At 66.4% G+C, this 115,343-nt stretch carries 68 protein-coding genes and 2 pseudogenes (2 of these 70 running past the window's edge); 25 read left to right on the top strand and 45 right to left on the bottom strand.

The window, feature by feature from the left end; translation table 11 throughout:
- The 8 genes from ACEN8G_RS15125 to ACEN8G_RS15090 form a co-directional block, all read right to left on the bottom strand.
- Positions 1-226, bottom strand: the beginning of a protein-coding gene (locus tag ACEN8G_RS15125; RefSeq protein WP_413414253.1) for an NAD(P)/FAD-dependent oxidoreductase. 953 nt of this gene lie to the left of the window's left edge; 226 of the gene's 1,179 nt are visible here — the first part of the coding sequence; it begins with the start codon at positions 224-226; the stop codon falls past the left edge of the window.
- Positions 223-1,518 carry a dipeptidase gene (locus tag ACEN8G_RS15120; RefSeq protein WP_413414252.1) on the bottom strand — a complete coding sequence of 432 codons (1,296 nt, stop codon included), beginning with the start codon at positions 1,516-1,518 and terminating at the stop codon, positions 223-225. Before ACEN8G_RS15120 ends, ACEN8G_RS15125 begins: the two co-directional genes overlap by 4 nt.
- A gap of 24 nt (positions 1,519-1,542) precedes the next feature.
- A complete protein-coding gene (locus tag ACEN8G_RS15115) occupies positions 1,543-2,040 on the bottom strand; it encodes a nuclear transport factor 2 family protein (protein ID WP_413414251.1) in 498 nt (165 codons plus the stop codon).
- Positions 2,041-2,053: 13 nt separating this feature from the next.
- The gene (locus ACEN8G_RS15110) at positions 2,054-4,429 is read right to left on the bottom strand and encodes a TonB-dependent receptor plug domain-containing protein (protein WP_413414250.1); all 2,376 of its coding nucleotides are present in this window, start codon (positions 4,427-4,429) and stop codon (positions 2,054-2,056) included.
- Positions 4,430-5,154: 725 nt separating this feature from the next.
- Positions 5,155-6,330: an ATP-binding protein gene (locus tag ACEN8G_RS15105; RefSeq protein WP_413414249.1), complete on the bottom strand. Its 1,176-nt coding sequence runs from the start codon at positions 6,328-6,330 to the stop codon at positions 5,155-5,157.
- Positions 6,327-6,902, bottom strand: a complete 576-nt coding sequence (locus ACEN8G_RS15100) for a chemotaxis protein CheB (protein ID WP_413414248.1) — start codon at positions 6,900-6,902, stop codon at positions 6,327-6,329. Before ACEN8G_RS15100 ends, ACEN8G_RS15105 begins: the two co-directional genes overlap by 4 nt.
- Positions 6,899-7,723, bottom strand: a complete 825-nt coding sequence (locus ACEN8G_RS15095) for a CheR family methyltransferase (protein WP_413414247.1) — start codon at positions 7,721-7,723, stop codon at positions 6,899-6,901. Before ACEN8G_RS15095 ends, ACEN8G_RS15100 begins: the two co-directional genes overlap by 4 nt.
- Positions 7,724-7,734: 11 nt before the next feature.
- Positions 7,735-11,166 (bottom strand): response regulator, encoded by a 3,432-nt coding sequence (locus tag ACEN8G_RS15090; RefSeq protein ID WP_413414246.1) that lies wholly within the window; start codon positions 11,164-11,166, stop codon positions 7,735-7,737.
- A gap of 356 nt (positions 11,167-11,522) precedes the next feature.
- Here ACEN8G_RS15090 and ACEN8G_RS15085 point away from each other — a divergent pair, with 356 nt between their 5' ends.
- From ACEN8G_RS15085 to ACEN8G_RS15075, 3 genes are all read left to right on the top strand, one after another.
- Positions 11,523-11,822 (top strand): hypothetical protein, encoded by a 300-nt coding sequence (locus ACEN8G_RS15085; protein WP_413414245.1) that lies wholly within the window; start codon positions 11,523-11,525, stop codon positions 11,820-11,822.
- A gap of 934 nt (positions 11,823-12,756) precedes the next feature.
- Positions 12,757-13,617, top strand: a complete 861-nt coding sequence (locus ACEN8G_RS15080) for a helix-turn-helix transcriptional regulator (protein WP_413414244.1) — start codon at positions 12,757-12,759, stop codon at positions 13,615-13,617.
- A 157-nt stretch (positions 13,618-13,774) separates the two neighbouring features.
- Positions 13,775-26,428, top strand: coding sequence for an autotransporter-associated beta strand repeat-containing protein (locus tag ACEN8G_RS15075; RefSeq protein WP_413414243.1), 12,654 nt, complete (start codon positions 13,775-13,777; stop codon positions 26,426-26,428).
- Between the two features lie 349 nt (positions 26,429-26,777).
- On the opposite strand, the gene ACEN8G_RS15070 is transcribed toward ACEN8G_RS15075, so the two are convergent.
- Positions 26,778-27,386 (bottom strand): TetR/AcrR family transcriptional regulator, encoded by a 609-nt coding sequence (locus ACEN8G_RS15070; protein WP_413414242.1) that lies wholly within the window; start codon positions 27,384-27,386, stop codon positions 26,778-26,780.
- 79 nt (positions 27,387-27,465) lie between these two features.
- Between ACEN8G_RS15070 and ACEN8G_RS15065 the strand changes: the two genes are divergently transcribed.
- Together ACEN8G_RS15065 and ACEN8G_RS15060 are read left to right on the top strand one after the other, a co-directional pair.
- Positions 27,466-28,380, top strand: coding sequence for an SDR family oxidoreductase (locus tag ACEN8G_RS15065; RefSeq protein ID WP_413414241.1), 915 nt, complete (start codon positions 27,466-27,468; stop codon positions 28,378-28,380).
- Positions 28,381-28,528: 148 nt separating this feature from the next.
- A complete protein-coding gene (locus ACEN8G_RS15060) occupies positions 28,529-29,191 on the top strand; it encodes a sigma-70 family RNA polymerase sigma factor (RefSeq protein WP_413414257.1) in 663 nt (220 codons plus the stop codon).
- 194 nt (positions 29,192-29,385) lie between these two features.
- Here the strand turns inward: ACEN8G_RS15060 and ACEN8G_RS15055 are convergent, their stop codons facing one another.
- The gene (locus tag ACEN8G_RS15055) at positions 29,386-32,553 is read right to left on the bottom strand and encodes a PAS domain S-box protein (RefSeq protein ID WP_413414240.1); all 3,168 of its coding nucleotides are present in this window, start codon (positions 32,551-32,553) and stop codon (positions 29,386-29,388) included.
- 284 nt (positions 32,554-32,837) lie between these two features.
- Positions 32,838-33,083, bottom strand: a pseudogene (locus tag ACEN8G_RS15050) (LysR substrate-binding domain-containing protein); the annotation flags it as partial.
- Between the two features lie 201 nt (positions 33,084-33,284).
- Here ACEN8G_RS15050 and ACEN8G_RS15045 point away from each other — a divergent pair.
- The gene (locus ACEN8G_RS15045; protein WP_413414239.1) at positions 33,285-33,521 is read left to right on the top strand and encodes a helix-turn-helix transcriptional regulator; all 237 of its coding nucleotides are present in this window, start codon (positions 33,285-33,287) and stop codon (positions 33,519-33,521) included.
- Positions 33,522-34,363: 842 nt separating this feature from the next.
- On the opposite strand, the gene ACEN8G_RS15040 is transcribed toward ACEN8G_RS15045, so the two are convergent.
- From ACEN8G_RS15040 to ACEN8G_RS15030, 3 genes are all read right to left on the bottom strand, one after another.
- Entirely contained in the window at positions 34,364-34,819 is a 456-nt protein-coding gene (locus ACEN8G_RS15040) for an aminotransferase class I/II-fold pyridoxal phosphate-dependent enzyme (protein WP_413414238.1), read from the bottom strand.
- 357 nt (positions 34,820-35,176) lie between these two features.
- Positions 35,177-35,827, bottom strand: coding sequence for a hypothetical protein (locus ACEN8G_RS15035; protein ID WP_413414237.1), 651 nt, complete (start codon positions 35,825-35,827; stop codon positions 35,177-35,179).
- Positions 35,817-36,128: a hypothetical protein gene (locus tag ACEN8G_RS15030; protein ID WP_413414236.1), complete on the bottom strand. Its 312-nt coding sequence runs from the start codon at positions 36,126-36,128 to the stop codon at positions 35,817-35,819. Before ACEN8G_RS15030 ends, ACEN8G_RS15035 begins: the two co-directional genes overlap by 11 nt.
- A gap of 77 nt (positions 36,129-36,205) precedes the next feature.
- Here ACEN8G_RS15030 and ACEN8G_RS15025 point away from each other — a divergent pair, with 77 nt between their 5' ends.
- Together ACEN8G_RS15025 and ACEN8G_RS15020 are read left to right on the top strand one after the other, a co-directional pair.
- Positions 36,206-36,355: a hypothetical protein gene (locus tag ACEN8G_RS15025; RefSeq protein WP_413414235.1), complete on the top strand. Its 150-nt coding sequence runs from the start codon at positions 36,206-36,208 to the stop codon at positions 36,353-36,355.
- 119 nt (positions 36,356-36,474) lie between these two features.
- A complete protein-coding gene (locus ACEN8G_RS15020) occupies positions 36,475-40,713 on the top strand; it encodes an RHS repeat domain-containing protein (RefSeq protein WP_413414233.1) in 4,239 nt (1,412 codons plus the stop codon).
- Between the two features lie 406 nt (positions 40,714-41,119).
- Here the strand turns inward: ACEN8G_RS15020 and ACEN8G_RS15015 are convergent, their stop codons facing one another.
- The gene (locus ACEN8G_RS15015; RefSeq protein WP_413414232.1) at positions 41,120-41,722 is read right to left on the bottom strand and encodes a TetR/AcrR family transcriptional regulator; all 603 of its coding nucleotides are present in this window, start codon (positions 41,720-41,722) and stop codon (positions 41,120-41,122) included.
- 106 nt (positions 41,723-41,828) lie between these two features.
- On the opposite strand from ACEN8G_RS15015, the gene ACEN8G_RS15010 reads away from it, so the two are divergent.
- Both ACEN8G_RS15010 and ACEN8G_RS15005 read left to right on the top strand, forming a co-directional pair.
- A complete protein-coding gene (locus ACEN8G_RS15010; RefSeq protein ID WP_413414231.1) occupies positions 41,829-44,174 on the top strand; it encodes a TonB-dependent receptor in 2,346 nt (781 codons plus the stop codon).
- A 23-nt stretch (positions 44,175-44,197) separates the two neighbouring features.
- The gene (locus tag ACEN8G_RS15005) at positions 44,198-45,463 is read left to right on the top strand and encodes a metallophosphoesterase (protein ID WP_413414230.1); all 1,266 of its coding nucleotides are present in this window, start codon (positions 44,198-44,200) and stop codon (positions 45,461-45,463) included.
- Positions 45,464-45,531: 68 nt separating this feature from the next.
- Here ACEN8G_RS15005 and nagA read toward each other — a convergent pair whose 3' ends face one another.
- Complete coding sequence (gene nagA, locus ACEN8G_RS15000; protein ID WP_413414229.1) at positions 45,532-46,656, bottom strand: N-acetylglucosamine-6-phosphate deacetylase; 1,125 nt, start codon at positions 46,654-46,656, stop codon at positions 45,532-45,534.
- 90 nt (positions 46,657-46,746) lie between these two features.
- Positions 46,747-47,490, bottom strand: a complete 744-nt coding sequence (locus ACEN8G_RS14995) for a GntR family transcriptional regulator (RefSeq protein WP_413414228.1) — start codon at positions 47,488-47,490, stop codon at positions 46,747-46,749.
- Positions 47,491-47,722: 232 nt separating this feature from the next.
- On the opposite strand from ACEN8G_RS14995, the gene ACEN8G_RS14990 reads away from it, so the two are divergent.
- Positions 47,723-50,380 (top strand): TonB-dependent receptor, encoded by a 2,658-nt coding sequence (locus ACEN8G_RS14990; protein WP_413414227.1) that lies wholly within the window; start codon positions 47,723-47,725, stop codon positions 50,378-50,380.
- A 244-nt stretch (positions 50,381-50,624) separates the two neighbouring features.
- A complete protein-coding gene (locus tag ACEN8G_RS14985) occupies positions 50,625-53,846 on the top strand; it encodes a PAS domain S-box protein (protein ID WP_413414226.1) in 3,222 nt (1,073 codons plus the stop codon).
- Between the two features lie 10 nt (positions 53,847-53,856).
- On the opposite strand, the gene ACEN8G_RS14980 is transcribed toward ACEN8G_RS14985, so the two are convergent.
- Positions 53,857-54,966, bottom strand: a complete 1,110-nt coding sequence (locus tag ACEN8G_RS14980; RefSeq protein WP_413414225.1) for a hypothetical protein — start codon at positions 54,964-54,966, stop codon at positions 53,857-53,859.
- A 105-nt stretch (positions 54,967-55,071) separates the two neighbouring features.
- Entirely contained in the window at positions 55,072-55,872 is an 801-nt protein-coding gene (locus ACEN8G_RS14975) for an SDR family NAD(P)-dependent oxidoreductase (RefSeq protein WP_413414224.1), read from the bottom strand.
- Between the two features lie 127 nt (positions 55,873-55,999).
- Between ACEN8G_RS14975 and ACEN8G_RS14970 the strand changes: the two genes are divergently transcribed.
- Positions 56,000-56,950, top strand: a complete 951-nt coding sequence (locus ACEN8G_RS14970; protein WP_413740614.1) for a LysR family transcriptional regulator — start codon at positions 56,000-56,002, stop codon at positions 56,948-56,950.
- Between the two features lie 165 nt (positions 56,951-57,115).
- Here ACEN8G_RS14970 and ACEN8G_RS14965 read toward each other — a convergent pair.
- From ACEN8G_RS14965 to ACEN8G_RS14950, 4 genes and pseudogenes are all read right to left on the bottom strand, one after another.
- Positions 57,116-57,976 (bottom strand): annotated as a pseudogene (locus ACEN8G_RS14965) (FAD-dependent monooxygenase); the annotation flags it as partial.
- Positions 57,977-58,048: 72 nt separating this feature from the next.
- On the bottom strand, positions 58,049-58,840 hold the full coding sequence (locus tag ACEN8G_RS14960) for an SDR family NAD(P)-dependent oxidoreductase (RefSeq protein ID WP_413414222.1): 792 nt from the start codon (positions 58,838-58,840) through the stop codon (positions 58,049-58,051).
- Positions 58,841-58,891: 51 nt separating this feature from the next.
- Complete coding sequence (locus tag ACEN8G_RS14955) at positions 58,892-59,770, bottom strand: alpha/beta fold hydrolase (protein ID WP_413414221.1); 879 nt, start codon at positions 59,768-59,770, stop codon at positions 58,892-58,894.
- A gap of 10 nt (positions 59,771-59,780) precedes the next feature.
- Positions 59,781-60,629 carry a methyltransferase domain-containing protein gene (locus ACEN8G_RS14950; RefSeq protein WP_413414220.1) on the bottom strand — a complete coding sequence of 283 codons (849 nt, stop codon included), beginning with the start codon at positions 60,627-60,629 and terminating at the stop codon, positions 59,781-59,783.
- Positions 60,630-60,934: 305 nt separating this feature from the next.
- Between ACEN8G_RS14950 and ACEN8G_RS14945 the strand changes: the two genes are divergently transcribed.
- Both ACEN8G_RS14945 and ACEN8G_RS14940 read left to right on the top strand, forming a co-directional pair.
- Positions 60,935-61,426 carry a nuclear transport factor 2 family protein gene (locus ACEN8G_RS14945; RefSeq protein WP_413414219.1) on the top strand — a complete coding sequence of 164 codons (492 nt, stop codon included), beginning with the start codon at positions 60,935-60,937 and terminating at the stop codon, positions 61,424-61,426.
- Positions 61,413-62,834, top strand: a complete 1,422-nt coding sequence (locus ACEN8G_RS14940) for an aldehyde dehydrogenase family protein (protein WP_413414218.1) — start codon at positions 61,413-61,415, stop codon at positions 62,832-62,834. The genes ACEN8G_RS14945 and ACEN8G_RS14940 overlap by 14 nt, the downstream gene beginning before the upstream one ends.
- A gap of 52 nt (positions 62,835-62,886) precedes the next feature.
- On the opposite strand, the gene ACEN8G_RS14935 is transcribed toward ACEN8G_RS14940, so the two are convergent.
- Positions 62,887-65,835, bottom strand: a complete 2,949-nt coding sequence (locus ACEN8G_RS14935) for a M16 family metallopeptidase (RefSeq protein WP_413414217.1) — start codon at positions 65,833-65,835, stop codon at positions 62,887-62,889.
- 255 nt (positions 65,836-66,090) lie between these two features.
- On the opposite strand from ACEN8G_RS14935, the gene ACEN8G_RS14930 reads away from it, so the two are divergent.
- From ACEN8G_RS14930 to ACEN8G_RS14920, 3 genes are all read left to right on the top strand, one after another.
- Positions 66,091-66,603 carry an RNA polymerase sigma factor gene (locus tag ACEN8G_RS14930; RefSeq protein ID WP_413740613.1) on the top strand — a complete coding sequence of 171 codons (513 nt, stop codon included), beginning with the start codon at positions 66,091-66,093 and terminating at the stop codon, positions 66,601-66,603.
- Positions 66,603-67,700 (top strand): FecR family protein, encoded by a 1,098-nt coding sequence (locus tag ACEN8G_RS14925; protein ID WP_413414215.1) that lies wholly within the window; start codon positions 66,603-66,605, stop codon positions 67,698-67,700. Before ACEN8G_RS14930 ends, ACEN8G_RS14925 begins: the two co-directional genes overlap by 1 nt.
- 121 nt (positions 67,701-67,821) lie before the next feature.
- Positions 67,822-71,085: a TonB-dependent receptor domain-containing protein gene (locus ACEN8G_RS14920; RefSeq protein WP_413414214.1), complete on the top strand. Its 3,264-nt coding sequence runs from the start codon at positions 67,822-67,824 to the stop codon at positions 71,083-71,085.
- 184 nt (positions 71,086-71,269) lie between these two features.
- Here the strand turns inward: ACEN8G_RS14920 and ACEN8G_RS14915 are convergent, their stop codons facing one another.
- Complete coding sequence (locus tag ACEN8G_RS14915; protein WP_413414213.1) at positions 71,270-73,576, bottom strand: TonB-dependent siderophore receptor; 2,307 nt, start codon at positions 73,574-73,576, stop codon at positions 71,270-71,272.
- A 122-nt stretch (positions 73,577-73,698) separates the two neighbouring features.
- On the opposite strand from ACEN8G_RS14915, the gene ACEN8G_RS14910 reads away from it, so the two are divergent.
- Genes ACEN8G_RS14910 through ACEN8G_RS14900 form a run of 3 tightly spaced genes read left to right on the top strand, consistent with a single transcriptional unit; the run spans position 73,699 to position 75,816 of the window.
- A complete protein-coding gene (locus tag ACEN8G_RS14910; RefSeq protein ID WP_413414212.1) occupies positions 73,699-73,953 on the top strand; it encodes an iron transporter in 255 nt (84 codons plus the stop codon).
- On the top strand, positions 73,950-75,521 hold the full coding sequence (locus tag ACEN8G_RS14905; protein WP_413414211.1) for a PepSY-associated TM helix domain-containing protein: 1,572 nt from the start codon (positions 73,950-73,952) through the stop codon (positions 75,519-75,521). The genes ACEN8G_RS14910 and ACEN8G_RS14905 overlap by 4 nt, the downstream gene beginning before the upstream one ends.
- Positions 75,511-75,816, top strand: a complete 306-nt coding sequence (locus ACEN8G_RS14900; RefSeq protein WP_413414210.1) for a DUF3325 family protein — start codon at positions 75,511-75,513, stop codon at positions 75,814-75,816. Before ACEN8G_RS14905 ends, ACEN8G_RS14900 begins: the two co-directional genes overlap by 11 nt.
- Before the next feature lie 19 nt (positions 75,817-75,835).
- On the opposite strand, the gene ACEN8G_RS14895 is transcribed toward ACEN8G_RS14900, so the two are convergent.
- The 10 genes from ACEN8G_RS14895 to ACEN8G_RS14850 form a co-directional block, all read right to left on the bottom strand.
- Positions 75,836-78,343, bottom strand: a complete 2,508-nt coding sequence (locus tag ACEN8G_RS14895) for an EAL domain-containing protein (RefSeq protein ID WP_413414209.1) — start codon at positions 78,341-78,343, stop codon at positions 75,836-75,838.
- Positions 78,344-78,526: 183 nt separating this feature from the next.
- Entirely contained in the window at positions 78,527-79,243 is a 717-nt protein-coding gene (locus ACEN8G_RS14890; RefSeq protein WP_413414208.1) for a TorF family putative porin, read from the bottom strand.
- On the bottom strand, positions 79,243-81,393 hold the full coding sequence (locus tag ACEN8G_RS14885) for a putative bifunctional diguanylate cyclase/phosphodiesterase (protein WP_413740612.1): 2,151 nt from the start codon (positions 81,391-81,393) through the stop codon (positions 79,243-79,245). Before ACEN8G_RS14885 ends, ACEN8G_RS14890 begins: the two co-directional genes overlap by 1 nt.
- Positions 81,394-81,589: 196 nt before the next feature.
- The gene (locus tag ACEN8G_RS14880; protein ID WP_413414205.1) at positions 81,590-84,139 is read right to left on the bottom strand and encodes a hypothetical protein; all 2,550 of its coding nucleotides are present in this window, start codon (positions 84,137-84,139) and stop codon (positions 81,590-81,592) included.
- Positions 84,140-84,347: 208 nt separating this feature from the next.
- A complete protein-coding gene (locus tag ACEN8G_RS14875) occupies positions 84,348-84,806 on the bottom strand; it encodes a hypothetical protein (protein WP_413414204.1) in 459 nt (152 codons plus the stop codon).
- A 172-nt stretch (positions 84,807-84,978) separates the two neighbouring features.
- Entirely contained in the window at positions 84,979-88,272 is a 3,294-nt protein-coding gene (locus ACEN8G_RS14870) for a TonB-dependent receptor domain-containing protein (protein WP_413740611.1), read from the bottom strand.
- 101 nt (positions 88,273-88,373) lie between these two features.
- Positions 88,374-89,330 (bottom strand): FecR family protein, encoded by a 957-nt coding sequence (locus ACEN8G_RS14865; protein ID WP_413740610.1) that lies wholly within the window; start codon positions 89,328-89,330, stop codon positions 88,374-88,376.
- Entirely contained in the window at positions 89,327-89,881 is a 555-nt protein-coding gene (locus ACEN8G_RS14860) for an RNA polymerase sigma factor (protein ID WP_413414202.1), read from the bottom strand. The genes ACEN8G_RS14865 and ACEN8G_RS14860 overlap by 4 nt, the downstream gene beginning before the upstream one ends.
- Before the next feature lie 371 nt (positions 89,882-90,252).
- Positions 90,253-100,551: an autotransporter-associated beta strand repeat-containing protein gene (locus ACEN8G_RS14855; RefSeq protein ID WP_413740609.1), complete on the bottom strand. Its 10,299-nt coding sequence runs from the start codon at positions 100,549-100,551 to the stop codon at positions 90,253-90,255.
- Positions 100,552-100,867: 316 nt separating this feature from the next.
- Complete coding sequence (locus ACEN8G_RS14850; protein ID WP_413418847.1) at positions 100,868-102,499, bottom strand: Na+/H+ antiporter; 1,632 nt, start codon at positions 102,497-102,499, stop codon at positions 100,868-100,870.
- A 558-nt stretch (positions 102,500-103,057) separates the two neighbouring features.
- Here ACEN8G_RS14850 and ACEN8G_RS14845 point away from each other — a divergent pair.
- The 4 genes from ACEN8G_RS14845 (at position 103,058) to ACEN8G_RS14830 (ending at position 106,865) form a co-directional block, all read left to right on the top strand.
- Positions 103,058-103,474 carry a response regulator gene (locus ACEN8G_RS14845; RefSeq protein WP_413418845.1) on the top strand — a complete coding sequence of 139 codons (417 nt, stop codon included), beginning with the start codon at positions 103,058-103,060 and terminating at the stop codon, positions 103,472-103,474.
- A 158-nt stretch (positions 103,475-103,632) separates the two neighbouring features.
- Positions 103,633-105,507 carry a PAS domain S-box protein gene (locus ACEN8G_RS14840; protein WP_413418843.1) on the top strand — a complete coding sequence of 625 codons (1,875 nt, stop codon included), beginning with the start codon at positions 103,633-103,635 and terminating at the stop codon, positions 105,505-105,507.
- Positions 105,504-106,151, top strand: coding sequence for a response regulator transcription factor (locus ACEN8G_RS14835; protein WP_413418841.1), 648 nt, complete (start codon positions 105,504-105,506; stop codon positions 106,149-106,151). Before ACEN8G_RS14840 ends, ACEN8G_RS14835 begins: the two co-directional genes overlap by 4 nt.
- A gap of 270 nt (positions 106,152-106,421) precedes the next feature.
- Positions 106,422-106,865, top strand: a complete 444-nt coding sequence (locus ACEN8G_RS14830; RefSeq protein ID WP_413415811.1) for a hypothetical protein — start codon at positions 106,422-106,424, stop codon at positions 106,863-106,865.
- A gap of 16 nt (positions 106,866-106,881) precedes the next feature.
- On the opposite strand, the gene ACEN8G_RS14825 is transcribed toward ACEN8G_RS14830, so the two are convergent.
- The 10 genes from ACEN8G_RS14825 to ACEN8G_RS14780 all read right to left on the bottom strand — a co-directional run.
- Positions 106,882-107,889 carry a hypothetical protein gene (locus ACEN8G_RS14825; RefSeq protein ID WP_307120005.1) on the bottom strand — a complete coding sequence of 336 codons (1,008 nt, stop codon included), beginning with the start codon at positions 107,887-107,889 and terminating at the stop codon, positions 106,882-106,884.
- Positions 107,886-110,444, bottom strand: coding sequence for a fimbrial biogenesis outer membrane usher protein (locus ACEN8G_RS14820; RefSeq protein WP_413415812.1), 2,559 nt, complete (start codon positions 110,442-110,444; stop codon positions 107,886-107,888). Before ACEN8G_RS14820 ends, ACEN8G_RS14825 begins: the two co-directional genes overlap by 4 nt.
- Entirely contained in the window at positions 110,419-111,177 is a 759-nt protein-coding gene (locus ACEN8G_RS14815; protein WP_413415813.1) for a molecular chaperone, read from the bottom strand. Before ACEN8G_RS14815 ends, ACEN8G_RS14820 begins: the two co-directional genes overlap by 26 nt.
- A 31-nt stretch (positions 111,178-111,208) precedes the next feature.
- A complete protein-coding gene (locus ACEN8G_RS14810; RefSeq protein WP_413415814.1) occupies positions 111,209-111,775 on the bottom strand; it encodes a hypothetical protein in 567 nt (188 codons plus the stop codon).
- A complete protein-coding gene (locus ACEN8G_RS14805; RefSeq protein ID WP_413415815.1) occupies positions 111,772-112,356 on the bottom strand; it encodes a hypothetical protein in 585 nt (194 codons plus the stop codon). Before ACEN8G_RS14805 ends, ACEN8G_RS14810 begins: the two co-directional genes overlap by 4 nt.
- Before the next feature lie 13 nt (positions 112,357-112,369).
- Positions 112,370-112,933, bottom strand: coding sequence for a hypothetical protein (locus tag ACEN8G_RS14800; RefSeq protein ID WP_413415816.1), 564 nt, complete (start codon positions 112,931-112,933; stop codon positions 112,370-112,372).
- Positions 112,934-112,973: 40 nt separating this feature from the next.
- Positions 112,974-113,525, bottom strand: coding sequence for a hypothetical protein (locus ACEN8G_RS14795; protein WP_307120011.1), 552 nt, complete (start codon positions 113,523-113,525; stop codon positions 112,974-112,976).
- A 68-nt stretch (positions 113,526-113,593) separates the two neighbouring features.
- A complete protein-coding gene (locus ACEN8G_RS14790) occupies positions 113,594-114,154 on the bottom strand; it encodes a hypothetical protein (protein ID WP_307120012.1) in 561 nt (186 codons plus the stop codon).
- Positions 114,155-114,271: 117 nt separating this feature from the next.
- Positions 114,272-114,871 carry a hypothetical protein gene (locus ACEN8G_RS14785; protein ID WP_413415817.1) on the bottom strand — a complete coding sequence of 200 codons (600 nt, stop codon included), beginning with the start codon at positions 114,869-114,871 and terminating at the stop codon, positions 114,272-114,274.
- 405 nt (positions 114,872-115,276) lie between these two features.
- Positions 115,277-115,343 carry the end of an IlvD/Edd family dehydratase gene (locus tag ACEN8G_RS14780; protein ID WP_413415818.1) on the bottom strand. The gene runs 1,730 nt beyond the window's last position, so the window shows 67 of its 1,797 coding nt (coding positions 1,731-1,797); its start codon lies beyond the right edge, outside the window — the gene reads right to left on this strand; it ends in the stop codon at positions 115,277-115,279.

Here is a 115,343-nt window from a genome sequence, read left to right as displayed (position 1 = left end):
AGGCGAAGGAATCGCCCGTCGCGCCCGCCGCGGGCTTGAACTTCTCAAGGATTGTGACCGCCACGCCGCGCTTGGCAAGTTCATAGGCGATTGCGGCACCCACGATCCCTGCACCGATCACGATCGCGGTGCGGCTGCCGGGTGCAACTGGACGGGCGCGAACAGCCCCGGGAAGCAACGGGGCGGCGGCAAGCAACCCCAGCGTGGCGCGGCGGTCGATCCTCACTGGCTGGCCTTCGGCTTGGCCAGAGCCTGCACCTGGCCCCAGACGCGCAGGAAGTTTCCGCCCCACAGCTTGGCGATATCACCCTCGCTATAGCCGCGGCGCTGCAGTTCGGCAGTGATGTTGACGGACTCGCCGACATCGTTCCAGCCGATCACGCCGCCGCCATGGTTGAAGTCGGACGAGATGCCGACATGGTCGATGCCGATCTTCTTCACGACATAATCGATCTGGTCGACATAGTCCTTGAGCGACGCGCGATAGTCCGGACCGCCCGTGATTTCGTGGAATTCCTCGCTGTACTTCGCGAAGACCTCGGGCGGGAGCACCTTCACGCCCTTGTCCGACAGCGGCTGGATGCCCGCCGGCGTCTTGTCCTCGGGAATGCCGTAGCGGCGGCGAATCTCGTTGAGTTTGGCCAGCGCTTCCGGCGGGAAGGCCTTCACCCAGGAACTATAGGCGTTGATCGCGACGACACCGCCCTTGGCTGCGATCGCCCGCAGGGTCTCGTCGTCGAGGTTGCGCGGATGGTCGATCACCGCGCGCGCATTCGAATGCGAGGCGATCACCGGGGCACGGCTCAGCTCCAGCACCTGGCGGACGCCCTGGGCAGTGATCTGCGACACGTCGATCACCACGCCGAGATCGTTGAGCCGCGCCACTGCCTGGCGACCCAGCGGCGACAACCCACCATGTTCATTGAGCTTGTCACCGCGCAGCAGGTTGGGCCGGGCGGAATCCGCCAGGTCGTTGTTGCCGGCATGAGTGAAACCGAAGATCGACACGCCCTTGGCGTGCCAGGCGTCGAGCTGGCTCAGGTCCTTGCCGATCAGATTGCCGTTGAGAATCGACAGGATGATCGCGACGCGCCCCGAGCCTTCGATCGCAAGCAGTTCCTCGGGCGAACGCGCGATCTCGGTTTGCTGCGGATAGCGGCGGACCACGGCTTGGATCGCATCCAGCTTCTGCTGCCCCTTGGCCGCGGCTTCCGCATAGCCGGCCGGGGTGCGCGCATTCTGCGGCACGAAGATTGCCAGCACCGCGCCCTTCAGCCGGCCGCGCTTCGCCTTGACGAAGTCGAACTGGTCGGGCCCGTCCTGGCCGGGGTCATGCGCGCCGGTGCCGAAGTCGAATGGGATGTCGAGATGGTTGTCGAGATTGGGGATGCGCTCCTGGAGCGCGGTTGCCGCCTGAAGCTGCTCCGGCGTGAAGCTCTGGGCATGCGCGCCGGAAAAGGGCACCGCAGCCCCTGCCAGCAGCAGGAGCAGTTTCGAACGAAAGGAAAATCGGGCCATGGAATGTCTCGCTGGGAAAGGGGATTACTGCGCGGGGCGGGTCAGCTGGCGGGCGATGAGCTGCCAGCCGCGCGGTCCCTTGGTCCATACGTCGAGGCCTGAAAGCCGTGCGGTGCTGGTGGTGCCATCGTCCTTGCTAAGGTGGAACGTCCAGCTGGCGGTGACATAGGCGACATTGCCGTAGCTGCGGACGCTGGCATCGGCGATGTCGACCGCGGTGAAGCGCTTGCCCGGCGCCAGCGTCCGGTCGATCTGCTCGGCCTTGCCCAGCACTGCGCCATCGGTGTGGCCATAGGAAAGGTCCGGGTGGAAGGCGGCGTCGAGCCCAGCCCTGTCGCCTTTCACCACCGCCGTACGATAGGCGTCGATCGCCGCGATCACGGCAGTGCGGGTCGCGGCGGGGCCACGCTCCTCGACCGCCGCCGCACGCTCCTGCGCCAAGACGGGAATGGAGGACAGGCTGACAGCACCGGACAGGCCGGCAGCAGCGATCAGCAGCGCGCTGAGATATCGGGATTTCATGGGAACTGGCTCCTTAGAAGGACAGGTCGAGGCGAGCGAAATAGGTGCGGCCGGCGCCACCCTCAGGCGACAAGCCAGAGTAGAGCGCGACCACGGGATTGCGGGCTGCCGGCAGAACCTGGTCGGGATGGCTGTCGAGCAGGTTGTTGATGCCGGCCGAGACACGGGCGTTGGCAAACAGGCGGTAACCGGCAGACAAGTTCACCACTGCCTGGGGCCCAAAGCGCTGGTCATAGGCCACCACTGCGTTGCGCGCCCAATAGATGCCATAGCGCGTGCCGGAGAGATGGGCGTCGAACCCGCCATTGCTGTAGTCGGCGGCCAGGCGCACGAAGGTGTCGGGGTTCCACTCCTCGATCAGCCCGCGCGCTTCGTGCCCGATCAGCGTCAGGCCGCTGCCGGCCAGCACCGCCGGGGTCGCCTTGATGTGCGTGATCCTGGTGTCGCTCAGGTTGAAGCCTGCGCTCAGGTCGAGCTTCTGCTCCTGGCTGAGGCGCCAGCGATAGCGCGCGGTCGCATCGATGCCGCGGGTCCGCGTGTCGACGGCGTTGGTGAAATATTGCGCGCCCGAATAGGTCGGGAAGCCGGCGCTGGTCAGCACCTGGCGGACGAGCGCGCCGGTCAGCGTCTCGGACAGCGCGATGCGGTCGTCAATCGTCGTCTGGTAGAGATCGACCGTCACCGACAGGTCGCTGCTCGGCGTCCAGACCAGGCCGGTCGAAAGGTTGGTCGCCTTTTCCGGCTTGAGCGGCGTGGCGCCAAGCGCGCGGGCGACCGCGCTGTCCACCCGGGCGAGCTTGTTGGTCGCCAGCACGCCGTTGGTGATGTTCGGGATGGTGCGCGAATAGACCGACTGGCCGAGCGACGGCGCGCGGTAGCCGGTGCCGGCGCTGCCCCGCCAGGCCAGCTTCGGGGTGATCTCATAGCGCAGCGCCAGGCGAGCATTCGCGGTTGTGCCGAAGTCCGAATAGTGGTCGATGCGGCCGGACGCGGTGACCCGCAGACCCTTGGCGAGCTCGGTCTCGAGCTCGAGATAGCCGCCGACGACGTCACGGGTGGTGCGCCCGGCATCGTCCGGCGAGAAGCCGCCGAAACCCTGCGAGGCTGGCGTCGCCACCTTGCCGGCATTGGGGCCGTCGAGGATCGGCACGCCGCCATTGGCCCAGGAGCCATAATCGCCTTCGAACACCTGATAGGCCTCGTGGCGATAGGCCAGACCGGCCGCGACGGTGAGGGGCGCACGCAGGAAATCGGTCTCGAACGGCCGCTTCCAGTCGAAGGTGACATTTGCCTGTTCGTTGAGCAGGTCGCCGGTGTTGAACGAGGTCGGGCTGGCGGTGCCCAGGCTGGCATTGTTGGTGTTGTAGACCAGGCTCTCCACCCGGTTGCGCCCATAGTTCGCACCCAGGTCGAAATCGCCGGCCTTGCCCGACCAGCGCGCTCCGCCCCCGATCGAGGCGTCCCGCGAATGGACGCGCAGGAAAGGCTGGAAGCCATCAGGGAACAGCGCGCGGACGGTCTGGTCGGCATTGGGCTGGCGAAGATTGCCAAAGCCCTCGTCCTTGCGCCAGCCATAGCTGCCGGTCAGATACAGCGTCACCCCGCCGACGGTGCTTTCGGCGTTGAGCAGCAGGTTCTCGCGCTTGGTGGCGCCACTGCCGTAGAACCAGTTCCGGTTGGGGAAGCTCGCCTCACGCGGGTCTCCGGCAAAGTACATCGTGCGATTGTCGCGCCCCGAAAGCCGGGTGCGGCCGATGTCCCACACGTCGAAGGCCAGCGTGACCAAGCCGTCGCCCGGCAGCTTGGCGCCAATCGAGCCTTCGATGCTCCTGCTCTCGCCGTCGCCCTTGTCGTTGACGCCATACTGGACCGCGAGATTGCCGTGCCCGGCCTGCTTCTTCAGCACGATGTTGACCACGCCGGCGATCGCGTCCGAGCCATATTGCGCGGAGGCGCCGTCCAGCAGCACCTCGACGCGCTCGATCGCGCTCAGCGGAATGCTGTTGAGGTCGACGGTCTGCGCGCCCTTGGCGACGCCGCTGCCGGCGTTGAGCTGAGCGGTCGCATGGCGGCGCTTGCCGTTGATCAGCACCAGCGTCTCGTCAGCGGCGAGGCCGCGCAGCGACACGCCCTTGACGAAGCTGGCCGCGTTCGACGACGGAACCGATGTAGGGAAATTGAAGGAGGGGACCAGCCGCTGCAGCGCTTCGGACAAGGTGCGCGCACCGGTCGCCTGAAGGTCCTCGCCGCTGACAAGCTGGACAGGCGCCGAGCTTTCCAGCGCCTTGTTGCCGCTGCGCGAGCCGACCACGACGATGGCTTCCTGTTCGTCTCCGGTCGCGCCGGATTGCGCTTGGGCGGGGGCGATCAGCACAAGATGCGCCGTCATCGCAGTGACGGCGACCCCATCAAATAATCGAAGACGGGTTCTGCCAGCGCCAGCACGCGCCGCTAGAGCATTATAGTTCTGATAACGCATGACTATGCTATCCCCCTGATAGATACCAGGCGGGTTGATCCAAATTATTTCGGCACAACTTCTCATCCGCGAAGCCAGCTAATGGGCTTCACGGTGCGGAATTATCATCCCTTCAGAGAATCATTGCAGAAACGCGCAACCCACCTTTTTGCTTACGCCAAAAACCTACCGAAATGGTGGGAATTATCTAGATAGTTAGGCTTGTAACCGGACTAGGTCAGCTATTGGGCTGGGTTCGCACCTGCCCGCCTCTCACCGCTTTGCCCTCGTCACACTCACGCAGGGCGAATCTCGTGGTCGCACGGAGTATAAGAACCGCAGCCGTCTTCAATTGATTCAGCTGCTCGCGGCCACCTTCCGCCTATCGAGCGCTGTTCAACTGTGTCCGCTCTGGTCCCTTGCGATCCCTAGAGCAGCCAGTCCGCAACCGGCCCAAAAGCCGCCTGACGGAAAGGCGCCGCGAGATCGAACGATCGGGCTGTGCCTCTGGTGTCGGTCTACGGAAGTGTGTCTTGGGCGGTGAGCCATTCTTCGAAACGGGAACGGTATCGGCATCGCTTTGTTCTGACGCCATAATTTCGGGGTACTGTCCCGCCGGCCTGCGGGCGCCACCTGCGAGTGCCAGGATCGGCAGTTCAGTCGATAAGCAGGGGAGCTGGCTGTTCGAAGGATGCCTCCTGTTCCGAAAGCGGAATCCGCACGGTGAAGCAACTTCCTCGTCCAGCGCCTTCGCTTGTGACCCCGATCGAGCCGTGGTGCAGATCGACCAGCTGCCGGACCAGTGCCAGTCCGATGCCCAGGCCACCATTGGCACGATCCTGTTGTCTGTCGCCCTGGGCGAAGATCTGGAAAATGCGCGTTTGCATCTCCGGTGCTATCCCGACGCCGTCGTCTCGAACTTCGATGAGCAACTGGTCGTCCCGCGCACGCGCGGCCAGATGGATATTTCCGCCGGGGGGCGTGTAGCGCGCTGCGTTGTTGAGGAGATTGGCAACGATCTGGGCCATCCGGGTATGATCCGCCATGAGCCAGACCGGCATATCGGGGAGATCCGTCGTAAAGCGGTGTCCCGCGGAATCGATATTGGCCTGGCTGGCTTCGATCGCCGAACGCAGGATCGTACCCACGTCGATCCACTCCTTTTTCAACGTGATCTTGCCTTCGGCGATCCGCGAGGTGTCCAGCAAATCGTCCACCAGCCTTCCGAGATGCGCAAGCTGTCGTTCCATACGCTCGCGGATAAAGGCGGCCTGATCGGTGTCGTCGCGCTTCTGCAGCAGATGCATACCGGCCTGGAGTGCCGCGACCGGGTTGCGCAGCTCATGCGCCAGGACCGCGATGAACACGTCCTTTCGGCGATCAGCCTCCTTGAGCGCCAGTGTTGCGGCTTCCAGAGAATCGCGCTGGGCAGCGACGATCTGGCGCTGGAGGTGCAGATCGAAGAACACGTCCGCCTTGCTGCGCAGGATGTCGGCCTCGATCGGCTTCTGGATGAAGTCGACCGCGCCCGCTTCATAGCCACGGAAGCGGCGCTGGGAATCAGCGGTCCCGGCCGTCACGAAGATGATCGGGATGTGCCGGGCGCGCTCGTTGCCCCGCATGAACTCGGCGAGCTCGAACCCGTCCATTCCAGGCATCTGTACGTCGAGCAGCGCCAGGGCGACTTCGTGCTGAAGCAGCAGCTCGAGTGCCTCCTCTCCCGATCGGGCCTTGAGAATGTCGAGTCCGTCGCGGCGCAGCAGTGCCTCCAGCGAAAGGAGGTTCTCATTGCGATCATCAACGAGCAGAAACTTAACCGGCTGGCTGGTCATGCTGCGAGGTCTTTCGTCAGATATTCGGCGATAGCATCAAGGGTCAGGATGCGTGCAGTGGGGCAGGCCGCAATCGCGGCGCGCGGCATCGTATCCGCATAGGATGTCTCTGGTTCTTCGATGAGTGCGCGCCCGCCCGCCTGGCAGATCGATCGCAAGCCCTGGGCGCCATCGGCACTGGCGCCGGTGAGGATGACGCCGAGCAGGGCATCGCCAAAGGCGTCCGCCGCGCTCTCGAACAACACGTCAATCGACGGGCGCGAATAGAGCACGGGCTCGTCACTTGAAAGCGCCAGGCTGCCGTCGGTCTCGACGAGCAGGTGATAGTCGGGCGGGGCGAAATAGATGGTGCCCGCTAGCGCCGGCTCCTTGTCCTCCGCTTCACGCACCGCCATCGCGCACCGCGCGGCGAAGAGGGGAGCCAGGATATTGTCCCGGTCCGCCGGTACATGGACGACCACAAGGACTGGCAGCGGGAAGTCGGCCGGTAGTTCGGGCAGGATCAGCGACAGCGCCTGGATCGCTCCCGCAGAGGCGCCAATAACCACCGCCCGCGGCGGCTTCGCGCTCATGCGTCACGCTTCCGATAGATTTTCTCGGTTCGGACGAAATCGGCGAAACCGTCCGCATGGTCAGAGAAGCGCAGATTTTCCTTCGAACCGACCCCCAGGAAACCACTCCGTACCAGGGAGTCCCGGAACAGGCCGATGGCCCGGTCCTGAAGCTCGCGATTGAAGTAGATCAACACGTTGCGGCACGAGATCAGCTGCATCTCGGCGAAAACGGCGTCGGTCACCAGGCTGTGGTCGGAGAACACGACGCGTTCGCGCAGGCTCTTGTCGAACACGGCGCCTCCATAGCCCGTGGTGTAATAGTCCGAGAGCGACGACTTGCCGCCCGACAGCCGGTGATTTTCGGTGAAGCCCTTGACCCGGTCGAGCGCATAGATGCCGCGCGAGGCCGTCTCCAGCGCATCCTGGCTGATGTCGGTCGCATAGAAGATCGTGCGATCCTCCAGCCCTTCCTCGCGGAATAGGATGACGAAGGAATATAGCTCCTCGCCGCCGCTGCAGCCCGCGATCCATAGCTTGAGCGAAGGATAGGTGCGCAGGACTGGAACCACCTTCTCGCGGATCGCGCGGAAGTAGGAAGGATCGCGGAACATGTCGCTGACCTGCACGGTCATGTAGGAAAGCAGGCGCGGCAGCATCTTGTCGTCGTGCAGCAATGCTTCCTGCAGCGCCGAATAGGTCGGCAGCCCAAGCTGTTGCCGCGCCTGCTTGAGCCGCCGCCGGATCGAAGCCTGGGCGTAATTTCGAAAGTCGTAATGATAGCGCTGGTGTAGTGCCTCGAGCAGCAACCGGATTTCGATATCTTCGATGGCGTCTGACAAGCCGGTGATCCTCAGCGCGGCATCCAGACACGGACAAGCGAAAGCAATTTGTCGACGTCGAGCGGCTTCGCCATATAGTCGCTGGCGCCCGCCTCGATGCAGCGTTCCTGGTCATCGGGCATCGCCTTCGCGGTGAGCGTGATGATCGGCAGCTTCTTCCAGCGCGCGTCCTTGCGGATCTCCCGGGTCGCCGTCAGTCCATCCATCACCGGCATCATCACGTCCATCAGCACAAGGTCGATGGCGGAACTGCCGACACCGGCAGATTTCTCCAGCATCTCGATCGCTTCCTTGCCGTTGCGCGCGATTTCGATCGAAACGCCGTGCGGCTCGAGGATATTGGTCAACGAATAGACGTTGCGAACATCGTCTTCGACGATGAGGATCCGACGCCCTTCCAGGATCGCATCCCGGTTGCGGGCCGCCTGGATCATCTGCTGGTGCTCGGCCGGCAGGTCGGTGACCACCTGATGCAGGAAGAGCGAGACTTCGTCGAGCAGGCGTTCCGGCGACCGTGCGCCCTTGATGATGATCGAGTCCGAATAGCGCCGCAGTCGCTGCTCGTCGTCCGTCGAAAGATCATGGCCGGTATAGACGATCACCGGCGGGAAGCTGTGCGCCTCGTCCTGCTGCAATGTCTCCAGGAGCGCGAAGCCGGATGCGTCGGGAAGGCTGAGGTCGAGAACCATGCAGTCGAAGGTCTCGATCTTCAGCAACTCCAGGCTTTCGGCCACCGTACCGACACCGACGGTCTCGACATCCCCCGAAGCGAGCAACCTGGCAACCGCATCGCGCTGGACAGCATCGTCCTCTACGATCAGCACGCGCCGGGCGCTGATGGACAGCTTGGCGGCGAGCGTCTCCAGCACTCCGGCCAGGTCCTCGCGCTTGACCGGCTTCACCAGATAGCCGATCGCGCCGAGCGACAGGGCGGTCTGGCTGTGATCGGCTGCTGAGACGATGTGGACCGGGATGTGCCGCGTCTCCACGTCCCGCTTCAGCCGGTCCAGAACGGCCAGGCCGGACTGGTCGGGCAGGCCGACATCGAGGACCACCGCGCTGGGCTTGTACTGCCGCGCCAGCTCCAGCGCCTCCTCGGCGGTTCCCGCGACCAGGCACTGGAAACCCATTTCATGCGCGAGATCGCGTACGATCGCGGCGAAGCTGCCATCATCCTCGACGACCAGCAGGATACGTTCGGCCGTCCCGAGCGTGTCGCGGTCGTCTTCGACACGACGTGCCGCTGGGCGGGGCCTTTGAGCGGAGCCAGGGACGGGCAGGGGCTCGATGCGGGCAGGGGACCCTGGCTGGTCTTCGCGCTCGGCGACCAGGCTGGGATCGTAGCGCAGCGGGATGGTCAGACTGAACTGGCTGCCCTTGCCCGGTGTGCTCGTCAGCTGGATGGCGCCTCCAAGGAGGCGAGCGAGTTCGCGCGATATCGACAGGCCGAGGCCGGTTCCGCCATATCTGCGGCTGATGGTCCCATCGGCCTGGCGGAACGCTTCGAATATCTCGCGCTGCTGGTCTTCCGTGATACCGATCCCTGTGTCGGCCACGGCAAGCGTGATTTCCCCTGCGGCCGTGGATGCAATCTCCAGGGTGACGCTGCCCTGCTCGGTGAACTTGAAGGCATTGGAAAGCAGGTTCTTGAGGATCTGCTCGAGCCGCTGGCGATCGGTGTCGATCGTGGCTGGCCCATTTTCGGCCAGCCGGATCTCGAAGGCGAGCCCGCGCTCGTCGGCGATGGGCTCGAAGACCTGACGCATGTCCTTTGTCAGGCGCTCCAGCGCAATCGTCTCTGGCCGGATCTGCACATGGCCCGCCTCGATCTTGGACAGGTCGAGAATGTCGTTGATCAGTTGCAGCAGGTCGTTGCCCGAGGACTGGATCGTCGTCGCATATTTGACCTGCTCCTCGCTGAGATTGCCCTTGGGATTGTCGCCCAGCAGCTTGGAGAGGATCAGCAACGAGTTGAGCGGCGTGCGCAGCTCGTGCGACATGTTGGCGAGGAAATCCGACTTGTATCGGCTCGCCTGTTCGAGTTCGCGTGCCTTGAGTTCGACTGCCGCGTTGGAGCGGCTGAGATCGTCGCGCTGGGTCTCGAGTTGCTGTGCCTGTTCCTCGAGCTGGGCATTGGTCTGCTCCAGCTCGATCTGCTGCTGCTCGAGCCGCGCCTGCTGTTCCTTCAGCGCGTTGCCTTGTTCCTCCAGTTCCTCGTTCGAGACCCGCAGCTCTTCGGTCTGCACCTGCAGTTCGTCGGACTGGCGTTGGGTGCGCCCGAGCAGGTCACGAAGCTCCGAGCGCATCTGCGCCGATCTCAGCGCCACGCCGATCGCATCGGCGGCCTGTTCCAGGAACGTCATCACGTCGGGGCCGACCGGCTCGAGGAAGCCCAGTTCCACAACACCCAGTGCGGCGTCGTCGGCAAGCGCCGGCGCGATTACGAGATGCCGGGGCTTGTCCCGGCCGAGCGCCGAGCCGATCGTCAGATAGCCGTCCGGAATATCCGAGATCAGCATTGCTGCGCGTTCGTTGGCCACCTGGCCCAGCAACCCCTGCTTGGGAGCAAAATGCGCAGGGACGCTGTCCTCGTCGGTTACGCCGAGCATGGCGATCCTGCGATAATGGGTCCCATCCCCCGCGAAGATCGCGCCGCCGCGCGCGCCCAGGAACTTGGCAAGGAAGCCGAGGATATTCTCGCCTAGTTCCTCGGCCTGCTGGTCGCCGAGCATCGCCGCGGAGAGTCTACCCTGGCCCGCCTCGAGCCATTGCTGGTGGCTGCGCGCCCTGTTCGACCGCCGCTGCAGCTCGCCGATGACGAGCGCGAGCAGGATGCCGACAGCCGCTGCCAGAATACCGGTGAGGCGTGCCGTCTGATAGGCATCCGCCATCTCGATCAGCCGGGCTTGGCGCAGCCTTGCTTCCTCCTCCTGCATCAGGTCGAGTTGCGCACGCACCGCGTCCATTTCGATCTTGCCCCGATCATTGTTGACCAGGGCGAGCGCTCCAGCCGTATTTCCGCCTTGGCGCAGTTCGATCGTCTGTCGCAGCTCGGCCAGCTTGGCGGCGATGTGTCGCCTGAGCGGCTCGATCCGGGCCTGCTGGCTCGCATTGTCCTGGGTGAGCGCCGCGACGGCATCGACTTTGGAGCCGAGGCGAGCCACCGCCTCGCTGTAAGGCGCCAGATATTGGTCGCGCCCGGTCAGCAGGAAGCCACGCTGGCCGGTCTCGGCGTCCTGGATCGTTGAAAGAATTTCATCGAGGCCGATGATGACCTGGTGCGAGTGCCGGATGCGTGCATCGCTGTCGCGCAAGATCGTGACATTTCGATAGGCGATGGCGCCGCTGGCGAGGAAGAACAGGACCACGAGCAGAAGGCCGATGCCGACACCCAGGTTTAGGCCCGACCTGGGCGCCGGCACGTCACGCTCGAAGGACTGCATCGGATATCTGCTCCTGGAAAGTCGCGGCAGCTATCCGCGATTACTCCCGGGAGATCAAAGGCTTTCGGCGGGAGGTGCGCCGCCTCATTTGACGAATACAAGCCACCCGCTGGTGGTGCGGACGAAGGTGACCAGTCCACTTCTGTCAGCGCGCCGCGCGGCATATTGCCGCGAGTTGACGGCCATCGTGCCAGTTCGGCTTGTGGATCGCCTGCCGGTGCAGGAGCTACCGGTCGGACATGCTGAATTGTCCGCCACTGGAGCGTTAGCTGCCTGGCAGCTACCAACTCCGCTGGTTAAGCCCGGCTAAGCCGCTATGCTGGGCTGTGCTCGACCGACATCGATTTGTTCTGCGAATGCGCGGACAGGGTGCCACCTTCCAGGCCATCGCCGAGGTTCTCGGTGTGACAGCCGGTCGTGCAGGTGTGATCTACAAGCGCGCTCTCGAGGTGCAAGAGGAAGAGAAGCTCGGTTTGGAGCGTCAAGCGATCAGGATCGCCCGCCATTACCGAGGTGACTTGGGCGAGTTGGGGGCGATCGCCGAGCGGGACCCGGGCCGCGCGGTGATTGCCCTAATCCAGGAACCGAACTGCCTGCGGCGCCATTCCCTGCAGATTGTGGCTTGGCTCAATGCTGGGAACCGGGAACGCCCCTGACCTCTGATGAACAGGGGACGCGCGCCGGTCCAACAAAGGGAGAGGCCGGCGCGCGGTTGGGCGTTCCCCCGGCTGGTCCGAACCAAGATGACAAGCTGTGCATCAACAAAAGTCAGGGTTCATGGCCCGCCGCAGGCTCGACCAGAACCGAAGTCGCTGGACGAGAGCACCTATCGCCCCGAGCCGTCCCCTGCGGTAAGCGAATGCTCTCGTTCGCGCGCATCCAATCCGAAACAATCCGTGAAAATCCGCCGATTTCCGGCTACGATTTTGCAGTAAAGCCGCAGTGTTTTTGCAACCATCAATCAAGACAAGTGGTTGAAATCACTGGTGAACCGTAGAGGAGTCGAACTCCTGCGTTCGCGGTGAGAGGGCGCGCTCGGCGGCGCATGGTCCGCTGTCGAGGTCCTGGTGCGGCCCTCCGCGCTCGCCCGTGGCCTGCCGTTGACGATGCTGATGCGGAAAGGCAGTCGCTCCGACGTACAAGCTGGCGCATCGCCGAGCCAGGATGGCAAAGTCGCGTGCCGAACGGGACAAGGGCCTGCAGATCGTACTACCCCAACGCGGGTGGGCGGCCACTAGAGGACCCGAAAGCCATTCCGGCGATGCTGAGCCGCGCGTGGGTGGACAGCCCATAGCAATGCGGCAGTGGCGAATGCTCAAGGCAGAGGCGGCCCCGGCGATTTCATTGATGATCCAGTCTGCCGGAATGAGCACAGCACCTCAGGATCAAGTCGATGCTCGGAAACCTGCGGGACAAATATTGCCAGGCCTAGACAAGCGGACGCAACTGTCGGAAACATAATGCGAAATCCGGAACCCGAATGCTCTGGAGTCCGTCTTGGCGCCGCCCCCTGTCAAAATACTTCGCTACTCGACCGCCGACATTCCGTCGGCAGACCGCTTTGATGCCTGGCGGAGCGGTTGGGCAGGCATGGGCAACTTGTTCGAGACAGAGCCCCTCGAGGCGTTCCGGGTGTCCAGCGAATTCGTGCAACTGGGCGAGATCGGCTTTATGTACACCGACATTGCCTCGCAGCGCTGGAAGCGGGACAAGCGCCGCATTGATCAGGGGCCGGACACCATGGCCGTGGTCGTGAACCTCGACGGCAAGGCCGCCGGCATCGCCGGTAGAAGCGACTGGGTGCAGATGCCTGGCGCCACGGTGATTGTCGATCATAGCCAGACGTCTCTGCATGATTCCGCAGGAGGCCGAAGCATCGGCTTTTCCGTACCGCGGCACCTGGCGATCCAAGCCGGGCTGGATGTGGCCAAGCTGCACGGGATGGTCCTGAGCCCGGCCGAAAGCATGATGCTCGCCTCGCACATGCTCCAGGTGCGGGACGCCCTCCCACGCTTTTCGGAAGAAGACGCGCCGCGCGTCGGGCAGTCGATGCTGGACCTGCTGGTACTGGCACTCAAGGCGGCGGAGCGTAGCGACACGCGGGGCTTCCGCGAGGATCCGGCGACGTTGATGTTGCGTGCGCGACAGGAGATTCAGTCCAGTCTCGGGTCACCAGGGCTGACGGCGGCCAAGCTGTGCCGCAGCCTGGGCATTTCACGGAGCACGCTGCATCGCCTGTTTGACAAGAGCGGTGGCGTGCAAGCCTATATCCGCGACCTGCGGCTGGACGGCGCCCGCCAGGCGCTGCTCGATCCGGGGAACGCCGAACGCATCGGCGATGTCGCGGAGCGGTTGGGATTCACCGACGCCGGGCATCTGAGCCGCTTGTTCAAGGCGCGCTTCGGCGAAACGCCGCGCGATTGTCGCGCGCGGGCATCGCTAAATATCTGATTCCCAAAAGGGGATTCGTGCCGTGATGTGACACTGCTCCAATTTCGTGAGACGCTCGTCCAAGAGGAAGTGCCGTCTACCATGCTAGCTACAGCCCTGTTTCTGCAGCGTTCCCGCCGAGTCGGAGCGCTGTTCCAGACTTCCGGGGGCTTCCAGAATGATCGATCGTGGCAATGGCGCGCGCGCGCGGGGGGTGGTTTCGATGCGCGTGGGTCGCGAAGCGCTGCTTCGCAAGGCGCTGCTTGGCTCGACCGCCCTGGTGGGGGTCGCGATCGCTTCGCCTGCTGTGGCGCAGACCAGCGCGAATGGCGGCCATGTTACTTCGGCATCCGGTAGCACGGTCACCGGCAATGGCGCGAACCAGGGCGTTAAGGCCGTCTTCTCGAGTGCCGGCGGCGTCACGGTAGATGGCGCGACGGTCAGCAACACAACCGGCACCCCCAACGCCAATGCGCTGGATCTCGAGAACAGCGGCGGCACCGGCTTCGGCATCTCCTATGCGAACAACGCGAGCACGCTGACCACCACCCAGAATGGCGGCGCCGCCGCCTATATCTCGCAGACCGGCGCCAATCTCGGCATCGGCCACACGGTCTCCGGCAACGTCTTTACCGGCAGCTATGGCGAGCGGTACGTCTCCAGCGGCGCGATCTTTTACGAGCGCTCGGGCACCGGCGGCTCGGACACCTATATCGGCAACGGTACCCAGGTGACCGGCGTCGACCTGACCGCCGCCAACATCGGCGCCGATTTCGATTCGCCGACCATCTCGGGCTTCGCCACGGGCATCTCGCTGGCTTCGACCGGCGGCGCCAGCATGACCTCGCTCGGCGGCTCGATCACCACCCTGGCGAACGGTACCGGCATCAAGGGCAGCGCCTCCAGCGGCGGCGTCTCGATCGACGAAGCCTCGACGATCACCGCGACGACCGGGATCGACGCCCAGGCGGCGAACAATGTCACCATTGCCGCGCGCGGCACGATGAACAGCACCGCCCAGAGCGGCGGCACCGGCATCTACGCTCGAGGCGGCGGATCGGTGAACATCACCACGACCGGCATTATCGGGCTCGGCACCTATTTCGCCACCGGCATCGATGCCGTGGGTGGCACCAGCGGCACCAACAGCATCACGATCGGCGCACATCTGCGCGGCGACAGTGGCGTGGCTACCGGCGCCGGGGCATTCGTCACCACCGTCCAGTCGGGTGGCGAGATCAACGCGATGAGCAACTCCGGCTACGGCGTTAGCGACAGCGGGGGCGGCTCGATCGTCAACAACGGCAACATCTATTCCAATGGCGTCGGCGTCGCGCTTAGCGGCGGCGGCAGCCTGATCAACAATTCGTCGCTGACCGGTGCGGGCGGGACCGCAGTCTCGGTGTCGGGAACCGCGGCGGCGACGCTGAACCTAGCGCTCGGCTCGATCACGACGGGGAACGTAGTCGTGGCGGGTTCGGGCACGGCAACCACGACGATCGCCGGCACCCTGACCGGCAATTTTACCGGCTCTTCCGGTACGGGCGTGCAGAACGTCACGCTTGCCTCCACCGGTCAGATCACCGGCAACGTGACGTTGGGTAGCGCCAGCGATACGTTCAATTGGAACGGGGGCACGGTCGGTGGCACCGTCAATGGCGGCGGCGGGCTCAATTACTTCAACGCCCAGCTCGGCGCCGGCAACAGCGCCTCGCTCGCGGCGAACGCAACCACCAACTTCTACCAGCGCGATCTGATCAGCGGCACGCTGACGCTCACCGGCTCCAGCGGCAGCGGGGGCTATGGCTGGCAGGTCGAGAACGGCACGACGCTGAACTTCAATACCAGTGCGTTCAACGTCGCGGGCGGCTCCTATGCCGTCATGAGCTATGGCGGCGCGGTAAACGTGCTCGCAGGGGCGACCGTCAGCGGCCTCAACAATTTCGCCGCGACTTTCGGCTCGAACCCGGTCACGTTCAGCAACGCCGGCACGATCAGCGTCGACGGCAACGTCTTCCTGTCCAACGGCTCGCGCATGGACGTGACCAATACGGGGACGATGACCGCGGCAAGCTATGGCGGCGTTAGCTTCAACGGCGGCGGCACCCTGACCAACAGCGGCACGATCACCGGCGGCAGCTTCACGAGCTCGAACATCGGCACGGCGGTAAGCGCCACCGGTGCCGCAGTGACGATCAACAACAATGCCGGCGGCATCATCCAGTCGAGCACCGGCGGTCCCTATGCCGTTCTTCTAAGCAACGGCAGCACGCTGAACAACGCCGCCGGCGCGACGATCCGCCAGGTCGCGGGCGCGCGACAAGCCGGCGTCTTCAGCACCGGCGCAATCAGCGTGAACAACAGCGGTTCGATCTCGACCGCGGCGACCGGCGGATATGACGCGATCACTGCCAATGGCCGGCTGACGCTGGTCAATGACGGCACCATCATTGCTGCCACCGCCTCGGGCGTCGCATTCACCGGCGCGAGCAGCAGCTTAAACCTGAACGGCGGCACCGTCCAAGGCGGCAGCGACGTCAATTGGGGCTATGGCGTCCAAGCGGCGGGAGGATCTTCCGGCACGCTGACAGTTGCCAATGGCGCGACCAGCACCGGAGGCAGGGGCGGGCTTCTTGTGGCGGGCTCGGGTCTGGTTGTCACCAACGCCGGTACGATTCGCGGGACCGACGCCGCTAGCTTCGGCGTTCGCCAGAGCGCCGGCACGGTCAGCATCATCAACACCGGTTCGATCACCGGCTACACCAACGCCATCAGTGCCACCGGCGGCACGTTCAGCCTCAACAATAGTGGCATCGTAGGAACCGGTTCGGTGTCGGGTGGAGTCCTGACCCCCGCCGGCACCGGCAATGCGATTTCCATCGTAACCGGGACCGTGACCAACGGCGGCACGATCAACGGCGCAGCCGGCGGCGTGGTCGCGACCGGCGCGCTCACGCTGACCAACAGCGGCACGATCACCAGTCGCGGCACCGGCACCGGCAATTTCGACGGAGTCACGGTTCTCGGCGCGGCCAACATCCTCAATGCCGGCACGATCACCGGTGGCGTCTATGCAGGCATCTACAGCGGCGGTGGCGGCACGATCACCAACGCGGCCGCAGGCCATCTCGTCGGCGCGTCCAGCCCGGGCATGGTGCTCGATGCGGGCGGCACTTTCAACAATTACGGTTCGTCGACCAACGGTGCGAGCGCCGGCATCTCCGGTAACGGAAACAGCGCGGTTAACCTCTTCGCCGGATCCACCACCGGCAGCATCGCCCTTGGCAGCGGCAACGACACACTGTCGATCTACAACGGCCGTGGGACGAGCGGCGCCGCGATCGTCGATTTGCCGAGCGGAATCACCTTGCAGAATGCCGGAACGCTGGCGTCGGCGAGCTTTGGCTCAGTCAACCTCGGCGGCGGTACCAACGCGCTGGTCCTGCGCGGCAGCGGCGACGGGAGCGCCGCGAACGGCGTCGCCGGGTCGCTTGCGCTCGGCAATGTCCGCAACGCGGGCACGCTGAGCAAGGCCGATACCGGCACCTGGACGCTGACCGGAAATGCGAACCTGTCGGGGATCACCCAGATCAACGCCGGCACAGGCTTGGCCGCCGGCACGCTCGTGTTCAACAACACCAGCAATCTCTATGCCGACATCAACGTCAATGGCGCGATCATCCGCGCGACCAGCGCAAATGCGTTCGGATACGGCGTGATCTACGCGACGGACCCGACTATCCAGTTCGGCGCGACCGGCAGTTATTCCAACGATATCATCCTGCAGTCTACGAACCCGGCCAATGATCCGACCCGTATCCAGGTGGACAGCGGCGTCACCGCTACTCTAACCGGGACGATCTCGGAGGACGGCGGCAACGCCCAGCCGCTGGTGTTCGACGGGCTCGGCACTGCGATCCTGACCAATTACGGATATTATACCGGCCTGACGTCGATCAACGCCGGCACCGTGATCGAGTCCAACACTGCTGGCGCGCTCGGCAGCGGCGATGTTACCATCGCGAGCGGCGCGACGCTGCAGTTCGACAATCAGACGGGCGGTGGCCTCAGCATCAAATCGGGTACCTATACCGGCGCCGGTACGATCCGCTTCACCGGCAACGCCGGTGCAGTGACGATCCTCGGTAACGCGGGTAACGTGACGTTCTCGCTTGGCTCGGGCGGCCTGGTCGACGTGCAGGGCGGAATCGTCGCCGGAAGTGCTTCGGGTCAGGGCTTCTGGACGGGAAATCTCGCTGACCTGAACGTGGCGGCTGGGGCGACGTTTGACGGTGTCGAGGGCAATATCCGGGTCGATGCGCTGACCGGGGCGGGTACCGTCCGCAACGGCTATTTCGGAGAGGGCAGCCTGACGCTCGGCGTCGACAATGGCGGCGGCGTCTTCACCGGCCTCCTCGCGGACAGCACCAATGCCAACAGCCCGCTCATCCTGATCAAGACGGGCACCGGCACCCAGACGCTGGCCGGGACCAACACCTATACGGGCAGCACCACCATTTCGGGCGGGGCGCTCGCATTGAGCGGCAATGCCTCGATCGCAACCTCCTCGGGTGTCTCCGTGGCGAGCGGGGCGACCTTCAACATCTCCGGGCTTGCCGGTAATACCAGTGTCACGAGCCTGACCGGGTCGGGCAGTCTCGTGCTCGGCGCCAACACGCTGACGATGACGGCGGCCCGCGGCAATTTTGGCCTGGGCGTCTCGGGCACCGGCGGACTTGCCGTGTCGGGCGTGACCGCGCCGGTGACCTTCTCGGGCACGCTTACCAATGCCGGCGGCCTGACGCTGAGCGCTGACGCGACGATTTCGGGCAGCGTGTCGAACAGCCATGCACCCGGCGCAGTCGTGCTCTCCGCAGACGGCGTCCAGCTCTCCATTGTCGCTGGTGGCACGGTCACGTCGACCGCGACGAGCGGCGCCGACGTCGCGGCGGTCTATGCCAGCGCGGCAAACGCGACCGTCAACAATGCCGGCACGATCAACAGCGGCGGGTTCGAGGGGGGCGGCAACGGCAGCCACGGCATTTACGCAGCTGGCGCACTGGCCCTCACGAACAGCGGTAACATCTTCGGCGTTCCCGCCGGTTCGGCCGCGACCGTGCGTAACAATGGCGTATTCGCATTTGATGTGTCGACGGTCACCAACACGGGGACGATCACCGGTGGGTGGGACGGCCTGTTCCTCGCAAGCGGCGGTACCGTCAGCAACAGCGGCACCCTGTTGGGCAATCTGTACGCGGGCGTCGAGATCGGCGGCGACGCGACGATCACCAATAATATCGGCGGCTCGATCCGCGGCGTGGGCGGCTCGAGCGCGGGACTGCTGATCAACGGCGGCGACGGCGTCACCGTCAACAACAACGCGGGCGGCACGATCCACGGCGAAGGCGTGGCCGGAATCTACAACCGCGGCACCGGCGCGATGACGATCACCAATCGCGGCACGATCGAGGGCATCGGCACGATCGGGATCCGTTCGGAGAGCGGGGGATCGCTGACCGTCGACAACATCGGCACGATCACGTCCGGTGGCACCGCTATCTCTGCGGTGGGCCAGGCGACCATCACCAATTCCGGGACGGTCACCGGCGGACTTTCGCTCGGTGGCAGCAACGATGCGCTGATCATGAACGGCGGTTCGATCGCCGGTTCGGTCGCACTCGGCGACGGCAGCGACGCCATCTATTGGAACGGTGGCACGATCTCGGGAACGCTCGACGGTGGTACGGGCAATGACGGGCTTTATCTGAACCGCGGCACGGCGACGACCCTGTCGCTGGCGTCGGTGAGTGGCTTCGAGGTCCAGAATCTCGTCACGAGCAGCCTGACGCTGACCGGCACCCGGTCCGGTCAATATGGCTGGGGGCTCGGCAACGCCACCACGCTGAACATCGGCGCTACCGGTCAGGCAGCACATTGGAGCACGGTTCTGAGCGCCGCGACCTTCAACGGCGACGGTGCGAAGGTCAATGTCGCGGCGGGCAGCGACGTGACCAGCAATACATGGGTGATCACCGGTACCGGCGCCAACGCGCAGGTACGTAACGAGGGCACGATCTCCGTCGCCTCGATTTATGCGGCCGTTAACCTGTCGGGCTACGGCGCGCAGGTGACCAACCTCGGCACGATCTCGACCTCGAACACGACCGGAAACTATTCGGTCGTCTACCTGTCGGGGGCGAATTCGCGTGTGGTCAACAGCGGCACGATCACCGGCGCGACGAGCGGCGGGCTGTATAACGGCGCCGTGTATCTCTCGGGCACCAGTGGCTATGTCGAGAATCAGCAGAACGGAGTGATCAACGGCCAGCGCGGCATCGTGCTCGGCGGCTTCAACGGCACCGCGATCAACGCCGGCACGATCAATGCGACCGTGGATAACGGCATCACGCTGGGCAATGGTGGGTCTGCGACCAACAGCGGGACGATCAACGCGCTCGGTGCCGACGGTGCCTGGGGCGTGCTCGTCACCGGTGGCAACGGCACGGTGACCAACTCTGGCACGATCTCCGCCGGGAGCGGCGTCTGGCTCCAGGGCCTTGGCCTGACGTTCACCGTGAACAATAGCGGCACGATCAACGGCACCGAATATGGTGTCAATGTCGACAGCGGCACCGGGGCAGTCGTCAACACCAACCAGATCGCCGCGAACCAGCTTGTCGGCGTGCGCCTGGCGCAGGGCGGCAGCCTGACCAATTCGGGCACGATCACCGGCGGAAGCGACGCGACGCTCGGCTACGGCGTCGCGGTCGAGGGCGGGGATGCCAGCATCACCAACCAGTCTGGTGGCACGATCAACGGCGGGACTGCGGGAGCGATCTGGCTCGCGGGCACCGGTACGGTGGCGCTCAACCTGGATACCGGATCGACGGTTAACGGCACCATCCGCGCGACTGGCAGCGGCACGCGGAACGTCGATATCTCCGGCGCCGTCCATGGCGACTATGAGGCCTCGTCGGGAGCGGGCATCGATAACGTCATCTTCCGCTCGGGTGGCTCGATCTCCAACGTCCATCTCGGCGATGGCGATGACAGCTTCACCTATTTCGGCGGTGCGATCGGTGGTCTGGTCGATGGCGGCGCGGGCAACGACAAGCTGTTCGCCGATTTCGGCGCCGGTACGAGCTACAATGTCAGCCTGGCCACGTTTACCGGATTCGAGAGCATCGGCCTTGTCTCGGGCGACCTGACGCTCACCGGCCCGAGCAATGATCCGGGCCAGGCGATCTATGCCGGCATTGGCGGCGCGCCTGCCGGCACGATCACCTTCGACGGCACCAGCGACCTGACCGGCGACATCTATGTCAATGGCGGCTCGATCCGCGCGAACACCGCGGGCGCCTTCGGCACCGGCACGATCCACATGATCGACCCGACCGCGACCTTCGGGGCGACCGGCACCTATGCCAACAACATCAGCCTCGAGGTCGTCACGCCCTCCTCGGCCAACCCGTCGACGCTGAACGCAGATAGCAACCTGATCGCCACGCTGACCGGCGCGATCACCACCAGCGGCGCAGCGGGCGTCGATCCGAACCAGGACCTAGTGTTCGGTGGCCAGGGCACGATCGTGCTCACCAATACCGCCAACAACTGGACCGGCGCGACCACGATCAACTCGGGGGCGGCGCTCCAGGGCGCCAGCGACACGATCTCGGGCTCGGCGATCCTCAACAACGGTACGCTCGCCTACCAGCAGGCCTATAGCGGCACCGTCTCTCAGAACATCACCGGCAACGGCTACGTCAACGTGAGCGGTCTTGCAGCTGGCAACGTCCTCACCTTCGCCGGCACCAACAGCTTCAACGGCACGATTCAGATCGCCGACGCGTCGAATGTCGCGATCAGCGGCGCGACCAGCTCTGGCAACGTCGCGACCATCGACATGGGCTCGGGCGCAAGCCGCCTCGACGTGACGGCGACGGGCAGCCTGACCAGCAACGGCTATGCCGTGACCGGTTCGGGTGCGAACCAGAGCGTATTCAACCTCGGTTCGATCACCAGCAATGGCAGCTACGCGATCTCCATGACCGGCGCCAATGTGCTGGTCGACAACAGCGGCAGCATCACCGGCATCCGCGCCTTCTCCACCAATGCCACCGACGCCCAGCTGATCAACCGCGCGGGCGGCACGCTCACCGGCACCACCTATCAGGCGGTGTACATGAGCAACGGCGGCACGATCGACAATTCGGGCACGATCGAAGCGTTCACCGGCTATCCGGCCATCTATTCGGCCAGCGGCGCCACCACGATCACCAACAATGCCGGCGGTATGATCACCGGCAACGGAACGGTCATCGCGGTGTATGGCGCCGGCTCGAGCCTGACCAATGCGGGCAGCATCACCTCGACCGCGGACACCGCAGTCTATCTGGCGAGCGGCGGCACCGTCACCAACTCGGGCAGCATCACGGCGAACGGAAGCGGCATTGGCCTTTGGACCAGTGCCGGCGGCACCTTCACCAACCAGGCCGGCGGCACGATCACCGGCGGCAATGCCGGCATGATCCTCGACGGCGCCGACCTGATCACGGTCAACCTCGAGGCCGGCTCGACCACCGACAAGATCTTCTCGTTCGGCAACGGCGCCCGCGTGATCAACATCTTCGGCACGCTGAACGGCAACTATGCCGGCGGCGCGGGCGATGATGCGATCACGCTCGGCACCAGCGCGACCGTGAACGGCGCGATCGACGGCGGCGCAGGCAACAACACGCTGGAGCTGACCGGCACCGGCGCAGCAACGTTGGGCGCGGTGAGCAACATCGCCAGCACGACCAAGTCGGACACCGGCACCTGGACGCTGGCCGGCCCGACCGACATCGCGGCCTGGACGGTGACCGGCGGCACGCTCGCCACCAACGGCGGCGCGATTGCCGACACCGCTTCGGTGGCGCTGAACGGCGGCTCGCTGCAACTGAACGGCAACGAAGCGATCGGAATCCTGACCGGCAACGGCACCGGCACCGCCGACCTCGGGACCAGCGTTCTGGCGCTCACCAACGGCACCGGCAGATTCACCGGCACGCTGAGCGGCACCACGGGCAGCCTGCTGATCGATGGCGCGAACCTGAGCTTCGGCGGCGCGGCCAACTATGCTGGCCTGACCGAAGTGCGCAGCGGCTCGCTCGCCCTCACGCCGGGCGCGACGGTCAACAGCGCCTCGACCCTGCTCGTCGGCAGCGCCGGCACGCTCGACCTCGGCACGACCAGCGTCGGCATCGGCGCGGCGCGCCTCGATGGCACGCTGAACGGCACCGGCACGCTGACCGCGAACACCACCGCGCTGAACGGCGCCACGGTGAACGGCAACCTTACCGGCGGCCTGCTGACTCAGGTCTCGGGCACCTCGACCCTGGTCGGGACCGCCAACATGAACGTCCTGGTCGGCGGCGGCACGCTGCTGGCCGGTGGCAACGACCGCATCGCCGACACTGCCACGCTGCAGCTGGACAGCGGCGCGACGCTCGACCTGCAGGCGTTCAACGACACGGTCGGCACTGCGGTGCTGAACGGCACGCTGGCCGGCACCGGCACGCTCACCGCCGGCCAGTATCAGCTGACCGGCGCGACGGTGAACGCCAACCTGGGCGCAGGCACCGTCTTTAACCTGGGTGGCAACTCGACCCTGAACGGTACCGCCGGTGGCAACGTCGCGGTCAATGGCGGCACGCTGACGCTCGGTGCCGCGAACCGCCTGGCCGATACTGCCACGGTGGCAGTCGCCTCGGGCGCGACCCTCGACCTTAGGGCATATAGCGACACTATCGGCACCCTCGCGCTGAATGGCACGCTAGCCGGCGCCGGCACGCTCACCGCCGGCCAGTACCAGCTGACCGGCGCGACGGTGGATGCCAACCTCGGCGCGGGCACCGTGTTCAACCTGGGCGGCACGTCGTCGCTGAACGGCAATGCGGCGGGCGGCCTCGTCGTCCAGGCCGGCGCGCTGACCCTGAACGGCACCGCTGGCGGTGACGTCGCGGTCAATGGCGGGACGCTGGCGCTCGGCGCATCGAGCCGCTTGGCCGACGCTGCGAATGTCTCCGTCGCATCGGGCGCCACGCTCGATATCGGCCGCTTCAACGACACGGTCGGCATGCTCGGCCTGGCGGGCACGCTCGCCGGCACCGGCACGCTCACCGCCAGTCAGTATCAGCTGGCCGGCGCGACGGTGAACGCCAACCTCGGCGCAGGCACCGTGTTCAACCTGAGCGGTACCTCGACGCTGAACGGCACTGCCGCGGGCGACGTCTCGGTCGAGGGCGGCACGCTGGCGCTCGGTGCGGCGAACCGCTTGGCCGATCCCGCCACAGTGGCGGTCGCCTCGGGCGCGACGCTCAACATCGGCGCCTTCAATGACACGGTGGGCTTGCTCGGCCTGAACGGCACCCTCGCCGGTACCGGCACGCTGACCGCCAGCCAGTACCAGCTGACCGGCGCCGCGGTGAACGCCAATCTTGGCACCGGCACGGTGTTCAACCTGGGCGGCACTTCGATGCTCAACGGCACCGCCGCGGGCGATGTCTCGGTCCAGGCCGGCACCCTGACGCTTGGCGCCGCGAACCGCCTGGCCGACACCGCTACGGTTTCGGTGGCCACCGGCTCGACGCTGAACCTGGGTGCGAACAGCGATACCGTCGCGGCTCTCTCGCTAGGCGGCACGCTGGCCGGCACCGGCACGCTGACCGCCGGCCAGTATCAGCTCACCGCCGCAACGGTGAATGCGAATCTGGGCGCCGGCACGCTGGCCAACATGGGCGGCACTTCGGTGCTGAGCGGCACGGCGGCGGCGAACACCGTCACCGTCCAGGCCGGCACGCTGCGCCTCGGCGCCAGCGACCGCCTGGCAGACACGGCAGTGCTCGGCGTCGCTTCGGGTGCGACCTTCGACCTCGCCAACTACAACGAGACCGTGGCCAGCCTGGCCGGCACCGGCACGATCGCGCTGGGCACAGGCCGCCTGACCCTGGCGAGCAACGCCAGCACGGGCTTCGGCGGTGCGATCACCGGCGCGGGCACGATCGACAAGCAGGGTACCGGCACGCTGACGCTGGCCGGCACCTTCGCCAACACCGGCCGGATCGACGTCTCGGCGGGCGCCCTCGCCTTCTCGGGCTCCAGCCAGGGCGGCATCCGCGTCCAGGGCGGCACGCTGATCGGCGGCGGCACGCTTGCAGGCGCGCTGACGATCGACTCGGGCACCTTCTCGCCGGGCGGCCTCGCCACGGGTGCGCTGGGCGCGATCAACCCGATCGGTAACTGGACCGTGGGCAGCCTCGTCGCCACCGGCGGCAACCTGCTCTTCGACTTCGGCGGCACGAGCTTCAACTTCGCCTCGGACAGCATCAAGGTGAACGGCACCGCGACGCTCTCGGGCGGCACCGTGGCGGTCAACGCGCTGACCTCGACGGCGAGCGACTATCGCTTCAACCAGCTCTACACGATCGTCCAGGCGAATAGCCTGACCGGCACCTTCGCCAACGGCAGCACCTTCTCCACGGTGTCGAGCAACCCGAACCTGAAGTGGCGCCTGCGCTACGATCTGGTCGCCAACGCCGTGGTCCTCCAGGTCCAGAAGAACATGGAGTTCAACGACGGTGTCTCGGCAGGCGACATCAACACACTGGCGGTGGCCAATGCGCTGAGCAACTCGACCACGGGCAACGCCTCGGACGCGTGGGCAGCGACGCTCAACACGATCACCGCGCTCGACACCAACCAGCGCGTCGCTGCGTTCAAGAGCTTCTCGGGCGAGGCACTGGCCGACATCTCGACGGCGACGATCTCGGCGAACAACCTGTTCACCGATCTGCTGCGCCAGCGCGTCGGCGACGGCAGCGATGCGCTGGTCGGCGGCGGCTTCAGCAACTCGAGCCTGGCCGATGTCCGCACCACCACCACGGCGGGCAACAACTTCGCCAGCGCGCTGGCGGGCGCGACCCTGCCGGGCACCGGTTCGGGTGATGACACCAGCCGCAGCGGCATCTGGGGCCAGGTCTATGGCGGCTACCAGAAGCTGGCTGAAAACGGCCCGCATGCCGGTGTCGAGAACACCACGGCGGGCGTCGCCATGGGCATCGAGACGAAGCTGGACGGCTTCACCCTCGGCATCGCCGGCGGCGTGGCGCAGATCGACTCCGACATGAACAGCCGGGCCTCGACCGTGAGCGGCAACCAGTATCAGCTCGGCGGCTATGCCAGCTATGATGCCGGCAGCCTCTTCGTCGCGGCTTCGGGCAGCTGGTATTCGGGCGACTTCGACAGCAAGCGCACGCTGTTCCTCGGCGGCACCACCAGCCTGGCCACCGGTGACGTCAGCTCGAAGGGCTATTCGTTCGGCCTCACCGGCGGCTTCCGCACCGAACTCGGCAACGGCCTGCGCCTCGCCCTGATCGGCACCGCCAGCAAGGTTAACGACAAGCGCGACGGCTTCACCGAAAGCGCAGCGGGCGGCCTCGGCCTCCAGGTCGCCTCGGCGAGCCGTGACCTATTCACCGCCTCGGGCGAGCTTCGCCTCGGCACCACGGTCAAGACCGGCGCAGGCACGGCGATGCCCTGGATCAGCATGGGCGTCCGCTACAATTCGGGTGACCTCGATACCCTGGGCGCGATGCGCTTCTCGGGTGCACCGGCCGGCACGGGTGCCTTCGGTGTCTCGGGCACGCGGATCGCACCGGTGCTCGGCACGCTGGGCCTCGGCATCGACGCACGGGCCAGCAAGAATGTCCGCCTGGGCATCGCGCTGGAAGGTGCAGCCGGCGAGAACACCCGCGAGGGCCGCGCGTCGGTTCGGGTGAAGATCGGGTTCTAACGAACCCGTAGTGTGGCGCGGGTACGGAATCCCATTTGGACCCGCGCCGCATTGGTTCGAACTGGCAAGACGGACACCGTCGATGCCCCTGTTCTTGAGGGGAGCTTTTAACTGCCATGCGCTTGCCCAGGGCGGCCGAGGGCGTTTCAGCGGTTGTACATCTGGCGGCGTATTTCGTACCGCCGACACGGACCTGATCCGGAAAAGCAACCCCGAGGAAACGCAAAGCCCGATTGCCGCGGCACGGCGCATGCTCCCGATGCCCGGTTCATCATGGCGAGCACCGCGCATGTTTAACGTCGGAACGGCTACCGTCCAGGTCTCGAGACCGATATGGTGGATTCCCGGCTCAGGATCGCGGGCGCAGCTCGCTCTCCAGGGTTGCGAATGTCTCTTGCAGCAGCGCTGGCATCGTGCGCGCGCCGGCCTCGCGGTTGAACGTCTCCGTGGACAAGCGAATGGCGCCCATCGCGATCATCGCGACCAGCTTAAGGGCGGGTTCCCGCTCCGGGCCGGGACAGCGCTCGCGCAGTGCCGCGAGCAACACTCTTTCATGCTCGACATAGCTGGCCTGCTTTCGGGCCTGCACGGTCTCGCTCGATCGCATCAGTCGATCGAGCGCGAGCATGTCGTCGGGAGGGACCGCGGCACACACCTCAAGGACAGCGTTGCGCACGGCCTCGATCGGTTGCTTGTCAGGGGCGGCTTTCCGCACTGCATCGGCGATCATCGCGCCCATACCGCTCTGCAGGGAGAGGAGTATGTCGTCCTTGGACTTGAAATAATGAAAGAAAGTCCGGCGCGATATTGCGGCAGCGGCAGCGACGTCGTCCAACGTGGTCGCATCATACCCACGTTCGAGGAAAAGGCGTATCCCGGCGTCCGTAATGCGCTGCATCGTCTCGCGTCGCTTGCGGGCCCGCAGGCCTTCCCCTGAATCCTCTTTGACGGATGACATCGGAAAATAGCCCTCTTGAAATATGCACTGAGTGCAAATATTATTCTGCACTCAGTGCAGATATATGGGCGGATGCGAAATGCGTAAATGGACGGCTGCGGACATTCCTCCGCAGGATGGCCGCACTGCGGTAGTGACGGGAACCGGCGGCTTGGGGTTCGAGACGGCGCTGGCCCTGGCGCGCGCGGGCGCGAAGACGATCATCGCGGGCCGCAACCTAGCTAAGGGGGCGGACGCGGCTGCTCGAATTTCCGCAGAGCTTCCCTCCGCGCATGTGCGGTTCGAGTTGCTCGATCTCGCGAGTCTGGCTTCGGTCGCGGCGTTTGCGGCGCGACTGGCGGACCGTGAGGAGAAGCTTGATCTCCTGATCAACAACGCAGGCGTGATGGTCCCACCAAGACGGGAGGTTACGAAGGACGGGTTCGAGCTTCAGTTCGGAACAAACTACCTCGGGCATTTCGCACTGACGCAGCTGCTGCTTCCCCAATTGCGCAGGGCAGGGGATGCCAGGGTGGTCTCGCTCTCCAGTGTCGCTGCGCGGAGCGGCGGGATCGACCTCGACGATCTCAACGCCGAGAAAAGCTACCGGCCGATGCCGGCCTATAGCCAGTCCAAGCTCGCCTGCCTGATGTTCGGCCTCGAATTGCAGCGCCGCAGCATCGCGGGCGGTTGGGGCGTGAAGAGCATCATTGCGCATCCCGGCGTCGCGCGTACCGACCTCCTGCACAATGCTCCCGGTCGCTGGAGTGGAATGGGCCTGGCACGGACACTGTTATGGTTCCTCTTCCAGCCGGCCCCCCAAGGGGCGCTCCCGACGCTCTTCGCGGCAACGTCTGCCGATGCCGAACCGGGCGGCTATTACGGGCCGGATGCACTGGGCGAGACGCGCGGATATCCTGCACCGGCGCGGATCCCACCGGCTGCGCTGGACCGGACGGCCGCGCGGGCCCTCTGGGAAACCTCCGATAAACTGGTCCATAGCGTCGGGAACTGACACGGCCCGCGGGGCAGCAGCCTGCCGCGCGTGGCGGACGTACCCGGCGCATTGCCACGTGCCTTCGAGGCCCCGCGCCTTTGGCGTGATGGAACAGCCGCCATTCCAAAATGTTCTCCTGGCGAATCTATCGCAAGTCGGGGAATGCATGAAAGAGCCTGAGTCGAATGAAGCGCGCCTCGCGACACTTTCCGATGATGAGTTCAAGGACAAGTTAGCTGCGGCGATTCCGCAGCTCCGTGCCTTCGGGCGGAGTCTGAGCGGCAGTCGGGATGTAGCGGACGATCTCGTTCAGGATACGATGCTCAAGGCATGGGCCGCACGCAGCCGCTTCGAGGCGGGGACGAACTTCAAGGCTTGGACCTTCACTATCCTGCGGAACATCTACTTCAGTGAGGCGCGGCGCAAACGCTTCACGGGTGAGTGGAACGATCTGGTCGCGGACCGGGTCCTTACCGCGCCCGCGAGTCAGGACAAGTCCGTCGAACTCCGGGACGTTATGCGAGCGCTCCAGCAAATCTCTGCCGATCAGCGCGAGGCTCTCGTCCTGGTGGCGGCTGCCGGAATGTCCTATGAAGAGGTGGCCGAGATCACCGGCGTTGCCGTGGGCACGGTCAAAAGCCGCGTGTCGCGTGCGCGCCTCGCGGTCGAGGCGCTCATGGAGGGCGGTGTCCTCAAGACGAGGCGCCACGACTTTGGCAACGCCGAAGCCGCCGTAGTCAACCTTTTTGCCTATCTGGATAGCATCCAGGCCCGTTACCAGGATGCCTCTGATCTGGGCGAGACGGCCGCGCTTCCAATCGCGGCCTGATCGACGCAGCTGCCGGCCGGATGTGAGACAGCGGTTCTGCGTCGGTCTCCCATTAGACCTTAAGCGAACGGTGGCGTCCGGAGCCAACGGTCAACTGCAACCCGATCCCTGCGCTCCAGAAGAAGTCGGCCCATGCCGCCTCGCTCCAAATGCGGGCAGGCGAGGCAGTGGCATGCGATATATGGTTGCCGGAGTCAGCCGGCGGCCAGCAGCTGACGGTAGAGGGCGCGAAGCTCGTCGACGCGCTCTTCGAGCGCCCAGTGCTCCAGCCCTTCGTCGAGCTTGCTGGCCAGGTCGCCGAGCTCGACCTGTCCGAACATCCCGGCTATTCCGGCCAGTTGGTGCGCCAACTGCTGGATTTCGTCACGGGCCATGTCACTGACCTCGCCTTGGTCGAGAACGATCGCAATCTTGGTCAAGGTGGCGACCTTGCGCGCGAGGTAGCGCGCTTCGAGCGATGGCTTGGGCAAGGGCGCCGGCGTTTCGGCACCGAGGATATCTGTGCCGGCGCCCTCGGCCGCCGAGGCGAGGAACCGTGAGAGCACGCGTTCCAGATGCCGGTCATCTAGCGGCTTGGTAAGCTGGTCGTCCATACCGGCGCGGGTGCAGCGGTCGAGATGCGTGGCCTGCGCGCTCGCGGTGAGTGCGACGATCGGGGTCGCCCTTTGCGGCGTTTCCAGCTCGCGGATCGTATGGGTTGCGGCAAAGCCGTCCATTATCGGCATCTGGCAATCCATCAGTACCAGGTCGAAGCTTCCGTTGCGCACCGCATCGACCGCCTCGGCGCCGTTGGTGGCAAGCGAAACGTCGAGGCCATAGCGCGACAGCGTGGCGAGCATGAGTTCCCGATTGAGATCGACATCGTCGACTACGAGGACTCGCCTGCCGGAGAAGTCGAGCAAGGGGGACCCCTCGGTCTTTCCGCGGCCTGCGGCAGGGCAGCCTTCACTTAAGGGGATCTCGAACCAGAAAGTCGATCCCTGGCCCTCTTCGCTCGTGAGGCCTATCTTACCCTGCATGAGCTCGATGAGCTGGCGGCTGATCGCCAGGCCAAGGCCCGTACCGCCATAATTCGAGCCCACTGCAGGCCCCGCCTGGACGAACCGATTGAACAGTGTCGCCGCTTTCTCCGGTGGGATGCCGGCACCGGTGTCCCGAACTTCGACGCGCAGGCGCTGATCGCCGCGCTTTCCGCTCGTCCAGGCCGTCAGCGTGACCGACCCTTCATCGGTGAACTTCACTGCGTTCGACAGCAGGTTGAGCACTACCTGGCGAAGCCTTGCGTCGTCACCCTCCATCCAGGCTGGGACATCCGATCCGATAAGGGCGCGAATCTCGATGTCACGCGCCGCTGCCTGCGGCTCCATCAAGGCGACGGTCTGCCGAATGAAGTCGTGCAGGTCGAACGAAGCGGAATCCAGCTCCAGCGCCTCGGCCTCGAGCTTGGAGAAATCGAGTACATTGTCGATCACGCCCCGCAGCGCCTGCCCGGCATTGTGGATGAGCCGCACGCGTTGCCGCGTCGTATCGCTGAGCTCCGGCGCCTCATCCAGGAGGCGGGAGAAGCCGATGATGCTGTTGAGTGGCGTCCGCAGTTCATGGCTGACATTGGCCACGAAGTCGGACTTGGACTTCACCGCCTGTTCGGCCTTAAGCGTCGCGGCGGCAAGCGCATCCTCTCGCCGTTTGCGGTCGGTGATGTCGCGCACCACGTCGATGAAGCCGGTCATGGCCTCGCCATGCGCATCGTGCAGGATGCCGATGCTCGATTCCAGCCAGATCCATTCGCCATCTGTGCGCTGCGAGCGCCAGCGCACTCGCTTGGCACTGCCCGTGCGAAGAAGCGTCGCATATTCGCGGCGGAGCGCGGGCAGGTCCTCACCGTGCACAAAGTCAAACGCTTGCCGGCCCAGCACATCGACCGGGTTCAGGCCCATGATCTTCTCGCACGATGGCGAGATAAAGGTGACGCGCCCGCCGAGGTCTGTCGTCGTGATCATGTCCGTCGAATTGCGCGCCATCAGGCGATAGCGGTTTTCCGCTTCGCGCTCGCTGGTAAGGTCTTCGACTTGTGCGATGAAGTGCGGCGGATTGCCGTCCTCTGCCTCGATCATCGACACGGAAAGGCGGACCCAGACTTCGCGGCTCGTCTTGTGCAGATAGCGCTTGTCGATCTTGTAGCTGCCGATCTTGCCCGCGATCAGCTCGGAGAGCTGGGCAAGATCCGCCTCCAGGTCATTGGGGTGGGTGATCGTCTGGAAGTTCAGCGTCGCGATCTCGTCGGGAGAATAGCCGACGATCCGCACAAATGCTTCGTTCACCCGGAGAAACGCGCCGTCGAGCGAGACGATCGCCATGCCGATCGGCGCGTGATTGAAGGCATTCTCGAACTGCTCAGTCCTTTTCAGGCGCTCCGATATGTCGTGCAGGAGCGCAGTGAATTCCCAGCCCCAGGGCGTTGCTGCAGCATTGATTGCGAGTTCCACCGGGATGATCTTGCCGCTGCGGTGCAACGCCTGGGCCTCGATGCGGCTACCGATGAGCGTCCCTTCACCCGTCGCCAGGAAGCGCGACAGCGCGGCGCGGTGGCGGTCGCGCAGGGCGGCCGGGACGATAAGGTCCGCCAGGTCCCGGCCGACGGCCTCCTGTTCCGGCCATCCAAAGGTCAGCTCTGCCTGACGATTCCAGCAGGTGATGACGCCGGCGCTCGTCATGGTGATGATCGCCTGATGCGCATTGCCGATGAGGCCCGAGAGGCGCTGTTCATTCGCCCGTAGCGATGCCTCGAGCGCGGTCCGCTCGCCGACTTCGCGGGACAGGGATTCGACGGCACGCGTCCGTTCCTCGAGGTAGCGCTCCGTGTCGACGAAGCGGAGCTGCTTGCGCATCTCGGCGGACAGCATCGCGCTGATCAGGCGCACTGCCTGCACGTCGTCCTCGCCAAACCTGCCGGGCGTGGGAGCGCATATCTTGACAACGCCGCGCACTGCCTCCGCGCTCAGGAGCGGGGCGCAGATCATCGCGCGCACGCCGGTGCGTGCGCAGGCTTCGCGATCGACCCTTTCATCCTTCGCCGTATCATTGCTTATGAGCAGCTCGCCGGTTGACGCGCAGAGCCCCGACAAGCTGCCGGTGCGGCCCACGCGCAGCCCCAGGAATTCCTGCATCGCCTGGCTGGCAGCCTTGTAGACGAGGGAGTCTCCGTCTATGAGTTCGACCACCACGCCAGCGCCCTCCACGAGGATGCCAAGCTCGTCGACCACGACCTGCATGAAGCGATCTAGGTCGAGATCCGTTTCCGCCAGCCGCGCCTGGGCGAGGGCCAGCGCTTCCAGCCGCTGCTCCCGGTCCGCGGCCCGCATGGCGTGGGTCTCATGACAGTCCGCCGGATCGGGGCTGGGTGCATGATGAAGCATAGAAATCCTGTAAATTCAGTCGGATGAACGGATTGATAAGCCTTTCATCGGTGCAAATACGGATAGCAATTGCCGCAAGAAGCCATTCGGTGGCCGCAATCGCGGCGCGTTGGCTCGGGCGGCCCGTGGCAACGGCTTCTAGCTGAACGCGCAAAGTGGCCTGCCGGACCAGAATGTACCCGTGGGAATGCGCGCAATCCGTTCCGGTGCGACAATGCCGCTCTACGAAGTCAAGTTTCCTTGTCGACAGCGAAATCGCGCGCGAGCGTGATAAAGGCCTGGAAGGCTGCGGAGGAATTGCGCCGATTGGAGTAATAGAGACACAACGGTGCAAGCAGCGGCGTCCAGTCTTCCAAGATTTCAACCGGTCGCCCGACCGCGGTGTCCTCCCGCACATCTGTCTCTATGAAGTAGCCGATCCCCATGCCGTTCGTCGCGGCGATCCGCGCCAGAGAGGTTTGGTCGAGGGTAAGCGGCGGAGAGCGCGGCCACGCGCAGTGTGGGACGCCCTGACACAACAGCCCTGAATCCAGCGACCTACGCTAGTCTACGCAACTACCGCCAATTGCACGCTAGCCCCCTACTGGCACTAGAGAGCCTCTTTTCACCGCGCACCATTCCTGCCCAACTCACCCCGGGGAGCACCACTCGCAGACACTAGATGCAAGGTGATATCAATGCAGACAAAAAAACCAGACCGCATCCTCCGCATCAAGGCCGCGCTCGAGCACACCGGCCTCAGCCGCTCCACCATGTACCGCAAGATGCAGAACGGCAGGTTCCCCAGGAACGTCCAGATTAGCACCCGCTGCGCGGGCTGGCGGGAGTCTGCGATCACCGATTGGCTCAAGAACCCGATGTACTACAGCGCCCATGATGAGACTTCTACGGCGCGGGCGGCCGCACGGAGCTAGCGGGAGATGGCCTTTGCCAAACAAGCGGGTGCGCCAGCCCCAGTCTTCATTACCGTGGAAGAGTTCGCTGCCCTTGCTCGCCTCTCGCGTCGCCAGATCGATCGTTTGCGGAAACGCAGGCCGGCCGGCTTCCCACGCGAATATGAGCTTGGAGATTCCTCCAGTAAGCACCGCCGCTGCCCCCGCTTCCGGCGCGCCGATGTGCTTGCCTGGCTGGAGACACGGGCATTGTGGTGAGGCCGCAACGCGATCGATCTGCCGAAATCGCCGGCCGGTTCGATCCGACGCGCGCAAGCGGGTAGTCCAGCGGCCTGACCTCCACGCCCGAGACCACCGCACGCATGACCGGCAGCGTGCGGCACGACACTATGGCGGCGGGGTGGTCCCAGCTTCGAGGACCCTTGGCGGCTCCCCGAAGGGTGCAGGGACTGCTCGAGGTAAGTACCAGTCCGGGCGGCTAGGTTTTGAATGAACGATGCCCGCTAGCGTGTTTTACTCCGCAGTACCGCGAGCACCGCATCATTCTCTGCCGGTGTCCCGATCGTCACTCGGATTCAGTCGCCCAGCGGTGGGAACGGGTGGGCTATGGCGATATGCGCTCGCTCGAATGCCTGGCGGAGGTCAGGCGCGGATTTGGGCCTGAGAAAGATGAAGTCGGCGCGGCTGTCCGTCCGTTGCCAACCGAGGCGGTCGATCTCGTGGTGGAGGCGTTCGCGCTCACGCGCGACGGCATCGTCGACGAAACGGACATGCCCCTGGTCTGCGCGCAGTGCTCGCTGCGACCAGGGCCGAGCGCGATAGCGAATGTGGTGCGCCGATCCCCGCACCTCGCAGGCCCTTGCCTAGGGGCGCGGGCGCAACGGCATAGCCGATCGAAAGGGCTGCCAGCCGATAGATCTTGGCAAGTGTGCGAAACACCAGGACATTGGCACCTGCGCGGACATACGGATCGCGCTCCGCCGCGCGAGATCGTCATATTCCAGATAAGCTTCGTCGATGAGGGTGCGCTTCGCGGCATCGAGGATGAACCTATCGAGCGCGGCACCATCGCTCAGGGTGCCCGACGGGTTGTGCGGGTTGACCAGCGATACGGCGAGCGTGCGTTCGTCGATCGTTGCCGACAGCGCCGGGAGATCATTTTCCAGCTTGCCGTCAAGCGGGATGGCTACGCCCTTGCCACCCAGCGGCGCGGCGGAATCCAACAGTGCGGTATAGCCCGGCGAGGAATAGTCGATGGTACCGCCGCTGCGCTGCCTGGCCAGATACAAGCCGAGGGGCTCGAGCATTTCGCCGATCACGACCTGCTCGGGGCTGACCTGCTGGAGGGCCGTGATTTGGCGGCTGAGGGCATCGACTTCCGATTATCGACATGGCGATGCAGGTTGGAAAGATTGCCTGTTATCGCGTGCGCGACAGCCCGAACGCGTTCTCGTTAAGGATAGGCGAATGTCATGTAACCCAATTTGTATCCCGATTTTCCTTGACGTATTTTGTTGAACTCGGAACAATTGTCCAAGCCGCAGAAATCTGCGGTTTTCGGTTGTCTGGTATTTAGTTCATTCGGATTTTGGTACCGTGTACCGAAGGTTCGAATCCTTCCGCCCCAGCCAACCGATCCTCGCGATCGGTCTTAAGTCACTGCAAAATATACGGTCCTATATGGGCGTTCCGAATTCGGTCGAACCGGGTTCGGACCTGGGCTGACCATCGACACAATTGAAGGGGGAGCGCGCATCGCGCCCGGGCACGCCTTGAGCGCGCGCCCGAACATACTCCCGCGCGGATTGCCGCATCAGCGAATTGATGCGTGCCAGATTGTCTCGCGTGATGAAGCCGCTGTCTGCGTCCAAAGCCAGGGCGAGCTTGGGCGAAATGGGAATGACGCCATGCATCGGCACGTCAGGAGCGCAAAACTCGTCTTCGAGCGGACGGATAATGCCCCAGCGCCTGCCCTCGAGCTGTTCGTTGAGCTGCATAATGGCGAGAAGGATCGATTGTCCGTTGAGCTCCCTGAATGGATAGGTGCTGTCGGGCGCGATGGCCATGATGCCGCGCTTTTCGAGCAGTTCCAGCGCGTCCGCGCTCAGCTCTCGCGTTGTCCCCGGACTACCCCTTGGCCGGACACGTTGCATCGGAAGGTGACGCAGTTCCGCGCGAGCGCGCCAAAGGCCGAAATACTCATTGATGGTCTCGACCTGCCCGGCTGTGAATTTGGCCGGTGGATCGAGAATGATGGCTCGGCCAGCGCCTGAAACAGATCCAGGGCCGCAACGGCGCCAGGCAAGCCACGCGAAATCACCCGGCATGCACCTGGCCGCAGCTTCGCCATTCCCGGACGTTGCGCGGCACTTCAACCCAGAGCGCGTGACCTTGGTAGCGGCCTTGGAAATTATTTTCAAATTTGGAAATTAGTTTCATTTTCGCATCTTTCGCAATTGACAGGGGGCGTGGGGTCCGGTCAACTATTGCGGCAACGAACCGAGTCTTATTGTTGAATCGCAACATATTGCGGGCGGCTGCTGAGGAATATTTGTCCTCGGCGGAGGAAGTGTTGCGGGTCGCATTCGGTGATGCTTGTCGTTCGTGTTCTGCGTTCCAGGGGGTCAATCATGCGTCTCTTGTCTGCGATTCTGGTTCTGGCCGGCGGGCTCTCATTTGCGCATCGGGCATCCGCGGGCGAAACCGTGACGTACACCTATGATGCGAAGGGCCGCGTCGTGCGAGTGGCGCGCTCGGGCAGCGCCAATAACGGCGTCGTCACTCAATATACCTATGACAAGGCCGGCAACCGCAAGCGCGTTGTCACCACCGGCTCGGCGAACGCGCCGCAATAGCCGGCAGTTCGCCAACCTCTCACATTCCAGCTGTCCAAGCTTAGCGGGGGCTCTCAATGCGTCTGAATTCTTCTGCGCGTGCCGTTGGCGCGTGCGCTCTCCTGTGTGCGTCCGTTTCCATGCCGACATTGGCTTATGCGCAGACTGCGGGTGAAGTGCCCGCGCCGGAGCGCGTGCTGTATGACGAGAACGGCGTCAACGTGGCAACCGGCCAGTACCGGCTTCCTCGGGACAGTTTCACCGTTGGGTCTGGTGTTGGCGCTCTTACGGAGACGCGGATCTATGGGCGTCAGACGCTGCAAGATGCCAGAATTACCCTGCCAAATCCCTATGCGACTCCCGCTGGGTCGCCCCTGCCGGTTTCCACGGGCGACAAGACCTACAATTTCGCGCGCAATGGCAGCGCGTTTGTGGCGGCTTCGGACGGTGCCACGCTTTCGATCGTCGGCAACTACTACCAGCTGAAGCTGCTCGACGGGACAAAGTACACATATGGGCTCATCGAAAAGGCCTCGGTGCATCGGGATGGCCGTCAGACGAACTATGATGCCTATGCATATCTGACCACGATTGAATATCCCGACGGACTGAAGACCACCCTCAATTGGCAGGCGGACACATATTGTGTGCTTGGTCGGAACCGTCAGGAACTTGACGACGTGGTTTGCCTGCTGACGCCGAATGTGAGCGCTGGTCCGGCGCCGCAGGTGTGGCTGACCCGGCTGACGTCCGTATCGAACAGCGCCGGTTATGGGATCAACTACGCTTATGCGGGTTCGTCGGTGTCCAATGGCTTCTCGGCGCCGACGGCGACGCAGATATCCAGCTGGAAGCGGCTGGTCAGCGCAGGGGGATCGAATTCGCAAGGGGGCAGTGGGGTTTTGCCGAGCGCGTCCTATGCCTTCGCGACCACCGCGATCACCAATGGCACGGTCTATACCGATGACGTGACGGACGGGCTTGGCCGCGTTTGGCATTATACCCGTCAGCTGGGTGGCTCCGGCAGCTATGATGCGGTGCGCCGGCCGGGCAGCGGTTCCGATAATTTTCGGATCAACTTCACGGGTGTTGCTGCGGTTAGCTCGGTTGTCCGGGATGGGGTGACCTGGACCTATTCGTTTACGAATCCCACGGCCTCGACATCCGCGCTTACGGTGACCGATCCGGTCGGTCGTGTCCGCAAGTACCAGTCTGATCTTGCGGTCGGCTTGCCGACCCGGATCGAGGACGAATATGGACGCGTTACCGCCTATAGCTACGATACTTCGGGGCGCCTGAAGACCGCTACCTCACCGGGTAATCAGGTCACCACCTACGAATATGACAGCAAGGGCAACTTGCAGAAAACCACAGTCACTGCGGTTGGAGGGGCCACGCTGGTCACCTCGGCCACCTACAACGACTATAGCTGCACGATTGTCGGCACCTGCAACCGAATGGCGACCAGCACCGACGCTGCGGGCGTCGTGTCCACCTATGGTTACGATGCGACCCATGGCGGCGTCACGTCGATCACCACGCAGAATTCCGGCGGCGTGAATCCGAGCACCCAGGTGCGATACTCGCAGATCGCCGGGGTGTGGCTGCAAAGCTCAACCTGGAGCTGCCGGACCCAGGCGAATTGCGAAGGCACTGCCGACGCGGTGAAGACGGCTACGACCTACAATGCCAATCTCCTGCCGCAGTCGGTCACCACTGGTGCCGGCGATGGCTCGCTCCAGGCGACCACCAGCCTCACCTACACCGCGGCGGGGGACGTCTCGACCGCGGATGGTCCGTTGCCGGGTGCGGACGATACGACGCGATATTATTACGACGCGGCGCGCCAGTCGCTCGGTTCGGTGGGGCCGGATCCGGATGGCAGTGGTGCCCTGCTGCGGCGCGCGGCTCGCATCGGTTATGACGCGCAGGGGCGGGCGACTACGGTTTCGGTGGGCACGGCGTCGGATCAGGGAGACGCCGCGCTTGCCAACATGGCTGTGCTTCAGGTGGAGACGAGCACCCTGGACGCCGCTGGTCGCGTGCAGTCGTCTGCGCTTTCGTCCGGTAGCACGACCTATTCGCGTGTCGACTACGCATATGATGCCGCCGGCCGTTCGACCTGTGTTGCGGTGCGAGTTCGGTCCGCGGTTCTGGGCGCTCCGGGAGATGCCTGTGTGGGGGGCTCCGATCCGGATTTCGGCCCGGACAGTGTCTCGGTCATCCAGTACGGCGCGCCGGGCTCGGGCAACCCGGCCTGGACGAGCGTCACCAGTGCCTATGGGACGGCCGATGCCGCGACGGAGACATCGCTCCAGACCGCGACCGGCGAACTGGCGAGCGTCACGGACGGGAACGGCAACGTCACTTCCTATGCCTATGACGGATTCGATCGTCCCTGGCGCACCTGCTTCCAGACGGCCTCGAGCAGCGCCTGCGCAACTTCGCCAGGGGATTATGAGCAGCTTGGGTACGATGCGGCAGGGCGGGTAACCACCGGTCGCCTGCGGGATGGCCAGACGATCACCTATGGCTATGACAATCTTGGCCGGGTGGCGAGCAAGGTCACGCCGAACGACGCATATCTCGATTGGGACGTGACCTATACCTATGACCTGCTCGGGCGCCTGACCAAGGCAACCGGCAATGGCTATGCCGTCAACGCGTTCACCTATGACGCGCTCGGGCGCGTCGTGAACGAGGAAAACTACAACGCGGGCACCCTCCATGCCTATGATCTTGCCGGGCGCCAGACGCGGATCACCTGGAGCGACGGCTTCCGTGTAGACTATGACTACAATGTAACCGGCGAAGTCACTGCAATCCGCGAGAATGGGGCGACCTCTGGCGCCGGTGTGCTTGCGACCTATAGCTATGACAATCTTGGCCGGCGCACGAGCATCACGCGCGGCAACGGCACCAGCACCGGCTACGGCTATGACGCGGGATCGCGCCTTTCGTCGCTGACCCAGGACCTGGGTGGCGGTGCCTATGACTTCACCACCGGTTTCACCTACAATCCCGCAGGCCAGATCGCATCATCGACGCTTTCGAACGACATCTATGCCTGGAATGGGCATTATAATGTGGATCGGCCCTATTCGATCAACGGCCTCAATCAGGTGACTGCCGCCGGCGGCACGTCGCTGGGCTATGACGGGCGCGGCAATCTGACCAGCTCTGGCAGCTCGGGCTATGCCTATACCTCGGAGAACCGGATGTCGTCCGCGCCGGGCGTCACCATGGTCTATGAGCCGGCGGGCGGGCAGTTGCTGCAATATTATACCGGTCCTTCGGGAGATACGCGCTTCTCATGGTCCGGCAGTCAGATGACGGCGGAGTACAACTCGACCAGCGGGACGATCCTGCGCCGTTATGTCTGGGGTCCCGACGGCGACGAGCCGTTGGTGTGGTACGAGGGCTCGGGCACCGGCGACCGTCGCTGGCTTCATGCCGACGAACGCGGCTCGGTGGTGGCTGCGACCGATGGTTCGGGCAATGTCGTCGGCGTCAACCGCTATGACGAGTACGGCATTCCTGCCGCGAGCAATATCGGGCGCTTCCAATATACGGGGCAGGCGTGGATGCCCGAGCTGGGGGTCTATTACTACAAGGCCCGCATGTACTCGCCCACCCTTGGCCGTTTCATGCAGACCGATCCGATCGGATACGGGGACGGCCTCAATTGGTATAACTATGTCTCGGGTGATCCCATCAATTTCACGGACCCGACCGGCCTCATCGGTGGTGATGGCGGCGTCGACGATCCGGAAAATAGCATCACCGTCGAGGGGGATCTGTTTCGGATGTGCGCCTTGCAGAGCAAGATCTATCAGAATGGGCGCTGTGTTGACATCTTCTCCGGAGGCTGGTTTCCGGTTGGGTTCTTTGGCCCCGGCGGCGGTGGCGCTCCCCGGGATCCCGTTGGCCGAGGGCCGGTCCTGACCGATACCGCATGGCGGCAAAGCACCATCCGCCCTTGCACGAAGACGGAGGCTATTACGCAGGTCGTCGGGTTATCGGCTACGCATGTGGGCATGTCGGCGAAGAAGACCGGCGATACTGCCGTTATGGTGGGCGGCGGCATCGCCGGAGCCAGCGCTTTGCTGGGCGGTCCGGTCGGAGCAGCGGCGGGTGGTAGCGTTGGTGGCGCAGTTGCCGCTGGTGGGGCGCTTCTTTCGAGCGGAGGCCGCCTGATGAGTATTACAGGTGCCGTCACGGCCTTGGCTGGAGGGGCGTCCGTCAGGAAACTTGGCCGGCAGGTTATGGTTGATTTTCTGCCAATGAGCTTCATGTACAAAAAGACTGCTGAAAAATATGCGGACAAGGCTTTGGATTTTATCGGAGCAACCGATAGGCCTCGGTGTATAATTCGATAAATATATTGGTGATTGCATGAGTATCGTTTTTGGATTTTCTGCGATTATTGTCGGATTGGCAATAATATTTGGCGCGGTCTTCATATCTCATCATGGTATGGATTATCCGATATTGGTATATATTGGATACTTCATATGCTTAATTGGCATATCGGTAATCTCTGTCTGGGTGATGGAGTTCGTAAGGAAGCTGTTCAAGCTAAAGTAATACGAATTTCAGCACTGCTGGGGGCGCAATATAACTCGCCTGCGATGAAGATTGGCCTGAATGACCAGCTGGGCTCGTCGGGCCGGGGCCGACTGTATAGTTGGCTCCGGCGCCCTTGGTTCGCGGCAGCTGTCGCGCCGCGTCGGTCGGCGACTACCCGATGACCTGCAATTGTATCTCCGTTTGTCTGGACCGCGCTTACGCAGTGCTTGTGCGGCGGGCCTCCACCAGCGCGATCGCCTGATCCACCAGTTGTTCGACGCGCTCGGGCTGGAGTTCGCGCCGCAGCAGCGCAGCGTGATAAATGATGCTGCCGACCAGCGTATGGCTGGCGAAGTCCAGGTCGGCCCGCGTCGCCCGGGGATCGATGCGAAGCAGCTCGCGCCGATAATAGTCGATCTCCTGGTCCATCTGCCGCTCGGTCGCGGCGCCCAGCTCGGCATTCGCGCGCAGGGTCGCGTCGAGCTTCAGCAGCGCGCGGCCCTGATGGCCCGACATCAGCGTACGGCACGCCATGGCATGCGCCAGCAACGCCTCGCGCGGCGTCATCTCGGGCAGGATCACCGGCTCCACCGCGCGTGAGGATTCGTCGAGGATGGTCGCTAGCAGCGCGTCCTTGGAGGCGAAGCGCCGGTAGAGCGTCGCGCGGCTGCAGCCCACGCTCTCCGCCAGCGCTTCGAAGGTCAGCCCCTCATAGCCATGGTCGGCAAGCAGCGCCCAGGCCGTGTCCCGGATATTGGCGTCGATCTCTCCGTCACGCGGCCTTCCCCGGCCGCGCAGGCCTTCATTCTCGGCATTCAAGATTCTTCTCGCTCCTGCAGCAATTCTGTCACGGAATATCGATACGTGACCGTCTCATAAATAAAGCGGGGTTGGAAGCATGTATAGATTTCTTCTTTGTTCCAGCATGTTGATCCTCGGTGCGGCGCAGGCCCATGCCCAGGTTCGCAACGAGTCCAATCGCATCGATTCGCCGGTGAAGGTGGCACAGGACGGTGCCGCGGCCCAGCCGGCGTCGGCCGGCGATGACACCGTAATGGGGGACGACATCGTCGTGACCGCCCAGAAGCGCGAGCAGCGGATCACCGACGTGCCGATGGCGATCAGCGCATACAGCGCCGAGAATCTCGAGCAGATCGGCGGCACCGAGCTCAGCAAGGTCTCGGCGATCACGCCCGGCTTCGTGATCCAGCTCCAGGACAAGTTCGCGCCGGGCTTCTCGGTGCGCGGCATCACCTCGAACGACTTCCAGCCCCAGGCCGAACTGCGCGTCGCGGTGTTTCAGGACGGCGTGCCCGTCACCCAGGCGACGGCTTCCTATACCGAGCTGTTCGACATCGACCGGATCGAAGTGGAGCGCGGCCCGCAATCGACCCTGCACGGCCGTTCGGCGCTGAACGGCGGCGTGTCGATCTACCAGAAGCGTGCTGCCGATACTTTCGGCGTCGAGGCCAAGGTGGCCGGCGGCAATTACAATTACTGGTCGGCCCAGGCGGTGGTGAACCTGCCGGTGAGCGACACCTTCGCGGTCCGCATCGGCGGGCTCGCCCGGCAGCGCGACGGCTTCGTCTCGGACACCCAGTCGGACCGCACCTACAATGCGGTGAACGCCCAGGCGCTCCGCTTCGCCGCGCGCTGGACGCCGAGCGACGATTTCGAGATGAACCTGATCGCCACCTATGACCGCGACGACACGCGCGGCGGCGTGCCGTTCAAGTCGCGCACCTTCCTGCCGCTCGACCAGAAGACCGGCGCGATCGTCGGCGACCTGAACTTCTGGACGCCCACCCATCTCGATACCTTCGGCAGTTTCCGCGAGCCGATGTTCAAGCGCGACATCGTCAACATCAGCAGCACGCTGGACTGGCAGCTGAGCGACCGGCTGAGCCTCACTTCGATCACCGGATTCCGCTGGGCGGACGCGTTCCAGTCGGGCGACAATGACGGCACGCCGACCAACATCATCGCCTATGAGCAGCGCAATTACGGCTATCAGGTGTCGCAGGAGCTGCGGCTGAACTTCAAGGATGTCGGCCCGTTCCAGGGCTTTGTCGGCGCCAGCGCCTTCCGCGCCGACAACGGCATGGACTTCAGCCTGGGCTATGACGAACGCGCAATGGCGCTGCTGCTCGGCGGCCAGCTCCAGGCGCTCGCGCCGCGCGGGCTGACCAATGCCCAGATCAACGCGCTGCTCGGGCCGACGGCGGCGGCGCTCAAGCCGTTCCATGTCGATCAGCAGATCTCGCACGCGAAGATCATGACCTATGACCTCTTCGCCGACGTCACCGCCGATCTCGCGCCAGGGCTGCAGCTGTTCGGCGGTGGCCGCGTGACCTTCGACAAGAAGGAAGCGTCGCTGCAGGGCCTGACGCCGCTGGGCGTCAGCCGGCTGACCGGACGCGGCCTGCTGCTGCAGCCGACGCCGGGCGGGTCCGTGGTCGAAGGCGAGAACCGTTCGAACACGCTGACCGGCCGCGCCGGCCTGCGCTATTCGCTGAGCAAGGACGTCAACCTCTATGCCGTCTACGGTATCGGCAAGCGGCCGGAGGTGGTGCAACTGCTCAACACCGGCCTGGCCCAGATCATCCCGGCGGAATCGCTGCAGTCGGTCGAGGCGGGCATCAAGACCCGCACGCTGGGCGGCCGGCTGACCGGCGACCTGTCGATCTATCACTACAGATACAGCAACTTCCAGACGCTGGGCACGGTCAACGGCACGATCGGCACGATCAACGCCGGCAAGGCGGACGCGACCGGCATCGAGGCACAGCTGAGCTACACGCCGCTCAACGGCATCCGGCTGTTCGGCAGCTATGGCTGGAACAAGGCGCGCTTCAAGAACGGCATCTATGACGGCAACCGCTTCCGCAACAGCCCGGACAACAAATATGCGATCGGCGCGGACTTCTATGCCGATGTCGAGGGCGGGCGGTTCAGCTTCGCGCCGCTCTACAGCTGGCAATCGAAGATGTTCTTCGACGACAATAACGACCGCCCGGACCTGCAGGTCCGCACCCCGGCGGCCTATAGCGACCGCGTCGTCGACGAATATCAGGGCGCCTTCGGCCTGCTGAGCGCGCGCCTGTCGTTCACCGGCACCGGCGACCGCTGGACCTTCGCGCTGGTGGGCGACAACCTGACCGACCGGAAGTTCATCGTCGATGCCGGCAATACCGGCGACAATTTCGGCATCCCCACCTTCATCGCCGGCACCCGCCGCACCTATCGCGCCGAATTCGGCGTGAAGTTCTGATCCCGCATCTCAGGAGCAAGACCATGCGCAAGACAGCAGCACTTCTCGCCGCAGCCGCCCTGATCGGGGCGGTGGTGCCGGCGCTGGCCCAGGACCGCAGCTTCACGATCGCCGCGGTCCCGGACACGCAGAACTATACCGACTATACCCACCAGACCGCCGAGGGCTTCAAGTTCGACGCGGACCGGATGTTCCTCGACCAGATGGCGTACATCGCCGCCAACCTCCGCTCGAATGGCGGCGACATCGATTTCGTCACTGCGCTGGGCGATGTCTGGCAGCACCAGACGCTGACCATCGATCCGGGCCACGCCGCGCGCGGGTTCAAGCGCGTCGCCAACCCGATCCTCGACGCGCATTTCGCGCCGACGCCGAAGGTGACCACGGTCGAGATCGCCACGGCGCGCAAGGGATACGAGATGATCGCGGGCAAGGTGCCCTTCTCGGTGGTGCCGGGCAATCACGATTACGACGCGATGTGGACTGACTCCAGCCACCCGCCGGCGGCGAAGTTCACCGACATGTCGAGCCTGGGCATGCTGCATCCCGGCGGGCTGGACAATTTCCGCTCGCTGTTCGGCGCGGACAAGCCCTTCTTCAAGAACAAAAGCTGGTACGTCGCCAGCCATGATGGCGGTGCCGACAGCGCCCAGATCTTCAAGGCGGGCGGCTATACTTTCCTGCACATCGGCCTGCAGTTCGACGCGCCCAACGCCTCGCTCGAGTGGGCGGCCAAGGTGATCGCCGAGCATCCCGGTCTGCCGACCATCGTCTCGACGCACGACTATATGACCAAGGAAGGCGCGCGCGTCCCCAATCCGATCATCGACGGCCATGCCGTGGATGCGGAGGACAACAGCCCGCAGATGGTGTGGGACAAGTTCATCAGCCAGCACGACCAGATCTTCCTGGTGCTGTGCGGCCATGAGCATGGCCAGGCGATGCGCATCGACAACAACCGCGCCGGCAACCCGGTGTGGCAGGTGCTCGCCGACTATCAGGACCGCCGCCAGAGTGCGATCGATGCGGGCGCGAAGATGGGGCCGGGCGAGGGGATCGGCGATGGCTGGCTGCGGCTGATGCGCTTCGACATGGGCAGCGCGACCCCGACGATCCAGGTGCGCACCTATTCGACCCACTACAAGAAGCAGAGCCGCGATACCGCCGAATATGCCGCGTGGTACAAGGCGGCGGAAAAGCCGAAGCTGAGCGACGAGGCCTTTCACGGCGAGGACGATTTCAGGATCGACCTGACCGGCTTCCGCAAGCGCTTCGGCGATCCGCGCTGATCGATGGAAATGGGTCCGGTCGTGATCGATCGGGCCCGTTCCGCATCCGGTTCGGCTGCGGGGAGGGGCTAGCGCCCGCCGATCCAGGTCGCGATGACCTTTCCCGCATCGTCGAGCAGCACGAGGTCCGCCGTATGGCCGGCGGCGATGTGGCCATGCGTCTCGGCCAGGCCGATCAGCGCCGCCGGGCTCGCGCTTGCCATCTCCACTGCCGTCGCCAGGTCGACATCGAGCATCGACATCGCGTTCCGCACGGCGGCGGCCATGTCGAGATGCGAGCCGGCCAGCGTCCCGTCGTCGCTGCGGCAGGCGCCGTCCTGCACGGTGATGCGGCGCCCCTGAAGCAGGAACGCGCTCGCGTCCGAGCCGACCGAGGGCATTGCGTCGGTCACCAGCATGAAGCCGCTGCTCGGCTTGCAACGCAGCGCCAGGCGAAGCGTCGCGGGGTTCACGTGATGGCCGTCGACGATCACGCCGCAGGTCAGTTCAGGCGAATCGAGCGCCGCGCCGACCATTCCCGGCTCGCGCGAACCGAGCGGCGACATCGCGTTGAACAAATGGGTGACGCCGCGCATGCCGGCGGCCACCGCCGCCTTGGCCTGGGCATGGCTGGCATTGGTATGGCCCGCTGCCACCACCACGCCCGCGGCGACCAGCCGCTCGATGTCGGCGATCGCGACTCGTTCGGGCGCCAGCGTCACCAGCGTACGCCCGCGCCTGAGCCCGGTAAGAGCCGTGATCCCTTCGGCATCGAGCGCTCGGATCTTCTCGGCCGAATGGATGCCCTTGCGATCGACGTTAAGGAACGGGCCCTCGATATGGATGCCGAGCACCCCGGGGACGCCGGCTTCGATTGCGGCGTCGACCGCGGCCACGGCGCGGCGGATCACCTCGAGATCGTCGCTGATCAGCGTTGGCAGGAAGCCGGTGGTGCCGAAGCGCCGGTGCGCGGCACCGATCGCGGCGATGCCCTCGACGGTGGGCGCATCATTGAACAGCACCCCGCCGCCGCCATTCACCTGGGTATCGATGAAGCCGGGGACCAATGTGCCCGGCAGCGACTCCTGCTCGGCATCCGGAGGAAGGGCGCCGACCGGGACCAGGCCGAAGATGCGCGCGCCATCGACCAGCACGGCGATGCCGGCCTGCAGCGCGCCGTCCACCAGCACGCGCGTGGGGATCAGCGCCCGCATCGGAGCTTCCCGGTCGCCTGGGCGAGCTGATCGGCGTGTGCGGCGCACGTGCGGAGGGTTCCGCCGCGCGGGTCGGAGAGGATCATCGGCTCAGCCGCGCGTGTCGAGTTCGGCGACGAAGTCATAGGCGTCGCCGCGATACCAGCTCGTCGTCGCCTCGATCACCCGGCCATCCGCCAGGAAGCCGCGCCGCTCGATGTAGAGAACCGGCGCGCCCACCTCGACGCCGAGCAATGCCGCCCGTTCGGCGTCGCACAGGGCGGCGCGCAGCCGCTGGAGCGCGCGCACGGGGCGATTGCCGGTCGCCTCGAGGGCCGCGTAGAGCGAGGAGCTGACCGCCTCGATCCCCGGCAGGCCGAAGCCGGGAATGATCGCGAACTCGAGAGCCATCGGCACCTCGTCGGCATAGCGGATGCGGTGGAAGCGATAGACTTCGGTGCCGGGGCTGAGGCCGAAGGTGAGCGATTCTTCCCCCGTCACCGCGCCGGCCGCGCGGATCAGCCATTCGCTTCGTACCGTCCGCCCGCGCGAGGCCATGTCTTCCGAGAAGGACGAGAGCTTGGCGAACTGCTTCTCGACCCGGCTCGCCACAAAGGTGCCCGCGCCGTGGCGGCGGACCAGCAGTCCCTCGTCGACCAGCTTGTCGATCGCCTTGCGCAGGGTGATCCGCGAGACCGAGAGGTCGGCGGCCAGGTCCCGCTCGGCGGGGAGCGCTTCATTGGGCTTGAGCAGATTGTCGCGCAGCGCCTCGCGCAACGCGTTCTCGAGCTGCCGGTATAGCGGCCCTCTCCCCGGGCCATCGAGCGGCCTGATCTTTTCTGCCAGCAGCGGCATCGCTTCCCCATAATCGGCTGTGCGCCTTATGCAACACTAGTACCACTAACGTACCATTGTCAGCAGAAAATTGCACTGGACTGTAATCCCAATGTAAGAATCCGTCTTGACGACCCCCATTGGCTGAGGAATGGTACGGGTATTGGTACGCGACTGGTCTACCGATGACGTACCACAAAGAATCAAAAGAAGCATAAGCAAGTTCAGAAACATCTGACCAAGGGGATGAGACATGGGGATCCGGGGATTTCTTATCGGCACGGCCAGCGCCATGGCGCTGCTCACCGGCGCCGCACATGCACAGACCAGCGACACCACTGCCCAGCCCGCCGATGAAGGCGAGATCGTCGTCACCGGCTTCCGCGCGTCGCTCGCCCAGTCGATCGATGCCAAGCGCAAGGCAGATTCGATCATCGACTCGGTCTCTGCGGAAGATGTCGGCAAGTTCCCCAACACCAACGTCGCCGAAGCGCTGACGCTGGTCCCGGGCGTCACCGTCGATCGCCAGTTCGGCCAGGGCGAGAAGGTCTCGATCCTTGGCACCGATCCGGCGCTGAACCGCACCCTGCTCAACGGCCAGACCGTGGCTTCGGCCGACTGGTTCATCCTCGATTCGCCGGGCCGTACCTTCAACTATGCGCTGCTCGCGCCGCAGCTGGTCAACCGCGTCGATGTCTACAAGTCGCCCGAGGCGCGCATCGACGAAGGCTCGATCGGCGGCACCGTCAACGTGCTCACCCGCAAGCCGCTGGAGCTGAAGCCCTTCGTGGTCGCCGGCTCGCTCGGCTATCTCTACAATGACCGCTCGGAGAAGGGCGACGTCCAGGGCTCGGCGCTGGTCAGCTGGCACAATGAGAGCAAGACCTTCGGCATCCTCGCCTCGTTCCAGCGCGCCAAGGATCGACTGCGCCGCGACGGCCTGGAGAGCTATGGCACGATCACCGCGGACTTCTGGGCCGGCAAGAACGACGCCGGCACCAGCTCGATCACCACGGGCAACTGCACCGCCACCTGTGCGACCACGCTGACCGCGAACCCGGGCGCCAAGTTCCCCAACGCGTTCGGCACTTCCTATTTCGAGCAGAACCGCGAGCGCCTGACCTATTCCGCCACCGCCCAGTGGAAGCCGGTCGACGAGCTGACGATCACGGCCGACTGGCTGCGCATCGACGCGACCTATGACAATCTCAACCAGTCGATGTACGCCTTCCCGGGCAATGTCTGGAACAGCGCCGGTGCGCTGACCGGCCTGACCGTCGACAATGGCATCGTCACCAAGGCGAGCTTCAAGAACGCGCTGTCGGTGCTGGATGCCCAGTACCGTGTCGCCGAGATGCACTCGCAGACCTTCCGCGGCCAGATCGGCTGGGACGACGTGCATTGGGACCTGAATGTCGAGGGCGGCGTGTCCGATGCGGACGGCGGCACCAAGAAGCAGGTGTTCCTCGAGTTCCTCAACTGGGCCGACTATACCGTCGACATCAGCGGCGCGCCGGACAAGCCCGGCACGCTCAACTACGCCACCAACGTGCTCGGCAATCCGGCGGCCTTCGCCACCGATCCGGGCTGGAGCGGCAACCTCGTCAACAAGCCGACCACCGACAAGGAGCGCTACGGCCAGGTCGACCTCGGCCTGAAGTTCGACGGCTCGCTGAAGCGCTGGTCGTTCGGCTACAAGTACCGCCACCACGAGACCGGCCAGGAATATGCCGGCATCGCGCTGACCGGCCTTTCGGTGCCGGCGAGCAATTTCGACACCCGCCCGGTCAAGGACAATTACCTGTCGGGCTTTGACGGCATCAACGATCAGATGGCCGGCCGCTTCATCATCAACGGCGATTCGATGGTGGACTATGTCCAGGGCCGTCCGAACCTGCCGACCCCGTCGATGTTCGCCGCCGCCGAGTTCACCGCCGGCAACTGGAACATCAAGGAAGACATCCAGGCGCTCTACAGCCAGATCAACTTCGAGCAGGGCGCCCTGCGCGGCAATATCGGCGCGCGCTATGTCCACACCAAGACCGAGAGCGCGGGCTTTGTCTGCAAGCCGGGTGCCGCGTGCAATGCACAGGCCGACTGGGTCTGGCAGACCACGATCCGGTCCTACGACAATGTCCTGCCGAGCGTGAACATCGCGATCGCGCTGCAGAAGGACCTGACCTTCCGCTTCGCCGCCGCGCAGGTGATCGCACGGCCGAACTATGCCGACATGTCGAACTATTTCTGGCTGTCGGACCAGATCGGCACCGGCGGCGGCGGCAACCCGAACCTGAAGCCGTACGAATCGACCAACTACAATGCGTCGCTCGAATGGTATTTCGCGCCGCGCGCGATCCTGGCGGCCGAGGTGTTCTACAAGGACATTGGCAACTACATCCTGCAGAAGACCGCCCGCGAGCAGTATTTCAACCAGTTCGTCGGCGCCGTGACCACCTACAACATCAGCCGGCCGTTCAATGCGGGCTCGGCCAATGTGAAGGGCTTCGCGATCGCCTATCAGCAGAGCCTGCCGCTCGGCTTCGGCCTGCTCGCCAACTACACCTATGCCGACGGCAAGGGCGAGGAAGGGGCGGACCTGCCCTACAACTCGAAGCACCAGGCGAGCCTCAGCCCGTTCTTCGAGAGCGGTCCGATCGCCCTGCGCGCAACCTACACCTGGCGCTCGAAATACTTCACCGGCATCGACCGCGGTGATCAGATGTACGTCCGCGACAGCGCCAATATCGACGTGTCGGCGACGTACAACATCACCAAGGAGATCGGGCTGACCGTCTCGGGCATGAACCTGACCGACAGCCAGTACTACGCCTATGCCAACACGCAGCGCCTGCCGCGCGGCGTTTACAAGAACGGCCGCAAGCTGCTCGCGACCGTCAATGTGAACTTCTAACCCTCCAACCCCTGGGCTGGCGGCCGGACGCGCAATCGTCCGTCCGCCGGCCCTTTTTCTTTGCGACCCTGTCGCGCTCGTCACCCGCACCGCGAGCGCCCGGAAAGGGGGCAGGGACGTCGCGCGGGGACGCAGGTCGTGGTCTTCCCGGCCGCCGGAGCACCGGATTCGGATAATGCTATCCGTAGTGGCACCGAAGCACAGTTTATCAATCCGTTCATCTCACTGAATTTACTGGTTTTCGATGCTTCAGCACGCGCTCCCCCCGGAACGGGCCGAAAGTCACGACACCAGCACGCCGCCGACCTGGGACAGGGTAAGGCGGCTCGAGGCGCTTGCCCGGGCGCAGGTCCGGCTCGCGGAGACGCAGCTGGACCTCGACCATTTCATGCAGGTGGTGGTCGAAGAACTCAGCCTCCTGATCGAAGGGGCCGGCGTGGTCGTCGAGCTCGTCGATGGCAGCGACCTCGTCTACACCGCGGCGAGCCCGTCGATGCGAACGTTCCTCGGGTTGCGGGTGAAGCGGGCGGGCAGCCTCTCGGGCCTTTGCGCGGCGCAGGGGGAATTGCTGCTCAGCAACGACACCGCGACGGATGGCCGGGTCGATCAGGCGGCCTGCGAGCGGACCGGCGTGCGGGCGATGATCTGCGCGCCGCTTCTGGACGGAGGACTGGCACGCGGCGTGGTCAAGGTTTGTGCCTCAACGCCGCATCGCTTCGGCGAGGACGATGTCCAGGCATTGCGCCTGCTCAGCGCCATGCTCTCCGCCGAGATGCGCAAGCAGCTCCGCTTCGACGAAACCGAGCGCGATCTCGCGCAGCGGACGGATGCCGTGGAACAGCTCTCCCGCGAAGTCGGCGAGCGCGCTGCCCTCGAGGCTTCGCTGCGGGCGAAGGAAGAGCGCCTCTCCGGCATCATCGGCAACGCGCACCAGGCGATCATCACGATGACGAGCGAAAGCATTATCACCTGCTGGAACCGCCAGGCCGAGCTGACCTTCGGCTGGTCCGAGCAGGAGGCGATCGGGCGCGACCTGGCCGAGCTGATCATCCCGGCGGAATTGCGGGACAGCCACCGTGCGGCGCTTTCCCGTTTCGTCTCAACCGGCGAAGGCACGCTGATCGGGAGCCGGATCGAGGTCCAGGCGCTGCATCGCACCGGGAAGTCCATGCCGGTGGAGCTCGCGATCAACGCGGCGCACACCCAGGAGGGCTGGGAATTCACCGCGCTGCTCCACGACATTTCCGAGCGCAGGAAGCAGACCGAGCAGTTCGAGAACGCGTTCAATCACGCGCCGATCGGCATGGCGCTGGTATCGGCCGAGGGCGGCTTCCTCCGCGTCAACGAAGCGTTCGTGCGCATCGTCGGCTATGCGCCCGACGAGATCGCCGGGCTCGACTTCCAGACGATCACGCATCCCGCCGATCTGGAGTCGGATCTTGCCCAGTTGGGCGACCTGATCGCCGGCAGGATCGGCAGCTACAAGATGGACAAGCGCTATGTCCACAAGACCGGGCGCCAGGTCTGGGTGCGGCTCTCGGTGTCCATGGTCGAGGCCGAGGACGGCAATCCGCCCCATTTCATCGCGCAGGTCGAGGACCTGACCAACGAGCGCGAGGCGGAGAACCGCTACCGGCTGATGGCGCGCAACTCGACCGACATGATCACGACGACGGATCTCGAGGGACGGATCACCTTCATCTCGCCTTCGTGCGAGAAGATCATGGGGCTCAACCCCGCCGACCTGCTCGGCCGGCCGGCCTTTGACTTCGTCCACGGCGAGGATCTGCCGGCGCTGCGTCGCGAATATGGAACGCTGATCCGCACCGGCAGCGCGGAGCGCGTGCGCTGGCGCTCGCAGCGCGCCGATGGCGAGTGGATCTGGCTCGAATCCAGCATCGGCATCCTGCACGACGCGCATGATGAGGCGATGACCGGCTTCATCGATGTCGTCCGCGACGTGACCGACCGCAAGCGGCGCGAGGACGCGCTGGCCGCGGCGACGCTCAAGGCGGAGCAGGCGGTGCGGTCGAAATCGGACTTCGTCGCCAATGTGAGCCACGAGTTGCGGACGCCGCTCAACAGCATCATCGGCTTCTCCCGCCTGCTCGACGAGGCTCCGGAGCTGCGCGACGAGACAAGGCAGCGCGTGCGGCTGATCCACAATGCCGGCCAGGCGCTGCGCGGCGTGATCGACAATGTGCTCGACTTCTCGAAGCTGGAGGCGGAGGCGCTCGAGCTGAACTCCGTCTCGTTCGACCTGCACGCATTCGTGCGAGAGACCGTGGCCCTGATGGAACCGCAGGCAGCCGCCCGCGACATCGATCTGCGTGCGCTCGTCGGGTCGGACGTCCCGGCCTGGATGGAGGGCGACGATGCCCGGCTGCGTCAGGTGGTGCTCAACCTGCTGTCCAACGCGATCAAGTTCACCCATGAAGGCTCGGTGACGCTCACCGCCTGGACGACCGGGAAGCGGGGCGCCCAGCGCCTGCGCGTCGAGGTGCGGGACACGGGTGCTGGGATTCCGGCGGAAAAGGCCGCGACTTTGTTCAACCGGTTCGTCCAGGCGGGGCCGGCGATCGGCGCGCATTATGGCGGCACCGGCCTCGGCCTTGCGATCAGCCGCCAGCTGATCGAGCTGATGCAGGGCGCGATGGGCCTGTCGAGTGAGGTCGGCCAGGGATCGACCTTCTGGTTCGAGATCCCGTTGCGCGAAGGGCGCCCGATCGCCGTGCGGGGCAAGGCCGAGCGGCGGCCCCTGCTCGACTTCTCCGGCAAGCGGATCCTGGTGGTCGACGATGTCGATCTGAACCGCGAGCTGATGCTGGCGACGCTGTCGCGCTACGGGTTCGACGTGTCGCTCGCGGCCGATGGCGCCGAGGCGGTCGAGTCCGTGCTCAGCGGCAGCTTCGATCTGGTGCTGATGGATTGCCAGATGCCGGTCATGGACGGCTTTGCGGCCACGAAGGCGATCCGCGCGGCGCAGGCACCGCAGAGCTCGGTGCCGATCGTCGCGCTCACCGCGAGCGCCCAGGCGGCGCATCTCGATCGGTGCAGCCAGGCCGGCATGAACGACCAGCTCACCAAGCCGCTGGATGAACGCCAGCTGGAACGGGTGCTCGCCGAGCAGCTGCCGCAGGCGGAAGAGGAGGGGCGGCCCGAGGCGGCTGTCGCGGAGACGCCGGCCGCGGCGCCCAAGCCCTCGCTCGAGGCGCGCTATCTCGCGCGCAAGATCGCCACGCTGACCAAGATCGCCTCCGCGCTCGAACAGGGCGCGATCAGCGACGCGGCGAGCGACGAGATCCGCGCCCTGGCGCACCAGCTCGCCGGGATCGCCGGCATGTTCGGCCAGCCGGAACTCGGCGACCTGGCAAGCCGGCTCGAGGAGGGACTGGAGCGCTGGTCGTGCGAGGAGCGCCTCGAAGAGGTGCGCGCGCTCTATCGCGAGCTGCTGGCAGCCTGCTGATCGGCAGCGTCTAGGGCGTCTGGCCGTAGGATGCGTAGTCCGCCGCGACCTGCGCTTCCATGCGCGATGCCGCGGCGAGGTCCGCCTCCCCCTCGGCAGCCCGGCCGAGGCGTTTGGCCGCGATCCCACGGCCATAGAGCGCGGACGCCATCTTCGCGTCGCCCTTTACTGCCTTGTCGTACAAGGCCCAGGCATCCTGCCACCGCCTCTGCTGGAGCGCGACCAGGCCGGCACTGTCATAGCTGTTGGGTTCCGCTGCCAGGGCGAGGGCCTGGTCGCATTGCGTACGGGCCTTGTCGAACTCGCGCTTCAGATAGGCGGCACGCGTCCAGCAGGCCGAATTGAAGCCGACGGCGTATTTGGGTGCGCGCGACGTGAGCGCATCATAGTCGCGCACCGCATCTTCGTGCTTCCCCATGTCCTGATAAAGGCCCGCGCGCCGTTCCAGCGCAATGGCAAGGGTCGGATCGATCGCCAGCGCGGCGGTGAAATCGGCGATCTGGCTTTCGGCCGGTTGCTTCAGCACGCCGCGGACGATGCCGTGACGATAAAGGGTGAGCGCGCGTTCGGCCGTATCCGCCATGCCCGCCTGGATCGCCCGGTCGAAATCGGCGAGCGCCGCCGGCCATTGCTGCTCGCTGCCGACGATCCGCGCGCGGACCGAATAGGCATAGCCGTTGCCGGCATCGAGCTTGATTGCCTTCTCCACCGCGATACGGGCACTGGCCTTGTCGCTGCGCCGCAGCTGGGCGTCCGCCAATCCTGCATGCACCATGCTGCGCCACTGGGCGGTGAAGCCGGACACGCCGCGCGCAGCATCGAGCCTGGTCATCGCCGGATCCTGCTGGGCTTCGGCGATCTTGAGCGCACCGGTGAAGTCGGCCGCCGCATCGTCGGCCGCGTCGTTCCGCAACAGGGCCGCGCCACGAACCGCCAGCGCCCGGGCCCGGGTCGCATCGGGCACCCCGAAATCGGCCGCGATCAGTTCGCGGCACGCCGACACTTCCTGCTTGAGGCAGCGCTCCTCGTAGAGTCCGCGGACATAGTCGGACATGCGGCCCTGCGCGGCCGCAGTCCCGCTGGTCAGCAGCGCAATCGAAACACAGGCGATCCGGATCATAAGGGCCCCCTCATCGGCAAAACGCCATTCCCGCCGCGATGCATAGCAAGGACGTCCGGAGCGGTCATTCAACCATGTAAGGGGGCGAGGCATCTCCGCTCGCGGTCAGAACGCCGAGCGTACCGTGCCGCCATCCACCCGGATCGTCGCGCCGCTGACATAGGCTGCGAGCCCACTGGCCAGATAGGTGACGGCAGCCGCGATCTCTTCCGGCCGGCCCAGGCGACCGACATCGTTCGGCACCAGATCCTTGACGCAGCCGCGCTCGATCTCCTCCCAGCTCTCGCCCCAGCCCTGCTTCGGCGCGATCTCCTCGAGCAGCTTGCGCACCGACGGCACCAGGATGGCGCCCGGCGCGACGATGTTCGAAGTGACGCCCGTGTTCTTCAACTGCCGGGCGAGCGACACGGCGAGGTTGTGGCGCGCGGCGAGCGAAGCCTGATAGTCGGGATGCATCGTCGCCGGCTGCTCGGCGAGCCCGCCGCCGATCTGGATGACGCGTCCCCAGCCGCGTGACACCATCGGCGGGACGATGCGCTGGATCATCCGGACGGCCGAGAAGACGTTCACCTCGAAGGTCTCGGCCCATTTGTCCGGCGTCGCGCTGGGCCAGTCGAGATGATGGTAGTAGCCGGCATTGTTGACGAGAATGTCGATCGCGCCGCCCGCAAAGGCCTGTTGGGCGACGGCTTCGGCGCCTTCGTCATTGGCCAGATCGCCGATAGCGACATCGGCGGTGCCACCGGCCGCGACGATCTCCGCCGCCACCTTGCGGGTGCGTGCCTCGTCGCGGCCGTGCACGACCACGGCGGCGCCTTCGGCGGCGAGCATGCGCGCAATGGCTTCGCCAAGGCCCGACGATGCGCCGGTGACGAGTGCCCGGCGCGTTTCGAGTTCCGTTTTCATCCTCAAATCTCCTGATGCTTGCGATGCATCGAAGATGGGCCCAGATGATTACCTTGATTAGCTTGCGCAATCGGGATGGGTTATGCGGCATAACGGTACAATCAGCCGGAACAGCATCGGCGAGCTCATGGCAGCGATCCAGCTTGCCGAGCGGCGCAGCTTCCGCGCGGCGGCGGACTATCTGGGCATCTCGCCTACGGCGCTGAGCAGCAATATCCGCACGCTGGAAGACCGGCTGGGCGTACGGCTGTTCAACCGGACCACGCGCAGCGTCTCGCTGACCGCCGCGGGCGCCGAGTTCATCGCGCGGGTGGCGCCGGCGCTCGCCGAGATCGAGCGTGCCGCCGAAGAAGCCGGCAGCCGCGCCGGCGCACCTTCGGGCCTGCTGCGCATCAACAGCTCGGTGACCGGGGCGCATCAGGTCCTGGCCCCGGTGCTGCGCGATTTCAGCCGGCGCCATCCGCTGGTCTCGATCGAGCTCACCACCGAGACGCGGCTCGTCGACATCGTGCTGAACGGATGCGACGCCGGCGTCCGGCTGGAGGAATCCGTCCCCGCCGACATGGTCGCGGTGCCGCTGCCCTTCGGCCTGGATTTCTGCGTGGTCGCCGCGCCGGCCTATCTGCGCGAACACCCCGCGCCGGGCGTTCCCGCGGACCTGCTGCACCATCGCTGCATCCGCTCGGTGCTGCCCGGCGGCGGGACCTATCGCTGGGAATTCGAGCGCGGCGGCGAGGCGCTCGCGCTCGACGTGCCCGGCAATCTCACGCTCGACAACCAGCTGCTGCTATTCAAGGCCGCGATCGAGGGCATGGGGATCGCCTATATCGCGCGTTCGATCTGCAGCGATGCGATCGAGGCGGGGCAGCTATCGCTGCTGCTCGAGCCGTGGATGCCGAGATCCTCCCGGCTATGCCTCTATTATCCGCACAACCGGAACACCTCGCCGGCGCTACGCGCGCTGGTCGACACGATCCGCGCCGCCGCTCCGGAACGGGAGGAGGAGCGGCGTATAGCTGCGCCGATAGAGGCGGTCGCCGAGCAGCCGGAGGATGGCGATGCGGAGCGGCCGGGGTAGCGACCGCGTCGAATCCCGCGCGCGGCATTGCTTCTGGATCCAGCGCACGCGCTCCAGCCGCTGCCGGTTGAATTCGGCCAGCGCTCCGCGGAGGTCCTGCGCACCGGCAATGCAATCGGCGAGCACCAGCGCGTCCTCGAACGCCATGCTGGCCCCCTGTGCCATGCTCGGCGAGCAGGCATGAGCGGCATCGCCGATCAGCACCGCAGCGTCGTTGCTCCAGTCGCGCGCCGCGACCTCGCCCAATATGCCCTTGTCGATCCGGTCGTCCGGCCCGAGCGCGGCGACGACCGGCGCGAGAGGTGCCGCGAAACCGCCGAATAGATTCTTCAGGCCCTGGCGATGGGTGGTCGGATGGGCGGGAAGCAGCACATTGTCCGCGTCTCCGTACAGATAGAGCAGCCCGTCCTCGACCGGAACGCCGAGCAGCGCGCGGCGATGGCCGAGCATCACCGTCCAGTGGCGCAAGCCGATGCGGTTCGGCACCAGCGTCCGCCAGCAGGTGCGCGGATAGATTTCGGGCGGCTCATATCCGAACAGCTGGGTGCGCGTTGCGGAGGTGAAGCCGTCGGCGCCGATGACCAAATCATAGACAGCCTCGGCTCCGTCCGAGAAGGTCAGCCGCGCCTTGTGATCCTCGATCGCGATAGCGTCGGTCCAGGTGCCATAGCGGACCTGCGCCTCCACGCCCGACCGGAGTATCCCGGTCAGCGATGCCCGGGTGAGCGACAGGCAGGGGCCGGCATCTTCCCAGAAGCTGTCCACATCCATGTCGTGCAACACCCCGCCGCCGGCATCGAGGATGGTCTGGCGCCGATTGTGCCAGGCGATGTCCGCCACCTGCTCGCCCAGCCCCAGTCCGCGCAGTGCGACCATGGCGTTGCCGGGCAGGAACATGCCGGCCCCGCCGGTCAGAGGGCTCGGAGCACGGTCGATGATGTCGAATGCGATGCCCTGGCGCTCGAAAGCGCGGGCAAGTGCCAGGCCGGCGATGCCGGCGCCGATGATCAGAATATTCCTCGACATGGGGTAAACTCCTGGACGGCCGAAGCCGGAGAATGCGCTGCCGCGTGGCGGTATGGCGCGTGTCAATTGCGGTTAGACGGAGACGCCGCCATCGACCCGGATATGCGCGCCGGTGACATAGGCGGCGGCGTCGCTGCACAGGAACTCGATGACGCTGGCGACTTCCGCCACCTTGCCGAACCGGCCCATCGGAGTGTCGCGGCGCACCGTTTCATAGGCGTCGCCCAGCACCTGGCGGAGCAGGCCGGTCTCGACCCGCCCGGGCTGCACCGTGTTGATGGTGATGCCGCGCCCTGCCAGCTCGCGGGCCAGCCCGCGCGTCAATCCCGTCATCGCGGCCTTGGTCATCGTGTACGCCGCCTGGCCGGGATAGGGCATATAGTCGCTGCTGACGCTGCCGACATTGATGATCCGCGCGCCCGCCCGCATGTGCGGCAGGGCCTCGCGGATGGCGAGGAACGGCGCCTTGACGTTGACGGCGACCATTTCCTCGAGCGCGCCCAGATCATAGCTTTCGATCGCGCCTGCACGGGCCAGCCCGGCATTGTTGACCAGCATGTCGACGCGACCGAACCCTTCGACCAGTTCGCGGATGCAGGCGCGGGTTTCTTCCTCGGAGCGAGCGTCGACCCGCATCGCCATCGCGGTCCGCCCAGCGTCGAGCAGCTCCCGTTCAAGCTCCCGGGCCGCATCGCGCGAGGCGAAATAGGTGAAGGCGACCGATGCCCCCTCCTCGGCGAACCTGCGCACCACGGCAGCACCGATGCCGGTACTGCCGCCGGTGACCAGCGCGATCTTGCCGGTGAAGCGCTGCTCGCGCCGGATCTCGCGCTTCGGGACGGTGAATTGTTCTGGATAGGACATGCGCGGGGCCATTCGTTGCGGGACGCTGGAGGAGGGGAGGGAGGCTGGCAATCAACCGCCCAGGCCGAACCCCAGCACCGCCGCATTGAAGCCGTCCGCCTGTTCGAGATGGATGAAATGGCCGGCATCCTGGAAGCGCAGGAACCGAGCGTCGGGTACCAGCGATGCGATGATCTCGCCATGGGTGGGCCCGCAGATGAAATCCTGCTCGCCCGCCAGCACCAGCGCCGGAACGCGCAGGCCGGGCAGCTCCGCCGTCACGTCGAACGGCGCGCCGTCGCCGATCAGCAGGGTCGCGGTGATCGCATCCCGGATCGATTCGAAATGCAGGTCGGGGCGACGGAAATCGGCGAAATAGACGGGCAACAGCCGCTGCAGGACATGGAGATAATCGGCGTCGCTCCGCATCGAGCCGAGGCTCTGCCATGCCGCCAGCACATCCTCCGCCAGCGGATCGCCGGCGTGGCGGGCGGCAAAGGCAGCTGCATTCTGTCCCGCCGAACCGATGAACGCCCCGCCGGTGACCGCGGCGCTGGCGTAGAGGATGATTCCCTTCAGCCGCTCCGGCTGCTGCAACGCATAGTGCTGCGCGACGAAGCCGCCATGCGAATGGCCGAGCAGCAGCGCGTCCCGCAGGTCGAGTGCGTCGAGCAGGGCACCGAGCTGCTCGCTGTAGCGCACAACGCTATAGCCGCCCGGATGCGAGGGCAGGCGGCCGGAATTGCCGGTGCCGATCGGCTCCAGGTACAACATGGTGAAATGCTGCTCGAGCGCCGGCATGCGCAGATAGCGCCAGCCGATCCCGGGCCCTCCGGAGTGGACCACGCATAGCGACCCCTGTCCGGCAATAGTGTAGGCCTGCCGGACACCCAGCAGGTCGATGGCATGCGCGCCGGGGCTGAGCAGCTCGGATCGGGAATGGTCGGTCATTTACGCTTCCTTACGAACACGCCGGATGATCGGCATCCGGCAGGGAATTAGTTCTCGCCACCACGAAGGTCGCCACCGGGCCGCGATCGACTTCGATGTCGCCAAGGCCCTCGCGCTCCAGCATCGCGGCAAGCTCGGCGCTGTCGGTGATCTCGCCGCCGCTTCGCAGCGTGCGCAGTGCGGTGAATTCGGCGAGGAAAGGATCCGGCGGCACCGTGTAGAGCCCGGCCACCAGAAAGGCGCCGAGGCGGGAGGCAGCGGCGATCCGGGCGATCGCCTCGCGCACCACCACGCGCTGCAGGAACATGGTCGGTAGCCAGGCCAGGCTATAGCGGGGCCGCGCTGGCAGATCGGCCACGTCGAGCGGGTCGATGCGGATGCGTGCCGCGAACGGGCTAGCGGCGACGTTGCGCTCTGCGATGGCGATTGCAGGCGGCCAGATGTCGATGCCGTGCACCTCCAGCGCGGGACAGGCTTGCGCCGCCCTGAGGGCGATAGCTCCGACGCCCGTACCGACATCAAGGAAGCGACCGGACAAGGCCTGCCTGAGCAGCGGGCGAGTTTCCGACAGCGCAAGGATCCGGTCGAACACGCTTGCCGAAGCCTGTCCCTGGGCCTGGAGTATCTCCGGATCGGTGACCTGCCAGCCCGGCCCGCGAGCGGGATCGCGCAGCAATTCGCCGCCTTCCGCAAAGGCCATCGCGATCATGGTGCGCAGCTGCGGCAGCTCCGCCTCGGCGAGCGACGACGGCGCGGTCCCGAGCGCGAGCCCGGCCGCACGCTCGATCCGGTCGCGCATCTCCGCATCCATGTCCGCGAGCGAGCGAAGCTTCAGGGCGGCGCCGATCGCGGCGAGCATCCGGACCGAACGGGCAAGCTCTGCCACCCGGGGCAAGGCCGGTTCCGTCATTGCTGCCCGTTCCGAGGGGCCGGCATCATGGCCATCAACTTCCAGATCACATCCGGTCTCCGCGGCAACCCGCCCTGGTACGCCATGTGGTGGAGACTGCGGAAAAGCGCCCGTTAGCTTGCGCGAGCGGCCGTTAGCGCAGCGACGCCGGGCCTCTCTGGCGGTCGCTAACATCGCCTGCGCGCCGATAACGTGCCTGCGCCGGCGCCAGGCCTATCTTTGCTCCATCGGATTCCCTGCCGGAGTAGGATGCGATGGCGAACGACATCGACGAATGGGCGATCTTCAAGCTCGCCGCGCGGCTGGCCCAGGCGGCGGACGACCGGGACCTGCTTGGCTATCGGGCATGCCTGGCGGATACGGTCTGGACCGGATCCCCGGGCGAAACCGCGCCGGTCGCTGCCGACAGCTACGCGCGCGATGCCATGCGCCGGCTGGCCGGCACGCGCTGGACCCATCACAAGCTATGCAATCCGGTGATCGACTTGGATGTCTACGGCGAGCGCGCATCGGCGAGCATCGATGTCGTCGTGACCGCCCGGCGCCTGGCCGATACCGTAGAGCCTGCGCGCAGCGTCTTCGGCGGGCGCTATCTGCTCGGCCTGATCCGGACGGGACAGGGGTGGCGCATCGAGCGGCGCCGGCTGGCCCCGCGCTACAGCTATGACGAGATCCCCCTGCCTGCCCGCGATCCGGCGGCGGCGCATTTCACCATCGATCAAGGAGCCGATCATGCGCATTTTTGACGAAAGCTATATCGACGGCGGCTTCCAGAAGACGCGCGGCCGCGAGGAATTGCCGCTGATCAATCCCACCACCGAGGAGCAGATCGGCACGCTGAGGCTGGCGGACGAGGAAGATGCCGACCTCGCCGTCCGCAGCGCGCGCCGGGCCCTGCCGCAATGGGCCGCCTCCACCCCGGCCGAGCGGATGGACTTGCTCAATCGGCTTGCCGACGCGGTCGAGGCGCGCGCCGATGCGCTGACCGAGGCGACGATCACCGAATATGGCGGCCCGATCGAGCAGGCCCGCTGGCGCGCCGGCCTTGCCGCGGCGAACTTCCGGATCGCGGCGAAGCTGCTCGAGGATTTCCCGTTCAACCGCCGGATCAACCACACCGAAGTCGTCGCCCAGGCGGCAGGAGTCGCGCTGCACATCGTGCCATGGAACAGCGTCTACAATGCGATCAGCGTGAAGATGGCCGGAGCGCTCGCTGCGGGCTGCCCGGTGGTGGTCAAGCCCAGCGAGTTCAGCGCCTGGCAGACGCGGCTGTTCGCCGAATGCCTCGACGCGGCGAACCCGCCCGCGGGGCTGATCAACATCGTCTCGGGCACCGGCAATGTCGTCGGCGAAGCGCTGACCCGGCATCCCGATGTCCGCAAGATCTCCTTCACCGGCTCGACCCCGGTCGGCAAGTCGATCCTGCGCGGCTCGGCGGACCGGATGCAGCGCGTCACGCTGGAGCTGGGCGGCAAGGCGCCGACGATCGTGATGCAGGATGCCGATCTCGCCCAGGCCGCCGCGCTCGCGCTCGGCATCGGCTTCGCCAATAACGGTCAGGCGTGCATCGCAGGGACGCGGATTCTCGTGCACCGCCGTCAGCTCGCCGAGTTCTGCGCGGCCGTGACCGCCGCGATCGGGAAGACGGTGGTCGGCGATCCCGCCGCAAGCGCGACGACGATGGGCCCGCTGGTCAACCAGCGCCAATATGACCGCGTGCGCGGCTATGTCCGCAAGGGGATCGAGGAGGGCGCGCATTTGCTCGTTGGCGGCGAGGACCGACCCGAGGGCCTGGACCGCGGCTATTTCATCCGGCCCACGGTGTTCAGCCAGGTCACGCCGGACATGACGATCGCCCGCGAGGAGATCTTCGGGCCGGTGCTCGCCATCCTGACCTATGCGGACGAGGAGGACGCCATCCGCATCGCGAACGACACGCCCTATGGCCTGCACGCCTATATCCTCGGCACCGACGTCGCCCGCGCCCGGGCGATCGCCGGGCGGCTCGATGCGGGACGGGTGGCGATCAACGGGTTCGCGCACGAACCTATGGCGCCGTTCGGCGGCTTCAAGGAGTCGGGTATCGGCCGCGAATATGGCGTGTTCGGGATCGAGGACCATCTCGAGCTTAAGGCGATCAGCGGCGCCGGCTGATTGCCTGTCGCCAGGCCGGTGACACGAGGGTTCGTGCCACCGGCCCCGGCCTTCAGCTCCCTTCGGCCTGGTCGCTCGGCAGCACCGAGGCCTTGAACGCCTTGTCCATGCGCAGATACTGGCGGGCGAGTGCCTGGATCATCGCCGGGGTGACGCTGTTGTAATCCGCCTCGAGCGTCAGCGCGTCGTCGGCGCTGGAGGGGCGATACGCTTCGCCGAGCAGCGCGCTGAACCAGAAGCCATTGGTGTTCATGCTCTGCCGGGAATGCTCGATCATCGGCTGGCGCGCGCGCTTGAGCTCGTCGGCCGTCACCGGCTTCGCCTGGAGGCCCTTCACGATCCGTTCGACTGCCGCATAGAAGGCCGGCAGCTTCTCCGGCGCGGTCGCGGCATAGATCTCGAGCGTACCGAAGCCCTTGTAGTCGGGCGAGTAATCGTCCTTCACGCCCGGGGAATAGGCCAGCGCCTCTTCCTCGCGGATCACGTCCAGCACGCGCAGCTGGACCACCGCCTTGAGCACGCCGATCTGACGGGCGAGCTTGCGGTTGCCGGTGACGTCGACGGTCGGGAAGGCCACCACGCCCAGCGACTGTTCCTTCAGTCCGTTGTGCGTGAAGGTCAGCGGCGTCGGCGTCGGCGCGGCGAAGCGGCGCTGGTCGGCGCCGGGGGCGGACGGATTATAGTCGGGCCGGGCCGGCAGCGCGCCGAAGGTCGGTGCGACGGCCTTGATCGCGTCGTCCACGCTCAGCTCGCCGACCATGACGATGTGGATCGGGCCCTTGCCGAGCATGCCCCGAACGTCGTCGCGCAGCGGATCCATCGTCCATTTGGACGTCACTTCCGGCGGCGCGGCGGCGAGGCGCTGGTCGCCGCTCGCCATCGCCGGCTTCACCTTGATTCCGTAGACGCCCATCGGCGAGGAATTGGCCAGCAGCCAGCCCGCCGGTGCGGTCGCGATCACCTTGGCGAAGGGCGCCGGGCGGAACGCGGCGTCGGTGACGAAGGCGGTCATGTACTGCATCTGCAGGCCAAGGTCGCTCGGGCGCGTGCCGCCGGAGAAGAGGAAGCGCTGGCCCAGCGTCGAGAGGCCGGCGCCGACGACATGTCCGTTGAGCGCGCGGTTGATCTCGTCCGTCGTCATCTTGCCCAGCCCGCCGGGCACGAAATTGCCGACCGCGGCGGCGCGCGGGTCCAGCGCGCCGGGGCCGAAATTGCGCTCGCCGATGCCGGTCAGCAGGCCGACCTGGATCTCGTTCTTGCTATAGTCGGTCGTCTTGACCGTCAGCTTGACGCCGTTGGCGAAGGTCACCGTGGTTGCACCGAGCTTGTCCGGCGCCGAGCGGCTGACGACCTGGCCGGGTACGCCGAAATCGGTATAGGCCCAGGGCTTGGCGGCGGGCGGCTGGAGCTGCGCGACCGCAACCGTCTTCGAGGCATCGAAGACCGCGGCGAGCGCGGCGTCGCCCCCTTCGACCGGGTCGGACGAGTTGAGCGTCACGATCGGCCCTTCGCCGACGAAGATCGTCTTGGCGACGGGGTTGACCTGCGCCGGATTGAGCTTGCCGGCGACCGACTCGAAGATCTGCAGGTCGGTCTCGGCGGTGGTGGTCACCTCGCGCTCGTTGATGCTGTTCTCGATGCTGCCGGCCAGCTGCACGGTGTTGCGCGTCGGCGCGTTCTTGACTGCGCTCTCCAGCCGGGTGCGGAAGGTGTTGATCTCGCGATCGATCTCCGCCTGGCTGACTCCGAACTGGGCGAACTGCCGCACCGATTGCTCGACCGAGGCCAGCGCGTCCTTCCACTTGCCGGGGAAATAGGTGGCATTGACCGTCGAGGCGTGGAAGCTGCGGAAGAGATCGGAATCGCCCGCATCGGCATTGACGAAGGGCGGATTGTCCGAGCGGCTCTGCTCGGCAAAACGGCGCTTGAGCACTGCGAGCGCGATCTGGCGGACCCATTCGGCGCGGCGGTTGGCGAGATTGTCGTCGAGCAGGCGCGGCGGGCTCACCCAGGCAATGGTCAGCGCCGGGCTCAGGCTGGGCTCGACATAGACATGCGCCTCCTGGCCATGCTTGGCGAGCGTCCCCAGATCCGGCTCGGGACCGTCCGGCGCCTTGGGCTGCCAGTCGGAGAAGGCGTTCTTGATCTTCGCCTCCATCGCATCGACGTCGAAATCGCCGACTGCGATCACCGTGGCACGCGATGGCCGGTAGTAAGTTGCGTAGAAATCGACGAAGCGCTCACGCGGCGCGGTCTTGATGATCTCCATGTCGCCGATCGGGATCCGGTTGGGCAGCAGGGTGCCGGCACCGAGCACCGAAAGCTGCTTGAGGCTCACCTTCACCGCCGGCGAGTTGCGCAGCCGCTCCTCGCCCTGGATGACGCCGCGCTCGCCGTCGATATCGGCGGGATCCATGGTCGCCGCCGAGACCTGCTGGCGCAGCACGTGGAGCGCGGTGGTGAGCTTCTGGTCATCGACGCGCGGCATGTCGAGCCGGTAGAAGGTCTGGTCGAAGGTCGTGGCGGCGTTGAGGTCGGCGCCGAACTGCAGGCCGAGCCGCTCGAGCTCGTGGATCAGCTCGTTCTTCGGGATGTCGGCCGTGCCGTTGAACGCCATGTGCTCCATGAAATGGGCAAGGCCGAGCTGGTTGGGCTTCTCCATCAGCGAGCCGGCATCGATGCGCAGCCAGACCGATGCCTGGCCCGGCGGCGTCGCGTTGCGCTTGATCGCATAGCGGACGCCATTGGGCAGCGTGCCGTAGCGGATCGTCGGATCGACCGGCACGTCGCTCTTCTCGTGCGCCCAGGGCTGCGAAGGCGGGGTGGGGTCCTGGGGACGGGCGGCATCCTGTGGCGGCGCGGCACGATCGGCGCCCGCCTGGACCGCAACGGCCTTTGGCGCCCCCGCGCCCGCCCGGTCCTCGCCGAACGCCCCCGTTCCCACCAAGAGGCTCACCACCGACGCGCCGATAAGCAGGCGCCCGCGACCAGAATTCCGCATTAACTTACCCTCCCTGACTGGCAGCCGGCGCAAGCTTCCCGCGCGCCGTCCCCATCAGCAGCCAAGACGGAAGCCGATCGGAATTCCCCATCCCCGTCCTGAAAAATTCCGGATCGGCGCATTTTTTCGCACCCCATGCGTATCCCGCACGCGCGTGAGGATCTGCGGAGATGCACGGCTTGACGTCGCTCCGATTTGGTTCATTCAATGTTACAGATTTGCGCAAGGAGATCACCGCTGTCCGCACGCGGGGAATTGTCGCCTGATCCACCGGGCAACGTCTCATTCGATGCGTTGCACCGGAACTATCGCGCGTCCCTGCTCCGCTATTTCGGCCGGCGCGTTCCCGATGCCGCCGCGGCCGAGGACCTGACCCAGCAGGTGTTCGAGCGTTTGCTGCGGCGCGGCGAGATCGAGTCGATCGACCATCTCGGCGGCTATGTGTTCCAGACGGCGCGCAGCGTCTTCGCCGACTATCTTCGCAATCGCAGCAGCCGGCACGGCGAGGCGCACGAAAGTTTCGACGAAGCGCTGCACGGCGATGTGGATTTCTCGCCCGAGCACGTCCTGATGAAGCGGGAGCGCCTCGCACGCGTCATCGAATTGCTGCAGGTGCTGCCTGAGCGTACCAGGGTTATTTTCGTGCTTAGACGTCTCGAAGGTGTCAAATACCGGGAAATAGCGGCGCAGCTTGGCATATCGGTCAGCGCCGTCGAGAAACATATGGAGCGCGCGGTCGCGCATCTGGCAAGGGGGCTTGAGGAGTGATGGGTCCGCGACTTGTCCCCGACAGGGCAGATACGCCGCTCGACCGCGCGGCCCATTGGGCGGTGCGTGACGATGCGGACGCGCTCGATGCCGCGGAGCAGGCCGAGTTCGAGGCCTGGCTCACCGAGCCGGGCAGCGCGGACGCCTATGCGCGGGCGCGCGACGCGCTCGACGTGTTCGACGACCTGGACGGCATAGACCTTCCCGGGCTCGATGCGCTGCGCCAGGAAGCGCAAGTGCACCGCACCCGCCGGCCCTGGCTGCCCTGGGCGGCGGGCGGGGCGATCGCGGCGGGCGTTGCCGGGGTGCTCGGCTTCACCCTGCTCGACCAGCCGGTAGGCGCGCCGCAGGCGACGGCCCCGCAGGTGGCCAAGGCCGAACCCAGCATTCCGGAAGTCGCCGCGCCGGCCGCGAGCGGGGCCTATGCCACCGCGATCGGCGAGCAGCGTGTGCTCGTGCTCGCCGACGGGTCGCGGGTCACGATGAACACCGGCAGCCAGGTCACCGTCGATTTCCGTGCCGACCGGCGGATCGTCCGGCTGGTTCGCGGGCAGGCCCTGTTCGACGTCGCCCACAATCCGAAGCGTCCCTTCTCGGTCGCCGCCGGGGACCGGGTGGTCACGGCGCTCGGCACGATGTTCGAGGTGCAGGTCGGCCGGGGCCAGCTGCACGTCACGTTGATGCGCGGCAAGGTGGTTATCGACCCGCCGCGTGCCGTCGCTACGACCACCGGCACCGCGCTTCCGGCGGTGCAGGCGCCCACCTATCTCGCGCCGGGGCAGCAATTCACCGTCACCGTGCGCAGCGCGCCCGAGGTCCATGCCGTGGACGTGAACCGCCAGCTGCTCTGGCGGCAGCAGCTCGTCGAGTTCGACGATGCGCCGGTGTCCCAGGCGGTGGCTGAGCTCAACCGCTATTCGCTGAAGCCGATCGTGATTGCGGATCCGCGGGTGGGCCGGATGCGGATCAGCGGCGTCTACAAGACCGGCGATCCCAATGCATTTGCCGATCTGGTCTCGACGATGCTGCCGGTCGCGGCACGCGACACCAATCGCGGTGAAATCGAACTCTATCCGAGCGAGGGCAAAGCGCAGTGATGCTGCGCAGCGCCGGCCTTTGCGACAATTTTTTTACCGGTCCGATGTGGATTTGTTTCTGACCTTCGTCTGAAGCTCCGGGGACCGAAATGGCCCCGGGGAAAAGACACAGGGGGTTAGGATGGCTGGTTTCGCGAACAAGGTGCGGGTTCTGAAAATGGCGCTCGCCGTCGGCGCCGCGAGCTGCGCGCTGCACGGCGGCATGGCGACGGCGCAGGGGACGGCCGCCCGCCAGACGCTCGGCATCGACATTCCCGCCGGCAATCTCGGCGACGCGCTGATCGCGCTGGGTCGCCAGGCCAAGGTGCAGATCGCGTTCCTCCCCGACCGTGTCGCCGGCCGGAAGGTTGCGCGCCTCCAGGGCAATTTCACCGTGGACGAGGCGCTGGCCCGATTGCTGCGCGACACCGGGCTGCGCGTCCAGCGGATGCAGAACGGCTCCTATGTCGTCGGCGGCCCGACCAAGGCGACGCTGGACAAGGCCAAGCGCGTCATCGCCGATTTCGAGAACGACCAGGGCTATGTCAACGGCGATCCCAACATCCCCGAAATCCTGGTGACCGGTCGCCGCACACTGACCCTCAACACCGACATCCCGCGCACCGAGAACGAGGCGCAGCCCTACACGGTCTTCTCGCGCGAGCAGATCAAGCGTTCGGGGGCGATGAACCTCGAGGACTTTCTGCGCGACAATCTCGGCGCGATGACCAATGTCCGCACCTCGGCGCAGGGCGGGGGCGTCACCACCCGCGACTCTGTCATCAACCTGCGCGGCCTGGGTGCCGACTCGACGCTGATCCTGGTCGATGGCCGCCGCTATGCCGAGCCCAACAACGGCGTCACCGGCGCGTTCGTCCAGTCCTCGATCTCGGGCATCCCGCTCGACCAGATCGAGCGCGTCGAGGTGCTCGCCTCCTCGGCGGCGGGCCAATATGGCAGCAACGCGGTGGGCGGCGTAATCAACATCGTGCTGCGCCGCGATTTTCGCGGCATCGAGACCAGCGCCTATATAGGCGGGACGACCAAGGGTGATGCGATCGAGCGGAGGCTGAGCGCCAATGCCACCTTTCCGCTTCTCCCCAAGACCACGCTCACGCTGAGCGGCAGCTGGAAGAAGTCCGATCCGCTGCTCGCCGGCGATACCGACTTCATCAACGATCGCCTCGACTTCATCCTCAAGAACAATCCGCGCTATCTCGAGACTGCGCCGCTCATCTACGCGACCACGCCGAACATCCGCAGCGCCAATGGCGGCAACCTGGTGCTGCGCCCGCAATATGCCGTGAACGGCGTGACCGCGCTGGGTTCCTCGATCACCTATCTGCCCGCCGGCTATCGCGGCATCGGGCAGGACGGCGCGGCGGCGCTGCTTGCCAATGCCGGCCGCCAGAACATCCAGCCGGGCCCCGCCGACACCGGCGGCCCGCTGCTCGGTGACCGCTTCCCCTTGCTCTACGGCAGCACCGTGTGGAGCGGCACCGCGACGATCCGCAGCGACGTGACCAGCTGGCTCAGCCTCTATGGCTCGGCGAGCTTCTCGCGCGTCGAATCCGAGTACCGGACCACCCCGGTGCCGACTTCGATCAACTATGCGGCCAACAATCCGCTCAACCCGTTCACCACCGAGATCACGGTTTCCTTCCCGAGCAACGAGCCGATGGCGACCGAGCGGGCCCGGTCGGACACCACCCAGTTCATCGGCGGCGCGATCGTGAAGCTGCCCTGGCACTGGCAGGCCAATTTCGACGTCAACACCAGCATCGGCAATGCCGACTCCTATGACGCGAAGCGGCAGCTCTCGGCCGCCTATTATGCGAGCATGGTCCCCAACGGGAACGGCACGGTCAACGTCCTGCTCGACACGCTCGCCTATCCGATCGCCTATCAGTACGACACCGAGGGCAACTACACGCGGCGCTCGCCTTCCAAGTCGAGCTTCACCTCCTACACGCTGAAGCTGGCGGGGCCGATCGGCTTCGCGCGGCTCTGGGGCGGCAAGCCGGTGGTGACCTTGGTCGGCGAAATGCAGCGGCAATGGTTCGGCGACAGCGTCTCCTATAGCGACGGCCCCAGCCTCGCCGGCGTCTCCTACTCGCCCGAGCGCAGCCTCAACACCCGGAGCGCCTATGGCGAGCTGGTGCTGCCGGTGATCGGCGCGAGCAACAAGGTGCCGCTGATCCACGAGCTCGAGCTGCGCCTGTCGGGCCGCTACGACGCCTATAACGGCCGCGGCACCAACACGAGCTTCCAGTGCGTCAACAGCCATGCCGGCAACCTGACCGCCGCCGAGGAGCAGGATCCCTGTCCCGCGCCGGGCGTGGTCATCCCCTATCGCCGGGTGAAGAACGACTCGTTCAACCCGGTGGTCGCCGCGAAATGGTCGGTGACGCCGGACATCGCATTCCGCGGCTCCTATTCGACCGGCTATAACCCGCCGCAGCTCAGCAATGTCGTCGAGGCCACGGGCTTCAACCTGTTCGGCTTTACCAACGCCATCCGTCTCGCCGCTCGCGATCCGCTGCGCGGCAACGAGCCGATCGGGACCAATTTCGGCTTCTTCTCGCTGGTCGAGGGGCTGTCGGGCGGCAATCCCAACGTCGATCCGCAGAAGTCGACCAGCTGGTCGTTCGGCACGATCCTGACGCCGCGCTTCCTCAGCGGGCTGACGTTGCGCGCCGACTGGACCAGGATCGACATCAAGAATGCCTATTTCGATCCGTCGGGCCTGCTCAACAACACCACCAACCTGGCGGCGACGGCCTTCGCCGACTTCCTTGCCGCCTATCCCGATCGCTTCCGGCGCGCGCCGGTGGCGCCGGGCGATCCCTACAGTGTCGGCAAGATCATCTATGTCGACGCGACCACGGCGAACCTGTCGCGCCGGCTCAGCGAAGCGGTCGACTTCTCGGGCAGCTATGTGCGCAAGATCGGCCAGGGCCAGCTCGAGATCCGCGGCAGCGCCACGCTGCTGCTCAAGCTGACCACCCAGATCACCGCGTCGGCGCCCGCGCAGGACATCACCGGCGTGGTTTCTACCGGCAACTTCTTCGGCGGAGGCGACAGCCTGAAGTTCCGCGGCGTGCTCTCGGCGAGCTACACGGCGGAACGCTGGAACCTCGGCGCGCGGATGCGCCATTTCAGCGGCTATTATGTCAACAACACCCACACGATCATCCCCGAACAGGGTTCGAACCGGGTGGAGGCATCGACCTATTTCGACCTGTATGGCGGCGTGCGGATCTTCCGGAAGACCGAGCTGGGCCTTGGCCTCAACAACGTCCTGAACACCAAGCCTGCCATCGATGTGACGCGGACCATGGGCTATGCGCCCAGCGGCGACCCGCGGCTGCGCACCTTCTACGCCAACCTGACGCAGCGCTTCTGAACCCGATCGGCGGCGGATGTCCCCCGCCGCCGGTTTCCAGTCGGGGAGCCGGGTCGCATAACCGTCATGCCCAGACGGGTGACCGGCAAAACCCGATCGCGTGCTCCTGGGAAGCCGGAATCCGGCTGCCCAGGAGCTTGCGCGTCAGGGGTTGAGGGACCGGGCCGCGCGCCCGATGCCCCGCTCACCACTGGAAGCGCAGCGATCCGATCACGGTCCGTCCCGCTCCGAAATAACAGCTGTTGCTGAACGGGCAGGCGGAGATGTAGCTCTTGTCGAACAGGTTCGATGCATTGATCGCGAGCGAGAAGCCCCCCAGCGCAGGCGTCGCCTTGCCCAGATCATAGCCGAGCATCGCATCGACCAGGGTGAAGCTCTCGGTGGTGAAGCGCTCGAAGGTCGTGACGTTGCTGACCACCTTGTAGGCGGTCGTGCCGTCCGATCCGCCGACATAACGGACACCGAAGCCGGCCTTCAGCCCGGCAAGCGGACCGGCAACGCGGCCGCTCTTGCCGAAATCATAGGACAGGAAGGTCGAGGCGGTCCATTCGGGCGTGCCGAGCTGGCGGGTCCCGGTGGTGGTCGGCGTGCCGCTGTTGGTCGCGGTTGGCGCGACGGCGGGCGCGCCCTGGGTGATGATCGCGTCGGTATAGGCCGCGGCGGCCACCACGTCGAACCCCGGGGTCACTTCGCCGCGGCCCTCGAACTCGAGGCCGCGCACACGTACCTCACCGATCTGGATCTGGGCGGTCGAGGGGATGCCGTTGGTTCCGGCGCGCGGGTCGCCCACCGGCACCTTCTGGCGGCGCAGGTCATAGGCCGAGACGGTGAATAGCGCATTGGTGCCGCGCGGCTGGAACTTGATGCCCGCCTCATATTGGCGCCCGGTGACCGGATCGAACGGCACCCCGTCCCAGGTGGCGCCGGTCTGCGGCTCGAACGATTCCGAATAGCTGACATAGGGCGAGACGCCGAACGGCAGCTCGTACAGCGCGCCGAGCCGGCCGGTGAACGCGGTCTGGCTGAACGGCGTCATCGCATTGTTGCGCTTGTTGAGCGTCGTCTGGTCGTACCAGTCATAGCGCCCGCTCGCGATCAGCTGGAGCCGGCCGATCGCGATCTGGTCCTGCAGATAGACGCCGACCTGGTCGCGTTTGCTGTAGCTGTTGGTATAGGCGCCCGACAGCTGGGTCAGGTCGAAGCTCGGCAGCGTGCCGCCATAGACCGGGTTGAACAGGTTGAGATTGGGAATGCTGGTGACCGGATTGGCCGTCACGCCGGTGTTGAACTGCTGGAAATTCTCGCCGGCGATATGCTGATAATCGATGCCCGCCAGCACATTGTGCCTGAGCGGCCCGGTCTCGAACTTGGCGTTGAAGCTGTTGTCTAGCGTCAGCGTGTCGAAATTCTCGTCCGCGCCGCCGCCGCCGCGGATGATCGTCGAATAATCGGTGTTGCGGTTCACGCCCGTGCCGGTCGTCGCGAAGCCGGCCACATAGAGCTGGCGATAGCTCAGCCAGTTGTTCTGGAAGCGCGCGCTCGAGCGGAACGAGAGATGCTCGTTGAAATCGTGGCGGAACAGCGCCTCGATCGACTTGGCGCGGTGGTCGTAGCGCTCATAGCCGGGATCACCGGTATTGATGTCGCGTGGCAGCTTGCCATTGGGGTTGGGCAGCACCGAGCCATAAGCCGAGACGCCCGAATAGCCGCCGCCGCTCGGCGAGCGCTGATAGGAAGCGATCAGCGTCAGGCTGGTCGCATCGTCGGGCGCGAAGGTCAGCATCGGGCTGACATGATAGCGTTCGGAGAAGGTGCCGCGGGTCAGCCCGTCGCCCTTCTGCCAGCCGCCGACGATGCGGGCGAGCCACCGGCCATCCGCGTCGAGCGGCTGGTTGATATCGGCCACGGCGCGGATCGTGTCGTAATTGCCGAGCTGCAGCTCGAACCGGCCGGACGCGATCTTCTCGGGCATCTTGCTGGTCAGGTTGACCAGGCCGCCCGGCGTCGAGTTGCCGTAAAGCACCGACGCCGGGCCCTTCACCACATCGATATGGTCGATGCGGTTGAAGTCGATCTGCGGGGTCGAATAGGGGCCCGCGAGCAGGCGCATGCCGTCGAGATACACGCCCGGCGCGAAGCCGCGCAGGATGAGCTGGTCGTAGCGCGTGACCATGCCGCCGCGCTGGTTGGGCGCAACGCCCGCGACATAGCCGAGCGCCTGGTTGATCGACAGCGCGTTGCGCCGGACCAGCTCGTCATTGTCGATCACCGTGATGGTCTGCGGCGTTTCCATCAGCGGCGTGTCGGTCTTGGTGCCCGAACCGGTCTGCTTCTCGCGCAGGCCGGTCACCAGGATCGTCGAATCCTGCGCCTTGTCATCCTCCGGACCGTCCTCGGCATGGGCCGGGGCCGGCAGGAGCGCCAGCGCCGGCACCAGCGCCGAATGCATCAGGAACCCACGGAACATCGAGCGACGGAAACTACCGGTCACAAAACCCCCTTTGTTATTGCTAACGATTTGCAATTGCCGCTAGAGACGAACCGCAGCCGATGCAAGACGGGAAAAAGGGGAAGGGAATGGCGAGCGCCCAGCTTGGCGGGCAGGGATGGTCGATGGCGGGGCGCTGTCTGACCGCGCTGGTCGGCGGCTATGCCGCTGCGGCGGGGCTGGCGACGCTGCTGGCCCGGCTGCTGCCGGTCGCGCGGGTCGAGGCGACTGGCTGGGGGATGATCCTTTCCTTCCTGTTCTATGGCGCATTCGGGCTATGGGCGTTCCATGAGCCACGGCTCGCGCGGGTCGCCGGCGTGATCTGGGGCACGGCCGTGATCGCCGGGGGGGCGGCCTTTCTGCTGGGAGTCCGGCCGTGAAGGGCAATGGCGTGCGCCAGTCGATGGCGTGGATCCATGGCTGGCTGGGGCTGCTCGCCGGCTGGATTCTCTTCGCGATGTTCGTCACCGGCACCGCGAGCTATTTCCGTCCCGAGATCACCCGCTGGATGCAGCCCGAGTATCGGCCGCGCCCCGTCGCCAATGCCGAAGCCGCGCGGACAGCTGTCGACTGGCTCCAGAAGAACGCGGCGCATGACGAGCAATGGACGATCTACCTTCCGAACGACCGGACGCTCGCGACCCGGGTCTTCACGCGCGCCCGGCCCAATCCCGACCCCAAGGCACCGCGCGCCCCGCGCCGGCCCGAGACGCGCCTCGATCCCGCCACCGGGGTTCCCGTCGAGGCACGCGAGACCCGCGGCGGCGAGTTCTTCTATCGTTTCCATTTCCAGCTGCAGCTGCCGCACCCCTGGGGCCGGTGGCTCGCCGGGCTGTGCGCAATGTTCATGCTCGGCGCGATCCTGTCGGGCGTGATCACCCACAAGCGCATCTTCGCCGACTTCTTCACGCTGCGCTGGAGCAAGGGGCAGCGCAGCTGGCTCGATGCGCACAATGTCTCGGCGGTGCTGGCGCTGCCCTATCATGCGATGATCACCTATACCGGGCTGATCACGCTGGTGGTGATGTACATGCCCTGGCCGATCCTGGCCAATTATGCCCAGCCTGCGGCCTTCTCCGCGAGCCTCTATGCCGATACCGCGAACCAGAAGGCCTCGGGCCGGCTGGGCCAGCTCGCCGACATGGGGCGGTTCGTCGAGGCGGCGTCGGCGGAATGGCAGGGCGCCCGCGTCTCGCGTATCATCATCGGCAATCCCGACGATGCGTCCTCCACCGTCACGCTGCTCCGCTCGAGCGATGACAGGCTCAACGCTCGCAGCGCATCGATCACCTATGCCGGCGTGTCCGGCGAGCGCCTGTCCGCGTCTCCTCCGCCGGGTCCGGCGATAGAGACTGCGGGCGTGATGCTTGGCCTGCATCTGGGCTGGTTCGCCGGGCCGCTGCTGCGCTGGGTCTGCTTCCTGCTCGGCCTGACCGGCTGCGCGATGGTTGCAACGGGCCTGGTGCTATGGGCGGTGAAGCGGCGCAAGCCGGGCGCGAAGCCCTTTTTCGGCCTGTCGCTCGTCGATCGGCTCAATATCGGTGCGATCGCGTGCCTGCCCGCGGGGATGGCCGCATTCCTGCTCGCCAACCGATTATTGCCGCCGACGCTGGCTGGCCGCGCCGACCTCGAAGTCTCCGTCATGTTCTGGACCTGGTTCGGGCTCGCCGGACTGTCGCTCCTGCGTCCGGCCCGTCGGGCCTGGATCGAGACGCTGGCGCTCAGCGCCCTGCTGTTCGCGGCGATCCCGATCGTGGATCTGGCCACTCTGGGCCGGGGAGCGTTTGACGGCTTCTTCCTCGCGTTCGACGGCACCATGGGCCTGCTTGCGGCGGTGCTCGGCTTCGCGGCCTGGCGGCTGGCCCGGCGGCCAGCCGATGCGGCCCAGCCGCGCCGGCGCGTGCCCCTTGCCGTGCCTGAGGTCCGGGAGGCCATGGATGTCGCTTGAAGTCGCCCTGTTCGGCTATGCCGGTTTCGCCAATCTCGCACGGAGCAGGGGGCGGAAGGCGCGTACGGCGCCCGCGGAGCGATCGCGCGCGCGGATCATCGGCTGGCTCCTGCTCCTGGCTTCCTTCATCGCCGCCTTGCTCCGCTTCGGCCCCTACCAGGTTGTCCCGGCGTGGCTTGCCCTGCTGTCGGTGAGCGGCGTGGTCCTCGTCCTCGTGCTTTCGCGCTGGCCGGCACGCGCCTTGGCACCGTGGATGCCGATGACCGCCGTCGCCTTGGCCCTCTGCTTCCTTTGAGGAAGGAAAGGACTGTACGCTATGGGTGTGGGACCAGGATCGCCGGACTATCGGTGAGATAGCGCAGTTCGCCGGCGGGCACCGCGGGCGAGAAGAGGAAGCCCTGGCCGAAGCGGCAGCCCGCTTCCGACAGCCAGTCGGCCTGGGCCTGGGTCTCGATGCCTTCGGCCACCACTTCGATGCCCAGATTCCTGCCAAGCGAGATCACCGCTTCCGCGATGACCGAATGCTGCGCGTCACTGCGGACGTCGGAGACGAAGCTCCGGTCGATCTTGATGATATCGACGGGGAACTGCTTGAGATGGCTGAGCGAGGCATAGCCCGTCCCGAAATCGTCGAGCGCGACCCGTATCCCCTCCCGGTTCAGCATGCGCAGCGCGGCTTCGACGCGTTCGGGGTTTCGGGCGAGGAATACGGTTTCCGTCACTTCGAGCTGCAATAGTGCGGGTGAAAGCCCGGATTGGTGGAGCAATTCGAGGATCGAATCGCCGAAATCGGCGCGCTGGAGGTCGGCGGTGGAGGCGTTGAGCGCGACATGGCCGAAGGCGATGCCCCGGTCGCGCCAGTCGCGCATCTGCGCGACGATCAGCCGGAGCATGCGCTGGGTGAGCGCGGTCGAAACTTCATGGTCGTCGAACGCCGCGGCGATGGTCGCGGGCAGATGGACCTTGCCCCTGTCGTCCACCCACCGAGCCAGCGCCTCGAACCCCGCGATCTCGCCGGTGCGCAGATCGACCTTGGGTTGATAAAAGGCCCGGACGCGATCCTCCTGCAGCGCGGTGCGCGCGATATTGGTCATCGTGACCCGCTGCTGCATCTCCTCGCGCATGTGCGGCGCGAAGACGAGCAGCTCGCCGCGGCGCAGCGCCTTGGACGAGTAGAGCGCAAGATCGGCATGCTTGAGCAGGTCGCCGGCCGTCGTGCCGTGGGCGGGGAAGAGGCTCGCCCCGATGCTGGCGCGGCAGTCGAGCTTGGCGCCGCGATGGAAGACGGGATCGCGGAGCCGCTCGAGGATGCGCTCCGAGATCGCGGTGGCTTCCTCGCGCGTGCCGACCCCCGGCAGGATCAGCGCGAACTCGTCGCCGCCCAGCCGGGCGACGGTGTCCATCGGGCGGACGGAGGCACGCAGCCGATCGGCCAGGGTCCGCAGCACGACGTCCCCGGCATCATGCCCCATGGTGTCGTTGATCTGCTTGAAATGATCGACGTCGAGCACGAACAGCGCGAGCGCCTCGCCCTCGGCGTCGGCCATGGCGAGCTGCTCGGCGAGCCGCGTGTCGAACAGCCCGCGATTGGGCAGCTGGGTCAGCGCGTCATGGCTGGCGCTCCAGCTGATCCGGTCCTGCGCCACGGTCTGCTCGTCGATGTCCTCGACCACGCCGTACCAGCGGAAGATCTCGCCATTCTCCGCATAGCGCGGCCCGGCGCGGACCCGGCACCAGCGATAGCTGCCGTCCCGCCCGCGCAGGCGATAGCGCAGGTCGACGCGCGCGCCGGTGCACAGCGAATGCCCCCATTGCGCGAGGGTGGCGTCGACATCGTCGGGATGCAGCGCCTCGACCCAGCGCTGGGGCGGCATGCCGATCAGCTCGTCCCATCGCGGCCCGGCGTCGAGGATGTTGCCCTGCGGATCCGCGGTCCACGGGATCTGCGGATTGAGCTCGACCGTGTAGCGGAAATGCTCCTCGCTCTCGCGCAGCCGGGTCAGCGTCTGCTCCTGCGCGTCGACATCCTCGCTGAGCCCGTACCAGCGCACCACCTGGCCGGCGGCATCCAGCTTCGGAAAGGCGCGCGAGCGGAGCCAGCGCACCTCGCCATTGCCGCAGAGCAGGCGCGCCTTGACGTCGAGCGGCGCGGTGGTGGCCAGCGACTGGGCGACGGCCGCGACGAACTGCGCGCGGTCCTCCTCATGGATGCTCTCCAGCCAGCCCGTCCCCAGCGCCGCCGCCTCGGGAAGGCCGGTAAGCGCGATCCAGCGCCCGCTGACGGTGAGGACATTGCCCGCCGGATCGGCGGTCCAGGGGATGTGGGGCGAAAGCTCGACCGTGTTGCGATGATGCTCCTCGCTCTGCTCGAGCGCCAGGTTGGCCAGCCGCCGTTCGGTCAGATCGAGCAGCACGCCGCGGATCGCTTCCACCCGGCCGTTCCGGCTGATCGGGCTGATCCGCGCCCAGCAATGGCGCTCGCTGCCGTCCGGGCGCACGATCCTGAATTCGCGGCCGATGCGATCATATTCCTTCAGCGCGGCGAGCAGCCGTTCCCGCACCGGCTCGCGGTCTTCGGGATGGATGCAGGCCAGCGTGTTGTCGAGCGTCGGCGTGAAGCTGCCGGGATCGCGCCCGGCGATGCGGAAGAGCTCGCGCGACCAGGCGAATTCGCGCGTCCCGACCCGCCAGCGCCAGACGCCCATCTGTGCGATGGCGAAGGCCTCTTCCAGATCCTCGGGCGAAAGGCTCAGATCGTCGCCGTCCGCGGTGCCGGAACGCGAATCCAGATGGGCGGGCGGCACCGGTACGAATTCGGCCATGTCAGACCGGTGAAGATACTCGCCCTGGCCCGGAACCCAATCATGCGTTTCCATTCGACACTCGCTGGTCGCAGTCCCCTCCAAGAACTTCGATAGAAGTAGAGCGGTTAAAAATCGCTCCACGACAATGCGTTAATCTCGGGAGAATATAAGAGCCGCGCGACGCGCACTTCGGCAGCCCAGTCAAAGACCCAGCCCCAGCGTCAATAGCAGTGCGCGTTCGGAGCGGCGCCCGCTGGCGGCGTCTGCGCGCGAAGCCCCGACATAGCTGCCCGACAGGCGGAACCGGCCGCGCGTCACCGTGACGCTCGCGCTCCAGTCGAGCTTGCCACCCCGGGCGCTGCCGTCGAACGGGCCGGACTCATAGCCTGCACGAAGACCGATGCTGAGCGGAGTGCCCGCTACCGCCTGGTCGAGCCCGGCAAAGCCATAGGCATTGCCGCGCCGCCTGCCGCTGGCGTCGAGCAGCGCGGGCTGGGGTGGGGCATAGGAGATGCCGGCCCGAAGGGCCGTGCCTCCGCGCTCCCGGCTCAGCGCGAGCGTCGCCTCGCCATAGTCGCAGTCCGGCGCGCCGGGGTAGTGATACCAGGCAAGGCCGGCGTCGATAGCCAGCCGCTGGCCAAGGGCGCGGCGATAGCCCAGCATCCCATCGAGCTCGAGCCTGGCCGATTTCTGCCCGCCCTGCGCCCAGGATCCGAAGGCGCCCACATACAGCCCGCTGCTCTCCGCCTCGATGCTCGCCTGGAGCGCCGGACGGTCGCCGGACAGGGAGACGCCCCGATAGCGATAGTCCGACACCAGGGCCGCCTCGCCGCTCGCCTCCACCTGCGCAGCGGCGCGGCCGGGCAGCGCTGCGAGCCCGGCCGCGGCGAGGAACAGGGCGGCGGGGCGCAGATCCATCAGGCGGCGCGCAGCGCGGCGTTCGCGGTCCGCAGCTTCTCGATCTCGTCCGCCGGCACGGGTTGCGAGAAGAGATAGCCCTGCATCTGGTTGCAGCCGGCCTGGGTGAGGAAACGCTGCTGTTCGCGGGTCTCCACACCCTCGGCGGTGACGGTCAGGCCGATGGCGTGGCCGAGCGTGACCACCGCATGGATTATCGCGGCGGAATCGACCGTGTGCCCGAGATGCTGGATGAAGCTGCGGTCGATCTTGATCTTGTCGACCTCGAACTTGCGCAGATAGCTCAGCGAGGAATAGCCGGTCCCGAAATCGTCGAGCGCGATCCGGAGGCCGCCGCCACGCAATCGGGAAAGCCCGGCGCGGACCAGATCGTCATCGTCGATCAGCACGCCCTCGGTCACTTCGAGTTCCAGCTGCTCGGGCCGCACGCCGGAGCAGCGGACGATATCGAGGACCCGGTCGACAAAGCCCGGCGTGCGGAACTGGACCGGGGACAAGTTGATCGCGACGAACAGGTCGGGCCAGCGCCGGGCGACCGTGCAGGCCTCGCGAAGCACCCATTCGCCCAGTGGGATGATCAGCCCCGTCTCCTCGGCGATCGGGATCACCTGGGCGGGGGGCAGTTGGCCGTGCGCGGTGGTGGTCCAGCGCATCAGCGCCTCGACCCCGACCATGGCGCCCTCGGCATCGACCAGCGGCTGGTAGTGGAGCGCCAGCCCGTCGCCGGTCGCCAGCGCGCTGCGGAGATCCTCCTCGACCGCGCCGCGCAGCTGGACGGTCGCGTCCATCGATGCGTTGAAATGGCGGTAGCAGTCCCGGCCCTCGGCCTTGGCGCTGTAGAGCGCGATATCGGCCTTGCGCAGCAGGTCGATCCGCTCCGATCCGGCAAGCGGCGCCTGGACGATCCCGATGCTGACGCCGACGAATGCCTGGTTGCCCAACACTTCGAACGGCAGGTGCACGGCGTTCAGGATGCGCTGGCACAGCCGGTCGATCGTGTCGCCCCCCGCGAGCGTCGGCAGCAGGATGGCGAATTCGTCGCCACCCAGCCGCGCGATCGTGTCCTCCTCGCGAAGCAGGCCGCTCAGCCGGCTGGCGAATTCGCGAATCAGCGCGTCGCCTGCCTGATGCCCGAAGCTGTCATTGACATGCTTGAACCGGTCGAGGTCGAGCAACAGCAAGGTGGCGCCGCCACCGCGGCGTGCGCGGGCCAGCGCATGGTCGAGCCGGTCGTTGAAGAGCGTGCGGTTGGGCAGCCCGGTCAGCGGATCGTGGAACGCCAGATGCTGCGCCTGGGCGCGGCTGGTCTCGAGCTGGAGCCGGGCCCGCAGGTTGCGCCCGAGCAGCCAGGCCAACATCGCGCCGACAAGCGCGAGGGCGAGCAGAAGGACGGTCGTCATGTGCTGCGCGACCGCCAGGCCGGGACGAAACGGATGCCAGGCGAGATAGCCGATCACCGCTCCCTGTGCGTTGCGCAGGGGAACGCTGGCGCTGGTGGCGGGCAGGGCGAGAATATGCGCGCCTTCGATACCGTAGCGCACGGCCAGTTCGCCAAGGAAGCTGCCGTCGAGATAGCGGACGCTCACATGGAGATGCTCGGAGCCGGCCGCTTGCGGGAGCTTGCCCGTCTCCGAGATGACCGGCTTCAGGCTCAGGATCGCGGGATGGCCGCGCACGATTGCGATCGTGCTGGCGCCCGGCGTCTGCTCCTGGTCGCTGGCGGGGCGCAGATCGCCGCGGCGCAGTTGCGCGCGCAGGGTGTGGATGAGCGGAACTGCGCGCGGTGCTACCTGTGCAAAGTCTGCCAGGCTGGCGCGCCGGCCATTCCGCATCGCGTAGATCGGGTGTTCCCCCGCATCGAGCAGATAGGTCTCGTCATGCTTGTAATAGCTGTGGAACCAGATGCCGAGATTCTGGTCGATCCAGCCAAGGTCGAGGGGCTTGTGCCGAACCTGGCGGACGGCATCGTCCCAATAGGTCGAGGCTTCCTGATCCTTGCGCACGGCCACCACCGCGCTCGCGACCGCCATTGTGGCAATCCGCACCTGGCGCTGCTCGGCCGCGTCATCCGAGCCCGCCGTCGCGAAGTGCAGCACCGCACCCACCATCAGCGCGAGGAGCAGCACGGCTCCGGCGCTGGGCAGGAGCACCGCCTTCACAAACAGACTTCGGGATCTCGTCGCTGGCATTTCGCCCCTTGCACTCCTTGCGAAGGGCTCCGCGCGGCCGGCCGGACCAGACGTTCCCCCTCTCTTCCCTGATAGAGGAACCGGGGAGGTAGCGGATTTGCTGTTCTATTTCTGATGCTTAACGCAGTAGATTTACGTACCGGGACGAGGCGCCCGGCTAGAAGCGCTTGCGGAGCGTGAGGCGCGCGGTCCGGCCCAGCGGGTCGATCTCGTCGTGGCTGTATCCCAGCGGAATGCTGCCGTCGGGCAAGTGTACCCGGCGATATCCGTTGAAGAGGTTCCGGATCTCCAAGGAGAGCTTGATGTCCTTCAGCCAAGCGTGACCGGTCTTTGCCAGCAGATGTTCCGGCTCGACAAAGGCCGAGAGATTGAGGGTCGACCAGGCGGAGAAGCGATAGTCGCTGCCGGGCGAGGTGCGGTTCCGCAGGCGCGCGGCGCTGCTCCAGCTTCCGTTCAGGCTGGCGCCGATGCCCCGCTTGCCGGCGCTGAGCTGCAGCGACAGCCGGTCCCGCGACTGGCCGCTGTCGTCGCCGAGCTGGTCGATCACCGGAAGCCCCGGGCGGGTGCGCAACTCGCTCTTCAGGCGCCGGCGATAGTTGAGCGAGAGCGTCCAGTTGATCGGATCGGCGGCGGCTTGCGGAGCCGGGCCGGCGCGGCGGCCCGGCAGGCGCAGCGCGACGCCCGAGCTGAAGTCGGCGCTGGTCTCGCCGACCAGGTTGATCGGGCGCGCATCGACCGAGACCAGCCGGCCCGTCGCGTCCCGGACGATGCGCTCCGGAAAGGCGGCCTCGATCGCCGGGGTCAGCTCGGGGAAGGGCGCCACGCCGCCCTTCGCGACCTGCTCCGCATAGCCGAAGTTCAGGGTCAGAATCTGGTCGGAAAGGGGGCGCAGCATCGCGGTCAGCGAACGGTTCTGGCGCGTGCCGCGGCGCAGGCTGGGATTGCCGCCAAGGATCCACACCGCGTCCACCGCTTCCTGGCGCGCATAGTCGAAGATCCGGTTGATCGTCGTCACCACCGGCGCGTCGAGCTGCTCGGGCGTCGGCGCCGCATCGACATTCTCCAGCATGCCGCGCAGCTGGACGAAGCGGGCGGGGGCCCAGGTGAAGCCTGCGCCGTAGCGCTTCTGCAGGCTGGCGCCCGAGATCGCCTGGCCCCCGGCGATCAGGTCGATCGTCAGGTCGCCCAGCGGCCCGAGCGCACCTCTGGTGCGCCTCGAAATCGGCAGGTTGAGCGACAGCTGGCCGTCGATCCGGCTCGATTGCCGGGTCATGACCAGCGTGTCGGCGGACGAGGTGCTGATCCTGCTTTCCAGCGTGTTGTGGCCGAGATTGATCGTGGCATTCGCGGTGAGCGGCCCGGCCGGCAGGTCGAGCATTTTCCCGATCGCGTTCAGCCGGGCGGAGATGCTCTCGCCCTGCGAATGGTTGCGGTCGGTCAGCAGCAGCTTGCTGCTCCACGGGCCATAGGGATTGAAGCCGGGCTCGCCGGCGTCGAGCAGGCCCTGCACCTGGGGCACGTCTATGCCACGCTCGAGAAGGCTGTCGCTCCAGTTGCGGGCATAGCTGGCGGACAGCGCCAGCTGCCAGCCCGAAACCCGGCCGGTCAGGCTCAGCGCGGCGCCCAGCATCCGGGCGCTGTTGTCGTTCCGCAGCGCGCGCGTGCCGGCCAGGGGGCGGACCAGCAGGACGTCGCCCGAGAAGGGCGACCAGGGATTGCCGGGGGGCAGCACGACCGAGGCCATCGGCAGGCCGCGCAGCGCGTTGGTCTCCGTGCTGCTCGCATTGAGGTTCAGCGATGCGGTGAATGCGCCGAGCGGATGGCTGACGCCTGCGTTGAACAGCAGCGCGCGCTTCGACGGCAGCAGCGTCTCGAACGCGTTGGGATCGACGGGGGCGGTGCGGTCGGCTGCCGCGGCGAAATCCGCGAGGCCGGGCTGCTGCCATTCCGCGCCCGACGGGATGGCGGCGCGGGTGATGGGACGGCCGGCGGCGAGGCTGAGCGCCGGGTCGATCTCCCCGCCGGCCGGGCCGGTGACCATGCCGGTTCCGTCGAAGATGCCGGGGGCGGGCGCGATGTCCCGCGCGCTCTTGTGCAGCGCGCTGTCCTGCGTGATCCGGGCGGTGGCGCTCCAGCGTGACGGCCCGTCGATCGCCACCCGCCCGGCGGACAGCTCGCCGCCATATTGGCCGCCCCGCGTTGCCGTCCAGCCGCCGGCATCGAGGTTCATGCTGGAAAAGTGCTTCTTCAGGACCAGGTTCACCACGCGCCGGTCGGAAGCATAGCCATAGCGCGCGGCGGCATCGGGCTTGAGCACCGCGATACGGTTCAGCGCCTCGGGTGGGTAGGAAAGGATCGAGCGATCGCCTTCGGCGGGGCGCCCGTTGATCAGGAGGACGGGCTCGTTACCGGCGGGATCGATGAAGGGCGTCAGGCGATCGAGCAGCCCCTGGATAGTGTCGGCGCCTTGGCCGGCGATCTCCGCCTCGCCGAACTCGGTCTCGGTCGCGACGCTGGCCTGACCATAATATTGGTTGGCGGTGACGACGATCTCATTCTCTTTGCGGACCTCGCCGTCCTTCCCTGCTTCGCTCGCGGCCGGGCTGGATTGTGGCGGCGCCTCGGCCTCGGCTTGCGCCCGGGCAGCCGGGCACCAGGCCAGGGGCAGGAGGGCGATGCCGAGAAGACCGAGCCGGGCCGCGCGCATCACCGGTGCGTCGGAGCTGCCGGGGCTCGGCTTCGATGAACGATACGCATCACGATTCCCGCCCCCGAGCGCGCGCGGGCAGACGCCATCGCGCGTGGTGCCGAAACTAGGGCCGGGCAGAGGGATACGCAAATAAAGCCCGATACGATCTCACGGCTTTTTCAGGAAATGGGCGAGCGCACGATTACCGTACGCTCGCCGCATTACTTCAGAGGGAGATGTTGCCCGAGATGGTGCAGTCACCGGTGCCGGCGCCGACTTCGGGAAGCGTGGTGCTGACGGTCAGGTTCTCGGGCGGACCGGCGGACCAGGTCGCGGTGATGTCGCCGGCGCAATCGCCCGGGGTGATCGTCGTGTCGGCATAGACGTTCTGGAAGGTCACGTTCGCGCCCGAGACGACGACGTTATACGGCGCGCCGGTGAACACCACCGTGTTGCAGAAGCCGAAAAAGCCGGTGAGGCTCGGCGTGGCGGTGATGGTGGAGCCGTTGTTCACGATCGTGACGCTCAGGTCGCACGACAGCAGCGGGCCGCTGCCCTTCTGCACCAGGACGCCGCCGCCCGAGAAGACATAGGTGCCCGGGGTGGACGCGAACGTCTGGGCATAGGCAGTTTGCGAAGCCATGAAGGCAAGCGCGGCCACGGCGGTGCTAAGAACCTTAATCATGCTCTCTCTCCTATATGTATTTCATTATGGAGTTTGCACGATGCCAAGTCGATATCTAGAGAATCGACTCGATATCGTATGACAATGATAGTTCTCAAGTGATTCAATACAATATGAATCTTGGATTAATACTATGGATTCGGTTCAATAATATTCAACTATCTGAGTTTTATTAGAATCGCTTCGACATGCTGAACCCGATGATCCGGGGATCAAGCGTGAAAATGTTTGCGCTCAGGCCGGTGTCGTCGGCGTTGGTGAAGAAATCCGTGATCGGCGCGTCGTTGAAGAGGTTCTTCACATAGATCTGGAAAGTAAGATCCGACTTCGGACGCGAGAGCGTCACGGCGGTATTCACGTTGTTCCAGCCTTTTAGCCGGTCATATTCGGTATTGTATATGCGGGCGAAGCTCTTCGACTGGCGGTAATAGTCCCCGCGAAAGGTGAGTTCCCAGTCTCTGCCATGGAGAAAGAAGGTGTATTGCGCGCCGACATTGAAGGTGAACCGCGGCGAGTTGGGCAGCTCGTTGCCGGAAAGATCGGCAGCGAAGCCGCGGCCGCCATTGGGCGCACCGCTGCCGCCCTGGGCGATGTTCAGCCCGACCGTGGCGGGATTGTAGGGCGCCGACGGGTCATAGGTGAAGCCCATCAGCGCGTAATAGGGCGTGCCGCCGGGGAAGCCCGGATTGTACGAGCCGAGCCGGTTCGATCCGGGGCAGAGTGCTGAAAGCGCGAGATTCTGGAGGGCCGCCGGCGAGCGCAGCACCCGCTCCACGAACACCCGCGGCGCGACGCAGTTCGACGGCGCCTGCAGCCAGGGGCGCAGCACCACCCAGTCCGGATTGCCCTGGGTGCGGTCCATCACGTCGATCGACTGGGAGCCGTCCTTGAGCCGGGTGCGCAGATAGCCGAGATTGGCATCCATCCGAAAGGCGCGTGACGGCCGCCACGCTGCCTCGAACTCCAGGCCCCAGCTCGTCGCGTTGAAATTCTCGTTGAACGCGATGCGATCGACGATCTGCGAGATCTGATAGTCCTTGTAGTCGTAATAGAAGGCCGTGGCGTTCAGCGTGATGCGCCCGCCGTCGAAGCCGTTCTTCGTCCCGATCTCGAAGGCGTTGAGATATTCGGGGCGAAAGGTCTGCGCCAGCGGCTGGTACTGGACGATGGCCGGGTTGATATCGACGCGCGGTGGGTTGGCGCCGCCGCCCTTGTAGCCGCGCGCGGCCGAGGCATAGATCAGCGTGCTGTCGGTGAAGCCGAGGTCGGGCTTCCAGTCGATGACCGCGCGGCCGGTGAATTCCTTCCACTGCTGCTCGATGTCGGGCAGCGCGGGATAGCCGCTGTTCACGCGCCCGCCGGTGTTCTGGCCGGGCAGTGGCGACTGGGTCCCGCCGCCGAGCAGCAGCTGGCTCGGGATCTGGGTCGAGACCTTCTTGTCCTGGGTATAGCGCAGGCCGGCGGTGAACTTCAGGTTGCTCGACAGGTTCCAGTAGAGCTCGCCGAACGCCGCGGAGGATTTGATCCGGATCCCGTTCTTACTCAGGAAATAGTTATGGCCCTGGTCGTTCAGGCTGCCGATCGGGTTGGGATCGACATAGACGCATTCCCGAGCCTCGCTGCCCAGCGGGCAGACGCTCTTGACCCGGACTCCGTTCACGATCGAAGCGCCGTAGAAGTATTCGGCAATCAACGTGAAGAGATTATTGAAGACGTAATAGTCATCCTGCGATTTGAAATCGAGGTAATTGGCGCCGATATTGAAGTTGATTGGGCCGTTGAAGTCGGACTGAAGGCGAATTTCCTGTGACCATTGCCGGTTCGCCGACCGGCTGAGATCGGCGGAGAGCAGCCGGTCCGAGCAGCCCAGCTGCGGATCGCAATATTTGCCGCCCGGCGTCGGCCCCGGAAAGGCGACCGGATCGATCGGCCGGTTGAGCGAGCTCAGCAGCGGCTGGGTGGAATCGTTGAAGATCGGCGCCGATACGAAGCGGTTATAGTCCTGCGTCGAATAGAAGCGATCGCGCGCATAGGCGGTCTGCGACACCAGCTTCAGTCCGTCCGACGGCTTGAACTCGAGGTTGAGCTGCACCAGGTCGTTCCGCGCCCGGAAGACGGGGTCATAGCTCGTCGCGATCTCGCGCAGGTTGCGCGATTGCACCACGCCCGCGAACGGGTCGCCCGGCTTGACCACGGTCACGGCACGGCGGGTGACCGGATCGTTGCCGATCGAGATCGTGTTGGGCACCAGCACATAGGACAGGGCATTGCCGTTGGGCGCGCCATAGGCGGCATCGTCATAGAGTGAGCCGGGCAGGCAACCCTGGCTCAGCCGCCCGCGGGTGAGCGGATCGGTCACCGCCACGCCACCCACCGAGGTCGGCCCCGGATCGGGCGTGCAGAGCTGCTTGCCGGTCCGCGCCCGGTCGTCATTCTCCTCGAAATGCTGCCAGATCAGGTTGGCGCGGAACCGGTCGCTCGGCTTCCACTGGACGATCGCGCGCGTCGACCACAGGTTGCGGCCATTGACGTCGCGCCCGGTGAAGCTGTTGTAGTCGAAGCCCTCGCGGCTGGTCCACGCGCCCGCGACGCGGATGCCCAGCGTATCGCCGATCGGCACGTTGACCATGCCCTGCGCCCGCATCGAGCCGAAATTGCCGCCCTCCAGCTTCAGCTCGGCGGCAAGGTCCTCGTCGGGCAGCGCCGGCAGCACGTTGACCACGCCGGCGGTGGCGTTGCGGCCATAGAGCGTGCCCTGGGGTCCGCGCAGCACCTCGACGCGCTGGAGGTCGAAGAATTCGGATTCGAACAGCCGGTTGCGCACCAGCGGGGTATTGTTGAAGCTTACCGCGACCGCCGGGTCGCTCGAGGCGGAGACCGCCTTCGTCCCGATCCCGCGGATCGAGAAATTGTACATGCTGAAATTGCTCTTCGAGAAGGTGACGTTCGGCACCGCGCGCAGCAGTTCGGAACCGCCCTCGATCTTCTTGTCGTTCAGCGCTTCGGCGGAGAATGCCGAAACGGCGATCGGCACGTTGCGGATCGATTCCTCGCGCTTCTGCGCGGTGACGATGATCTCGGTCGGCGCATCATCCTGCGCGGCTGGCCTGCCGGTGTTGCTCTGGCCGGCCGCCGGGGCGGGAGTGGGCAGGGGCGCGGTGCTCGAGGTGGTGGCGACGGCCCCGGCCGCGGGAACGACGACATAGGTCTTGGCGCCCGTCTGGCGTGCGACCAGCCCGGTGCCCTGGAGCAGCGAACGGAGCGCCTGGTCGATCCCCATCTCGCCGCGCACCGGCGCGGTGCGCTTGCCCCTGGTATATTTGCGGGCGGCGATGATCTGGATGTCGGCCTGATGGCCGAGCGCGACGATCCCGGTTTCCGCCGCCTGTGCCGATACGTCGAAGCTGCGCTTCTGCGCCGAAGCCGGCGGCGCCACCATCACGAAAACGCACGCGGTCGCCCCCAACAAGGCGGCCCGCCCCCTCACAATGCCCATGCTATCCCTCTCCCTTGCGGGCTTTTTCGCCCGTCATCCCACAAGAGTCGGCGGGGACATTTTTCCTTTTTCTATTTTCGCGGCCGGCCGACGCGGATCTCGTTCGGGTCGCTCAGGTCGATCGGCACGCCGAGGCTCTCATGGACCGCCATCGCGAAGCCCTCGAGGTCGTCGGTGCGCAGTGTGCCGTCAAAGCTCTCCTTGCCGATGTTCGGATCGACGATGACGAGCTGGCGGTGATTATAGCGGTTGAACTCGGCCGCGGCGTCAGCGAGCGACACGCCGGCAAGATCGATCTTGCCTTCCCGCCAGGCGAGCGCGCGATAGACCGAGGTCGCACTGGCCGGGCTGCGCAGCACCGCGGCATTGTCGGCGACGAATGCATGTTCGCCGGCCGCGATGCGGATGTGCGGTGCCGTGGCGTCTTCCGCCCAGGCCTCTACCACGCCTTCGGTCACGAAGATGTCGGCGCCCGCTTCGCGCCGCCGCACGGCGAAGGCCGTGCCCACCGCCTGCACGCGGATCCGCCCGGCTTCCACCAGGAAGGGGCGCTTCGCATCCTTGGCGACCTGGAACCACAATTCGCCCTGCCGGATCCGGACGAGCCGGCGCGCCTTTTCCAGGTCAACCGTCGCCTGGCTCGCGGTGTTGATCACCATGGTCGATCCGTCGGCGAGCGGCACGCGGCGGATCTCGCCGACTTCGGTGCCGTAGCGTGCGCCCTGGCCGATCAGGAACGCGCTCCCCGCGACCGATGCGGCGAGCGCCGCGCCGCCGCCGATCAGGAAGCGCCGCCTGCCGGGCTGGGCGACGCGGCCGTCCGCATCGTCGTCGTTGGAAGCCGTCGCCAGTTCGTCGAGCGTCGCCCAGGCCGCCTGCGCCTGGAGCAGCGCGCCCTGCCGCCGGGGATCGACGTCGAGCCAGCGCGCAAGCTCGGCCTCGTCCGCCTCGCTCCATTCGGCGCCGTCCATCCGCGCCACCCAGCGCGCGGCCTCGTCCTGAATCTCGCGGGCGCTCTGGTGCGTCATGACCGGCGCCCCGCATCGATGCGCGGCTTGCCGGTCTGCGTGCCGTTCAGCCACGCAGTCACCCGGCTGTCCTCGTCGCGCCAGATCCGCAGGATCGTCTGGACGCCGTGATAGACGTCATTCTCGACCACGCTTTCGGTCACGCCGACGCGCCTGGCGATCTCCTTCTGGGAAATGCCCTCGATCTTGCGCATCTCGACGATGCGGCGGCAGCGCTCGGGAAGTCCCGCCATGATCGCGCGCAGCCGGGCATAGTCGAGCCGACCCGCCGCCTCGCGTTCGGGCGAGGGGCTGTCGTCGATCGCATAGGTTTCGATCTCGGCGATCATGTCGATCGACACGATCCGGCTGCGCTTGATCCGCTGCAGCAGGAGATTGCGGACGATCGAGAAGAAATAGGCGCCGGGCCGCGTGATATGATCGACCGTGTCGAGCGCGGCGAGGCGGCAATAGGCTTCCTGAACGATGTCATCGATGTCCTCCTCCGAGACACGGGCACGGGCAAGCCAAGCCCGTACTGTGCCCTCGTACGGGATCACCGTTTCTGCCACCCAGATCGCCCTCAGGCGGCGGCGCTCGAAGTTCGCCCCCTTCTTCGTCGGATCTCTCCTGGTCTTCGTTCTTCTCGTGCGGATTCTGTTGTCCGCACCTTCAGATACCTGACCGGCGAATTTCCTTATTGCAACGGGTCGTCCGCCCGACCGGCCCGTTACGGACCGGTTCGTGCGAGGGGGCATGCAGCATCCAGGTGCAGCGGGTGGTTTAGCTGCTCCCCGGCGAAAGCCGGGTCCAGGGTTTCTCTGCCGTATCGCTTGTGACCCTGGGCCCCGGCTTTCGCCGGGGAACTGAAAAGCTGAATATCGATACGCTCCGGGGGGCGAGCGCCGCCATGCCGACGGCTGGCTCGCGCCCCCTTTCCGGATCAGAACTTCAGGCTCAGCGTCGCCCGGCCGCCATGCTCGCGCACCCCGCTGCCCAGCATGCCGCTATATCCGATGCGCAGGTCGAGCCTGTCGCTGAGGTCGACGATGAGGTTGAGGTTCGCCGCCGCCGCGAAACGGTCGATCTCCGCCGAGCGGACGGTGAACGCCTGGTCCGCCGCCGCGGTCAGAGCGATGAGCGGATTGGCGGCGCGGTCGCCAAAGGCGGTGCGCAGGCCGACATTGCCGCCCAGCCGCACGCCGCCGGTGTCGCCGCCGGCCAGCGGGACCTCGCCGCGCAGGCCCAGCTCGGCAATGCCCAGCACGCTCTTCTGGTCGCGCACGATGAGCGCAACCGGGCCGCTGGTCTCGGCGAAGCGGCCGAACCGCACCCGGCTGACGCTGCCGGCCAGATAGGGCTCGACAAAGCCGTGCGCGCCGGTCTCGATCCGGTAGCTCAGTTCGGCAAGGGTCTGGAGCATCACGCCCTGCACCTTGCCGCGCTCGCTGGCGGTGAAGCCCGGCACGACGATCTGGCGCCGGGCCTTGAGGTCGAGCAGCGCGAGCGAGGCGCCGGCGCGGAAGCGCCAGCCGTTGATCGCGGCGCCCGCATAGAAGCCGCCGCCGGTCCGGTCGATCGTGGCGCGGCTGCCGCGTGCGGTGGCCGGCACGGTGATGCGCGTATAATGGCCCATCACGCCGGCGCGCCACGAGCCGTCCTCGGTCGCCGCGCCCGCGTCCATGCCCAGGATCATGCCGGTGCGCTCGACGTCATAGCCGGCGGCGTTGCCGTCGCTGTCCACGCTGCCCCAGCTGCCGATCACCTGGCCCCAGCCGCCATTGCCCGAGAGCCCGGCATCGGCCGCCGCGGCCAGCCGGCCGATCACCGCTTCGCGCACGATGCGCTCGTCCTCCAGCGCAGCGCGGGTGGCGTCGGCATAGATTTCGCCCGAAAGCTGGTCGAGCGCCGCCGGGATCGCGGCGGGGGCGAGGCTGTAGAGGGCGCTCAGCGGCGTCGGGTCGTAGTTGCCGCTCATCACCGCGGTATCGAGGCGGGTGATCGTGCTCAGCTGGTTGTAGCTGAGCGGAACCCCGGTGCCGAGGACCGCAGAGAGCTGGTTCGGCGCGAGGAACAGCTGAACCTCGTTGGCGGTGTAGATAATCTTCGGCCGGAAGGCGAGGCCGAAGCTGTTGAGCCCGCTGACGGTGAAGGTCCCGCTCACCCCGGCATCGGCGTGGAGCAGCACGAAGCTGCTGTTCATCGCATAATTGCCGCCCAGGTTGAGGATCTGCAGCGTGCCGTTCAACTGCGCGCTGCCGCTCGCCTGGATCCGGTCGGCGCCGCTGGCCTGGACCTCGGCCGCGAATAGCGAGCCGGCCTGGAACAGCACATTGCCGGCGACATTCAGCGTGCCGACGCTGTTGCCCGGTGCGATCGTTGCGCCGCTCTGCACGACGAGCCCGCCCACCGTGCCGGTGCCGCCCAGCGTCGCGCCGTTGCTCACGGTGACGACCGAGCGCGAGAGCAGGCCGTTGATCGCCAGCCGCCCGGCAAGCACGCTGGTCGCGCCGGTGAAGGCCGAGCTGTCACCGGTGAAGCTCAGATTGCCCGTGCCGCTCTTCTCGAGCAGGCCTGCGCCCGACAGGCTGCCGGCATAGGTGCCGGCGCCGGACTGGGCGAACTCCAGGGCAGCGTCGATCCGGATCGCGCCCTGCAGCGAGGCGGTGTCGCCGCGCAGCCTGCCGGCGGCGGCGATCGTGCCGCCGCCATAGCTGTTGGCGCCGGTCAGCGTGGTGGTGCCGCTGCCCGCCTGGACGAAGCCGCCGCTGCCCGTCATCGCGTTGGCGAAGGTCACCGCGTCGCTGCGGTTGAGGATCAGCACGCCATTGTTGGCGATCGCGCCCGAGAGCGAGCCGGTGGTGCCGCCCGCGCCGATCTGGAGCGTGCCGCCTGCGATCGTCGTCCCGCCGGTCGGGGTGGTCGTGCCGGTCAGCACCAGCGTGCCGGTCCCGGCCTTGGTCAGCGTGCCCGCGCCCGAGATCGTGCCGGCGAAGGACGAGTTGCCGTTGCCCGCGCCCACGCTCAGCGCGCCGCCGCCCAGGGTGATCGTGCCCGATCCGGTGAGCGTGCCGAGCGACACGCCGAAGCCGGCCAGGTCGAAGGTACCCGTGGCGACCTGCTGGAGCGCCGCGACCGTGGCGGTGCCGCTGAAGGTCACCGCGCCATTGTTGACGATGCCGGTGCCGACCGTGCCGGCCAGCGTCGCGGTGCCGTTGTTGGCCAGCCCGCCGGCGAGCGTGCCAGTGCTGGTCAGCGTCGCGTCGTTCTGCACCGCGCCGGTCACGGTGCCGGCATTGGTGAAGACCGCCTGGTTGACCACCCCGCCGGCGAGCGAGCCGCCCGCCAGCAGGTCGAGCTGCCCGGCCGCGACCGTGGTCGTGCCGGCATAGCTGTTCGCCCCGCCCAGGCTGAGTGTGCCCGTACCGGTCTTGGTCAGCCCGCCCGCGCCCGAGATGGCCGCAGCGATCGTCGCCGATACGCCGCCCGAGACGTCGATCACCGAGAAGCCGCCCGTCGTCGCCAGCCCGTCCGCCGCGGTCGCGCCAGCGATCACATAGTCGCTGGTGGTGAAGCGCAGCTCCTGGAACGCCTGGGTGCCCTGCACGGTGACGTTGCCGCCGGCACCGCCGCCGAACACCGCGACCTGCCCGCGCCAGGCATCGTTGACGCCATAGCCGGTCGGGGCGGTCCAGTTGGTGCCGCCCGTGCTCCAGATGCCTGCGCCGCCGTCGCCGCCGGTCGCGGTCGAGGCGCCGGTCAGGTCGCTGCCGTCCCAATACTGGATCGCCTGGGGGCTGCTGGCGAACAGGATGTTCACTTGGCCTGCGATGTTGGTGAGCAGGGTGGGGGTATAGCCCGCCGGCAGCGCGCCGAGCGCCAGTCCGTTGTCGGTCAGCGTCCCGCCATAGTTGAACAGCCGGTAATAGCCCTCGCCGAAGCTCGGCTGGGCGAGGACGTTGAGCGTGCCGTCCAGCGTCAGGTTGCCGCCGATATTGACCAGGTCGTTATTGGCCCCGCCGACCGTGCCGGCCTCGCCCAGCTCGAAATTGAGGATCGTCCCCGCGCCGAGCGTCAGGCTGCCGCCGATGTTGAGCGTGCCGGGGCTGTTGCCCGGATTGAGCGCGGCATTGCCCACGGTCACGTCGCCGTGGAAGGTGCCGCTGCCCGCCAGCGTGCCGCCGTTCAGCGTCAGGTTGGCGGCGTTGTTCGCCACGTCGCCGAACGCGCCGTTGATCACCAGCTTGCCGGCATCGACGGTCACCGCGCCGGTGAAGTCCGTGCCGCTGCCGTTCGAGCCGGTCAGCGTGACCGAGGCGCCCGCCGCCGTGTCCACCACGATCGAGCCGCTGCCCGAGATCACCCCGGCATAGCTGTAGTTGGTCGCATTGGCGAAGGTCAGCGACGAAGGGATCGGGTTCGCCTCGAACACCGTATCGCCGGTGCCGAGCGTGCCGCCCGCGCCGACGGTCAGCGCCACGCCGCCGCCGATCCGCGTATCGCCATAGCTGTTGGCTGCGGCCAAAGTGAAGGCAGTGGACCCGCCGCCCGACAGGCCGAACCGCACCGTGCCGCCGCTGATCGCGCCGCCAAAGGTCGTGTTCGCGCCGTCCACGCCCTGCAGCGTCACCGTGCCGGTGCCCTGGATGGCATTGGCCAGCGTGATCGCGGTTACGCCCTGGAGGTTGCGCAGGAAGGTGCCGGCGCCCAGCGTCACCGCGCCGCTGCCCAGCGCCTGGCCCTTGTCGAAGCCGAGCGCGCCGCCCTGCACGTCGACCGTGCCCGAGAACGACCCGTTCGTCCCGGTCAGCACCAGCAGGCCGCTGCCCGTCTTGACCAGCGCGCCATTGCCCTGGATCGTGTTGGCGAAGGTCCGGTCGAGCGCGCCGTCGAAGCCCAGCGCCGCATTGTTGGTGACGGTCCCCGCGCCGATCGCACCGCCTTCGCCCAGCACGAGTATCCCGCCGCTGATCAGCGTGGTGCCGCTGTAGTCGCTGGCGCCGTTCAGCCGCAGCTCGCCAATGCCCGTCTTGGTCAGCCCGCCACTGCCGGTGACCACGCCGTCGAAGGTGGAGTAGGCGGCATTGTTCACCGTCAGCCGGGCCGTGCCCAGCTGGACCGTGCCCCCATTGCCGTTGAGCGCGCCGATCGCCGTGTCGAAGTCCGCGAGATCGAGCAGCGTTCCGGAGGAACCGAAATAGTTGGTGATGCCGGTCACCGCGCCGCTGAGCGTGATCGTGGCGCCCACCTGCTGGTTGGAGAGCTCGCCATTGACCTGGTTGGCGATCGTCGCCGTGCCGAAATTGCCGAGCGCACCGTTGATGATGCCCGTGCTGGTGAAGCTGCTGAAGGTCTGGACACTGCCGTTGATCACGCCGTGGTTGACCGCGGTGCCGCCGAGCGACTGCAGCCCGCTCATCGTCCCGTAATTGTCGAAGCTGCCGAAATTCTGGGTCTGGCCGTTGATCACGCCGGTGGCCGCGTTGACCACCGTGCCGAAGGTCTGGAAGGTAACGAAGGCGGTGATCGTGCCGCTGTTCTCGATCATAGAGAAGTTCTGGATCAGGTCGGCGCTCAGGCTGCCGGTGCCGGTGATCTCCAGCGTGCCGGCATTGACCTGGGCGAAGGACTTCAACGCTCCCCCGCCATTGCCCAGCGCGATGCTGCCGGCCAGGCTAAGCGTGCCGTTGCCGTTCTTGGTGAAGGTCGATTCGCTGCCATCGGCGCCCGTGACCGTGCCGCCGAACAGCGTCGATATATTGTTGTAGCCGGTGTCGAGCCGGCCGCCGCCCAGCGTAATGGCGCCCGCACCCGCGATCGAGCCGATCTGGGTCTGGAAGCCGTCGAGGTCGAAGGTCGCGCCGGCCTGGACGTTGAGCGCCGACTGGTTCGCGATCGCGTTGTTGATCCCCAGCCGCAGCGTGCCCGCCGCCACATCGGTGGCGCCGCTATAGGTGTTGGCGGCGGAGAGGATCAGCGTGCCCGCGCCGGTCTTGTTCAGGCCCGCGCCGCCCTGGATGACCACGCCGATATCGGCGGTGATGCCGCTCGCGACGTCGATGATCGAGAAGCCGCCGGTGGTGTTCAGCCGCGCGCTGGCATCCGACGGGCTCAGCACATAGCCGTCGGTCTCGAAGCGCAGCTCCTCGAAAGCCTGGGTGCCCTCGACGGTGACGGTGCCGCCGGCCGCGCCGGCGAACACGCCGACCTGGCTCTTCCAGCTGTCGTTGATCGCGTAGCCGGTCGGCCCGGTCCAGTTGGTGTTCGCGGCGTGCCAGGTGCCCGATCCGCCATTGCCGCCGGCCGCTGCGCTGGCGCCGGCATCGCTGCCATCCCAATATTGCACCGCCTGCGCGCCGCCCAGGCGCACATTCACCTGGCCGTTGATGTTGGTCAGCACCGTCGCGTCGAGGCCGCCGGCGATCGAGCCGATCAGCAGCTCGTTGTCGGTCAGCGTGCCGCCATAGTTGAACAGCCGGTAATAGCCGGGGCCATAGCCCGCGCCCCAGGCGATGGTGTTGAGCGTGCCGTCGAGCGTCAGGTTGCCGCCCACCGTGACCAGGTCGTTGTTCGCCCCGCCCGGCGTGCCGGGCTCGCCCAGCTCGAAGTTGAGGATCGTGCCCGCGCCGAGCGTCAAATTGCCGGCGATGACCAGCGTGCCCGGGCTGTTGCCGGGGTTGAGCTGGGTATTGCCCAGCTCGACACTGCCATGGAAGACGCCGCTGCCGCCCAGCGACGGTGCGGTGCCGCCGCAGAAGCAGCTGTCGTCGACCAGCAGCGTCGCGCTGTTGTTGACCACGTCGCCGAAGCTGCCGTTGATCACCAGCCGGCCGCTGAGCACTTCCACCGCGCCGGTGAAATTCTCGGTGGCGCTGTTCGAGCCGGTCAGCGTGACCGAGGCGTTGGAATCGGTCTCGACGCTGACGATGCCCGCGCCGATGATCTTGCCGCCATAGCTGTAGTCGGTGTCGTTCTGGAAGACGAGCGCGGCGGGCGTGGTCGGGTCCGAAGGCGCTGCGTCGAAGGTGACGTCACCGGTGCCCAGCGTGCCGTCATAGACGATCAGCGCGACATTGGGGCCGATCCGCGTCGCGCCATAGCTGTTTGCGCCGTTGAGCCGGAAGATGCTCCCCGCGAACGGTGCCGAGAGGCTGGTGGTGAAATGCACATCGCCGCCGCTGATCGCGCCGTTCAGGTCGGTGTTATTGCCGCCGCCGTCGAAGGTCGCCGCGCCGCCCAGCGCGACCTGGATCTCGTTGTCGATGTCGAGGCGGGTGCAGCCGCAGGCCGCGTTGAGCAGGGTGGTGCCGTTCGCCAGCTTGATCAGGCCGGTGCCGCCCGCATAGTCGCTGCCCAGGCCGAGCGTGCCGGCGGTGACGTTGATCCCGCCGGCGCCCAGGCCTTCCTCGAACGTGTCGTCGATCAGCAGCGTGCCCGATCCGGTCTTGGTCAGCGCGCCCTGGAAGTCGATCGAGCCGAGCAGCTCGAAGGTGAAGTTGCCGGTGTCGATCGTGCCGCCGCCCGACAGGATCGTCATGTCGCCGGCATAGGCGTTCTTGATCGCCTTCAGCGTCGCGCCATTGTCGATATCGACCATCTGGCTGGCGCCGAGCCCGAATTCGCCCACCGCCAGCGTGCCGGCCTGGACCGAGATCGCGCCGACATAGGGGCCGGACAGGCCATTGAGGTTGTCCCCGTTCAGCGTCAGCGTGCCCGCGCCGAGCTTGGTGATCAGGCCGTCGCCGGCGATCTGGTCCGCGACGACAAGGTCGTCCGAGCGGTTGAAGACCAGCGTGCCGCCGCCGATGACGATGTCGCCGGTGCCGAGCGTGCCGGTGGTGCCGCCATCGCCCACCTGGATCGTGCCCGTGGGGTTGAGGATCAGCGTGCCGCCGGAATAGCTGTTGCTGGCGGTGAGGATCAGCGTGCCGGTGCCGAACTGGCCGAGCAGCCCGCTACCGCCTACCGCGGTGGCCAGCGTGACGCTGTCCGACCGGTCGAAGGCGAGCATGCCGTCGGTGGTGATCGTGCCTGTGCCGAGCGTGCCGGCGGTGCCGCCATCGCCGACTATCAGCGTCGCGCCCAGGCCCACCGCCGTGTTGCCATAGCTGTTGGTGCCGGCCAGCCTGGTGGTGCCGCCGCCATAGCTGTCGGCGAAGATCAGGTTGCCGCCGGTGATGTTGCCGCCCAACACCGTCTCATAGCCGTCGGCGTCGATCGTAGCGGTGCCGCCCAGCGCGATCTGGATCGCATTGGTCAGCGTCAGCGGGGCGCAGCCGCACGAGGCGTTGAGCAGGGTGGTGGCGTCGGCCAGCTTGATCGTGCCGGTGCCCGCCGCGGTATCGCTGCCCAGCGCCAGCGTGCCGGCGACGACGTTGATGCCGCCGGCGCCGGTGCCCGCGTCGTTTTCGTCGCGCAGTTCCAGCGTGCCCGATCCGGTCTTGGTCAGCTCGCCCTGGTAGTCGACGGCGCCGGACACGGTGAAGCGGTAGGTGTCGGTATCGATCGTGCCGCCATTGGCCAGGATGGTCACGCCGCCATCATGATCGACGTCCTCGAGCAGCCGGACCGCCGCGCCATTGTCGATCGCGATCAGCGGGCTGAAGCTCAGTCCCTGCTGGTTGAAGGCCAGCGTGCCGCCCGTGACCAGCGTGGTCCCGTCATAGGCGTTGACGGCGGTGATGTTCAGCGTGCCGCTACCGATCTTCTCGAATCCGAAGCCGCTGGCGATCCCCGTGATCGCACCGCTCTGCGTTGCGACATCGGTGCCCAACACTTCGAGTTGCATCGCGTTCGAGGCGAGCAGGATGGTCGGGGCATTGTCGACGCCGTCGGCGAAGCTGATCACCGAACTGGCCGGGCCTACCGTACCGATGGTATTGTTCGAGGCGCCCGCCGCACCGGTCTCGCCGATCACCAGCTTGCCGTTCACCGCGATGGTGCCGGTCAGCGCGTTGTTGCCGAACAGGCTCAGCGTGCTGCCGCTGGCGACCGTGATCTCTAGGTCCGACGCGATCGCGCCGCCGGTGCTGCCGAACACCGCGCTTTCGCCGGCGATCGTGGTCAGGGCTCCGGTGCCCGACGATTCGATCGTCCCGGTGCCGGTGACGCCAAGCGCCTGGCCGAGCGACAGGTCGTAGTTCCCGATATCGAGCGTGCCGCCGCCCAGCACGATGTCCGCGCCGGCGAGCGCGTTCGCGTTGCTCTGCAACAGGGTGCCGTCGTTGATCGTGATCGTGCCGGTGAAGCTGTTGCTGCCAGCCAGCGTCAGGGTGCCGCTGCCGGCCTTGGTCAGCCCGCTGCCCGAGAGCGCGCTCATCAGCAGCACGTTGTTGCCGTTGGTGTCGAAGACACCGCCGGCGCTGCCGATCGGGTCCAGGCGCGCGGAGATGTCGGTCGAGTTGCCGGCCGCCCATTGCAGCCCGCCGCCGTTCAGCGTGATGTTGCCGCTGCCGAAATTGCCGCTGCCGGTGAAGCGGATCAGGCCCGCGAAGATCTGCGTGCCGCCGGTATAGCTGTTGGCGCCGGTCAGCTCGAGCACCCCCAGGCCGCCTTGCACCACCGACCCGTCCCCGTCGATCGCGTTCGACACGCTGAACGAGTCGGCGCGGGCGAAGACCAGGCTGGTGTTGCTACCGATGGTGACGTTGCCGGTACCCAGCGTGCCGCTGGCCGCAGTGAAGCCGCCGGCACCGATCTGCAGCGTGCCGCCATTGACGATCGTGGTGCCGCTATAATCATTGTCGCTGCTGAGGATCAGCGTGTTGCCGCCGACCTTGAGGATGTTCTGCGAGCCGGTGATCGTGCCGGCGAAATCGCCGCCATAGATCAGGGTCGTGGCGCCGTCGTTCTGCAGCGTGCCGGCGCCTTCCAGGTTCTGGAGCGTCGTGACGGGCTGCACGCCGTTGATGTCGAGCGTCGCGCCTGCGTCGATCTGCACGGAAGTGAAATTGGCGAGCGACAAGCTCATGAAGCCGGTCCCGGCCCGGAAGATTCCGCCGCCGAAGATGGCCTGCTTCGGCGGGCCGCCGCTCACCGATCCGGTGGAGAAGGAAGCGATGATCGTGCCGGTGTCGGCGGCGCTGCCGAACCGGACCTCGGTATCCCCGCCATAGTTCAGCGTGCCGGTAAGTGTCAGCGTCGTGCCCGTCGCCGCGGCCAGCGTGCCGGTCGCGCCGTCGTTCCAGAAGAGATTGTTGCCCAGCGCGCCGTCGAAGTTGGTGCGAAGCGTGCCCGCATTCAATTCGATCGGGCCGCCGCTGATGCTCGCGGGATCGTCGATCTGCAGCGTGCCGCCGTTCAGGGCCGTGGAGCCGGAATAGCTGTTGGTGCCGGTCAGGATCAGCGTGCCGGCGCCCGTCTTGGCGATCGATCCGGCGCCGGAGATCACGTTCCCCAGCGTCTCGGTGCCGCCCACGTCGAAGCTGAGGCTGCTGCCGCTGTCGAGCTGGATGCCGCCGGTGATGCTCCATCCGGCGAGCAGGCCGAGGGTGTTGCTGCCGCCGGTGAAGTGCAGCGCATAGCCGCGCGTCACGCCGTCGCCGCCCGTGCCGCCGGCGATGCTGCCGGCAGTCTCGATCGTGATGTCCGCGCCGCGGATGCCGGTCCCGCCCGCGCCGCCGGCCCCGGCCAGGCCGCCGCCGTTCGAGCCCGCGCCGCCCAGGCCGCCGGCGCCGCCGGTGATCGAGCCCGACGACAGGTTGGTGATCACCGCGCCGGCGCTGGCGATGATGCCCGTACCGCCGTCGCCGCCCGCGCCGCCATTGGCGGGGCCGCCCGAGAAGAACGTCGCGCCGGCGGCTCCGCCATTGCCGCCATTGCCGCCGGTCACGGTCGCGCCGTTGGTCAGCAGCCCGGTCAGGACGATGCCGTTGCCGCCGCTGCCGCCACCGCCGCCGCCGGTGCTGTAATTGCCGGCCTGTCCGTTGCCGCCATTGCCGCCATTGCCGCCGATCGGCGTGGCCAGGGAGCCGTTGGCGCCACCACCGCCGCCGCCGCCGGGCCCGCCGCTATTGACGTTGCCATCGGCGCCGTCCCCGCCGGGGTCGGTACCGGCGGCGCCACCCGTCGTCTGGCAGGCGGCGACGGGGATGATCGAGCAGGTTGCCGTGCCGCCCGGCTGGCCGGCTCCGCCGCCTGCACCGCCGCCGCCGAAACCGCCGGAACCACCCGCGCCGCCTTGCTGGGCGAAGGCCGGGGTCGCGATCAGCAGCGCGGCCAGGCCGCCGCTCAGGGCAGTCACCGAGCGGATCGACCGCCTGGTTTTGCGCGCCCGCTTCCCGGCAGCGCTGAAGATTGCGAACGACTCGGTATTGCTCGGCATATTGGTTCCCCCCGGAAAACCCGAGAACCGAGTGCGAAATGAAGTCAATATACCATATGGGGGGTGCAGTGGGGCGGGTGGGGTGTCCCAGTGCTGAATTTCGGCAAGAATTTTTCCTAAGTCATTGCAATAAAACCATGGTTAACCTTACGCCGAGCCGCGGTCAAAGGGACCGGCTGGCATGTTTTTTGTGCGCCGCGCGGCCGCGCAGTGCGCGATGTTCGCCATCTTTGCTTCAGCCCCGGTGCCGCGTCTCGGCCAGATCGAGCTCGCGGGTCAGCTTGCGTGCCGTTTCGCTGCCCACCGCGCGGTTGCGGGCGAGTTCGAGCAGGCGGGCGCGCTCGGCCTGGATGCCGACCAGTCGCAGCTCGCTGACCAGCCGCTCCTGCGCCCGCGCCTCGCCGCCGCGCCCGTCGCCCAGCCCTTCGATCCGCTCGCGATAGAAGTCCATCACGCGCGTGCCGGCGCCCGCATAGAGATCCGGATCGTCATGTTCCTCGCCCAGCGCGTGCTGGCGCCGCTCGACCGCGCGGATCGCGGCCTCGGCGGTGGCGATCCGCGCGGCGTCCTCCTCGGCCTGGCGCGAAGGCTCGGGCGGCAAGACAAGGCCCTTAAGCAGGATCGGCAGCGCGACGCTGGCGATCACCAGCGACACGATGATCACCCCGGCGGCGAGGAAGATCGCCAGGTCGCGGGCCGGGAAGGGCGATCCGTCGTTGAGCGCCAGCGGCAGGGTCAGCACGCCGGCCAGCGTGATCGCGCCGCGCACGCCCGCGAACGAGGTCGCCGCGACCAGCCGCCAGTTCGGGCTGCGCCGCTCCGCCAGCTCCTCGCGCTTGCGCAGGATGGTGAGCCGCAGCGACGTCCACACCCAGGCGAAGCGCAGTGCCGCGAGCCCGGCGACGATCGCCACGACATAGATGCCGAGCCACCAGGGCGAATGGTGGCCGGTCAGCAGCACGGTCTGCTTCGCACCCGCGACGATGCCGGGCAGCTGCTCGCCGAGCAGCACGAAGATCACGCCATTCAGGGTGAACTGGAGCGTGTCCCAAACCGAGTTGCGCCGCATCCGCGTGACCGCCATCGCTTGGCGCGAGATCTCCGCGAAGGTCATCGTCACGCCCGCGCTCACTGCGGCGAGGATGCCCGAGGCGTGGAGATGCTCGGCAAGCAGATACGAGCCGAACGGGATCAGCAGGCTGACCAAGATCTGCGAGCCGGTGTCCTCGCCCCAGCGCCGCGTGACCCAGGCCTTGGCGCGCGACACCGCCAGCGTGACGAGCACACCGATGACCAGCCCAGCGCCGGCGACCCACGCGAAGGTGAGGGCGGCCTCGCCCGCCGAGAAGCTGCCGGTCAGCGCGGCGGCGACGGCGAAGCGCAGGCAGACCAGGCCCGAGGCGTCGTTGAGCAGCGATTCGCCTTCGAGGATGTGCATCATCCGCTTCGGGATCGGCACGCGCGCGGCGATCGCCGACACCGCGATCGGATCTGTCGGCGAGACGACGGCGGCGAGCGCGAAGGCGACGGCGAGCGGCATTGACGGAATCATCCAGTGGATCAGCAGCCCCATGCCGATCACGGTCAGCAGCACCAGGCCCAGGGCGAGCTCGACCACGGTGGGAAGGTCCTTGAACAGCTCGTCCTTGGGGATGCGCCAGCCGTCGAGGAACAGCAAAGGCGGCAGGAAGAGGAACAGGAACAGCTCGGGATCGAGCACCACCCGGTGCGACGTGGACAGGCCGATCGCTGCGCCGAGCAGGATCTGCACCAGCGGCGTTGGCACCGCGAAGGGGAGCATGCGGGCAAGCGCGCCGCTGACCACTACCGCGAGGAGGAGGAAGAGGATGATCGACAGGGTTTCCAAAGCATAATCCTGGTGAAACGCAGTCAACGCCGCGCCTTGTTGAACGTTCAGGGCATGTTTGCCAGCCGATAGCCGCCCGCGGGGCCGATGACGAGCGACGCGACGCCCCGAGCGCAACCGACCTTTGGTCCGACCAATAAGTAAGACTACGAATCGCCGTCCGCCGGGCATCCGACCTAGGGTGCCAACGCGCCGCGGGCCGCGGCGGGGGGCTGGGAGAAGACGGGCAGGCGCCCGGCCAATCCCGACAGGAACTTCGGTGTGATACTCCGGCGGACGCTGCCCGCCGCTCGATCGTTGGCACCCCCATGACCTCGCAAGGGCCTGACCTTCGCCGGGGTGGGCGGGATGCGCCTCCGGGCCGGGGCCACGCCGCTGCAGGAGATTGCTTCGGTGCCCGATCGCCCGCTCGACTGCATGACCATGGGACAGATTGGAATGGTCTTGGGTCTGTTCGGCCACCCTCGAAGACTGATATGGTCGCGCCGCGCTGCAATCGACGGGACCGCCAGACCGCACGGCCCCGCCAGCGTCAAACCTGCAGAGAGGGTGTAGGGCGTGCTACTGTCGCGGAAGGAAAATCTGCCCCTTCTCCTCATCGAGGACAACGCTGCCGTACGCCGGGGATTGCAGCTGCTGCTGCAAGGCAAGGGCTATCAGGTCCATTCCTTTGCCAATGCCGTGACAGCGCTGGCAGATCCCGCCTCGGTGGAGACGGCGCATGTCGTGGTCGAGTATTCGATGCCGGATTGCGACGGGATCGCGGCGCTGCAGACGCTGCGCGCACGGGGCTGGCAAGGTATCGCCATCCTGATCACTGCATTCTTCTCGGAAGCCCTGCAGGCCGAGGCGATCCTGGCAGGTTTCGCGGCAGTGCTGCCCAAGCCGTTCCGAGACGACTCGCTGCTGGAAGTGCTTGCCAAGGCAGTGCCGATCGAGGTCGAGTCGCAGGTACAAGTCGCGGAAACTTCCTAGATCAGTCTCATTTCTGCACCGCGACGGCCCGATTTTTCCGTTTCCACGATGTTTCTGCACCATTTCCGATGAATTTCTTCCATGCTATCGTCCTTCTACCTGAGCGATGAGACAGGTGCGCTATCACGCGCATCACCATCGTCCGGGGGGAGATTGCGGTGGCCGATGCCCCTGGTTCATCGGCGCGCGACCTGGTTGCCGCCTGCGGGGTGGTGGTTGGCTCGGTCGCTGTCGCCACGTTGCTGCGCTGGGCGCTCGCGCCCTGGCTGGGCGACTATGGACATTTCCTGCTCTACGCAGCGGCAGTGTTCGCCACCGGCCTGTTCGCCGGTGCCGGTCCTGCGCTTGCCGCCGCGCTCGCCTCGGTCCTGGCGGTTACCCTGGCGGGTTGGGCGAGCGGCCAGATGGCGCTCGTCGAACGCATCGTCTTCTTGCTGGCCTCCTCGGTCATCATCATCGTTGTGTCCTACATCATCCGCCTGCAGTGGCGGCTGCGCACCACCGAGCAGGTCGCGGAACGCGGCGCGAGCCGGGCGGACGATCTCGCCGAGACGCTCAACCTGCTGATCGACGGCGCCGAGGGCTGCGCCATCTACATGCTCGATCCCCAGGGCCACGTGACGATCTGGAACAAGGCGGCCGAGCGGATCCAGGGCTGGAGCGAGCGCGAGGTGGTGGGGCAGCATTGCTCGATCTTCTATCCGGATGTCGCGGTTGAGGTCGAAAAGCCGCAGCATGATCTCGACAAGGCGCGTGCCGAGGGCGGGCTGGAGGAAGAGGACTGGTGCGTCCGCAAGAACGGCTCCGAGTTCCTCGCCCATATCATGCTGACGCCGCTCTATGACGAGCGGGGCGCGCTCCGCGGCTTCGCCAAGGTGATCCGCGACGTGACCGAGCAGCGCGCGGCGGAGCGGCACCTCCAGGCCAGCGCCTCGCAGTTCCGCTCGATCCTGGCGGCGGTGCCCGACGCGATGGTGGTGATCAACGAGGCGGGCAAGATCCTCTCGTTCAGCGCCGCGGCGGAGAAGATGTTCGGCATGCGCGAGGCGGATGTCGTCGGCGCGAACGTCAGCTGCCTGATGCCGTCCCCGGACCGGGAGCGGCATGACGACTATATCCGCCGCTATCTGACGACGGGCGAGGCGCGGATGATCGGGGTCGGCGGCATCGTGCTGGGCCGGCGCCATGACGGAACGACCTTCCCGATGGACCTGTCGGTTGGCGAGGCGGTGGCCGAGGGCGGGCGCGTCTTCATCGGCTTCATCCGCGATCTCACCGAGAAGGTGGCGGACGAGGAGCGGATCGAGACGCTCCGGTCCGAGCTCATCCATGCCTCGCGGGTGAGCGCGATGGGCACGATGGCATCGACGCTCGCGCATGAGCTCAACCAGCCGATCACCGCAGTGGTCACCTTCGTGCGCGGCGCCCGCAACCTGCTGCGGGAGGAGGATCCCGACAATCGCGACATGATCGAGGAGGGGCTCGACGAGGCATTCGAGGAGGCGCTGCGTGCCGGCAGCATCGTCCGTCGGCTGCGCGAATTCGTGGCGCGCGGCGAAGTCGAGAAGACGATCGAGTCGCTGGCCACCCTGGTCGAGGACGCATCCGAGCTGGCCCTGATCGGCGCACGGGAAAAGGGCGTGGAAGCAAGCTTCAGGCTGGATCCCGGCGCCGACAGCGTGCTGGTCGATCGGATCCAGATCCAGCAGGTGCTGATCAACCTGATGCGCAACGCGATCGAGGCGATGGCCGGCTGGCCGCGCCGCTCGCTCACCGTTTCCACCGTGCCCGACGAGCCCGGGTTCGTCCGCGTGATCGTCGCCGACACCGGCCCCGGCGTGCAGCCGGAGATCGCCGAGAACCTGTTCCGCGCCTTCCACAGCACCAAGCTGACCGGAATGGGGCTGGGGCTCTCGATCTGCCGGACGATCGTCGAGGCCAATGGCGGCCGCATCTGGATGGAGCCCGCCCTGGATGGCGGTGCCCGCTTCATATTCACCCTGGTTCGTGCTGACACGGAGGCCCTGGAATGAATGACAAACCGTTGGTCCACGTCATCGACGACGAGGAGAGCGTGCGCCGTGGCGCGAAATTCTTCCTGACCACCACGGGCTATGCCGTGCGCACCTGGTCGTCGGGCATCGCGTTCCTGAAGGAGGTCCGCCACGCCGAGCCGGGCTGCGTGCTGCTCGACATCCGCATGCCCGAGATGGACGGGCTGGAGGTGCAGCAGCGGCTCAACGCCCGCGGCGTGACGATGCCGGTGATCGTGCTGACCGGCCATGGCGACGTGTCGGTGGCGGTGAAGGCGATGAAGGCGGGGGCGGTCGATTTCCTCGAGAAGCCCTTCGACACCGACGCGCTGCAGGATGCGATCGACCGCGCCTTCGCGAGGGTCGCTGCCGGCAAGGAATACAGCGCGCGCGTCGCCGAGGCAGGGGTGGTGCTCGGCGTCCTGAGCTGCCGCGAGCGCGAGGTGCTCGAGGGCCTGGCGCGGGGGCTGCCCAACAAGACGATCGCCTTCGACCTGGGCATCAGCTCGCGCACCGTCGAGGTGCACCGCGCCAACATCATGGCCAAGCTCCACGCCCGCAGCCTGTCCGATGCGTTGCGGATCGCCTTTGCGGCGGGGATGGGGCAGGGGCGCGCGTCGTTTTCCGCATCGCCGGGGCAGTAGGTTCCGCGTCTATCCTCCCCCGCCAGGGGGAGGTGGCGCGCAGCCCGACGGAGGGGGAGGTAAGCGAGCCGATAGTTGACCGCTTACCTCCCCTCCACCGCCTTCGGCGGTCCCCCGCCCCCGGGGGGGGGAGGATAAAGGGCTCTCAGGCCCCGCAAACTGCAGAACCCGCTCTCGCGAATCCAATGCGTCAGGTTACGGATGGCGGGTTTAACCCGTCGTCAACTGCCTTTGAGGGAAAAGGAACCGTTCTGGCGGGAGTTCCTTATCATGCAGTACAACAACAGCGTTTCTTCCTTCGTGCGCCGCGCCGGCGCGGTCGCCGCTTTCGGTGCGATGCTCGCAGTGGCGCCGACGGCCTTCGCCGACACCACGCAGGACGGCTATCGCCTGACGGTTTCGGGTTATGTCCCCGTGGTTTGCCGTGCGAACCTCGACACCATGGTCGCGCCGTCGGGCGGCAACCAGGTCGATCTCGGCACGCTTCACGAGTTCTGCAACAGCGCGAACGGCTACAAGGTCACGGTCGATCACTCGCCCGAGCTGGCCGGCGCGACTCTGATGATCGACGGCAATGCCGTGCGCCTTTCGGATGCCGGCTCGACCGTGATTTCGGGTGCTTCGCAGCCGGGTATCGCGGCGCACAAGGTGTCGCTGGTCACCGAGAACGGCCAGGCCAACGGCACCCTGTCGATCCGCGTAATCGCGCTCTGATCCGGCTCTAGCTGGATCAGGAGCAGATCGTCCCCGGCGTACCCGCGGCCAGCGGGGAGATGGTGACGGTCAAGATGTCCTGGTAAACGGAGGCCGGCGTTCGCGTCTGGCCTCCTTCCAGCAACCGCACTTCCAGGGGCAGCAATATGCCCTGGTTCGGCGGCGACCCGGCCAGGCCGGCACGCGTGCAGGTCTTGGTTATCGGCGTCGTGTTCGTCGGGTTGCGCGTCTGCGCGACAAAGGTCGCCGAATAGCCGAGCGATTGGGTCGGGTTCGTCGGATTGCCGCCGGAGAAGGTCATCCGGTAGTTGTTCTGCGACGTCATCTGGATCGAATAGGGGCCCGAGCTCGCGACGCGCACGAAGCCGGTGCGGATGATCGGCGTGGTCGTCACGTCGGTATCGGTCTTGTCGCCCACTTCCCCGAAATCGAGGGCGGGCCCGGCATAGCTGGCCTGCAGCGCGCTCAGCACATTGACGTTGATGTGGATCGCGCTGACCAGCTTGGTCGGCGTGACGACATCGGCCATGCCGCCCGTGCCGTTGCAGACATAGAGGATGTCGAAATCGATCGGCAGCCCGGCCGACAGGTCGACATTGGCCGGCACGGTCACGACCAGGTTGAACGGCGTCGACTGGTCCGGCTGCGAGGCACCACCGAAATTATAGTTGATCTCGCCCGCCGACTGCGAGTTGATCGTCGGGTGGCCCATGGTGTTGCCCTCTGTGTAGAGGATGCTCGTGCCGTTGTAGAGGATCTGGTAGTTGGGCGTGCCCACCGGCTTGATCAGCACGAAATTGACCGTCTGGGTCTTCGCCGCGCCGGTGCCGAAGCGCGTCAGGATCAGCGGAATGGTCACCTGGGTCAGCCCGCTTGGCGAGAAGGGGTCATAGGTGATCGTCGGCGAGGCCAGCGCCTGGCCGGATACGCCGCACGTCCCCTTTCCCTGTGCCCAGGCTGGCGCGGCTTCGGCGACGCAGAGGACGCCGCAGACAGCTGCGATCAGCTTTAGCTTCTTGCTCATTGCTTGGTCCCGTCCTTCGCTGCAGGCGTGAGCTCGCCAAGGCGCACGACGCCTTCGGCACTCTCCGCGATATCAATGACGTAGCTGCTCTTCTCGGTGTCGAGCATGTCGATCCGCCAGCGCCCGGCAGCCAGGCCGGTGGCGGCGAAGCGGCCCTCGCGGTTGGTGAACACCACCACGGGTTCACGCTCCGGATGGGCCAGCTCGGTCGCCTTGCCGGTGACCAGCGAGACCGGATCGCCGTTGCGATCGGTCATCCGGCCCATCGCGGTCAGGTTGTAGCCCGAGCCGACCTCGAGCCGGTATCCGCTGCGATAGGGCGGGAAGAGGCGATAGGCGCCCTGGCCCAGGTCATAGCCCGACGGCGCGTTGGGCGAGTCGATCTTGACCGTGCGCTCGGCATAGGAGCTGAGGCTCGGCTGCAGGGCGGTGCCCAGCGCGCCGGTCGAGGCGACATAGCCGAACTCGGTCGGGTCGACGCGGATATTGGCGCCCTTCAGGCTGTCATGGCCCTTCACCACGGCGAAGCTGTCATAGATCGGCCGGCCGATCGTCAGCGCGCCATCGGCCAGGGCGATCGCAGTGCCGAAGCGGAACGAGGTGCGCTGCCCGGTGGAGCGGCCGAAATCGTTATCGAAGGTGCCGAAATGGCTGAAGCCCAGGTCGGCGCGGTTGCTGACGTAATTGCCGGCGGCGCTGATGCCCGCGCCGTTGCGGTCACGCTCGATGTCGGCGGCGAGGTTGTAGGAGCCGACGCCCTGGCCGTGCATCATGTTGTACGACAGGCGCGCCCGCTCGGTCCGCGTGTCGTAATCGGCGCGCAGGTTCGAATAGCGGCCGAGGCGCAGGGTCAGGCTGAGCAGCCCGCCGAGGCCCTTGCGGACATTGTCGCGCTCGTAGCGCAGGTCGCCGGTCACGGTCAGGCGGTCGTTGATCCGCCAGCCCATGGTGGCGCGCGCGGTATAGAGGTCGCGCTGGCTGTCGCGGCCGCGCGAATAGCGCCCGTCGATGCCGCCATAGATATAGTCGGTGAAGGTGTGCGAATAGCCGCCGCCGGCTTCCCAGGCGAAGGGGTTGCGGGGGAGCACCGTGCCGATCGGACCGAAATTCCGGCTGCGGCTCTCGAAGAACAGCGTGATCGAGTCCGAGCGGCCGTTGGGGCGCTGGATCAGCCGCTGGAAGGTGGCCAGCGCTGCGCGTCCCGCACCGATACCGTCGATCTGGGAGAGCGAGAAGCTGCCGGAGAAGGTGCCGAGCTTGGTGCCCCACACCGCTTCCACGCCGCCCATCACCACCCGGCTGTCGGCCTGGATATTGGCGCCCAGGGTGAGCGCGTCGCTCATGCCGTGGCGGAAGAAGGCGGAGGCCGCGGGCTTGCTGGTGTAGTTGGGGCCATAGGCCTGGAGCGGCGCCATCACGCCGGCATAGAGGCCGAACTCGCTCAGCCCCGACGCCAGCTGCGACTGGTCGAGGAAGACGTTGAAGCGCAGGACCTCGCTGCGGCCGGTATCGTCGAGGATGTTCAGGCGGATGTCGTTCGCGCCCTGGGTGAAGGGGAAGTCGCGCAGGTTGTAGGTGCCCGGCGCCAGCTGGAGCCGGCGCACCAGCTCGCCATTGACGTACACCTCGACCGTGGACGAGCGGGTGAGCTGGAAGCTGCGGTCGCCGCGCGGCCGCACGATCTCCTGCGGCTGCAGCACGCTGTAGGAGCGGAACACCGACAGGCCGGCGATGTCGGGCACCGACTGGAAGCCGCGCGTCACCGGCTGGAGGTCGCCCAGCGTCCAGCGGACCAGCCGCTTGGGATCGTCATAGACCAGGCGCGAGCCGAGCCGCTGGAAATCGGTGCCGTTGCTGCCGGGCTGCCAAATCGCCTGGCTCTCGATCACCGCGCCCAGCGCACGGGCCGCGCCGTCGAGGAACAGCACCGGCGACTGGACGCCCTTGTCCGGCCCGCTCCACAGATAATCGACATTGCCGCGGACGTTGAGATAGGCGCTGAATTCGGCCGGTTTCACATAGGTGCCGACCCGGTCGCGCTCGAGCGGGCTGACCAGCACCGTGCGGCTCGCGCGGCGCTCGCTGGCGATGTCGAGCGCGATCGCCAGCTGCTGCGGATCGTAGCGGAGCTGGATTCCCGAGTCCCGGAACGCCTCCGGCCCGATCGCCGTCTTGCCCGCGAAGCTCGCCTGCAGGTTCCGCAGCACCTCGGGATCGAGCACGTTGGAGAGCAGGTCGATCAGCCGGCGCGACGAGAACTCGATCGAGTCGTCGGGCTGAATGGTGATGACGACATCGCCGAGATAGACCGGACCGTCCTTGGCCGCGACGGTCAGCGTCACTGGCTTGCCGGTCGGGTTGATCCGGGCCTGGGGCTCGCTGCCGCTGGAGGCGGGCTTCGGCAGCACGATGTGCCGTTCCTGCTCCTGCGTGGTCTGCTTGTCCTCGTCGGCGGCGCGGGCGGCGGGCGACAGGGCCAGGGGTGCGCAGCCCGCCAGGAGGGCGAGTGCCGCGCAGCGCAGGGAGCGCTTAGCCTTCGGGTGTGAATTGGGCATCGATCGTGCCTTCACTGGTGGGGAGCTGGACGGGGATGAGCAGCCGACGGGTTTGCCCCGCACCGACCAGGCCGAAGCCTACGGTTTGCTGGATTTCCGGCCCGGCGAGCGTGCGGCGGAAGACTTCCTTGCCGCTGCGGTCGCGCTCGACGATCCGCAGTCGGCCCTTGGAGAGATAGCCGTGCGCCGGGCTGTCGTTGCTCAGCGTGATCGCCGCCACCGGCTGGCCCTTCTCGTCGCGCGCGACCTCGCTCTGCGTGATCTTGAGCTGCGCCTTGGCGCCCGCCGGCTTCACGCTCACCAGCACCTGGAAATTGTACAGGATCTGGATGGCGGACTGGCCCTGGGGCAGCTGCACCGGCAGCTGGGCGACGGTGACGTAATAATGCTTGCTGCGCGCTAGGGCAGGATCGCCGATATATTGCACGCGGAAGGACTGGGTCTGGCCCGGCTGGATGATCGCCTGGGGCGGGAAGATCAGCAGGTCGCCCGTGTCCTTGCCGGTGCCGTGCAGCCCGGCCTGATCGAAGGTCAGTTCCTCGACGCGCAGCTCGACGGGAAGCGGCTGGGTGAAGGTGTTCTCCACCGTGATCGTCTGGCTCATCCCGCTGCCGGTGGTGGACAGGTCGATCACCACCGGCTGCACGGTCTCCGCCTTCACCAGTGGACTGCTCGCGAGCATTGCGGCGGCGAGCACCGTGCCGAGAGCGAGACCATGGATCCACTTCTTCATCTGGGTTTCTCCTGGGAACGGTAACGGAGCCTCAGTCGGCCACCTGGACCTCGAGGACGATCTCGTCGGTGTAGTTGCCGGCCACGAGCGGAGCCCCGCCGCTGGCCAGGGTGAAGAGCACGGCGAGCTCGCCCGAGCGGGGGCCGCTCGCGTCGATCACGATCGGCGTGCCGTCATCGGTGTTGCGATCGGTCTGGTCGGCACCCCAGCGGATGCCGAGCCGATAGGGCAGCAGCTGGCGGAAGGGCGCGACACTGGCCACGGCGGCCCCTTCGCGACGCAGCCCGCCATTGCCGCTGCGCAGGATGATTCGGTGCGGCGCGTTGCAGATGACCGGCAGGGCGACCTGGATCGCGGCCGCCAGCGGCGTCGCGTCGTTCAGGCTGGCGAGCTGGTCGATCCGGATGCGCCCGGTGCCGGACGATACGGGATCGAAGCTGGCATTGGTGCCGCCGGTGCCGGCGGGCGGCTTCATCAGGCAGGCGGCCGGCGCCTCGCCGATGAGGTCGAGATGCGCGGTGACCGGCTGGGGCTGGCTCTGGGCCAGGGCAGTCGCCGGAAACAGTACCAGCGCTGCTGGGAGCAGGGTCCTGATCATTGCTGCGGCTCCAGGGTTATGCGCAGCGTGTCGCCATAGGTGCCGGCGACGAGCGGCGCGTTTGCGCGGTGGTTGGTGGCGCCGGCATCGATCTCCAGGCGGAGCTGCAGCGTGCCGGTCGCGGTATCGCTGACGAACAGCGTGCTCTCGGACATCCGGCGCAGCCGGGCATCGGCGAACAGCGCCAGCGTCTGCGAGGCCCAGAGCAGCGTGGCGCGATAGGGCACCGCGTCGCCGAACCCGTCGGGTGCGCCGCCGCTGCGTTCGCCCGTGCGCCACAGCCCGTTGTTCTGGCTCTCCACCCGCAGCAGGTGCGGGAAGGCACAGACCGCGTCGAAGCTGATCTCCGTCGAAGCCGGCCGGGTCGACAGCGTGGTGCTGTCGACCAGCTGGTCGATCGGCAGGCTGTTGCCGTTGATGCCGCGGAAATTGGCCTGGGCGCCGCCCAGCCGCGGCGCGCCGAGCGTGCAGGTGCCGGGCACCTGGCCGGTGACGTCGAACGGCCGGACCTCGCTGGCCGTCTGCGCGACCGCAGGGAGCGGGAGCAGGACCGCGATCGCGAACAAGGGGAGACGGCGCATGTGGTGCACTCCCTCAATCGGCCACCGACAGCGTCACCGTGACCGCGCCGCGATAAAGCGGGTCGGAGACGAGCCGCAGCCCGGTGCCTCCGCCGGTCAGGAAGTTGTCGAGCGTGATGGTGATGTCGCTCTGGAACGCGGTGTCGCGGTTCTGCGAGGCGGCTGGATTGGTGGCGGCGCCCGTGGTGAAGACCGCGGATGTCGGGCTCCAGCCGCTGGCGGTGGCGCGATAGTTCACCGTCCGCGAGAAGCCGGCGGGCGGCGTGCCCGTGGCGTTCTGCGTCAGCAGCGGCGTTGCATCTACCGAGATCACGCTGCGGCTGCTGCAAAAGGCGCCGGTCAGCGTCCGGGTCGGTGCGGGCAGGTCGGTGCGCAGCAGGCCCGTCGTGGTGTCGATGAGCACGCCGAGATCGATGTTGCTACCGCCCGTCAGCGTTCCGCCGAAGCAGAGCGATGGCACCGTGCCGGTCACGGTCACCGTTCCGGTGGACGTGGTGCCGGTGGTCTGGGCAATTGCCGGCGCGCAGGTGACCAGCGAGGCGGTCAGGGCAGCGCGGAAGATCATATGCTTGTTCATGCTTGCCTCCCAAGGCGGTCTGGTGCGGTGCCCGGCGGGATCAGTCTCCGCCGCCACTGAAGTTGGGCGTGAGGGTCACGATGACCTGGCCGCCATAGTTGCCGGCGACGAGCAGGCCGCTCCCCGGCGTCGAGGACTGGGACAGCGTCACCCGGATGTTGCCCGAGAAGAGGCCGACATTGACGGCGCTGCCCGCACCCGGGCTCGCGGCCAGCGAGCTGTCGTTCGCGGACGTGCTGTTGGCGGCGGCGGTGGCGAGATAATCGACCCGCGTGTCGAAGCCGGAGATCGCCGGGCCGCCATAATCGAGGTTGAGCAGCGGCTGCGCCTCGACGGTCATCGTCGCGGCGGTGCCGTTGCACCAGCCGACCAGGTCGCGGAACTGGTTGTCGACACGGGTCGTGTCGAGCTTGCCGGCCGCGGCGCCGGTGCCGCTCTGCGAGATTTCCCCGAGCGCGATGACCGCGGAGGGGACGGTGAAGAGGCAGCGATCGGCGACGGATCCGTTCACGTTCACCGTGCCGCTCGACTGTGCCATTACCGGGGTCGCGACCAGCGCGGCCGGAACGGCGAGCAGGAAAGAGATGCGCATAGTCGTTCTCCCAGAGGAAATGTCTGGACGAGGGAGGAGAGGGGGCGGCCTCCCTCGCCCAGCACGGGTCAGGCGGAGGGGCTCACGGTGAGCGCAATGACGCCTGAGTAATTGCCGGCTTCCAGCATGTCGGTGGCGTTGGTGGTATTGCCGTTGGAAACCGTGACGGTGATGTTGCTCGCGGTATTCGCCAGGTGATCGCCGACCAGCGCGGTGGTCGCGCCGACGACGTTCGACGTGTCGATCGCCGAGGTGGTGCCGCCACCTGCCTTCGAAGCGGCCATCGTCGCGGTATAGTGCACGGTGTTGGTGTAGCCCGCCGTCGGGGAGACGATCGCGGAGTTGACCAGCGCCGATGCATCGACCGAGATCTGCGGATTGGCGCTCGTGCAGGTGACGGTGAACGAACGGCTCAGGCCGCCGACATTGCCCGAGAAGGTCGGGTTGACCTTGCCGTCGGCGACGGCGAGCTCGCCCAGGTTGATGCTGCCGTTCAGGCCGCCCGCCGAGGTGCACTTGGCGGCGACCGTGCCGGTCACCGTGACATTGCCCGACACGCTCTGCGCGGCTGCCGGGACCGCCGCGAACGCCGAACCGGCGAGAAGGGCGGTGAACAGTAGCTTCTTCATGTTGCTCTCCTTTGAAGTCGGACAGACGAGGCCGGGGCTGGCGCGACTGTCATTTTCACTTGCTTAGAAGCCCGGGGTATCTGGCGCCGGCCGCCGGGCCGAACCGGCAGGTCGCCGTCAGGGCGATGCGCTCAGCGTCACCGTCAGGACGTCGGAATAGGTACCGTTCACCAGCGCCAGGGCGCCGGCATAAGGGGGGGCGGCGACGCGCAGGTAGGAGCCCGCCTGCATCGTCGAGGGGGCCGGGAGGCGAAGTCCCTGCGAGGTGTTCGCCGGGCCGCGGAAGCTGCAGCTTGACCCGGTCGGCAGCGTCGATGCGGGGCAGGTGGCGTCCGCCGTCGTGCCGCCGCCGGTGCCGACCAAGTGCAGGCTCACATTATAGGGTGCGAGGACCGTGTATCCGGTCGGGGCGGTTCCCGTGGTCAGGAGTCCGCCATTCTGCGACACCACTGCGACACGCGAGGGGCCGGTGCAGTCGAGCACGAACGAGAAGTCGTGCGCCAGGCCGTTCACGTCGAAATCATTCTGGTTGAAGGAGCCGTTCGGGGCGCTAGCGAAGCCGCATCGGCCGCCGACCGAGGCCGTAACCGGGATCGACAGGACGATCTGATTGGGCGTGCGGCCCGAGTCAGGCGAATAAGCGGTGGTCTGGGCCGAGGCGGCGTTGATCCACGCCGTCGTGCATACCGCGATTGCCAGATGCGTACGTGTGCGCATGTCCTCACCCTTCTGGTACGCGAGGCCATCGGCACCGCGTCTGACAGAAGGAATGGTGAACAAACTGTTAGGTGGAACCTGTGGTTGTTCCCATGTCGGTAATTGCGTAGTGCGCGACTAATACACCGGGATAATATCTTGAGATTGCTGGATTTAAGGTCGAGCCCGGAATCCCGGGGAGAACCGCGTCCCGAATCGGTGCAAACCTGAAACTCAAATTCCGCCGAAATGGTGCAGTGCTGTTCGGGCCTGTTTTGCGGCCTTGCTACGAAAGGATGCGTGATTCCGCGCCCGGTTAACCAATTCGCACAGTAAACTCGGCGTGACCGTGGCGGATTTTGCCCTGGTCACGCCGGTTTTCGAGTCGCCAGCCGTCCCGAGTCGCGGGGCGAACTGGCTGATGACTCAGTGATTGTCGCGGGGCAGACCCCGGGTCTGGGCGATCTTCTGGTATTTCTCCGATCCTTCGAGG

This window comes from Sphingomonas sp. Sphisp66 (genome assembly GCF_047324325.1).
Lineage (GTDB): Bacteria > Pseudomonadota > Alphaproteobacteria > Sphingomonadales > Sphingomonadaceae > Sphingomonas.
This window is presented reverse-complemented; position numbering and strand designations above follow the sequence as displayed.

Coding starts and splice junctions, on each gene's coding strand:
- ACEN8G_RS15120 (WP_413414252.1), bottom strand. CDS start 1,518: ATGGCCCGATTTTCCTTTCGTTCGAAACTGCTCCTGCTGCTGGCAGGG.
- ACEN8G_RS15115 (WP_413414251.1), bottom strand. CDS start 2,040: ATGAAATCCCGATATCTCAGCGCGCTGCTGATCGCTGCTGCCGGCCTG.
- ACEN8G_RS15110 (WP_413414250.1), bottom strand. CDS start 4,429: ATGACGGCGCATCTTGTGCTGATCGCCCCCGCCCAAGCGCAATCCGGC.
- ACEN8G_RS15105 (WP_413414249.1), bottom strand. CDS start 6,330: ATGACCAGCCAGCCGGTTAAGTTTCTGCTCGTTGATGATCGCAATGAG.
- ACEN8G_RS15100 (WP_413414248.1), bottom strand. CDS start 6,902: ATGAGCGCGAAGCCGCCGCGGGCGGTGGTTATTGGCGCCTCTGCGGGA.
- ACEN8G_RS15090 (WP_413414246.1), bottom strand. CDS start 11,166: ATGCAGTCCTTCGAGCGTGACGTGCCGGCGCCCAGGTCGGGCCTAAAC.
- ACEN8G_RS15085 (WP_413414245.1), top strand. CDS start 11,523: ATGCGCGGACAGGGTGCCACCTTCCAGGCCATCGCCGAGGTTCTCGGT.
- ACEN8G_RS15080 (WP_413414244.1), top strand. CDS start 12,757: ATGGGCAACTTGTTCGAGACAGAGCCCCTCGAGGCGTTCCGGGTGTCC.
- ACEN8G_RS15075 (WP_413414243.1), top strand. CDS start 13,775: ATGATCGATCGTGGCAATGGCGCGCGCGCGCGGGGGGTGGTTTCGATG.
- ACEN8G_RS15070 (WP_413414242.1), bottom strand. CDS start 27,386: ATGTCATCCGTCAAAGAGGATTCAGGGGAAGGCCTGCGGGCCCGCAAG.
- ACEN8G_RS15065 (WP_413414241.1), top strand. CDS start 27,466: ATGCGTAAATGGACGGCTGCGGACATTCCTCCGCAGGATGGCCGCACT.
- ACEN8G_RS15060 (WP_413414257.1), top strand. CDS start 28,529: ATGAAAGAGCCTGAGTCGAATGAAGCGCGCCTCGCGACACTTTCCGAT.
- ACEN8G_RS15055 (WP_413414240.1), bottom strand. CDS start 32,553: ATGCGGGCCGCGGACCGGGAGCAGCGGCTGGAAGCGCTGGCCCTCGCC.
- ACEN8G_RS15045 (WP_413414239.1), top strand. CDS start 33,285: ATGCAGACAAAAAAACCAGACCGCATCCTCCGCATCAAGGCCGCGCTC.
- ACEN8G_RS15035 (WP_413414237.1), bottom strand. CDS start 35,827: ATGCCGGGTGATTTCGCGTGGCTTGCCTGGCGCCGTTGCGGCCCTGGA.
- ACEN8G_RS15020 (WP_413414233.1), top strand. CDS start 36,475: ATGCCGACATTGGCTTATGCGCAGACTGCGGGTGAAGTGCCCGCGCCG.
- ACEN8G_RS15010 (WP_413414231.1), top strand. CDS start 41,829: ATGTTGATCCTCGGTGCGGCGCAGGCCCATGCCCAGGTTCGCAACGAG.
- ACEN8G_RS15005 (WP_413414230.1), top strand. CDS start 44,198: ATGCGCAAGACAGCAGCACTTCTCGCCGCAGCCGCCCTGATCGGGGCG.
- nagA (WP_413414229.1), bottom strand. CDS start 46,656: ATGCGGGCGCTGATCCCCACGCGCGTGCTGGTGGACGGCGCGCTGCAG.
- ACEN8G_RS14995 (WP_413414228.1), bottom strand. CDS start 47,490: ATGCCGCTGCTGGCAGAAAAGATCAGGCCGCTCGATGGCCCGGGGAGA.
- ACEN8G_RS14990 (WP_413414227.1), top strand. CDS start 47,723: ATGGGGATCCGGGGATTTCTTATCGGCACGGCCAGCGCCATGGCGCTG.
- ACEN8G_RS14985 (WP_413414226.1), top strand. CDS start 50,625: ATGCTTCAGCACGCGCTCCCCCCGGAACGGGCCGAAAGTCACGACACC.
- ACEN8G_RS14980 (WP_413414225.1), bottom strand. CDS start 54,966: ATGATCCGGATCGCCTGTGTTTCGATTGCGCTGCTGACCAGCGGGACT.
- ACEN8G_RS14975 (WP_413414224.1), bottom strand. CDS start 55,872: ATGAAAACGGAACTCGAAACGCGCCGGGCACTCGTCACCGGCGCATCG.
- ACEN8G_RS14970 (WP_413740614.1), top strand. CDS start 56,000: ATGGCAGCGATCCAGCTTGCCGAGCGGCGCAGCTTCCGCGCGGCGGCG.
- ACEN8G_RS14960 (WP_413414222.1), bottom strand. CDS start 58,840: ATGTCCTATCCAGAACAATTCACCGTCCCGAAGCGCGAGATCCGGCGC.
- ACEN8G_RS14955 (WP_413414221.1), bottom strand. CDS start 59,770: ATGACCGACCATTCCCGATCCGAGCTGCTCAGCCCCGGCGCGCATGCC.
- ACEN8G_RS14950 (WP_413414220.1), bottom strand. CDS start 60,629: ATGCTCGCCGCGATCGGCGCCGCCCTGAAGCTTCGCTCGCTCGCGGAC.
- ACEN8G_RS14945 (WP_413414219.1), top strand. CDS start 60,935: ATGGCGAACGACATCGACGAATGGGCGATCTTCAAGCTCGCCGCGCGG.
- ACEN8G_RS14940 (WP_413414218.1), top strand. CDS start 61,413: ATGCGCATTTTTGACGAAAGCTATATCGACGGCGGCTTCCAGAAGACG.
- ACEN8G_RS14935 (WP_413414217.1), bottom strand. CDS start 65,835: ATGCGGAATTCTGGTCGCGGGCGCCTGCTTATCGGCGCGTCGGTGGTG.
- ACEN8G_RS14925 (WP_413414215.1), top strand. CDS start 66,603: ATGGGTCCGCGACTTGTCCCCGACAGGGCAGATACGCCGCTCGACCGC.
- ACEN8G_RS14920 (WP_413414214.1), top strand. CDS start 67,822: ATGGCTGGTTTCGCGAACAAGGTGCGGGTTCTGAAAATGGCGCTCGCC.
- ACEN8G_RS14910 (WP_413414212.1), top strand. CDS start 73,699: ATGGCGGGGCGCTGTCTGACCGCGCTGGTCGGCGGCTATGCCGCTGCG.
- ACEN8G_RS14900 (WP_413414210.1), top strand. CDS start 75,511: ATGTCGCTTGAAGTCGCCCTGTTCGGCTATGCCGGTTTCGCCAATCTC.
- ACEN8G_RS14895 (WP_413414209.1), bottom strand. CDS start 78,343: ATGGCCGAATTCGTACCGGTGCCGCCCGCCCATCTGGATTCGCGTTCC.
- ACEN8G_RS14890 (WP_413414208.1), bottom strand. CDS start 79,243: ATGGATCTGCGCCCCGCCGCCCTGTTCCTCGCCGCGGCCGGGCTCGCA.
- ACEN8G_RS14880 (WP_413414205.1), bottom strand. CDS start 84,139: ATGCGCGCGGCCCGGCTCGGTCTTCTCGGCATCGCCCTCCTGCCCCTG.
- ACEN8G_RS14875 (WP_413414204.1), bottom strand. CDS start 84,806: ATGATTAAGGTTCTTAGCACCGCCGTGGCCGCGCTTGCCTTCATGGCT.
- ACEN8G_RS14865 (WP_413740610.1), bottom strand. CDS start 89,330: ATGACGCACCAGAGCGCCCGCGAGATTCAGGACGAGGCCGCGCGCTGG.
- ACEN8G_RS14835 (WP_413418841.1), top strand. CDS start 105,504: ATGAATGACAAACCGTTGGTCCACGTCATCGACGACGAGGAGAGCGTG.
- ACEN8G_RS14830 (WP_413415811.1), top strand. CDS start 106,422: ATGCAGTACAACAACAGCGTTTCTTCCTTCGTGCGCCGCGCCGGCGCG.
- ACEN8G_RS14825 (WP_307120005.1), bottom strand. CDS start 107,889: ATGAGCAAGAAGCTAAAGCTGATCGCAGCTGTCTGCGGCGTCCTCTGC.
- ACEN8G_RS14820 (WP_413415812.1), bottom strand. CDS start 110,444: ATGCCCAATTCACACCCGAAGGCTAAGCGCTCCCTGCGCTGCGCGGCA.
- ACEN8G_RS14815 (WP_413415813.1), bottom strand. CDS start 111,177: ATGAAGAAGTGGATCCATGGTCTCGCTCTCGGCACGGTGCTCGCCGCC.
- ACEN8G_RS14810 (WP_413415814.1), bottom strand. CDS start 111,775: ATGATCAGGACCCTGCTCCCAGCAGCGCTGGTACTGTTTCCGGCGACT.
- ACEN8G_RS14805 (WP_413415815.1), bottom strand. CDS start 112,356: ATGCGCCGTCTCCCCTTGTTCGCGATCGCGGTCCTGCTCCCGCTCCCT.
- ACEN8G_RS14800 (WP_413415816.1), bottom strand. CDS start 112,933: ATGAACAAGCATATGATCTTCCGCGCTGCCCTGACCGCCTCGCTGGTC.
- ACEN8G_RS14795 (WP_307120011.1), bottom strand. CDS start 113,525: ATGCGCATCTCTTTCCTGCTCGCCGTTCCGGCCGCGCTGGTCGCGACC.
- ACEN8G_RS14790 (WP_307120012.1), bottom strand. CDS start 114,154: ATGAAGAAGCTACTGTTCACCGCCCTTCTCGCCGGTTCGGCGTTCGCG.
- ACEN8G_RS14785 (WP_413415817.1), bottom strand. CDS start 114,871: ATGCGCACACGTACGCATCTGGCAATCGCGGTATGCACGACGGCGTGG.